Annotated in this window: 92 protein-coding genes, 4 tRNA genes, 2 pseudogenes and 1 riboswitch; of the genes and pseudogenes, 26 read left to right on the top strand and 72 right to left on the bottom strand. The window is 43.2% G+C overall.

The window, feature by feature from the left end:
* Positions 1 to 417 precede the first annotated feature (417 nt).
* From KYJ26_RS00940 to KYJ26_RS00955, 4 genes are all read left to right on the top strand, one after another.
* On the top strand, positions 418 to 1,572 hold the full coding sequence (locus KYJ26_RS00940; RefSeq protein WP_219165506.1) for a CdaR family transcriptional regulator: 1,155 nt from the start codon (positions 418 to 420) through the stop codon (positions 1,570 to 1,572).
* 134 nt (positions 1,573 to 1,706) lie between these two features.
* On the top strand, positions 1,707 to 2,837 hold the full coding sequence (locus KYJ26_RS00945) for a glycerate kinase (protein ID WP_219165507.1): 1,131 nt from the start codon (positions 1,707 to 1,709) through the stop codon (positions 2,835 to 2,837).
* Between the two features lie 20 nt (positions 2,838 to 2,857).
* On the top strand, positions 2,858 to 4,213 hold the full coding sequence (locus tag KYJ26_RS00950; protein ID WP_219165508.1) for a GntP family permease: 1,356 nt from the start codon (positions 2,858 to 2,860) through the stop codon (positions 4,211 to 4,213).
* A gap of 130 nt (positions 4,214 to 4,343) precedes the next feature.
* Positions 4,344 to 6,116 carry a metallophosphoesterase family protein gene (locus tag KYJ26_RS00955; protein ID WP_219165509.1) on the top strand — a complete coding sequence of 591 codons (1,773 nt, stop codon included), beginning with the start codon at positions 4,344 to 4,346 and terminating at the stop codon, positions 6,114 to 6,116.
* A 94-nt stretch (positions 6,117 to 6,210) separates the two neighbouring features.
* On the opposite strand, the gene gvpU is transcribed toward KYJ26_RS00955, so the two are convergent.
* The 18 genes from gvpU to KYJ26_RS01045 form a co-directional block, all read right to left on the bottom strand.
* Complete coding sequence (gene gvpU / locus KYJ26_RS00960) at positions 6,211 to 6,606, bottom strand: gas vesicle accessory protein GvpU (RefSeq protein ID WP_219165510.1); 396 nt, start codon at positions 6,604 to 6,606, stop codon at positions 6,211 to 6,213.
* A gap of 18 nt (positions 6,607 to 6,624) precedes the next feature.
* Positions 6,625 to 7,422 (bottom strand): YtxH domain-containing protein, encoded by a 798-nt coding sequence (locus KYJ26_RS00965; RefSeq protein ID WP_219165511.1) that lies wholly within the window; start codon positions 7,420 to 7,422, stop codon positions 6,625 to 6,627.
* A gap of 15 nt (positions 7,423 to 7,437) precedes the next feature.
* The gene (locus tag KYJ26_RS00970; protein ID WP_219165581.1) at positions 7,438 to 7,767 is read right to left on the bottom strand and encodes a gas vesicle protein; all 330 of its coding nucleotides are present in this window, start codon (positions 7,765 to 7,767) and stop codon (positions 7,438 to 7,440) included.
* A 22-nt stretch (positions 7,768 to 7,789) separates the two neighbouring features.
* Entirely contained in the window at positions 7,790 to 8,074 is a 285-nt protein-coding gene (locus KYJ26_RS00975; protein WP_034764925.1) for a gas vesicle protein K, read from the bottom strand.
* A complete protein-coding gene (locus tag KYJ26_RS00980) occupies positions 8,040 to 8,306 on the bottom strand; it encodes a gas vesicle protein (RefSeq protein WP_219165512.1) in 267 nt (88 codons plus the stop codon). The genes KYJ26_RS00975 and KYJ26_RS00980 overlap by 35 nt, the downstream gene beginning before the upstream one ends.
* A gap of 23 nt (positions 8,307 to 8,329) precedes the next feature.
* The gene (locus KYJ26_RS00985; protein WP_219165513.1) at positions 8,330 to 9,136 is read right to left on the bottom strand and encodes a GvpL/GvpF family gas vesicle protein; all 807 of its coding nucleotides are present in this window, start codon (positions 9,134 to 9,136) and stop codon (positions 8,330 to 8,332) included.
* Between the two features lie 10 nt (positions 9,137 to 9,146).
* Positions 9,147 to 9,401, bottom strand: coding sequence for a gas vesicle protein GvpG (locus tag KYJ26_RS00990; RefSeq protein WP_044340210.1), 255 nt, complete (start codon positions 9,399 to 9,401; stop codon positions 9,147 to 9,149).
* Positions 9,401 to 10,165, bottom strand: a complete 765-nt coding sequence (locus KYJ26_RS00995) for a GvpL/GvpF family gas vesicle protein (RefSeq protein WP_219165514.1) — start codon at positions 10,163 to 10,165, stop codon at positions 9,401 to 9,403. Before KYJ26_RS00995 ends, KYJ26_RS00990 begins: the two co-directional genes overlap by 1 nt.
* 14 nt (positions 10,166 to 10,179) lie before the next feature.
* Positions 10,180 to 11,103, bottom strand: a complete 924-nt coding sequence (gvpN, locus tag KYJ26_RS01000; protein WP_219165515.1) for a gas vesicle protein GvpN — start codon at positions 11,101 to 11,103, stop codon at positions 10,180 to 10,182.
* A 29-nt stretch (positions 11,104 to 11,132) separates the two neighbouring features.
* Positions 11,133 to 11,399 carry a gas vesicle protein GvpO gene (gvpO, locus tag KYJ26_RS01005; protein ID WP_034764910.1) on the bottom strand — a complete coding sequence of 89 codons (267 nt, stop codon included), beginning with the start codon at positions 11,397 to 11,399 and terminating at the stop codon, positions 11,133 to 11,135.
* A gap of 80 nt (positions 11,400 to 11,479) precedes the next feature.
* Positions 11,480 to 11,740, bottom strand: a complete 261-nt coding sequence (gene gvpJ / locus KYJ26_RS01010; RefSeq protein WP_034764908.1) for a gas vesicle protein GvpJ — start codon at positions 11,738 to 11,740, stop codon at positions 11,480 to 11,482.
* A 21-nt stretch (positions 11,741 to 11,761) separates the two neighbouring features.
* Positions 11,762 to 12,235 carry a gas vesicle protein GvpQ gene (gvpQ, locus tag KYJ26_RS01015; protein ID WP_219165516.1) on the bottom strand — a complete coding sequence of 158 codons (474 nt, stop codon included), beginning with the start codon at positions 12,233 to 12,235 and terminating at the stop codon, positions 11,762 to 11,764.
* A gap of 24 nt (positions 12,236 to 12,259) precedes the next feature.
* On the bottom strand, positions 12,260 to 12,751 hold the full coding sequence (gene gvpT, locus KYJ26_RS01020; RefSeq protein WP_219165517.1) for a GvpT/GvpP family gas vesicle accessory protein: 492 nt from the start codon (positions 12,749 to 12,751) through the stop codon (positions 12,260 to 12,262).
* A gap of 50 nt (positions 12,752 to 12,801) precedes the next feature.
* Entirely contained in the window at positions 12,802 to 13,062 is a 261-nt protein-coding gene (gene gvpA / locus KYJ26_RS01025; RefSeq protein WP_219165518.1) for a gas vesicle structural protein GvpA, read from the bottom strand.
* Between the two features lie 340 nt (positions 13,063 to 13,402).
* Positions 13,403 to 13,996 carry a ribosomal L1 domain-containing protein gene (locus KYJ26_RS01030; protein ID WP_219165519.1) on the bottom strand — a complete coding sequence of 198 codons (594 nt, stop codon included), beginning with the start codon at positions 13,994 to 13,996 and terminating at the stop codon, positions 13,403 to 13,405.
* A gap of 9 nt (positions 13,997 to 14,005) precedes the next feature.
* On the bottom strand, positions 14,006 to 15,184 hold the full coding sequence (locus KYJ26_RS01035; protein WP_219165520.1) for a ParM/StbA family protein: 1,179 nt from the start codon (positions 15,182 to 15,184) through the stop codon (positions 14,006 to 14,008).
* 562 nt (positions 15,185 to 15,746) lie between these two features.
* Entirely contained in the window at positions 15,747 to 16,523 is a 777-nt protein-coding gene (locus KYJ26_RS01040; RefSeq protein ID WP_219165521.1) for a 3-hydroxybutyrate dehydrogenase, read from the bottom strand.
* A gap of 19 nt (positions 16,524 to 16,542) precedes the next feature.
* The gene (locus tag KYJ26_RS01045) at positions 16,543 to 17,829 is read right to left on the bottom strand and encodes a GntP family permease (RefSeq protein WP_219165522.1); all 1,287 of its coding nucleotides are present in this window, start codon (positions 17,827 to 17,829) and stop codon (positions 16,543 to 16,545) included.
* A gap of 182 nt (positions 17,830 to 18,011) precedes the next feature.
* Here KYJ26_RS01045 and KYJ26_RS01050 point away from each other — a divergent pair, with 182 nt between their 5' ends.
* Together KYJ26_RS01050 and KYJ26_RS01055 are read left to right on the top strand one after the other, a co-directional pair.
* On the top strand, positions 18,012 to 18,887 hold the full coding sequence (locus KYJ26_RS01050) for a LysR family transcriptional regulator (protein ID WP_219165523.1): 876 nt from the start codon (positions 18,012 to 18,014) through the stop codon (positions 18,885 to 18,887).
* 103 nt (positions 18,888 to 18,990) lie between these two features.
* Positions 18,991 to 19,392, top strand: a complete 402-nt coding sequence (locus KYJ26_RS01055) for a carboxymuconolactone decarboxylase family protein (protein ID WP_219165524.1) — start codon at positions 18,991 to 18,993, stop codon at positions 19,390 to 19,392.
* Between the two features lie 46 nt (positions 19,393 to 19,438).
* On the opposite strand, the gene KYJ26_RS01060 is transcribed toward KYJ26_RS01055, so the two are convergent.
* A complete protein-coding gene (locus tag KYJ26_RS01060; RefSeq protein ID WP_219165525.1) occupies positions 19,439 to 20,449 on the bottom strand; it encodes an NADP-dependent oxidoreductase in 1,011 nt (336 codons plus the stop codon).
* Between the two features lie 183 nt (positions 20,450 to 20,632).
* On the opposite strand from KYJ26_RS01060, the pseudogene KYJ26_RS01065 reads away from it, so the two are divergent.
* Positions 20,633 to 20,761, top strand: a pseudogene (locus tag KYJ26_RS01065) (VOC family protein); the annotation flags it as partial.
* Between the two features lie 56 nt (positions 20,762 to 20,817).
* On the opposite strand, the gene KYJ26_RS01070 reads toward KYJ26_RS01065, so the two are convergent.
* A complete protein-coding gene (locus KYJ26_RS01070; protein WP_219165527.1) occupies positions 20,818 to 21,447 on the bottom strand; it encodes a hypothetical protein in 630 nt (209 codons plus the stop codon).
* A 166-nt stretch (positions 21,448 to 21,613) separates the two neighbouring features.
* On the opposite strand from KYJ26_RS01070, the gene KYJ26_RS01075 reads away from it, so the two are divergent.
* From KYJ26_RS01075 to KYJ26_RS01090, 4 genes are all read left to right on the top strand, one after another.
* Positions 21,614 to 22,309, top strand: a complete 696-nt coding sequence (locus KYJ26_RS01075; protein ID WP_308807535.1) for a response regulator transcription factor — start codon at positions 21,614 to 21,616, stop codon at positions 22,307 to 22,309.
* The gene (locus tag KYJ26_RS01080; protein ID WP_219165529.1) at positions 22,306 to 23,310 is read left to right on the top strand and encodes a sensor histidine kinase; all 1,005 of its coding nucleotides are present in this window, start codon (positions 22,306 to 22,308) and stop codon (positions 23,308 to 23,310) included. The genes KYJ26_RS01075 and KYJ26_RS01080 overlap by 4 nt, the downstream gene beginning before the upstream one ends.
* Before the next feature lie 99 nt (positions 23,311 to 23,409).
* Entirely contained in the window at positions 23,410 to 24,171 is a 762-nt protein-coding gene (locus KYJ26_RS01085) for an ABC transporter ATP-binding protein (protein WP_219165530.1), read from the top strand.
* Entirely contained in the window at positions 24,161 to 26,107 is a 1,947-nt protein-coding gene (locus KYJ26_RS01090) for an FtsX-like permease family protein (RefSeq protein ID WP_219165531.1), read from the top strand. Before KYJ26_RS01085 ends, KYJ26_RS01090 begins: the two co-directional genes overlap by 11 nt.
* A gap of 50 nt (positions 26,108 to 26,157) precedes the next feature.
* Here the strand turns inward: KYJ26_RS01090 and KYJ26_RS23840 are convergent, their stop codons facing one another.
* Together KYJ26_RS23840 and KYJ26_RS01095 are read right to left on the bottom strand one after the other, a co-directional pair.
* Positions 26,158 to 26,283, bottom strand: a complete 126-nt coding sequence (locus KYJ26_RS23840) for a hypothetical protein (RefSeq protein ID WP_257474827.1) — start codon at positions 26,281 to 26,283, stop codon at positions 26,158 to 26,160.
* 30 nt (positions 26,284 to 26,313) lie between these two features.
* The gene (locus KYJ26_RS01095; protein WP_219165532.1) at positions 26,314 to 26,784 is read right to left on the bottom strand and encodes a hypothetical protein; all 471 of its coding nucleotides are present in this window, start codon (positions 26,782 to 26,784) and stop codon (positions 26,314 to 26,316) included.
* A gap of 276 nt (positions 26,785 to 27,060) precedes the next feature.
* On the opposite strand from KYJ26_RS01095, the gene KYJ26_RS01100 reads away from it, so the two are divergent.
* The gene (locus KYJ26_RS01100) at positions 27,061 to 27,516 is read left to right on the top strand and encodes a hypothetical protein (RefSeq protein ID WP_219165533.1); all 456 of its coding nucleotides are present in this window, start codon (positions 27,061 to 27,063) and stop codon (positions 27,514 to 27,516) included.
* Between the two features lie 74 nt (positions 27,517 to 27,590).
* Here the strand turns inward: KYJ26_RS01100 and KYJ26_RS01105 are convergent, their stop codons facing one another.
* Entirely contained in the window at positions 27,591 to 28,874 is a 1,284-nt protein-coding gene (locus KYJ26_RS01105; protein WP_219165534.1) for an ammonium transporter, read from the bottom strand.
* 1 nt (position 28,875) lies between these two features.
* Positions 28,876 to 29,271, bottom strand: coding sequence for a hypothetical protein (locus KYJ26_RS01110; protein WP_219165535.1), 396 nt, complete (start codon positions 29,269 to 29,271; stop codon positions 28,876 to 28,878).
* Between the two features lie 152 nt (positions 29,272 to 29,423).
* Between KYJ26_RS01110 and KYJ26_RS01115 the strand changes: the two genes are divergently transcribed.
* Positions 29,424 to 30,890 (top strand): L,D-transpeptidase, encoded by a 1,467-nt coding sequence (locus tag KYJ26_RS01115; protein WP_219165536.1) that lies wholly within the window; start codon positions 29,424 to 29,426, stop codon positions 30,888 to 30,890.
* 456 nt (positions 30,891 to 31,346) lie between these two features.
* On the top strand, positions 31,347 to 32,540 hold the full coding sequence (locus tag KYJ26_RS01120) for an MFS transporter (protein WP_219165537.1): 1,194 nt from the start codon (positions 31,347 to 31,349) through the stop codon (positions 32,538 to 32,540).
* Between the two features lie 41 nt (positions 32,541 to 32,581).
* Here the strand turns inward: KYJ26_RS01120 and KYJ26_RS01125 are convergent, their stop codons facing one another.
* The 3 genes from KYJ26_RS01125 to yiaA form a co-directional block, all read right to left on the bottom strand.
* Positions 32,582 to 33,568, bottom strand: a complete 987-nt coding sequence (locus KYJ26_RS01125) for an HAAS signaling domain-containing protein (RefSeq protein ID WP_219165582.1) — start codon at positions 33,566 to 33,568, stop codon at positions 32,582 to 32,584.
* Positions 33,568 to 33,906 carry a PadR family transcriptional regulator gene (locus KYJ26_RS01130; protein WP_219165538.1) on the bottom strand — a complete coding sequence of 113 codons (339 nt, stop codon included), beginning with the start codon at positions 33,904 to 33,906 and terminating at the stop codon, positions 33,568 to 33,570. Before KYJ26_RS01130 ends, KYJ26_RS01125 begins: the two co-directional genes overlap by 1 nt.
* Before the next feature lie 369 nt (positions 33,907 to 34,275).
* Positions 34,276 to 34,746: an inner membrane protein YiaA gene (yiaA, locus tag KYJ26_RS01135; RefSeq protein WP_219165539.1), complete on the bottom strand. Its 471-nt coding sequence runs from the start codon at positions 34,744 to 34,746 to the stop codon at positions 34,276 to 34,278.
* Positions 34,747 to 35,074: 328 nt separating this feature from the next.
* On the opposite strand from yiaA, the gene KYJ26_RS01140 reads away from it, so the two are divergent.
* Complete coding sequence (locus KYJ26_RS01140; RefSeq protein ID WP_219165540.1) at positions 35,075 to 36,070, top strand: tRNA dihydrouridine synthase; 996 nt, start codon at positions 35,075 to 35,077, stop codon at positions 36,068 to 36,070.
* A gap of 164 nt (positions 36,071 to 36,234) precedes the next feature.
* Here the strand turns inward: KYJ26_RS01140 and KYJ26_RS01145 are convergent, their stop codons facing one another.
* The 21 genes from KYJ26_RS01145 to KYJ26_RS01245 all read right to left on the bottom strand — a co-directional run bounded on the left by KYJ26_RS01145 (position 36,235) and on the right by KYJ26_RS01245 (position 53,955).
* Entirely contained in the window at positions 36,235 to 37,215 is a 981-nt protein-coding gene (locus KYJ26_RS01145) for a Gfo/Idh/MocA family protein (RefSeq protein ID WP_219165541.1), read from the bottom strand.
* Between the two features lie 51 nt (positions 37,216 to 37,266).
* On the bottom strand, positions 37,267 to 38,607 hold the full coding sequence (locus tag KYJ26_RS01150) for an amino acid permease (protein WP_219165542.1): 1,341 nt from the start codon (positions 38,605 to 38,607) through the stop codon (positions 37,267 to 37,269).
* A gap of 121 nt (positions 38,608 to 38,728) precedes the next feature.
* Positions 38,729 to 38,809, bottom strand: a riboswitch (glycine riboswitch).
* A gap of 426 nt (positions 38,810 to 39,235) precedes the next feature.
* On the bottom strand, positions 39,236 to 39,898 hold the full coding sequence (locus tag KYJ26_RS01155) for a DNA-binding response regulator (RefSeq protein WP_219165543.1): 663 nt from the start codon (positions 39,896 to 39,898) through the stop codon (positions 39,236 to 39,238).
* A gap of 92 nt (positions 39,899 to 39,990) precedes the next feature.
* Positions 39,991 to 40,452 (bottom strand): hypothetical protein, encoded by a 462-nt coding sequence (locus KYJ26_RS01160; protein ID WP_219165544.1) that lies wholly within the window; start codon positions 40,450 to 40,452, stop codon positions 39,991 to 39,993.
* Between the two features lie 295 nt (positions 40,453 to 40,747).
* Positions 40,748 to 41,227 (bottom strand): 23S rRNA (pseudouridine(1915)-N(3))-methyltransferase RlmH, encoded by a 480-nt coding sequence (rlmH, locus tag KYJ26_RS01165; protein WP_219165545.1) that lies wholly within the window; start codon positions 41,225 to 41,227, stop codon positions 40,748 to 40,750.
* 95 nt (positions 41,228 to 41,322) lie between these two features.
* On the bottom strand, positions 41,323 to 41,481 hold the full coding sequence (locus KYJ26_RS01170) for a CxxH/CxxC protein (RefSeq protein ID WP_219165546.1): 159 nt from the start codon (positions 41,479 to 41,481) through the stop codon (positions 41,323 to 41,325).
* 122 nt (positions 41,482 to 41,603) lie between these two features.
* Entirely contained in the window at positions 41,604 to 42,845 is a 1,242-nt protein-coding gene (locus tag KYJ26_RS01175) for a S1C family serine protease (protein WP_219165547.1), read from the bottom strand.
* A 369-nt stretch (positions 42,846 to 43,214) separates the two neighbouring features.
* Positions 43,215 to 44,009 (bottom strand): MBL fold metallo-hydrolase, encoded by a 795-nt coding sequence (locus KYJ26_RS01180; RefSeq protein ID WP_219165548.1) that lies wholly within the window; start codon positions 44,007 to 44,009, stop codon positions 43,215 to 43,217.
* An 11-nt stretch (positions 44,010 to 44,020) separates the two neighbouring features.
* Positions 44,021 to 44,824, bottom strand: a complete 804-nt coding sequence (locus tag KYJ26_RS01185) for a two-component system regulatory protein YycI (protein WP_219165549.1) — start codon at positions 44,822 to 44,824, stop codon at positions 44,021 to 44,023.
* Between the two features lie 3 nt (positions 44,825 to 44,827).
* Positions 44,828 to 46,144, bottom strand: a complete 1,317-nt coding sequence (locus tag KYJ26_RS01190) for a YycH family regulatory protein (protein WP_219165550.1) — start codon at positions 46,142 to 46,144, stop codon at positions 44,828 to 44,830.
* A complete protein-coding gene (walK, locus tag KYJ26_RS01195; protein WP_219165551.1) occupies positions 46,141 to 47,967 on the bottom strand; it encodes a cell wall metabolism sensor histidine kinase WalK in 1,827 nt (608 codons plus the stop codon). The genes KYJ26_RS01190 and walK overlap by 4 nt, the downstream gene beginning before the upstream one ends.
* A gap of 6 nt (positions 47,968 to 47,973) precedes the next feature.
* Positions 47,974 to 48,681, bottom strand: a complete 708-nt coding sequence (yycF, locus tag KYJ26_RS01200) for a response regulator YycF (protein WP_098351380.1) — start codon at positions 48,679 to 48,681, stop codon at positions 47,974 to 47,976.
* A gap of 216 nt (positions 48,682 to 48,897) precedes the next feature.
* Positions 48,898 to 50,376: a peptidoglycan DD-metalloendopeptidase family protein gene (locus KYJ26_RS01205; RefSeq protein ID WP_219165552.1), complete on the bottom strand. Its 1,479-nt coding sequence runs from the start codon at positions 50,374 to 50,376 to the stop codon at positions 48,898 to 48,900.
* A 353-nt stretch (positions 50,377 to 50,729) separates the two neighbouring features.
* Positions 50,730 to 50,802: transfer RNA gene (locus tag KYJ26_RS01210), tRNA-Phe, on the bottom strand.
* A gap of 35 nt (positions 50,803 to 50,837) precedes the next feature.
* Positions 50,838 to 50,914 (bottom strand) — tRNA-Asp (locus tag KYJ26_RS01215).
* Between the two features lie 204 nt (positions 50,915 to 51,118).
* Positions 51,119 to 51,190, bottom strand: a tRNA-Glu gene (locus KYJ26_RS01220).
* Positions 51,191 to 51,203: 13 nt separating this feature from the next.
* Positions 51,204 to 51,279 (bottom strand) — tRNA-Lys (locus KYJ26_RS01225).
* A gap of 242 nt (positions 51,280 to 51,521) precedes the next feature.
* Positions 51,522 to 51,935, bottom strand: a complete 414-nt coding sequence (locus KYJ26_RS01230) for a DUF350 domain-containing protein (protein ID WP_219165553.1) — start codon at positions 51,933 to 51,935, stop codon at positions 51,522 to 51,524.
* A 15-nt stretch (positions 51,936 to 51,950) separates the two neighbouring features.
* Entirely contained in the window at positions 51,951 to 53,183 is a 1,233-nt protein-coding gene (locus tag KYJ26_RS01235; RefSeq protein ID WP_219165554.1) for a glutathionylspermidine synthase family protein, read from the bottom strand.
* A gap of 2 nt (positions 53,184 to 53,185) precedes the next feature.
* Complete coding sequence (locus KYJ26_RS01240) at positions 53,186 to 53,494, bottom strand: hypothetical protein (RefSeq protein WP_219165555.1); 309 nt, start codon at positions 53,492 to 53,494, stop codon at positions 53,186 to 53,188.
* On the bottom strand, positions 53,491 to 53,955 hold the full coding sequence (locus tag KYJ26_RS01245; protein ID WP_219165556.1) for a hypothetical protein: 465 nt from the start codon (positions 53,953 to 53,955) through the stop codon (positions 53,491 to 53,493). Before KYJ26_RS01245 ends, KYJ26_RS01240 begins: the two co-directional genes overlap by 4 nt.
* Before the next feature lie 120 nt (positions 53,956 to 54,075).
* On the opposite strand from KYJ26_RS01245, the gene KYJ26_RS01250 reads away from it, so the two are divergent.
* Complete coding sequence (locus tag KYJ26_RS01250) at positions 54,076 to 55,098, top strand: ion channel (RefSeq protein WP_257474828.1); 1,023 nt, start codon at positions 54,076 to 54,078, stop codon at positions 55,096 to 55,098.
* Positions 55,099 to 55,143: 45 nt separating this feature from the next.
* Here KYJ26_RS01250 and KYJ26_RS01255 read toward each other — a convergent pair whose 3' ends face one another.
* Positions 55,144 to 56,436 (bottom strand): adenylosuccinate synthase, encoded by a 1,293-nt coding sequence (locus tag KYJ26_RS01255; RefSeq protein ID WP_219165557.1) that lies wholly within the window; start codon positions 56,434 to 56,436, stop codon positions 55,144 to 55,146.
* 571 nt (positions 56,437 to 57,007) lie between these two features.
* Here KYJ26_RS01255 and KYJ26_RS01260 point away from each other — a divergent pair.
* On the top strand, positions 57,008 to 58,732 hold the full coding sequence (locus KYJ26_RS01260; protein ID WP_219165558.1) for an ABC transporter ATP-binding protein: 1,725 nt from the start codon (positions 57,008 to 57,010) through the stop codon (positions 58,730 to 58,732).
* 35 nt (positions 58,733 to 58,767) lie between these two features.
* Here the strand turns inward: KYJ26_RS01260 and dnaB are convergent, their stop codons facing one another.
* The 12 genes and pseudogenes from dnaB to KYJ26_RS01315 form a co-directional block, all read right to left on the bottom strand.
* Positions 58,768 to 60,120: a replicative DNA helicase gene (gene dnaB / locus KYJ26_RS01265; RefSeq protein WP_034764791.1), complete on the bottom strand. Its 1,353-nt coding sequence runs from the start codon at positions 60,118 to 60,120 to the stop codon at positions 58,768 to 58,770.
* A gap of 173 nt (positions 60,121 to 60,293) precedes the next feature.
* Positions 60,294 to 60,740 carry a 50S ribosomal protein L9 gene (gene rplI, locus KYJ26_RS01270; RefSeq protein ID WP_219165559.1) on the bottom strand — a complete coding sequence of 149 codons (447 nt, stop codon included), beginning with the start codon at positions 60,738 to 60,740 and terminating at the stop codon, positions 60,294 to 60,296.
* Positions 60,737 to 62,710, bottom strand: coding sequence for a DHH family phosphoesterase (locus KYJ26_RS01275; protein ID WP_219165560.1), 1,974 nt, complete (start codon positions 62,708 to 62,710; stop codon positions 60,737 to 60,739). The genes rplI and KYJ26_RS01275 overlap by 4 nt, the downstream gene beginning before the upstream one ends.
* A gap of 26 nt (positions 62,711 to 62,736) precedes the next feature.
* Positions 62,737 to 63,660 (bottom strand): YybS family protein, encoded by a 924-nt coding sequence (locus KYJ26_RS01280; RefSeq protein WP_219165561.1) that lies wholly within the window; start codon positions 63,658 to 63,660, stop codon positions 62,737 to 62,739.
* A gap of 338 nt (positions 63,661 to 63,998) precedes the next feature.
* Complete coding sequence (locus KYJ26_RS24315) at positions 63,999 to 64,964, bottom strand: methyl-accepting chemotaxis protein (RefSeq protein ID WP_374939745.1); 966 nt, start codon at positions 64,962 to 64,964, stop codon at positions 63,999 to 64,001.
* Positions 64,947 to 66,038 (bottom strand): annotated as a pseudogene (locus KYJ26_RS24320) (cache domain-containing protein); the annotation flags it as partial. The gene KYJ26_RS24315 and the pseudogene KYJ26_RS24320, both read right to left, overlap by 18 nt.
* Before the next feature lie 176 nt (positions 66,039 to 66,214).
* A complete protein-coding gene (rpsR, locus tag KYJ26_RS01290) occupies positions 66,215 to 66,451 on the bottom strand; it encodes a 30S ribosomal protein S18 (protein ID WP_034764780.1) in 237 nt (78 codons plus the stop codon).
* A 40-nt stretch (positions 66,452 to 66,491) separates the two neighbouring features.
* Entirely contained in the window at positions 66,492 to 67,004 is a 513-nt protein-coding gene (ssb, locus tag KYJ26_RS01295; RefSeq protein ID WP_044340263.1) for a single-stranded DNA-binding protein, read from the bottom strand.
* 79 nt (positions 67,005 to 67,083) lie between these two features.
* The gene (gene rpsF / locus KYJ26_RS01300; RefSeq protein WP_034764776.1) at positions 67,084 to 67,371 is read right to left on the bottom strand and encodes a 30S ribosomal protein S6; all 288 of its coding nucleotides are present in this window, start codon (positions 67,369 to 67,371) and stop codon (positions 67,084 to 67,086) included.
* Positions 67,372 to 67,869: 498 nt separating this feature from the next.
* On the bottom strand, positions 67,870 to 68,970 hold the full coding sequence (ychF, locus tag KYJ26_RS01305) for a redox-regulated ATPase YchF (RefSeq protein WP_219165563.1): 1,101 nt from the start codon (positions 68,968 to 68,970) through the stop codon (positions 67,870 to 67,872).
* Between the two features lie 249 nt (positions 68,971 to 69,219).
* Positions 69,220 to 69,420 (bottom strand): DUF951 domain-containing protein, encoded by a 201-nt coding sequence (locus tag KYJ26_RS01310; protein ID WP_034764770.1) that lies wholly within the window; start codon positions 69,418 to 69,420, stop codon positions 69,220 to 69,222.
* Positions 69,421 to 69,433: 13 nt separating this feature from the next.
* Entirely contained in the window at positions 69,434 to 70,288 is an 855-nt protein-coding gene (locus KYJ26_RS01315; RefSeq protein WP_257474835.1) for a mechanosensitive ion channel family protein, read from the bottom strand.
* 333 nt (positions 70,289 to 70,621) lie between these two features.
* Between KYJ26_RS01315 and yyaC the strand changes: the two genes are divergently transcribed.
* On the top strand, positions 70,622 to 71,242 hold the full coding sequence (yyaC, locus tag KYJ26_RS01320) for a spore protease YyaC (protein ID WP_219165565.1): 621 nt from the start codon (positions 70,622 to 70,624) through the stop codon (positions 71,240 to 71,242).
* Between the two features lie 40 nt (positions 71,243 to 71,282).
* Here yyaC and KYJ26_RS01325 read toward each other — a convergent pair whose 3' ends face one another.
* The 11 genes from KYJ26_RS01325 to rpmH all read right to left on the bottom strand — a co-directional run bounded on the left by KYJ26_RS01325 (position 71,283) and on the right by rpmH (position 81,545).
* Positions 71,283 to 71,996: a DUF554 domain-containing protein gene (locus KYJ26_RS01325; protein WP_219165566.1), complete on the bottom strand. Its 714-nt coding sequence runs from the start codon at positions 71,994 to 71,996 to the stop codon at positions 71,283 to 71,285.
* A 118-nt stretch (positions 71,997 to 72,114) separates the two neighbouring features.
* Entirely contained in the window at positions 72,115 to 72,954 is an 840-nt protein-coding gene (locus KYJ26_RS01330) for a ParB/RepB/Spo0J family partition protein (RefSeq protein WP_219165567.1), read from the bottom strand.
* Positions 72,947 to 73,708 (bottom strand): ParA family protein, encoded by a 762-nt coding sequence (locus KYJ26_RS01335; RefSeq protein ID WP_219165568.1) that lies wholly within the window; start codon positions 73,706 to 73,708, stop codon positions 72,947 to 72,949. Before KYJ26_RS01335 ends, KYJ26_RS01330 begins: the two co-directional genes overlap by 8 nt.
* A 209-nt stretch (positions 73,709 to 73,917) precedes the next feature.
* Positions 73,918 to 74,781, bottom strand: coding sequence for a nucleoid occlusion protein (gene noc / locus KYJ26_RS01340; RefSeq protein ID WP_219165569.1), 864 nt, complete (start codon positions 74,779 to 74,781; stop codon positions 73,918 to 73,920).
* Between the two features lie 117 nt (positions 74,782 to 74,898).
* Positions 74,899 to 75,615, bottom strand: a complete 717-nt coding sequence (gene rsmG / locus KYJ26_RS01345; protein WP_219165570.1) for a 16S rRNA (guanine(527)-N(7))-methyltransferase RsmG — start codon at positions 75,613 to 75,615, stop codon at positions 74,899 to 74,901.
* A gap of 21 nt (positions 75,616 to 75,636) precedes the next feature.
* Entirely contained in the window at positions 75,637 to 77,529 is a 1,893-nt protein-coding gene (gene mnmG / locus KYJ26_RS01350; RefSeq protein WP_219165571.1) for a tRNA uridine-5-carboxymethylaminomethyl(34) synthesis enzyme MnmG, read from the bottom strand.
* Between the two features lie 49 nt (positions 77,530 to 77,578).
* Entirely contained in the window at positions 77,579 to 78,964 is a 1,386-nt protein-coding gene (gene mnmE, locus KYJ26_RS01355; protein WP_219165572.1) for a tRNA uridine-5-carboxymethylaminomethyl(34) synthesis GTPase MnmE, read from the bottom strand.
* A gap of 359 nt (positions 78,965 to 79,323) precedes the next feature.
* On the bottom strand, positions 79,324 to 79,941 hold the full coding sequence (gene jag, locus KYJ26_RS01360; RefSeq protein ID WP_219165573.1) for an RNA-binding cell elongation regulator Jag/EloR: 618 nt from the start codon (positions 79,939 to 79,941) through the stop codon (positions 79,324 to 79,326).
* The gene (spoIIIJ, locus tag KYJ26_RS01365; RefSeq protein WP_219165574.1) at positions 79,938 to 80,726 is read right to left on the bottom strand and encodes a YidC family membrane integrase SpoIIIJ; all 789 of its coding nucleotides are present in this window, start codon (positions 80,724 to 80,726) and stop codon (positions 79,938 to 79,940) included. The genes jag and spoIIIJ overlap by 4 nt, the downstream gene beginning before the upstream one ends.
* Before the next feature lie 143 nt (positions 80,727 to 80,869).
* Positions 80,870 to 81,244, bottom strand: a complete 375-nt coding sequence (gene rnpA, locus KYJ26_RS01370; RefSeq protein WP_206858308.1) for a ribonuclease P protein component — start codon at positions 81,242 to 81,244, stop codon at positions 80,870 to 80,872.
* A 166-nt stretch (positions 81,245 to 81,410) separates the two neighbouring features.
* Positions 81,411 to 81,545: a 50S ribosomal protein L34 gene (rpmH, locus tag KYJ26_RS01375; RefSeq protein ID WP_034764748.1), complete on the bottom strand. Its 135-nt coding sequence runs from the start codon at positions 81,543 to 81,545 to the stop codon at positions 81,411 to 81,413.
* Between the two features lie 1,109 nt (positions 81,546 to 82,654).
* Between rpmH and dnaA the strand changes: the two genes are divergently transcribed.
* From dnaA to KYJ26_RS01415, 8 genes are all read left to right on the top strand, one after another.
* Positions 82,655 to 83,998, top strand: a complete 1,344-nt coding sequence (gene dnaA / locus KYJ26_RS01380) for a chromosomal replication initiator protein DnaA (protein WP_219165575.1) — start codon at positions 82,655 to 82,657, stop codon at positions 83,996 to 83,998.
* A gap of 206 nt (positions 83,999 to 84,204) precedes the next feature.
* Positions 84,205 to 85,341, top strand: a complete 1,137-nt coding sequence (dnaN, locus tag KYJ26_RS01385) for a DNA polymerase III subunit beta (RefSeq protein WP_219165576.1) — start codon at positions 84,205 to 84,207, stop codon at positions 85,339 to 85,341.
* Positions 85,342 to 85,690: 349 nt separating this feature from the next.
* Positions 85,691 to 85,909 carry a S4 domain-containing protein YaaA gene (gene yaaA / locus KYJ26_RS01390; protein ID WP_206858297.1) on the top strand — a complete coding sequence of 73 codons (219 nt, stop codon included), beginning with the start codon at positions 85,691 to 85,693 and terminating at the stop codon, positions 85,907 to 85,909.
* A gap of 17 nt (positions 85,910 to 85,926) precedes the next feature.
* A complete protein-coding gene (gene recF / locus KYJ26_RS01395) occupies positions 85,927 to 87,045 on the top strand; it encodes a DNA replication/repair protein RecF (RefSeq protein ID WP_219165577.1) in 1,119 nt (372 codons plus the stop codon).
* 9 nt (positions 87,046 to 87,054) lie between these two features.
* On the top strand, positions 87,055 to 87,306 hold the full coding sequence (gene remB, locus KYJ26_RS01400; protein WP_219165578.1) for an extracellular matrix regulator RemB: 252 nt from the start codon (positions 87,055 to 87,057) through the stop codon (positions 87,304 to 87,306).
* 51 nt (positions 87,307 to 87,357) lie between these two features.
* Positions 87,358 to 89,280 (top strand): DNA topoisomerase (ATP-hydrolyzing) subunit B, encoded by a 1,923-nt coding sequence (gene gyrB / locus KYJ26_RS01405; protein WP_219165584.1) that lies wholly within the window; start codon positions 87,358 to 87,360, stop codon positions 89,278 to 89,280.
* A gap of 123 nt (positions 89,281 to 89,403) precedes the next feature.
* Positions 89,404 to 91,938: a DNA gyrase subunit A gene (gene gyrA, locus KYJ26_RS01410; RefSeq protein ID WP_219165579.1), complete on the top strand. Its 2,535-nt coding sequence runs from the start codon at positions 89,404 to 89,406 to the stop codon at positions 91,936 to 91,938.
* A 149-nt stretch (positions 91,939 to 92,087) separates the two neighbouring features.
* Positions 92,088 to 93,167 carry an HD-GYP domain-containing protein gene (locus KYJ26_RS01415; protein ID WP_219165580.1) on the top strand — a complete coding sequence of 360 codons (1,080 nt, stop codon included), beginning with the start codon at positions 92,088 to 92,090 and terminating at the stop codon, positions 93,165 to 93,167.
* Positions 93,168 to 93,477 lie beyond the last annotated feature (310 nt).

Raw genomic sequence — 93,477 nt, forward strand, 5'->3', positions numbered from 1 at the left:
TGGAGTGCAAGACGAAGACTCCTGCGGGAAAAGCGGAATAGGTGAGACCCCGCAGGAGCGACAGCGACGAGGAAAGCGAAGTCTTGCACGGAATCGGGCAGCGGTGTAACACGTAATCTTATTGTTCGTCTCTAGAGTATATAGATTTAGTTATGTCCCAGCCTTTTTTTATTTGCTCATTTATAAAATAAAAAAACAGCCCACGCAGGCTGCCCTTTTAATACGTCATCGATTTCTTATGTCTTCTCTTATTCCGATACTTCTTATAAATCGGGTAAATGATAGGTCCCCATTTGATCAGTCTTCCGATTAATCGTTTCATAACGGTAACCTCCTTTGTATACGTATCTATACCCGAATAGGCAGAAAGAAAACATGTGCTAGAATGAAGGCAAGACGAATAATGGGGTGTTCCACGTGCATATTACAGAAGAATTAGCTTATCCAATCATTGCGAAATTGAAGACGATCGTGCATTACAATATCAATATTATGAACGAGTCCGGCGTCATAGTGGCCAGTACAGATTCCACTCGCATGAATCAAGTTCACGAAGGGGCTCTTTATGTCCTTAAGCAAAAAAGTTCATTGATTATTTTTGAAAATGACCTGGATAAGTATCATGGTTCTAAAGAAGGCATTAACCTACCTATTGAGTTCATGGGAGAAATCATCGGGGTCGTTGGGGTGACCGGTTCCCCCCTGGAACTGGATCAGTTTGTGAAAATGGTGAAGGTCACCGTAGAAGTAATGCTTCAGCAGGTTCATTTCCACAATCAATTGCAGCATCAAAAAACATTGATGGATAATTGGCTGCTTGATTTAGTACACCCCCATTATTTTGATGAAAGAAAAAATGAAGCGTTCGCTCATCATTACATACATCTAGAAACCAGCCAACCTGTTCACGTGATGTTGGTTCAGTTCGCCAACTTATTCACCCACTCTACCACCAACATGCCTTTATCCATGGTCAAAGAAGATCTTCTGAGGAGAATAAAGCTTCAACTACCAAAGCTTCACTTTCAATCTTTTATCAACGACTCCCAGTGCGTCGTCGGAATCCCTACAAGCGTCTGCCCCACTAAGGGTGAAGTCATTACTTTGGCCAAGCGTTTGCAGCGGCATTTACAGGAGAAGGCTTTCATTGTAAAAACAGCAATCGGTCATGTCTACCCAGGCGTCGTCGGGTATAGAAAATCGTATTTGGAAGCACACAGTTCCCTGGAATTACAAGAAAGCTTCCCTCAGTTTTCCGATCACATTCATATACAGGATTGGGGCATCATGGATTTTATCAAGCGGATCCCCCTCGAGATTCGCCAGGAGTTTATGAATCGCTATCGTGAACAGACTCTTCAGCTAAGCGACACCTTGCGACATACCCTTCAACGATTGTTTGACTGCCAATTGAACATGAAAGAAACGGCGAACGCTTTACATATTCACCGGAATACCCTTCTTTACCGGCTTGAAAGTGTTGAAGAACTGACAGGTCTAAGCCCCAGAACATTTGATGACGCGATGATACTGCGTTTTATCTTATTGATTGATGACATGAATAATAAATAACGTAAATATGATTGTGCACATGCACAATCATTTTTATTTTCACCGGAAAATGTTTAGGAGAATTCACATTGTAACCGCTTTCTTCACTTGGTTAAATAGAGTAATAGATTATATTTTCTGAAAAAGGAGCCGCTATGAATATTCTTATTGCCCCCGATTCATTTAAAGGTAGTTTAAGCTCATTAAAGGTTGGAGCCATTATGGAGAAAGCCTTTCTGGATGAATCACCAAGCTTTCAAACGAACGTCATCCCCATGGCTGATGGTGGAGAAGGGACTTTGGAAACCCTCCTTTACGCAACTGGAGGAAAGAAAGTACCCTTAACAGCCACCGGTCCTTTAGGGGAAAAGGTCTCTACTGTATATGGTGTTTTAGGAGATAAGAAAACAGCTGTCATTGAAATAGCTTCCATCGCCGGGTTACCTATGGTGCCTGGTGAAAAACGCAATCCATACCATACCACTTCCTATGGCATCGGAGAAGTCATTACAACAGCGATAGATGACGGGTTCCGAACGTTCATTATTGCCCTGGGCGGGAGTTCGACGAATGATGGTGGATTCGGCATGCTTCAAGCACTCGGCGTTACCTTTCAGGATGAAGACGGAAACGCTGTCGGGCCATTTGGAAAGGACCTCGAGTCCATTGCAAAGGTGGACTGGAGCACCCTCCATCCCCTAGTAAAAGAATGCACCTTTCACATTGCTTCCGATGTTGAAAATCCTTTATGTGGAAAGACAGGGGCATCTTATGTATTCGGCCCACAAAAAGGGGCCACCGAGGAACAGGTGAAGGAGCTTGATCAACAGCTATATCACTATAGTCTATTGCTTCAAGAAGAAAAAGGAGTTGATTTTCAACACACGAGCGGTGCCGGAGCAGCCGGAGGACTTGGCTTTGCCTTCTTGCATCTGCATGGAAAGATTGAATCAGGAGCCAAGCTGGTTGCTGAAGCGACGAAGCTTCCAGATGCCATTCGTCAGGCTGATTGGGTCCTCACCGGTGAAGGTCAGAGCGATTATCAAACATTGTTTGGTAAACTCCCTTCTTATATCGCAACCATTGCTAGTCAGCACCATACTCCCGTATCTCTTATCGCAGGGAGTTTAGGAGAGGGGTACCAACAATTATACGACAATTTCTCCAGCTGTCATTCCATTAGCATCGGTCCGATGGCTTTAGAGGAGAGCATCAGTCGTGCAGAAGAACTGCTTTACCATGAAACAAGGAATATCGCACGAATTTTACATTTAACAAAGGGATAAACATAAAGGGGGAAATTCTTATGTCAGGAATTTGGTTATTTACGGTCATTGTATTAGGGGTAGGATTTATCATTTTCACCACGGCAAAATTAAAGCTTCAGCCCTTTTTATCATTATTGTTTGCCGCTTTCTTAGTCGGAATATTTGCCGGCTTGCCACTGAATACAGTTGTAGAGGCTGTCAACGGCGGATTCGGAGGATTGATGGGGTATATCGGGATCGTCATCGTAGCAGGTACCATTATCGGGACGATTTTAGAGAAATCAGGTGCCGCCCTCAGGATGGCAGAAGTGGTTCTTCGATTAGTTGGGGAAAAAAGACCACAGCTGGCCATGTCCCTGATTGGGGCCATCGTCAGTATCCCCGTCTTCTGTGACTCCGGATACGTGATTCTCTCAAGCCTCAAAAAAGCATTGGCCAAACGGGCAAAAGTGGCTCTTGCATCCATGTCTGTTGCACTTGCCACAGGTCTTTATGCCACACATACCCTTGTGCCGCCGACTCCGGGTCCCATTGCCGCAGCCGGGAATATCGGGGCGAGCGACTATTTGGGAACCATTATTTTAATCGGGATGATTGTCGCCATCCCTACAATTCTGGCAGGTTACCTTTGGGCGACTAAGGTTGCAAATAAAATTGAAATCGAGGGAGAAGATGAGCTCGATCTGGATTATGACGAGATCGTCAAATCCTTTGGGGAGCTTCCTTCAACGTTTAAATCATTTGCCCCGATCGTCCTTCCGATACTCTTGATCGGTACAGGATCTGTCGTCAGCTTCTTCCAGTGGAAAGGGGGAGCCGCAGATGTTCTCTTATTCATCGGTTCTCCCGTCGTTGCTTTACTGATTGGTGTCCTTGCTGCGTTTGCCCTTCTGCCAAAATGGGATGAAGAAACCCTTAATGGCTGGGTGAGTCAGGGGATGAAGGATGCTACCAATATCTTATTGATCACAGGTGCAGGAGGAGCATTCGGATCCGTCATCAAGGCGACTCCCGTTGCAGAATTGATTCAAGGAATCGCAGACGGGGGATTACTTTCCGGTGCACTCGTCCTTTTGATTCCATTTATTGTGGCAGCTCTATTAAAATCGGCTCAAGGATCTTCTACAGCTGCCCTTGTCATTACCTCTTCCCTGATTGCTCCCCTCCTTCCACAGATGGGGATTGACGGTGCCGTCCCCCTTGCGTTAGTGGTCATGGCCATCGGTGCAGGAGCGATGACGGTCAGCCATGTCAATGACAGCTACTTCTGGGTTGTGACGCAATTCAGCGGCATGAAGGTCACAGATGCTTATAAGGCACAGACTGCCGCTACGCTGGTTCAGGGATTAACCGCCCTTGTCTTTACTTTATTATTATGGATGATACTTGTTTAACTGAAAGTGGGTGTCCCTTATTGGGGCACCCTTTTCTATGTAAATAGCAGAGATACTATTTTGTAAACAAGGCTCCACACTGCCTTTACATTCGGCTGATACTCTTGAGGCAGAAAAGGAGGTAAGCATCATGAAGAATTGGTTAAAAAAAGGATTCGTACTACTATTGATATTTTCTCTTTCCCCACTTTCAGCCCAGGCACTGGACAACCCTTTCAGCTCTGCCGGCGAGCGTGATGGAGGGATCGGAAACACTACTCATTACGTAGATGAGTTCCCAAATATCTCACTTGATGAAAAAGTGAACCAGATTATTTACCCATTATTTGCAACACCCGCCATTAAGAAGAAAGGCGAGTCCCTCACCATTCAGGTTGATACCCAAGGAAAGGAAACGGGATCTTGGTCTGTAAAATTAAAGCAAACCAATCACTCTTCTCTCACCAGTGATTACGAATTACCAGTCAAATCGGTACAACCAGGGAAATCCCATTGGAAGGACAGCTCTTCCATTGTCGATGTAACAGTCTCCATTCCAGAGGGGACTCCACAGAGATTATATGATCTCGTGGTGACCTATACAGGTAACGGAAAAAGGATTACCGATGAGCAGCCTCATTCCGTCAAAGTAGTCGACGAATATAAGAAGAACTTTTCCTTCTTACATTTGACCGATACTCACATAGGTTCTCCGCGTAACCTTGGGAATACCGACGATCCTTCCTCCTTCACGCCTGGACGTGCGAAGGAAACGGGCATGTGGGATCCAGATCCAACTAAACGCTGGTTATACCTGCAGAAAGCCATTAAAGAAGTCAATTTAAAAAATCCCGATTTTGTTGTCATTACAGGAGACCTGATGTTTGGTCAGCTTAATCCTCTCGAGTATATTTATGAATACGAAGAAACCTATAAAATGCTACAAAAGCTGAATGTCCCTGTTTATATCGTCCCTGGAAACCATGATTACTACGCCCAGGATGCGACACTGACAGATGGAGCAAAGTACTGGGAGAAGTACTTCGGTCCACAATACTTCTCGTTTGATTACGGCCCATATGCCCATTTCATCGGGTACAACTCGTTTGATTGGAATAAATTCGACCGAAGCGGAACCGGTACGGTTTCTGTACCAACATGGGGCGGCCAGATCCGGGAAGAACAGTTGAACTGGGTGAAACAAGATCTGCAGGAGAATGCCAAAACCGCACAAAATGACCAAATTCGCGGCCTCTTCTCACACCATAATCCATTATGGCGCGACAGAGATATTTGGCCACAAGACGACCCTGACGTTCAAGAATACTGGAAGCAATATGATGAACAACATGACCCTCAACGTTTGAGCACACTCATCCTTGGTGAAAAATTAGGGATTAAATATGATCAGCAGTGGCATGGGGAAAACGCCAAAGAATTAATTGATATCATGAAGGCGAATGATGTGACTATCAGTCTCCATGGACATACTCATATTGACGATGTAACAAAGCAGGATGGTATCTTATATACAACCACCACGGCCATCGAATTATCCGGTAAGCCATGGGTTGGCTTCAGAGACTTTTCCGTTCAAAACGGGCAGATCTCATCCTACAATTACGAAGAACCCGATCGTTCCATCCCTGTTTACCAAAACGGCGATACAGAAGGTGGCACCATGTCCTTTGACGCCGATTATCTGACAGAGAACGATGGAAGTGCAAAATCTCAGCAAGTGGATATAACCAATCGTTTAAACAAGCCACTTCAGGTGACGATCCCCATCTTTATGCAAGAGGGGGAGTATAGTATTTCCAAAGGAAGCATTACACAAAACTATACTTCAGATGGTAAGCAGTATATTGAAGTGCAGATAACTATAGAGCCGAACAGCAGTGAAGTAATCCATGTTCAAAAATAGGATAAATCGACTTTAAGAGTTGATTACTGCCCGGGAAATAAATTTCCCCTTACTATAACAAAAAGCGACTGAATCCAAGCTCAGTCGCTTTTTGTTATTTACTGCTCTTCGATTCTGCAATCTTTCCCAAGAAAAAACCGTCTACCTCGCTGATTTTCCCCCTCCACATGATTTTCCCTTTGGAAGGGGTCGGCTTACTGTCACCACAATATACCTTCGTGTTTTTCAAATGAATGAAATTGGCTTCAGTACTTTGGTTTTCTTCTACTGACTCGCCTGCCTTGGCGAGCTCCTCACTCAGCTTCTGAGCCACGTCACTGCCGTCCTCAAAGGTTTCGCTTAACGAGTCGAAGTATTCCTTTGCGGAAACGAGAGTACCCGTGATAACGGCCCCAGCGACGTTTAACGTGATATCTAATGAAAAGTCATGTTTGTTTGAAGCTTGCACAAAAAATTCTAAGATGCTGTCCTTTCCTGGTCCTGAACTCATGTTCACATCTCCCTTTCGTTAAGCTACTGTGTCATCCTCCGTAGAAAGTGTTGTGTCTTCTTCTTGATCTTCGTTTGTATCATCTTCTTTTTTGGATGACTTTTTACTTTTTGCACTAGTCTTGCGTGTAGAACGTTTCTTCCCTTTTGTTGACTTGCTGTTGGATTTTTTCTTGCTTGACGCTTCATCCTCATCGTCGCTATCTTCTTCGTCATCATCGTCTTCTTCTTCTTCGTCTTCGTCATCCTCTTCATCTGCAGCCGTTTCATTGGATTTCTTTGACGTTTTCTTTCTAGAAGAAGTTTCTTTTTCCTCTTCCTCGCCTTCCTCTTCATCACCTACATCTTCACGGGCTGCTGCAATTTGATTCATTTTCTCTTCTAATTGCTGCAGGCGATTCTGAAGCTCTTCATTTTCTTGTTTAAGAGCTTCATAGTCTTGGTTGGATTCTTCTTGTGACTCGTTTGTTTCTGTTGTATTTACAGCTGTTTCCGTATCTTCAGAAGCTTCATCATCTCTATCACGCTTAAATAGGCTGGCTGTAGATGATTTTAGTGAGACAGCGGCTTTTCTGGATTTTTCTTTTGCCGCTTTCCCGAAGTCCAGGCTTTTGCTTTTAATTTTTTCCTGGTCGATACGATCCAGCAGTTTTTTCCCGTTTTCAGGTGTCGCTAAATAGCCAACCGTTGCTCCAAGTAGGCTTCCTGCAACGGTCCTCTTGATCGGGCCGCTTCTTCTCGTTTTGTTCTCATTCGTCGCATTCTTTTCTTGTCCTTGATTCTCAACTGTTGTTTGCGTATTATTTTTTTCTGCCATGTGTAAAACCTCCAATTAGTTTATATCCGCCGGATTAAGGCGGTTCGTTTCCAGTTTCTTTTCAAGTGATTCCAATCGTTCCTGTAATTTCTTGTTTTCTTCCTCAAGGGCTTTTGTGTTGTTATCCGCTGCTTTTGAACTTAAGTAAGGGTCATTTTCCCACCAGTCCATGCCGATTTCCTTCGCTTTATCGACAGAGGCAACAATTAAGCGGATTTTGATCGTCAAGAGCTCGACATCGGCAATTCCCACCGTAATATCTCCTGCTACAACAACCCCTTTGTCTAATATTTTTTCTAAGACATCCACAATTGTATTGGATTGTACCGGATGCTCCATTCCCATCATGTAACCTCCTTAACCGCTATTACATCAAGCTTCCTAAAGGGCCAAGATCTATGTTCAAGTCTTCTGCATCCAGACCGAATACCTCTTTTAACTCTTCCATTTTTTCTTCGAGATTCATAAGGGCAATCCCCAGATTCTCCACTTGTTCATCCGTTAACGTACCGCCTTCGACACGGCGCATGGCGTGTCGTTCGACGATTTGCCTTAATAGCTCCACGACGGTCAATACAAGCTGTGCCAAGCCTTGTTCCGCTTTTTCCGGGTCGAAATTAATCCGCCCATTTGTCCCGCTGGCCTGTTGCATGAATCAATCCCTCCCTTTCTTGATCGAATTGATCGGATGTACGCGTTCCCTGCTTATGCTGAACCAACGTCTCAACAGAAGAGATCAACACCCGCAAATCCAGATACACGAGATCTACCCCTGCGATGGATATAATCAAATCTCCCTTTATTGCCACACCTTTATCGAGAATGACATCTAAAATATCTATAAGGGCTATATCTTTATTCTCGATTGATTCTCTTACGGTCATATTTCTCATTCCTTATTTTGTGATTAAGAAAAACTAGAAAAATGATAGGGTGGCCAAGGGCCGGATGCTTCAATTTTCCAACCGGCGTGTCCCAATTCTTCTTCGTATTGCTTAATTTCCTCTACAAATTCATCCACATTGGAAACCGGCAGGAGAAACACACTGTTCCAAGCCATATGTTCTTGTCTGCCTGTGACATCCTTACTCCAATTTTTCTTGACGTTTCCGTGGAGAGAGTGCTCTTTCAGTTTTTCATGCACCTCTTCACAGAGGCGGTTTTTTTCGTTTTCCAGTTCTCGGTCAATCAGCTGATCGATCTTTTTCTTTTCAAAGAACTGCCTGCCCTTTGGTAATTCACTGATTTCTTTCCTTTTGGCTTCAATGGACGGATTGCTTTCGCTTACTTGCTTCTTCAACAGCTTATCGTCACAGTAGATTTTGACATTCCATTCTTCATTGCCATCGAGTTGTTGAAAGGTCATTTCAAGTTTATTTCGATTGCCTTCGATCGTGTTCTTCAGACTTTCCTCATTTTTGTACAATGTACAAAACTTCAGGGGAATGATGGTATAGAGTTTCGACACCATCAACACGGTTTCATGATGATGGAACGCCTTTTCCTGAAGCCAGTCCATGTCTTTATCGACTTTTTCCTTGATCGACTCCTCTGAGTAATCATCGGCTGGCAGATCACAGACAATGGCGGTCACGGCTCCGATTTGAATCGTATACAGTTCATCTTCCCCATCAAATCCTTTCATGGGGGGAAGGGTTTCTTTATTTGCTTCTTCTGTCGGGATTAAGCCATATAGATAAAGTAAATCTCTCATCTGATCACCCTTATTTCTTTTTCGTTAGTTCTTCCCATTGCTCCATTTCCATCTGTTTCGCTATTTCATATCTTGTTAAGAGCTCATCTTCTTTTTCCTGGAATGCTTCCTCGGGGATTTCCCCTAATTCATACATCATTTGAAGCTGAATCAACTTTTGTTGAATGGTAGGAAGGTCGTATAATTCTTTATCCGCTTCTTCTTTGATCTTTTCACCGACTTTAATGACCAGATTAATTGGTGCGCTAACCAATTTATGGATCATCAGCCTTCCTCGACCTTTAATCGGATGTTGACGAAATTGTATGCCGGCCAAGGGCCGCTGTAGTTGAATTCGACCTTATCCTTCCACTTTTCATGTGCCTCGTTAACCTTTTGATCAAACAATTCTTCCTGATCCCGGTCAATTAAGAATGAAGCGTTGAGAAGCATTTTCTCACTTGAAGGATCATTTGCCTTTGCTGACACGGCTGATTCCTCAAGGGGTGCATAGACTTCCTGCTTAATCTCACTTTGCAGGGAAGCAAATAGCTTCTGAGCCATTCCGCCAAGCTGAATTCGGTCATAATACGCGGCCGATTCTGATTTCCCTTTAACGGCTGAGGCCATTTTTTCCACCTGCGGGTTATCCTTCACCATGGCTTCAAGCCATTCCTTTTTACCGATAACCTTTAAGCCCAGCTCGATTTTTCCCTTGATTGCCGGGAACAGAGTTTCGAACTGCGGATAAAGGTTTTCAAGCAGGGCCTCAACATCATCTGTCGACTTAAAGACATTTCCGAAGCTGATCGGGATGACCGTATCCTTTTGTTCCATGACCCGGGATACTGCACCTTGGTGCATCAACAAATTCTGCTTCTTTGGATGATAGATTTTCATCGGTACTTCTGCCGCTACCATTGCGGCATCTTTATATCTGATTGTGAACGTTTCGCGTTCCTCACCCTCTATTTCAATGGAACCAAAATGATCTTCCTGTTCGGTTTGAATGGCACAAAATATATAAATCCCCATTTCTTCCTGACTCATTTTAAAACTCTCCTTTATTCCTCAGATACCCTCATTTTTTTACATTCATCTATAATCAATTGTTCTGCTTTTTCTTGTGAGTTTTCTCCGTCGATACATCGACTGACGCTGTGTGCTGCTATATCAATACATAGACGTTGAAAATCTGTATCCTTACCGTCTATGGGAATGTCTGATTCAATAGCGAGTCTTGCAATCATTAAGGAAGCACGCAAGCTCGGTCCGTTCATTTCGTTTGTACATTGATCGCGTAATGTTGAGATGAGTGTAGTAATCGCTCTTGCTTCACTCATCACCAAGTTAGCTTTTTCTGATACAATCTTCGCCTCTTGTTCTGCTCCCTTGTAATCTACGTTAATGGTGATTAACCGATCCATTAGAGCATCCTGTGTTTGATAAACCCCTGCATACTCTGCAGGATTACTAGTAAAGATGATGGCAAATTCCGGATGCACTCTAATAAAGGGCTCAGTGAGCTTCGAACCATACAAAGGAATGATTCCTTCTTCCAAAATGGATAGGAAGATATTATTCGTCGTCGGCTGTGATCGTGTAAATTCATCGTATACAAGGGTATAACCATTCTTGACGGCTTCCAGTAAACGTCCGTCTCTCCATGTCTCTGTGACGCTTTCGTCCTTTTTATAAACGGATCGTACATATTGATCGACGACCTTTTTACTTGTATAACCCGTAAAATCACCGATTAAGTCTTTATTATTCAATTCGTGATTACCGTGCATGAGCATAACCGGTCTTTTTCTCTTTTTCGCAAGTGCGAGTGCCAGTGACGTTTTCCCGGCCCCGGAAGGACCTGTGAAATGCACAGGATATCCAGCTTTAAGGTACTGCAATGAGCGCGAAAGCAATTCTTTCGTTTCATCATCTTGTATTAATGCCCTGCTATCCTTTTTGATCCGTTTAGTTAAGACCGTCACGTACAATTCCCTCCTACTCGCTCAGGACACTACATTTCCTGTCCAATGGCACTTCTGTAACGGATATCCCGTCGTTTAAATGACGTAACTTCCTTTTCTTTATTAAGGAGAACATCATATGTTCCAAGCATTTCGTCTTTCGCATATTTCTTCATATATTCTTTTTCTTCAATCACTTCGACTTGCAGCTTCCAGCCTTCGTCTTCTGTCAGTTCCACCGACGTAATCTTATGGACCGGAGCTACATGTTCATTGAAGAAATCCGTCACACTGTTCATGATTTCTTTGATTACCATAGTTGCCTCCTACTGTAGATGAAGGGGAGGGTGCCAATAATGGCCCCCTTCATACACATATTCTTTTGCTGGCACTCCATTTAGATGCTGAACTGGGAGCTTCTTTCATTCTGCTGTGTAGCAAGACCGTTTTCCTCTACGTCATCCCGTAAGAGACCTACTGCCTCTGCATAACGCAACCATGTATCGACGCTTGCAATGACAACCCTTGCTTCAACTGTCAATATTTCAATTCCAACGACAGATACTCTTGCAAATGCGTCAATGACGATCCCTTTGTCTAGAATACGGTCGATGACTTCTGCTAAACTTGAACTGTTATTACTCTTTTGAATAGCCAATTGTTATTCTCCTTCCGGTGTTTAGGAACAGATTGTCTTAATGTCTTTTGAAGATTTAATATTTTCTGAACTTTTTATTTCAGTGGAACTCTTAATGTTAAAGGAGCTCTTGATGTCACTTGCTCCCTTAATATTTCCCACGCCTTTGATATTTGTTTTTTTATCATTTGATGAAGAAATTTTCTTTTGAAATTCTTCTCCTGCTTCTTTTGCATTCCCTAACTTTTCCCTTACGGAAAGCAGGACATCCTGTACTTTTTCCTTTGCTTCTTCTGCTTTGGTATGAACATTATCGGCATTTTTCTCTTTTGCATTCTCTAATTTCCCGGATGCTTCGTTGGCCTTTGATTGAATACCATTTTCCACACTGTTCACAAAGGTTTCTTTCGCTTTCTCTTTCAATGTATCTTTCACTTTCTCTTTCACAGGCTCCGGAGCATGGTCGTATGCTTTTTTAGCCATCTTCCCAACTGCTTTTTTTACAGGCTTATTCATGTAATGCCCCCTTTAGGGATGCGATTATTTCTTAGACTCCACCAGGCTGTTCAACATTTCTTCGATACGTTCTAAACGCTCATTCAAATTCTTGTTTTCTTCCTTGATCTCTGCTAATTCTTCTGATTGATTGGAAGAATCTTGATTGTTATCAGCTTTGGCATCAGCGTTTTCCGACGCCTCTTCTTTTTTCTTCTTAGGTGACAGCAATCCACCTTCGAGCCTGCTCATGTATCCGGTAGCGGATTGTCTAAGGGTGATGATAGCCTGCTCTGTCAAGAATTCCTGAGCTGACCTTCGCAGTTCTTTACTTGCCGCTTTCATCACATCTGATTTCCCTAGACTGTCCACTACTTTTTTTCCTGTACCAGGATTCGAAAGTAAGCCAATTCCTGCACCGACTACTCCACCGATAATCGCATAATTCATTGATTGTCTGTTTTCATTGGATTGTCCTTTCTTTTCATCAGTGCTCTTCGTTTCTTCTACCTGTTGACTGCTTTTCACTTCTGCCATATTCATCCTCTTTTCTATTAAAATAGTAAAACTATATTTCATTTACTTGTTTAAATGCTGAATGCTGTTCCTCTTTCATTTGACTGCTTGGTGAGACCTTCTTCCTGTACTTCGTCTCTCAGTAGCCCAACTGCTTCTGCATATCGTAACCATGTATCCACACTCGCAATGACAACCCGTGCTTCAACTGTCAGAATCTCGATACCTACTAAGGAAACTCTGGCAAATGCATCAATGACGATTCCTTTATCCAGGATTCTATCGATTACTTCCGCGAGACTTGAGCTATCATTACTTTTTTGAATACTCATCGAATCTCTCCTCTATAATGGTTTTGCCAATGACGTGCTTCTATTCTGTTTAATCGGTGTTTACCTCGATTGTGGCCCTGCATAAACTAGGTCATGGGAATCATTTGAAATAAACTGCCATTTTTTATACATGTTTTAATCAACGCAAGGCCCTCTGTAACATTCTTTTCTTAGAGATATATAAGATTGGGGGGTTGGAGTAGAAAATATAATTCAATTAAGACAAATTGATTACAGTTTCTAACTTTATTAGATGGTTGTATTTAAAAGGGAAGTGTGCTTTGAATCGGTCGCAAAAACCAAAAAAGAACCTGAAGCTTCATACGCTTCAGGTTCTTCTTTATTTATTCATTTGAGCAAGGAAGTCACCCAATAGATCGTCCATCGATTCTTCTTTGGGCTCTTCGCCGGCCGCTTCCTGGGGTTTCATGGCACTGTCCCAGTCAAAGTTGTCCAATTCTTCATCTGTAGAGTATGAGCGCTCATCCACTACTTCTTCAGGTGAATCATCAATCACGTGATCAAGGGACCATTCCCGTGAGTTATCGTGACTTGCTGCCGATTCTTCCTGAAGATAGAGAGCTTCATCGATATCTAATGAGCTACTGCTTATGGAAGCAAGCAGGGAGGCTGTACGCACCGGGTTGGAAAGCAGCTGGTACACGATACTCCCTAAAAGCGCTTCTGAATGTTCATGCTTTAACCAATCACGTTGGGACTTGTCCAGGCCCTTCGGAAGGGGGATCGTAATCGCTTCACGCTGTTTGGAAATTGTATCATTTACACCGTTCAATACAAGCTCTGCAATCTTGCTTGAGAAATTTCGTTTTTCCGTTTCCTTCAGCTTTTGCAGATGCTTTAATACATGGTCAGGTGTATCAGAAGGAAGCCGAAACGTGATCGGCTGTCCCCTCGACATCCCTTTTTCTTTCATACCATCACCCTATTTGGTTTTCGCTAATTTTTGTTCGTCTTTCTGGGCTTGTTGTTGTTTTTCATTCTTTCTTGTGAAGTCCCCAATCAGCTTGTAGTAGGCATTGGCCATCATCCAGATGCTTTCCTTCTCATCTTCAAAGAAGTCGATATTGTACCCATCAAGATTATTATTAAGCGTTTTGATGTATTCTTTCAGGACGCTTGATCCACCACCTATGAAGTAGCAGATTTCCGTTTGAGAGTTCTTTTGCCACATATTACGAAGGTGGCGGTATTGCTTCTTAGCCAGTTCAAGCATGATACGGTCCACAATGTCATGGACGCTTGTACGACTTCCTTTGACCATGATATGATTGCGATCATTTTTCTTCGTGATGATTTCCACCACATCGCGTCGGCTATCCAGCTCAATGCCGTGTCTTGAACGGATTTCTTCACGGATCAATTCTAGGGATTCAGAAACGCCAAGGTTAAAGCCTTGAGCTTTATCATCGTCTACTTTTCGATCTTTGATGACCGCGATATCTGTTGATAATCCACCGATATCCTGAATCAAAATGCGCTTATCAATCAAATCTTTATTGATGATATTTGAATTATTATCCATCACAAGGTTGATAAAAGCAGCAAATCCTTCAGGATACACCTTCACTTCATCAAACTTGATATTTACTTTGATTCCTTGATAGCGGGGAGTGACAAGGAACTCGACCTGGTGAACAGAACCTAATAATCTTGAACGGTATCCAACATCTTTTCCTTCCTTCACCTCGCGAAGGGGAAGACCTGTTCCGAGCGTATAGTTTGCTTCTATTACATTATTATTCTTTTTAAATAGATCGTTGCGCGCTGCATCTAGAGCGATCGAAGCAAATAGCATAACCAGTGTTTGATCTTCTTCTGATTTACTGCTGCCCGGATCAAGTTCAGTTGAGTTATTACTCTTCGTTGCAAGATTACCGACACGGTAAATCGCATTATTGTCTTTCAAAGCAGGGGAGTGGACACGGATATGTATGCCGTCTAGTGGGTCTTGTGTATCCAGCTCCTCGATTCCGATGATCGGACGATCTTCAATATCCCTGGCGATGACGTTCGGAATATTCACCTCAGCGTCCATTTTTCCAAAAATACCTTTTAAAGAATCATTACCAACATCAATGGCTGCAATTCGAGAATTTGTCATTAAAATCATCCTTTCATACATGAGTAAGAATTTGTCAAAAAATTTCAACTCTTACTTTCAGATTAAACAATTTCTTGTCTCTGGTCAATCCTACTTTTCTATCGAAATTCAAAGAGACAGAATGAGAAATTGTATACGTTTTTGTATCGTTGTACACATATTTTGTACACATCCCTTTAAATCAACATGTGTACTAGTTTGTTTACATGTATACATTTTTGTCTACATTTGTATACGTTATTGTTTACTTGTATACATTTTTGTAAACTTTATGTTTTTTACATAATCTTACTTCGATTGGTGCTCATTCTACTACTCTATAAAACCAGGAAACTACCATATTTTTTACAATTCGAGATCGAGGGGAATGAAACTGGTGATTTAAGGAAACAGCAATGCACATACAAAATAGGGAGAGTCGAATAGAGAAGAGGGAGAAGATTGTCGATTAAAGAAGAAATGTGAAAGAAAGGAATAGCTTTCTAGGGTGAGAACCTAGTAAAAAGGTATTAAAAAGGCTCCGACACTCCACGGTGCCGAAGCCTTCTGACCAATCATTCCATTATTGAGCTGTATATCCACCGTCGATGACAACGGCCTGCCCTGTCACGCTACCAGCTTTATCACTGGATAGGAACATGGCATAATCCGCAATCTCACTGACATCCAGTAAACGTTTTTGAGGGACTAAAGGATAAATGACTTCTTCCAGGACTTTTTCTAATGGAACATTGCGTGTCATGGCAATGTCCTTAAGCTGTCCTCTGACGAGTGGAGTATCCACATAACCCGGGCAAATGGAATTCACTGTAATGCCAAATGGAGCAGACTCAAGTGCCGCTACTTTCGTTAATCCGATCACACCGTGTTTAGCACTGTTATAGGCAGCTTTTCCTGCAAAACCTACTAAGCCGTTGATGGAAGAGACATTGATGATACGGCCGAATCCTTGTTTCTTCATGATAGGAAGAACATGCTTGATGGCAACGAAAGGAGCCGTAAGCATAATCTTGATCATGAGCTCGAATTTCGCTGTCGGAAACTCTTCAATTGGTGACACATGCTGTAGTCCTGCATTGTTCACGAGTACATCGATGCGTCCATATTGTTGGTAAGCTTTATCGATCATGTTCTGGATATCCTCTTCACTTGTTACGTCCGCTTTAAGGCCGATTGCTTCATATCCAAGGTCTTTAAGGTTTTCAGCTGCTGCCTTGACGCCTTCTTCATTTAGATCCGTCAGTACCACTTTACTTCCGTTTTCTGCATAGGATTTCCCTAATTCGAAACCAATGCCGCTTGCTGAACCTGTTATGACTACTACCTTATTTTCTACCATTTCCAAACACTCCTTTAATTTATATTAGACCGATGCTTGCCATAAGGATCCCTGCTATCACTGCGATCGTAGGGATGACCAGGCCGACAATGAATACATCTTTATAACAGTCTTTATGGGTTACATTCGTTACGGCCAAAAGCGTCAGTAATGCTCCATTATGTGGCAGGATTGATGCACCTGAAGCAATCGATGCCATGCGGTGAAACGCTTCTGGACTTATGCCCGTTGTCTGTGATAAGTGGTAATAGGTATCGCCAAGTGCCTGCATGGCAATTCCCATTCCACCTGAAGCAGAACCGGTGATCATGGCAAGGATCTGTACAATCAATGACTCAGAGATCAAGGGGTTTGACGAGATTCCCAATACTAGATCCGTGATGCGGTCAAAATCAGGTACACTCGTCACGACTGCACCGAAGCCTACTGCGGCACTGGTATTGATGATGGCCATCACAGAGCCTTTTGCCCCTTCATTGATGGAAGGGATGAATTTCTTGTATCGACTCACGTTCATAAGGAGAATCAGGACAATCCCAGCCAGTAAAGAAGGAATGGCATCTAATTTGATGACGTTTAATAACACAACCACCAGAAGCAATGGCAGTAGAGAATTGATCCAATTAGGCAAGGTTTGTTCTTCATTTTCCGCCTTAGATCCTGCACGATTGCTTTCTTTGAATGTATCCCCTTTGGCTGCCATCTTTTTCTGCCTTCCGATAAGCCAGAGGTATCCCCCGACAGCCATGATGACGGATGCCACAATCCCCATCCACGAACCGGCCATGGGTGACGTATGAAACGTCTTCATGGGAATCAAATTTTGTATTTGCGGTGTTCCGGGAACAGCCGTCATGGTGAAGGTGAATGCACCAAGTACAATGGTCGGTGCAATAAGCTTCCTTGATATATCCGCATTCCTGAATAACGCCAGAGCGATGGGATAGATCGCGAACACCACGACAAAGAGACTCACGCCACCATAGGTCAGAACAGCCGAAGCGACTAGTACACCAAGAATCGCACGCTTCTCCCCAATCATTTTAGTGATTTGGTAAGCGACGGATTTAGCAGCCCCCGTATCTTCCATCAGCTTTCCAAATATGGCTCCCAGTAAGAAAATCGGAAACCATTGCTTGGCAAAATTCACGAATCCCGACATATACGTGTTCGTATACGCATCCATCAGATCCATACCGCTCATCAGCGCGACAATGCCTGCGACGATCGGTGCGATCCAAATAATGGACCATCCCAGATAGGCAAAGACCATCAACAGGATCAATCCTATTAAAATACTAAACAACTTCTTTCCACCCTTCTAAAGAAAACAGAAAGAGAGTACACGACTTCGCTCCCCTCTTCCAACGTTTAAATAGTAAAAATTTTTGACGTATGAAAGTTTACTCCTCTCGTATTAATAAGTAAAATGAATTTAAACTATATTTACCATGCAAAAAAGTTATAGATTAAAAGGGAGAGATTCCATTGGATATACGCCAGCTTACTTACTTTAATGAAGTAGCGAAATATAAAAGTTTCACGAAGGCTTCAAATGTGCTGCATTTATCACAGCCTACACTCAGCAAAATGGTCCGGAGCCTTGAAGATGAATTAGATATGGAACTGATCGACCGTTCTGCCCGTCAAATCGAACTGACGGAAGCAGGTGAAATCGTCTATGAGCAGGGTCAGGTGATCCTTGAGTCTCTAGATCATTTATCCACTCACCTATATGATTTGATGAATTTAAAAAAAGGCAAAATCAAAATAGGGATTCCACCTTTAATCGGATTTTTGTTCTTTCCTAGCATCATAAAAAAATTTAAAACGTTGTATCCGGACGTACAAATACAGCTAAATGAATATGGGGCAAATAAGGTGGAAGAAGAGGTGGGAGGAGGAATGCTCGACCTTGGGGTAGTAGTACTACCGATGGATGAAGAACAGTTTGATGTTGTCCCTTTCCTTTCCGAAAAGCATATGTTATTTGTCCACCACTCTCACCCATTAGCAGGAAAAGAGTCGGTGGAAATGAAGGAATTACATGATGAGGATTTCATCCTCTTCAGTGAAGATTTTGCGCTTCACGACAAAATCATCGATGAATGCAGAAAAGCGGGCTTCTATCCCAGGATCGCCTATGAGAGCTCTCAGTGGGACTTTATTGGGGAAATGATCGGACAAAACCTCGGTATTTCCATCTTTCCTCAATCCATCTCCAAAAAAGTCGATCAGCACGTCGTGAAAGCCATCCCCATTATAAACCCAACCGTTCCATGGAATTTGGGGCTCATCACTAAAAAAGGGAGATACGAATCCTATGCTGTACGGGAGTTCAAGAAAATGCTGGATCCACGATAAACCCATAACACTATTGCATATATAAAATGAATAATATGTATTTTACGCATATTTTATGCAGCGATATAGTATACCTGTAGAACATTTTCAGGAGGTATAAAAGATGAATGAAAGCAGATATCAACACGGATTAGATAAACTGATGGAATACACACTGACAGAGAATAAGGATATTTCAACCCATCTGAAGATTTCAGAAGCGTTAGAGGATATCGCTCCCGATGTAGGAAAATACATCATTGAATTTGCTTACGGTGATATCTATTCCCGTTCTGGATTGACGAACAAGCAACGAGCCATCGTGACCATTTCATCCCTCGTGACACAAGGGACGGAGCCTCAGCTTGAACTTCATATCAATACAGGGTTGACTGCGGGATTAACAGAAGAAGAAATCGTTGAGAGCATTACACATTTAATTCCTTATACCGGTTTCCCACGTGTCCTTAATGCCTTGACCGTTGCGAAAAAGGTATTCGAAATGCGCCGGGAGGAAAAACACTAAGGAAAAGGCCTGACGGTATCGTCAGGCCTTACTTCATCAAAAACGGTTACAAGGGCTTTTTCACCTCTAACACTACCTTACCCTTAGCTCTGCCCGTTTCGACGTACTGTATGGCCTCCTGAGCATCCTCAAGGGGGTAAACTCTATCCACCACAGGTCGTATTCTCCCTTTTTCCACAAGATCTTTGATTTTACTCAGCTGTTCCCCGCTCGGTTTCATAAACAAGAAGTGATAGTCTACGTTAAACTTCTGTTCAAGAGCGGTTATCTTTCTGCTCACAATAGAGAATACGATGCGTTTCAGTAAACCCAAGTTGTTTTCTACAGCGAATCTCCCGTTTGGCACTGCCGAAACCGACACGATTTTACCGTGTGGTTTCACTACCCGGAACGAACGGTTCAAGGATTCTCCTCCGAGCGTATCAAATACCGCATCGAATCCCTTTAGAACTTCCTCAAATGGTTGTTCCCTATAATTGATTACCTGATCCGCTCCAAGGGATGAAACTAAGTCGTGCCCTTTTTCACTTGCCGTAGTCGCTACATACGCTCCCATTTCCTTCGCAAGCTGAATGGCAAATGTACCGACTCCCCCAGCACCTGCATGGATAAGGATTTTCTGATTTGGTTTAAGTTCGAGAATATCATGAAATGCCTGCCATGTGGTCAGACCTACCAGTGGAAGGGAAGCTGCCTCTACAAACGTCAAGCTGTCAGGTTTCAGCGACACATCGTCTTCATGAACAGAAAGATATTCAGCGAACGTGCCGATCCTCTTCTTCCGCGGTCTGCCGTACACTTCATCCCCCACCTGAAACTTACTTACTTTTGCGCCCGTTTGAATGACTTTCCCTGAGAAATCATTCCCCAGAATCAGCGGCATCTTATAGCTCAACAGCATTTTCACCTTTCCATCCCTGATCTTGAAGTCGATCGGATTCAGACTAGCTGCGTGAACCTCCACTAAAACATCATATTCTCCCACTTCAGGAACAGAAAGCTCCGTCAGCTCTAAATGAGTGTTCTTTCCATACTTCTTTATCGTCATAGCTTTCATATACATCCTCCTATATAAAGTTTAAATGTTTAATCATATAAACGTATTATGTATAAATGAACTTCATCAGTCAATAAAATTGCATGGATAACTGTTTCCAATATTTTGTATAATAGTAGACATGACGCATTCGGGAGTAAATTGCATGTGAAAGATATCCATGTCAGTTACAAAGAATTGAAGGAAAAAGGAGTTTCATTCGTGGACGAGCCTCATCTAGTTGCAAAGATGGATGACACGGAAACCTGGATGGTGTTCTTTATGGATACGGAAGGGAATACACAGGCGTTGGTGAGCGAAATGAGGAGCTAAAAAAGGAAAGAGGAAACCGTTAAAAAGACGGAATCCACTTTCTTTCAAATGGGAGATCACAAGCTATCTGTTTCAACATTCTGTTCATCCACCTCATACGTTACATCATACTCCTCTGCAAGGAGCTTCATATCCGCATGATACGCTTCCACAAGCCTGTAATACTCATCGACTTTTGCATTGGATTCTTCGATCAGGCCTTCATCCTGGTCTTTAATCGCCTTCTTCTCGAGAATAAGAGCATCATAAAAAGTCTGGGTCGCTGTCACAATCCTGTTCTTCATTTCTTCAAGCTCAGGAGTTCCCGCCTCAATACCCTTCGCTTCTTCCAACGCTTTCTCATAGGCAGGAATGGTGGTCGTGGTCAGCTCCTTATAAAGGGTTGGATCATCGATATAATTAACACCCGAGACAGTCGCCAGGGACTGAATAGCGGCGACTTCATATTCTGCCACCTTCTTGATATCTTCATTGATGAATTGAAGAATCGCTTCCTGCTTTTCGGTATCCGACATCTTTTCATTATCCATTTCATCACTGACCAGCTCCACCTTATCACTATCCTTCTTCTTGTCAGTGTCCTCTACTTTGTCTGATCCATCATCTTTGTTAATTGAAATCTGCACATCACCACATCCACTTAACAGAACGCCTGATATGACTGCTAACCCAAGAAGATTCTTCATGATCTAATTCCTTTCTTATGCAATCTGGTCAATTGCTTTTAGAAATTAAATACCCAACTTTTGTAAAAAAATCTATATTTTTCTAAATGTTAGTGTCCCTTTCTTATGTCATATGGCAAACACACGCGATTTCCTATACAATTTATGTAAACAGCAAGATTGTGTGGTGACTGAATTGAAATTATTACTAATCGAAGATGATATTTCCCTGTTCAACGAAATCAAGGAGAGGCTCTCACAGTGGTCATACGAAGTATATGGCGTCACCGACTTTAATCATGTGATGCAGGAGTTCGCCGACGTGAAGCCGGATCTTGTCATCATCGATATTCAACTGCCTAAATATGACGGTTTTCACTGGTGCCGGATGATCCGCACTCATTCCAATGTGCCGATTCTGTTCCTGTCCTCCCGCGATCATCCGACGGATATGGTCATGTCCATGCAGCTTGGGGCGGATGATTTCATCCAGAAGCCCTTTCATTTCGATGTGCTCATCGCAAAGGTTCAGGCGACCCTGAGGAGGGTGTACAACTACAATACAGAGCAGGTCAGCATCAAGACATGGTCCGGGGCAACCGTTGATTTCGAACGGAACACGGTGTCCAATGAATCGGGATCCGTTGAACTGACGAAGAATGAAATGTACATCTTAAAGCTTCTCATTGATCAAAAGAATAAGATTGTGAAGAGGGACGACCTTATCAACAGCCTGTGGGATGACAAACGATTCATCAGTGATAACACGTTGACCGTCAATGTGAACCGCCTCAGGAAACGTCTTGAAGAAATCGGATTGGGCCGCTTCATTGAAACGAAAGTCGGCCAGGGGTATATGGCCATTGAAGAGGATTCACCATGATCCGTACATACATATGGGAGCGGATAAGCTGGATATCGTTCGTATTGATTCTTCATCTATTCTGGATCTTTATCGCCTTTATCGATACGGCCATTCCCTTACAGCCGATCCTTTATATGGTGTTTCTTTCCCTGCTCTTTTTCACCGTGTTTGTTTTCATCCGGTACCAGAAGGAAACCCGTTTCTTCAAACGCCTGAAAGATTGGGACCATAACCTCCATTTGACAGGGGTGGATGCCCCGGATTCCCCATTTGAAGAAATCGTCTCGGATAGTTTGTCTGAGCAGGCTTCCCTCCTTAGACAGGCTGCTTCCGAGAATCGAGTGATGATCGAACAGGAAAAGGATGACCTGCTGTCCTGGATTCATGAAGTGAAGACCCCGCTGACGGCGTTGCATCTGATGATTGAGCGCGTGCAGGATGAGACTTTAAGGTCTCCATTAAAATATGAATGGCTCCGGATACACCTTTTATTGGATCAACAGCTTCATCAGAAACGGATGACGTTCATGGAGAATGATTTATACATAGAGGAGACGGATCTCGAGGGCGTTATTTTTCAGGAAATAAAAACGCTGCAATCCTGGTGCATTCAAAAAGGGATCGGGTTTGATCTTCAACTGGGTGTCACGAACGTGCTCAGTGATGCGAAATGGCTCGCATTCATGATCAGGCAGCTTCTGACCAATGCCGTTAAATACAGCACGGCATCGGACATTGTCATAGCAAGTGAACTGCGGGATGGAAAAGTGACACTCACCATTCAGGATTCAGGCAGGGGGATCGACCCTCGGGATATGCCCAGGATCTTTGACAAAGGCTTCACCTCGACCCTCGACCATCATGATCATGCTTCTACCGGAATGGGGTTATATTTAACCAAACGGGTTTCAGAACCTTTACTTATTTCTGTGGGGCTCGATTCCAAACGGGGAGAAGGTACCACGGTCACCCTCACCTTCCCAGAGAAAAATGATTTCGTCCAACTTACCGGCGTGTGACAAAAATGTCACATGCTTTTCTATTTTGTTCGAACAATAAAAGGAAAAGAAACTTCCTGCTTTTTATAATAAAGGTATCAAATCAAAGGAGTTTTCGGAATGACCATATTAGAAGCAAGCAAACTTCATAAAAGCTATGGAAATAAATTTAATAAGCAGGAAGTGTTAAAAGGAATCGACCTCTCGATCCAAAAAGGGGAATTCGTCAGTATCATGGGGGCGTCAGGTTCCGGTAAGACCACCCTCCTAAATGTTCTTTCCTCTATAGATAAAGTGAGTGAAGGGTCGATTAAGATCGAGAGTAGTGAAATGACGACCATGAAAGAAAAACAGCTCGCACAGTTCAGGAAAAACCATCTGGGATTCATCTTTCAGGATTATAATCTCCTCGATACCCTGACTGTGAAAGAAAATATCCTACTGCCTTTATCCATCACGAAGACCCCTAAAAAAGAAGCTGACCAGAAATTCAATGACCTTGCTTCAGAGCTGGGAATTCTTGAGCTAAGAGATAAATATCCAAACGAGATATCAGGCGGTCAGAAACAGAGGACATCCGCAGCCCGTGCCTTCATCCATGAGCCAAGCATCATATTCGCGGATGAACCGACAGGTGCCCTGGACTCGAAATCAGCCTCTGATCTCCTGAACAAGCTGAGCGACCTCAATCAAAAGCTGAAGGCGACAATCGTCATGGTTACACATGATCCCGTTGCGGCCAGCTACTGCAGCCGCGTTGTCTTCATTAAAGACGGGCAGATCTATACTCAGTTAACAAAAGGGGACCAGGAGAGACAGCATTTCTTCCGTGACATCATGAAAACACAAGGCGTACTCGGTGGTGTGCAGAATGAATCTTAATACCCTGATCTTCAGGAATCTGAAGAAGAACCTTAAGAATTATTACCTGTATGTATTTGCCCTCGTATTTAGTGTCGCCCTGTATTTCGCATTCGTGACCCTGCAATACGATCCATCCATGGATGCAACGAAGGGAACCATTAAAGGCGGGGCTGCAGTAAGGGCAGCATCTGTTCTGTTGGTCGCTATCGTCTCGATTTTCCTTTTATATGCCAATACCCTTTTCATCAAGAGAAGAAGTAAAGAAATTGGGTTGTTTCAGTTAATCGGTATGACAAAGAACAAAATCTTCCGCATTTTAAGCGTGGAGAATTTCATCCTTTATTTCGGTTCTTTGATACTTGGTATCCTGATCGGGTTTTCCTTCTCCAAGTTAATCATCATGATTTTATTCAATATAACCGGTGTTAATGCGATTGCCACACTGCATTTCTCAACCAAAGCACTCATCCAGACCATTATCGTGTTCTGTGCGATTTACCTGTTGATCATGTTGATGAACGTTGTGTTCATTAAAAGACAAAGCATCTTATCCCTATTCAGAGTCCGTTCTTCAACGGAAACGAAGGTGCAAAAGATGTCCAAGTTCGAAATCGTCATTGGGATTTTCGGTATCCTATTGATTGCTTCCGGATATTATGTCTCTTCCAAATTGTTTGGCGGCGACTTCTCGACCATGCCAGAGCTTTATGGTGCCATGCTCTTTATACTCGGCTCGGTGATTCTGGGTACCTATTTATTTTATAAAGGGTCCGTCAGCTTTATTTTCAATGTGATTCGTAAGAAGAAGGATGGTTACCTGAACATTAACGAGGTTCTGTCTCTTTCATCTATCATGTTCCGGATGAAATCCAACGCATTGCTTTTGACAATCATCACCACTGTATCCGCTCTCGCTATTGCTTTATTGTCTTTGAGTTATATTGGGTATTACTCAGCTGAGAAAACCGCTGAGAACAATGTACCGGCGGACTTTACTTTAATAAACAAACAAGACTTCAATGATTTTAAAGACGCCCTTTTGAATAAAGGGATTGAATTCAAAAAAGAGGAAATCGAAGTCATCAGAGTTCTCGTCAACCTGGAAGACATTACGGACTCTGAATTCGGTGAACTGAACGGTTCACTGGACGCCATGCCTACTGCTGTCATCAGTGAAAAAAGTGTAGAAGGGATTGACGTAAAAGAAGACGAAACAGTCTTTACAGGCTATAGCGACTTACTTCAAAAGCTGATGCCACTAAAGGATTCCGGCATGACAGAGCTGAAAGGAAAAACGAAGAACATAAAGCTAGAATACATGGGAATGCTGGATGAATACCCGATCTCAGCGTGGTATACAGGATTTGGTTCATCTGCGGTCATTGTCGATGACCATGTTTTCCAACAGCTAAAAAAAGATCTGGATCCAGAAATCCAGAGAGAATCCTCCCTTCATATCGGTGTGATCATCGAGAAGGAGAACGACTTAACGCAAGCTAACAAGCTCTTTCACGATTTAAATCTTGTGGAAAGATGGGGGAACGCATCACAATACGACATGAAAGCTGATCAAAAACAAAGCATGGGACTCACTATGTTCATCGTCGGATTCCTTGGCCTCACCTTCCTGATCACATCAGGCTGCATCCTGTACTTTAAACAGATGGATGAAAGTGAAGATGAGAAGCCGAACTATACGATTTTAAGAAAGTTAGGTTTCACTCAAGGCGACTTGTTGAGAGGCATTCAAGCCAAACAGTTATTCAGCTTCGGGATCCCTCTCCTCATCGGACTTCTGCACAGCTACTTCGCGGTCCAGTCCGGATGGTTCCTGTTCGGGGCCGAAGTCTGGACGCCGATGATCATCGTGATGGTGTTATATACGGTGTTGTATTCAATCTTCGGTATTTTATCGGTGCTGTATTATAAAAAAGTGATCAAAGCATCACTATAATGGAAAGAGCCGTCCCTGTTATTGGGACGGCTCTTTTATGTAGTTCGGGACTACTGCCTTTTTTGGCTTTTTTCTTTATTCATTTGCAGCTCTGCTGCATATTCTTCCTGGGATTTCCCTTGCTTGAAACTCTCAGACTGGATTTTTTTGAATTTGTTATCGTTTTGATTTGGCATTTTTGTACACCTCCCTGCAACAGGGATAGTTTATCCTTTTGGGTGAATATTATGCCCTTCATCATGCTCTTCAGCCATTTCAATCCCCTTCATATATTCAATCACATCTTCAATATGATGAGTATACAGAAGGGTGGTTCGAAAATCATACATCGCCTCATCTTCTACTTTTAAATATTCCGTAATGGGGATAGTATTAAAGAACTTCCTCCATTTATACTTGCTTTCCATTTTCTTTGTTTCTTCCTGAATCCTTTCCCTGTCAATTTTCAGAACGGCAAAGCTGACTGCTTTGACTTCAGCATCCGGGAATATTTCGTGTAAAGGCTCGATCATTTCGTCAGATAACGTCGCTTCAGAAATCACCCCGATGTTATCTACTTCATACAAAAGCTGATCGGTAAGTCTTTCGTATACTCCCTCTTCCGTTTGTTCGTCGACAAAAATGGCTACGCAGTAATCCGCTTCTTTTTCCTTTGGCTTCTTCTTAAAAAACATCATTGCCGCCCCCTTTTATAGATCATTTGCCTGGTATTCTATTAAAATATCACATTAAACAAATGACAAAACCTGTCATGAACACATTTCCCAAAAATAAACAGACGATGACCTTTCTATTTTTGAAAGGATTAAAAAAAGAGGTAAATCTAAAGGCATACCATACGTTCTAAAAACCCTGTCCATCTCATGGGAAGGAGAAGAAGTAATTGATGGCGAATGAGTGATTGTAGTGAGTTTAACCACTTCCCACTCAATACTCACGTAAGGAGAACCGATATGGAAAATTCAATATGTACCAAACGAGAATGGCATAAGAAGCAAGCAATTGAAAACTTCAATGACTGCTGGGATTTGATTAAGAAAACGGACCGATCTCAAGATGATGATCTCAGAATGATTCATACCGCTCATGCCTCACGATTTCATTGGGGAGAAGTAGGGACTCCTGTCGAGTTTGCCAGAGGAGAATGGCAAATATCGAGGGTATACTCTCTTCTTGGTATGTTTGAGAGTGCACTGTATCACGCAACCGTTAGTCTTAATTTCTGTAAGGAAAATAATATCCGCGACTTCGATTTGGCATTCGCCTATGAAGCGATTGCCAGGGCACATAGCATTGGAAATAATCTTGAATTACAGAAAAAATATCGTCGATTAGCTGACCAATCTGCCAAAGATATTGAAAAAGAGTCCGATAGAAACTATTTTTTATCTGAATTACAGCAACTGTAATTCAGACATAACAAAAAACAAAGCCAATGCTGGCTTTGTTTTTTGGTTCTCTATTATATGATTAAATCCAAAGATCATTCACGGTCAACTTTCTTTTCAATTTCATCATACTGATCCTCATAACGAATAAATTCATGCTCCTGATAAGCCGCCATCACCCCATGATAGCTGATGTCGAGGCCCATTTCTTCTTCCTCTTCAGTAGAACGGACAGGTATCCATAACCGGATAAGGGAAAGACCCAGCCAAGTCATGCCGAAGCCCCATACACAAAGGACGATCAAGCCCAGTAATTGGACACCCAAGAGCTCCCAGCTTCCGCTTGAGAAAAGGCCGCCATCTGTTGAGAATAAACCGACCGCAATGGTCCCCCATATTCCCGAAACACCGTGAACCGGAAACGCTCCAACCGGGTCATCAATCTTCCTTGCATCCAGCCATTCTGTAGCAAACAGCATGAGAAGTCCCGCTACGGCTCCGATGAAAATTGCCGCCTCATCACTGACAAACGCGCAACCAGCGGTGATTCCGACCAGCCCTGCCAGTGAACCATTGATGACGGCAGCGGCATCGGACCGTTTATAGCGGAATAACGTGTAGAGAAGGGTTGCAGCTCCCCCTGATGCAGCTGAAAGCATGGTCACCACGGCAATATGACCGATCTTCACATCCGTCGCGCTCAGCGTACTTCCGGCATTGAAGCCGAACCAGCCAAACCATAATAAGAATGCTCCGACAGAAGCGAGGGGCAGATTACTGGGAAGAGCAATGGTGCTGGTACCAAGTGATGTGTATTTCCCTTTACGTGGACCGATGAACATTGCCGCTGCCAACGCGGAAAACCCGCCGAGGGCATGGATGACCGCAGATCCGGCGAAGTCCATCATCCCAAGATTTCCAAGCCATCCGCTCCCCCAAACCCAGTGCCCGCCAATGGGATAAATGAAAGCCGTCATCAGGACAGCATACAGAATATAGGCGCGGAAGTTGATCCGCTCAGCAACCGCTCCCGACACAATGGAAATGACCGCAATGACAAACGCCGCCTGGAACAACCAGAAGGTATCAAGAGAAATAGTGAAGTCCAGATGACTCAGATCCCCCTTCAGCGTGAAACCGCTCGTGCCGATCATCCCGAGAACATCACTTCCGTACATAAGACCGAATCCAATGAAATAAAAGCAAAGGGCCCCGATCGTGATGTCGACAAAGACCTTCATGATGATATTGACATTATTCTTATGCCTCACAAACCCTGCTTCTAAAAGGGCAAATCCACCCTCCATCAAGATGATCATGGCTGCCGTCAAGACGACCCAGATTGTATCCATTCCAGCATTTAGTGTTTGAATCGTCATCTTAAACCTGTCCTTTCCGGTATTGAAGTATCTCTTCCGTCATCGCACTGGACACTTCCAATTCTTCAGAGGAATGGTCCCTGCACGAAGCTATGATTCCTTCAATCTGCTTGATGCGGTTCTTGATCCCATTAATTTGTTTCAATCGATCCTTCACATGTACCATATATTCCACGGCCTGATGATGATTGGGGGGACGACTGGCAAAAAACTTCCTGACAGGAGATAACGAACGGTAAAATGTTTCTTCGGCCCGCTTTTTTTCTTCGTATTTCCTGATTTTTTGTTTCAGCTCATCGATCTCTTGCTCTCTATGATTCTTGATATCTTGCAGCACATCTATAAGTTCATCACAAGCAAAATCCAACTCCCGATTTAATTCATCACGGATTTTCATGTAAACTCTCCTTACAAATTAATGTTATGTTTTCTAACATAATATCAATTTACTGAAAATTTGTACAGATAAAACCATCCTGGCTCACGTTCTTTTTTCCTATTCACCAAAATATAAATGAATGGAGGCAAACCAGAATGAGGAGGGGAAATATGGAACGGTTTGACAGCCATCTAAAAAAGAATCTGTTGCATATCCATAAGAATGTTTACCTATCTAAAAGCGATGAACAGTATCACGAGAAGATTCTTCGTTATCATGACCCTTCTTCTCCGGAAGCCCATTATCTCCTGGGACAAAAAATGGAGCAAAAAGGTCTGTTGGTCAAGGCATATAAACATTATCAGGCAGCAAGCGGGGTATATTCCCCTTACTACTTTAAAGCCAAACAGGCATGCAGGCTTCTTGAGGATCAAATCAGCGGGGAAATGGGACAAGTTCAGAAACCAGACAAAGCCATTCTTCCCCTTTATGTAAAGATCATATTGTGCACGCTTCTTTTCATCAATGTGTGTTTATTGATTCTGTTATTTTTATTCCCTTCATTGAGCAGTACCATTTCATCCAGCCTAAAAGTGTGGAGTACCGGAACAAATGTCGTGTACGAGACAGAAGAAATTCCTTATGTCATGTACTTCCCGATAGACACCCCAAAGGATGAAATCGAACAATCCCTCCATGACGAGTCGATCCGTATTGGCAAGAATGAAAAAAACAAGACCATTCTACTTTATGGTGTTAAAACGACTGATCCAAAGCTATCCTTGAAAGTCCTTCCGTTAAAAAGCGACTCCGTTAGGGAAAGTTCCTTCGTAAGGGCAGAGTACAATTCAACGTTAAACGAACCGGTGAATATACGTTTTTTTAATCAAAGCAAGGCAGCATCCGCAATCGATCCATATCCCCTTCAATTGATCGGTGCCAATTTAGTTCGAACTGCCTTGCAGTCCTATATGGAGGACAAGGGGTCTCCTCCAGAAAGCCTCGATCAACTCGTCTCAGATTACCCTCATAATTACCTGAGCTTTATTCCGAACGAGTTCAGAACCGGTTCAAACGCAATTTCCAATCGTTTTTCAGGTGCGGGTGGTTGGGTGTACAATCATGAAGCAGGGACCCTGGCCGATATGTTTTATCCAAATATCCCTGTTTCTACACCTATTCCCTTCACCCCCGTAAAAGTAGACATCAACAAACGAACATTTTCACTCGTTGTCAAAGCTCCGCCGTACATTGTCTCGTCACACTCAATCGGGATCGGAAAGCACGACTCCACTCCCACAGGACATTTTCCGATTCGTAACCGCGTCCTGGAACCATTCGGGGAACATCCCGACATGTTCGGTTCCGCTGCCCTTGGAATGGGGGATATCGCCATCCACGGGACCCTTGATGAAACGTCTATCGGAAATTCTTTGTCACATGGATGTATCCGCCTTGTGAATCCAGACATTGAAGCGATATTTGACTTCGTTCCTAAAGGGGCGGTTGTGACAATAGATAACAAATCGCTGGATCGTGACCTGAAACCTATGACGGACAGCCTGGATCCCCTATATCCCGATGAACGTCCGTTAAATAAACAGTCTACGACGACAATATTTGACTGGGCAGGATGATCAATCTTGTCCCTTAAAGTAGTTTTAAAGAAGAAACCCGAAGACCAGACTCTATTAACCTGGTCTTTTCCCTATGAAAGAAGATAGGTGGAGTCGGAGGATCTACTTCCTAAAGCGAGCCTGAAATATTGGATAAAGCCAATACAAGAGACATGCAGGAAGGTACTCTCGAAGAAATTCCATGTGGTAAGTATGAGAAGCTATTTAGAAATCCTGAAAAAAAGATTCATAGACTGTTAGATTTCCCGAAGACCAGCATAAATATTAGAAACATCGAGAAGCTTTGTACACCTGTAACCAAACCTGAAACCATCGGAGATATAACACAGAGATGGACAAGATGTTTGTTTTTACCTTTTTTCATGCGGGCTACCTGTTTAAAAATATTTTATGGTATGATGATTAAATTGTTTGCCCATTCATTCCATTGGTATTCAACTAAGAAAAGAGGTAATTATGAAAGAAACATCATTATCCAAACAACATTGGTTTCTCATCTTTACACTTACATTGTTAACATTTGTTCTCGGGACAAGTGAATTTGTCATCGTCGGGATCTTAACGGAGATTTCTTCAAGTCTCCATATAACGAATGCAAAGGCAGGAACCCTCGTTTCAGCTTTTGCCATTACATTTGCCATCGCCACCCCAATCGTGATGTCTGCAACAAGTCATTTTCCTAAACGGAAATGGATGTTGTTTCTGATCGGATCATTCATCGTTTTGAATGCCCTATGTGTGATTTCGACAAGCTACGTCATGCTCATGGCTCTACGAATGCTCACGGCCATTGTGACAGGCGTATTGATCTCCCTTGCCATGACCATTGCCAGTGAAGCCATTCCCGTCACGAAACGAGGAGTCGCCATCTCATTCGTTTTCGGCGGATTCACCATGGCCAACGTGGTTGGAGTACCGATCGGCACGGTCATTGCCGAATGGTACAGCTGGCACGGCACATTTCTATTAACAACGTTACTTGGTGTGGTGGCCTTTGTGGCATCGTTCTTGAATTTACCGGGTAAGCTCAGTCAATACCGCAGCTCCATGCGCGATCAATTCTCGTTATTGACCCATCCGCGCATCCTGATGGCTTTCTTCATTCCATCCCTTGGATTTGGTGCGACCTATGCTGTGTTTACGTATCTCGTACCCATTTTGAACATGATGGAAGCCCCGGGCAGCTCCATCAGCTTGATCCTGTTCGCCTACGGTTTCATTTCCATTTTCAGCAACATCCTTGCTGGGAAGATTGCGAGTCACAATGCCATCGGGAGGCTTCGATTCGTTTTCCTTATTCAGGCGTTGGTCCTGTTCGCCCTGTACTTTACGACGGATCATTTCATTATCGGTTTAATCAACATTGGCTTGATGTCCTTGATGGCCATCCTCCTGACGACATCAACCCAGCTCTACTTGATTGACCTCGCAGGTGTGTATCAGCCGAAAGCGACGGGACTTGCCGCTTCCCTGATGCCCGTTGCAAGTAATGTCGGCATCGCCATGGGATCGGCACTCGGTGGCCTTGTCTATCATCAAGGGCCATTGATGAATGTGACACTCGTCGGTGGTGTTGTGGCCATATGTGCGAGTCTGCTGACATTCTTGAGTTATCGTTTGGACCAAAAGCAGGGGACATTGGCATCATAAGCGTAAAAAAAGGTTCTGATCAACGGATCAGAACCTTTTTGTCATTTATAAGCTTTTTTAAATCCTTCGTAACTGTTAATCACCGCAGATACCAATAGGGCAACCGAGATGGTGAGATATAGCCAATGGAAGTTGAAGGACTCGTTGGAGATTGTCTGTATCCTATCCATAAATCCAGGGTTCAATACATCCATATTCCTGAACATGAACATAAAGGCCGCAACGGGAATGAGCTGAAATACTGCATTCATGGCAGCAAGCTTTCTTGTCCAGACACCATCTTTCCATTTCCTTAGAAGCAGGAGAAGTTCCAAGACAATCAGGAACACAACCAACGGCCAGTATCCGATAAGGACATCCTGATCAAAGATGGGGGTGAACACTCTGCCGTTGTCACCCTTTTCATATAATCCCAGAACACTCGCAGCCTTAAAATAACAAGTTGACCAAATGACCGTCCAAATCAACCCGCCGAATATCTCCAATTTGGAAATACGTTTTTCTTTTGGGATATAGGGGATGTCTTTTAAATCATCCGGCGTCCACTCCTTGCCTTTGAGAGTGAGCGGTACCTGGCTGTCAGTAGTAACCGTCCTTTCAATGACGACAAACGTGATGGTGAGCCAAAAGAAGACCTGCATTCCGGTTCCGATGACCTCTACGATCCCGTTTCCTGCAATGGAGAGGACGACCTCGACGGGATTGGATCCCCCGGAATAGTCCAAAATGGAGGATGCTGCTAACACGATGAAGGTAATGGCTGCGGAAATCGGAAGGATTATTTTCAAAAGGCTGATGTAAAGGTCATAATATCTCGGTCCGATCAGATGCATCGGTCTGTCTTGATAATTCGAAGCTAAAACAGCAGGGTCCCCGAGAGATACCAGCACCTCTCTCACATCATCTTCTGTATAATCCTCCGGCAACATATCCTCAATCGAGGATTTCAATTCCAGGGCAATATCCTCCCGATTCTTCTCGGGCAGCCTTCGCATCACTTCTTGAATATAAAGCTCAACAAGCTTCATCATTCCTCTTCCTCCTTTAATAATATCGCCAATTCCCCGTACATTTTTTCCCACTCCGTCTTTAACTGGGCCAAAATTTCGGCACCATATTCACTCAATACGTAATACCTTCTCGGCCGGCTTTCCGTCCGGTCCCAGCTGCTTGTGACCAATTCCTGCTTCTCCAAACGCCTCAGGAGCGGATAAAGTGTACTCTGCTCCATTGAAATCCCGCTTTTCTCCAATAATTGGACGAGAGAGTACCCATACTGCGGTGTCCGCAATTGACTCAATACGGCCAGGGTCAATGTTCCCCTCCGCAGCTCCGTCGTCAAAGATGTCAGCAGTGACTTATCCATATGTTCACCTCATAGTTCGTTTCATACTGTGTGTCGTACACTATATGCTTTATACTATGTATCATACACTATGGACGTGTATGAAAAAAAGATAATTTTGAAATATTTCATACTAAAATATTCAATCTGACCGCATTCTACTGCTTTAATCAGGCAAAGATAGGGGTTATTCAGCTCTGTGTGAGGTATGGTTCACCTCTCTACTGCTAGTTGAGCTGTATTTGGGGTGGGATTGCGTCATTATATATTTCATTGCGTATTTTTACATATATTAGGGAAAGTTTCATTCATTGGAGTTAGGCAAAATGTAAATTTTTACATTTATTGAAAGACAAAGGGCAGTACTGCAATCAGTACTGCCCCTCATGATCAATCTTTATCTCTAGCCACCTGCGTATCACGAATGTTCTTCTGAATCGTGATGGCCGCAAATAAACTAAGCACAAATGACATGGCATAAAACCCTTTTTCACTTAAAATGATGCTTCCGGCATTATAAAGACCGATGGCCATCAAGGCAATCGCGACAATGACGGCGAACCAGCTGAGACCGTAGTAGATACCGGAAACAGGAATATCCTCTTCCTTATCCCTAACCGCTTTTTGCAGGGATACAGCTGCGTAAAGACCGAATACCAATACGGCAAAGTAATACCCTTTTTCATTCAGCTCCATTCCGGCATTGAATAAGCCGATCAGATAAGCGGATACACCTACCACCAATGCCGCCCAGCTCGCTCCTTTAAAAGCCGCCGTCGGTTCCCCTTCTTTTCTCTCTACTTTGATCTTTGGTTTCTTGTCTTCGTTCTTGATTAATGGATTTTCATTGTAATCAGACATTGACCGCTCCCCTTTACTGTCGTATATTGCACTCCTCTACAAAAAACATTATAACAATTTTTTACAGAATATACTTACATTTCTTGAAACGGCTCTCATTATTCCATCTTCTACGTTACCTTTAAGACTACAAGAGAAAGACACTTAGGTATGCATGATAGACTTCAAATATTTCCCTTACATCAAAACGTCTCGTTCCCTTGCACTTTTTGCCTATTACCATTAAAGTATATACTGGTTGGAATCCATCCTGATTGGATAGAACTGAAGTATGTTACTTTTTAATTTTGGGAACATGTTTCCCTAAAGGAAAGGGTTTAAATAGAGTATGAAAGATAATTTTTGGCATGAGTTACCTCGGCCGTTCTTTGTTCTGGCACCGATGGAAGCCGTGACCGATGTGGTTTTCCGTCATGTTGTCAGTGAAGCGGCAAGACCAGATGTGTTTTTTACAGAGTTTACAAATACAGAAAGCTACTGTCATCCGAAAGGAAAGGACAGCGTACGCGGGCGTCTGACGTTCACGGATGATGAACAGCCGATCGTCGCCCATATCTGGGGGGACAAGCCTGAATACTTCCGTCAAATGAGTATCGGTATGGCTGAAATGGGCTTCCGAGGAATCGATATCAATATGGGCTGCCCGGTGCATAATGTCGCAGCCAACGGGAAAGGCTCCGGTCTGATCCGCCGTCCGGATACGGCAGCGGAGCTCATCCAGGCAGCGAAAGCGGGAGGCCTTCCCGTCAGCGTGAAGACACGCCTCGGCTATACCAAGGTCGACGAATGGTACGACTGGCTGAAGCATCTTTTGGAACAGGACATCGTCAATCTTTCCATCCATCTCCGTACGAAAAAGGAAATGAGCGATGTCGATGCTCACTGGGAACTGATTCCTGAGATCAAGAAGCTCCGTGACGAAATCGCTCCTCATACCCTTCTGACGATCAACGGAGACATCCCTGACCGTCAAAAGGGACTGGAACTCGCAGAGAAATATGGAGTGGACGGCATTATGATCGGACGTGGGATCTTCCACAATCCATTCGCCTTTGAAAAAGAGAAGAAAGAGCACACAAGCGGGGAGCTTCTCGATCTTCTGCGTCTCCAGCTTGATCTTCATGACCAGTACTCTGAAGAACTTGAGCCGCGTCAGTTCAAACCGCTTCGCCGCTTCTTCAAGATCTACGTGCGCGGATTCCGTGGAGCGAGTGAGCTCCGTAATCGTCTGATGGAATCAGAATCCACAGATGAGGTTCGGGCTCTACTTGATGAATATGCAGATCGGGTGAAAGAAGATGAAGGTTTTTCAGTAACGAAGTAAAGTATAGATAGCATGTTTGAATAGAGAGGGGAGCTTCGAAGGCTTTCCTCTCTATTTTTAATACCACGCCTGTTCACCATTTCACAAGCCTCCATTTAAAAAGTGCATGTCCTGCAACACCTACACTGCAAGAAACATGCACTCTTCATAGAATAGAACATCCTTTATTTCCCGACAATCGAATCCATCACCCAGTTCGTCCGCGCTCCGGAATCTCCCGTGCTCGGACATTCACCGCCACCGCCGGTTAACTCTTTCACAATCGTTTCCACCAATGGCTGATGTACATGCATCGGTCGTTCAAAACTCCACTGTTCTTGACCTTCCGCTGTTTTCAGCGTGACCGGATCATCACCAAAAGTGGAAAAGCTGATCTTCCCTCTACTTCCGACAATTTCATTCCTATCCACATCTTCAAAAGCCGTGAAGCACCACTTTCCGACCCCTTGAACGCCCGAGGCAAACCGATACGTTGCTGTCACAATGTCCTCTGCCTCATAATAACCTGCCTGATTGGAAGCAAAGCCCTTTGCTTCTTGAATAGGTCCGAGGAGAAAATCAAGGATATCCAGCGTATGACTGGCCAAATCAAAGAATAACCCTCCACCGGCGACATCAGGCTGAACCCGCCAAGGAAGATGATCACAATCCATTACATCGTCTCTTGCTTTCTGATATTGAGTCGAGGAGACAAATCGAACGTCACCAATTCTGTTTTGATCCAGCAGTTCTTTTATTTTCAAAAATCGCTCCTGACCCCGACGGTAATAAGCGGCATACAGCGGAACGCCCGCACTCTTACAAGCTGCCAGCATCTCCGTGCATTCCTTGAAATTCCGGGCCATCGGCTTTTCCACATAAACCGGCTTACCGGCAGCCGCCGCCTTAAGGGTATACTCCATATGCGAGCCTGGAGGCGTGGCAATATAAACCGCATCCACCTCCGGATCGTTAATCAGCTCATCGGCATCATCGTACCACTTCGGAACCCCATGTCTATCCGCATAATCTTTCGCAAGCTTCCCCGTCCTGCGCATAACCGCTACCAGCTCGGAATATTCGACTTTTTGAAAAGCCGGTCCACTCTTCCGTTCTGTCACATCTCCGCAGCCGATGATTCCCCAACGGACTTTATCGTATGTCATGATCTCGTTCCCCCTAATGGATTCGTCTCACTTCCATTGTAACAATGAGCGCTACCTTTTGCTCCTCATCCGATACAAAATAAATAAGACAATAAACCATAGAGGAGTCAACAGTAAGGCCGGCCGTGTCGCATCCGAAAACAGCATAATCACCAGGATCGCTGCAAACATTGTAAGCACCACGTAATTGATGAATGGTGTAAACGGTGCTTTAAATGTGGCTTTCTCATGTAAGTGCGGACGGGTTTTTTTATACCTGATATGACAGATCAGAATGATGCCCCATACCCAAATAAAGCATATGGCACTGATGGTCGTCACAATCCCAAAGGCCTGTTCCGGTATAAGCTTACTTAACAATGCCCCCACTGATATGACCAATGTGGAAAGGAATAATCCGTTACTCGGTACATGGTTTTGATTCAATTTGGAAAAATGAGACGATGCCTGATGATCCTTACTCAAATGATAAAGAATCCGGCTCGTAGAAAACATTCCACTGTTACAAGCGGAAGCGGCTGACGTCAACACGACAAAATTAATGATTCCTGCCGCCAGCGGAATCCCGACCAGGCTAAATGTTTTCACAAACGGACTTTCCGCAGCATTCAGTTCCACCCATGGATTGATGAACAAGATGACGGCCAGGGCTCCCACGTAGAAAAATAAGATCCTTAAAGGAATTTTATTGATGGCGGAGGGGATATTTTTCTTCGGATTGGATGTTTCCGCTGCCGATACGGCGACTAATTCCACACCGACATAGGCAAAGATGACCATTTGGAAAGAAAGGAGGAACCCTGACATTCCATTCGGGAAAAATCCTCCATGGTCCCACAAGTTCTGAACCGTAACCGCTCCAGCATCTGTCTTAAACCCAATCACCAACAAAATGACACCAAGGACGATTAACCCAAGGATAGTGATGACCTTGATTAAAGCAAACCAAAATTCCAATTCCCCAAATAATTTGACCGTTAATAGATTGAGTCCCAACAAAATGATGACACAGATGAGGGCAGGGACCCACTGCGGAATGTCAAACCAATAGTTCACATACACACCAACCGCGATCACATCGGCCATCGCCGTCATGATCCAACAAAACCAGTACGTCCAACCCGTGACAAAGGAGAACCGGGGTCCAAGATACTCCTCCGCAATGTCTGGCAGCGATTGAAACCCGTCTTTCGATAACAACAGCTCCCCAAGTGATCTCATCACGAAAAACAGGGCAATACCCACAATCAAATAAGCAAAGATGATAGAGGGACCGGCAAGCTGTATCGCCTTACCGGAACCTAAGAACAGCCCCGTACCAATCGTACCCCCGATGGCGATCAGCTGAACGTGCCGGTTTGATAGATCCCTCTTTAATTCTCGTTGTTCCAACCTTAACTCCTCCTTACAACCAGTAAAAATAAGCACAAAAAAAGAGATTGGATGGGCTCCAATCTCGTGGTCATAAGAATAACAAATATCAATTGGCATGAGCGCACACCAAAGAAATATCCGATACTCTTCTGTCCTTTTGCCTGAGATAATGAACCCTTCGGCGCCGCGGAATCCCCACGGTCTCTCCAGAAGCTGCTCCTGCCATGGGATGATCCATGGCAATCATAGCTTTCTATTAATTTCATTTCTTTCGTTCAACGTTTCACTGTCGAATAGTTGATAATTTTAAGGGGTTATATGGATATTGTCAACAGCAGAAATTATTTATGGTGCTGTTCGTCGTAACGAACCAAAATGGAACTATTAAAATATAAAAAATCCGTTTTTGACATCTTTATTCTTGCTCACCATTGAGTTAGTGACCAGCGGATTTGAGTTAAGCGGAATTTTTCCGGTTATATACAGGTTGAAGTTCGTTTTGGAGATATTTAAGAGGAGTTTTTCCGGTTATGCAAAGTAAAATTCCACATTTTCACGTTTTTTGAATAAATAGGCGGAATTACTCCGTCTATTTAGCTAATTCGAAATCTATTTACTAATTAAGCGGAATTCTTCCGTCTATCTATCAAATTGTATGCTTAACCTGATCCCCCAAACGATAAGAACGGATTCTCTTGACCCCAGATTCGGGAATCAACATCTTTTTATCAACTAGTTGAGTAAGTAATTTTTTTACCGTCTTATCAGTACGCTTCAAATACTTCTCAACTTCTATAGGAGATATCGCTTTTCCTTTTCGAATCGCTAATCTAAGCACCTCCTTTTCAGCATAGGATAGAGTGATCTGGTCCATCCCATCACCTAGAAATCTGCCAATCACCTGTTGAACAATCTGCTGACATCGACGAGGTTGTTCTTTCACTTGGTCATAAGAAAAGCGGATGACAATCCACCCGTCAATCACTAACTGGTTTTGACGTTCCAGACTGTCGGAAAATTGCCATCTGCTTATATTCTTTAAGTGAGGGCCATACCCGTCGACTTCAAAGCAAATCCTGATGGCTGGACGAATGTAAGCAAAATCTAAATACCGTTTACCATCCTTAAAATCATTGATTTCAAATTCTGGATGAAGATATTGAAAGTGATAAAATGAAGGCCACCAAACTTGCTTCAAAAACAACATTTCAGCCTGATTGTGGCCTTCTTGTAATCGCCTCAATCGTTCACCGTTTCTTTCTTGAAAGTGAGCATTCATAAAAGCCTGGTACTCTTCTTCAAATCCCACAGCAATCCTCCTCACTTAAACTTTAGCCAATTTATCAAAAAGTAAGACCAAATGAATTTGAAAACCGTTCTTTCCTCAATTTTTCCACTTAACTATCCATCAATAGGAACCATAAAATCATATTCAGGAACGCCATACTTGGCAATCATCCTTTTCCAATACGCTTCAAATGATAAATAAAAATGTTCCGGTGGGTTCCCAAATAGGATGGTAAACACTCCGTTTTCAAAAGAAATTAAGTAGCTTTTCTCCTGGTTAACATTCGTATCCTTAAGGGATGCCTTTAACTCTTCTAATTGCGTAACTGTTAGACTATCGTTCAACATCACTTTTTTGCAATTCCCTTCATTATTTTCCAATACAAACATACCGTGACCTTCATGTTCCTCTACCTTGTACTTAATAGAGTTTTCGGTATACTTTTCTATTGTTTTAGTGAAGTAATAACCGCACACCATACAAAAGATGTACTTCTCATCCGTTTTGTAATAATCATTAACATAAGTAGTACGTTCACAACAGGGGCATTGAATAGCATACATAATTGATGCCAAGAATGAATCATCTCCATTATTGAATTAAATTTTGGAAAGATTTATGAGTGTAAAGTCTAGAGGAGTAAAGATATGTGGTTTCAACTAGAGAGAAGATAAAAGCAAATGAAGAATTACAGAGTAGTTAGTTTGAAAGGAATTTTTTCAGAGAAATTTGAGGAAAGAACTACTTTTAGTCTAAAAGAATTTTCTTATTTGTCAATCTATATTCTTGTCACTTCTATTTGTCCTTAGAAAACGCATGATATTTTCGCCTCCCCTACAATTAGGAGAGGCATTTGGCTAACAGCCTCAGTTATTTATGATACGGTTCCCCCCGATTTATCCGAAAAGCCCGATAAATCTGCTCCACCAATATCAACCTCATCAATTGATGAGGAAAAGTCATCTTCGAAAACGAAAGCGTCTCATTCGACCGTTTGATCACCTCATCACTCAAACCCAATGATCCTCCAATCACAAACGCCACTTTGCTTTTCCCGTACGTAGCAAGCTTGTCCAGGTTATCGGCAAGCTCTTCTGAAGAGCGCATTTTCCCCTGGATGGCCAGGGCGATGACGTGGTGATCGGGAGAAATTTTGGACAAAATCCGCTCTCCTTCTTTATTTTTTACCTGCTCCATTTCAGAATCGCTCAGCACTTCAGGGGCCTTTTCATCCGCAAGCTCAACAATATCGATTTTTGCATACGCACCAAGACGCTTCACATATTCGCTGATGCCCTGCTTTAAATATTTTTCTTTTAACTTTCCAACCGTTACTATGGTGATATTCACAAATCCACACTCGCTTTACAAACAATTTACAAACACGTTATCCACAGAAACTATCCACATATCCACAGTCCGTTTCTTTATATGGTATGGGAATATTAGTTCGCCACTATATATACGGCGTTATTCCCACAATATTCACAGGTTGTGGATAACTTCATTTCTTCAGACAGCTCTGTTAATTGAGGCGCTACCTCATGCTCATCTACGACAATATCCATGGCTAATTCCACGTGGTCTAAGCAACAGTAAATCATGTCGTTTCCTCCTCATCATACTTTTAAAGTCATGTATATATACTTATCCACAATTATCATATCATGTAAAGAAAAAGCAGGAAAGGGCACGTGCCATTCCTGCTTTTCGTTTTATCCACATTCTATAATCGCGATTCGTCCGTTAATTTCATCGTGACTTCTTGCTTCTTACCATCCCGGTAGATGGTGACTTTCATTTGATCGTTCACTTCTTTTTTATTGTATAGATGCTTCCTGAGATCAATTACATTCTGGATCTTCTCACCGTCAAGTTCTGTGATGACATCAAGCTCTTGCAAGCCAGCTTGAGCAGCAGGTGAATTCGGGACGGTTTGTCTGATCATGACACCATAATTGATATCCTTCGGCAGTTTTAAGGTTTCCTGCTGGTGGTAAGCAGAGATCTGATTGACGTCTTCAAGGGTGACACCCATTGCCGGACGCTTCACTTCACCGTATTGTTCAAGGTCTTCTATGATTGGTCTGGCTGAATTGATTGGGATGGCAAGTCCAATACCTTCTACTGCTTCCTGGGCGATTTTCATGGAGTTGATGCCGACCAGCTGTCCGGAAATATTAATAAGCGCTCCACCACTGTTACCCGGGTTGATGGCTGCATCGGTCTGGAGAACCTCTGCATTCCAATCCTCCATACCATCCTGGTTGATATCGACGGGTATCGTTCTCTCCACACCTGAGACGACTCCTTGCGTCACAGAACCTGAGAATTGCAGGCCAAGGGGATTCCCGATGGCGATGACAGGCTCTCCTGCTTTCAGCTCGTCTGAATTTCCAAACTCGGCGATATCGTCCTTCTTGATCTTGCTTCCGTCGATTTCAATGACGGCAAGGTCTGTCCAAACGTCAGTACCGCGAAGCTTTGCCGGAACCTTTGTACCGTCAGCAAGGGTAACCTCCAATTGATCTGCCCCTTCGACAACATGATTATTGGTCACAATATAAACGGTATTTCCTTCTTTTTTATACATGACACCGGACCCTGTCCCTGCCTGTTGATCCTGGGTCTGTCCACCACCCTGACCCCAGAAGCTTTGGGATTGGATATTCGTGATTCCTACTACAGAATCTCCCGTCTTTTCTACTGCTTTCGTGACATCCGTTGTCACATTGACTGAAACATTCTGAGTGGTGCCGTTATGGTAAGCCTGATCGGTTTCTTTCAGATCCTGATCCGGCTGGACCGAATAGGGTAATATATCAAAGTTCGTCAGCTGCGGGATGGCTACGACTACGAGGATTGCACCGAGGATGACTCCCAATAACCCTGCAAGAAACATCCCGCCCCGGTTTCCCTTTTGTCTGCCTGTCCTGCCTTCAGAATGATTACCGTCATAATATCCCATAAATCTTCATCCTTTCTACCAGCTATTCCTTTTGTTATTTTATCTTTCCAAGCCCGATTATAGTCAGGTTAAATTAAAAAATGATGAAAAAAAGGTAAGAATTTCATAATCAAACCCAAGAGTGGAGGGGAGGTTGCTTACTGCAGGATATGGACGACACTAAAAACGCAGACGCAATGACCAGAGGTAAATGCATATGACGAGAACATAGAAAATGCGCTCATGAAGTTCTTGGCATATGATCTCATGCCTCTAGCCGACGGATCTGGACGACACCCGTGTCATTCTATGTAAACACAAAAAGGTGAAGACAATAGTCCTCACCTTTTTCATACCTTCATAAGAGACATCGTAAACATTTGAACCGGCTTAAATGGCAACTAAAGGCGTTGGAACTTTAGGGTCCGTATCAAATAGATCAATTTGTTCTCCTACTATGATTCCTTGGGACTCGAGTGTCTGAGTGACGCTCATCCTTGCCAGGTCTTTCATATTATTATCCAGACTCAAATGGGCCAGGTAGATTCCTTTTGTGTTGTCTCCCATCACTTCACTCATGGCAATGGCCGCATCCTCATTGGACACATGGCCATAGTCACTGAGGATCCGTCGCTTGATATTCCAAGGATAACGGCACATGCGAAGCATCCCGACATCATGGTTACTTTCGAACACATAGGCATCGGCATTCGAGATGATCCCTTTCATCCGGTCACTTACATAACCTGTATCCGTGACCAGAACCAGCTTCTTATCCCCATGATGGAAGATATAAAACATCGGTTCAGCTGCATCATGTGATACACCGAAGGACTCGATGCTCAAACCCCCAAAGTGCTTGGCCGTTTCCATATCAAAGGAGAACTTCTGCTCCGTATCGATTTTGCCCACTAAGCCGTCCATGGCATTCCAGGTCTTATCGTTCGCATAAATCGGAAGCTTGTACTTCCTTGCCAGGACACCGATTCCCTTAATATGATCACTATGCTCATGAGTGACCAGAATCCCCGACAGATCTTCTATCTTCCGGTCTATCTGACTGAACAAACCTTCCATTTGCTTGCCGCTTAAACCGGCATCGACAAGGAAAGAGTGCTCCTCTGACTCGACAAATATTGCATTTCCTGTACTGCCGCTCGCAAGTACACTAAAATGCATCGTCATAACGCTCACTCCTATGTTTCTTTTTCTGGATTGGTGATTTCTACGATTTGTGCCTCAACGGCATTAATAAATACATCTTCTTTTTGGTCATTTTTTTCGACGACGAAATGCCAGGTAGGGGCCAATACCTGATATTCATCGATGGGTCCGAAGGTTGAATACCCAAGGCTCGGAACACCGACAATTTCACTGCCATTGTCAATCTCATTGTTTTCCACCAGGAACCTGAGGGCATCAAAAGGGGTAACCAGCTGTTTTTTCCCCGTAGATTCTTTCAGGTTATCCAACAATGTTTGTTTATACGAAACGATTTCGCGGTCTGTATTCAAATAGAGAATCAATTTCCCATTGGCATTATTGAAGATTTTCCGGTCTTTAAACATCTGAAAATAGACAATGGTCTGTTCATCTTTACTATATTTCCAGAAGCTGTACTGCTCTCCATTTAGGATGTGCTTTTTTAGAAAATCCTTTAATTCATCCGGAGAAAAATTTTCACTTATGGATACAGGTTCTTTCAGAGTTGAATTGATTGTATTGTCATTGACGGCATTCACTTCTTGATCCTTTAATTTATCCAGATCTTTTTCGCTGATTTTTTTCGTGCTGGCACTGATGATGGCATCTTTCACCGGTTCTTTGGACAACTTTGGAGGGTACTTGATATTGGCCGCTTTTAACGTTTCTTCAATTGTGGTCTGCCCTAATGTATCGGGATTGCTTTCCCTGATTTTATTCATGAATATGGTCAGGAGAAATATATCCAGAACCAAAAAGACGATAATGAAAATGCTCTTTGTTTTACTCCAATCCATCTGTTAGAACGCCTCCAATTCTTCCAGCGGGACCCTTATCCAGTTTCCACTAAGCTTATAGTACCAGGAAGGTTCGAATAGTAAGAACTTCTTGTTGGATTCATTTGTATCCCTGGTCATCTTATATCCGACGACAATATCCTCTACGTCTTCCAGTTCTTTCGAGCTGTTCTTCAACGCATACAGGACAGAGGCACCGGAAGGAAGCTGCACGTCTCTGATTGCATTTTTCGACACCATGTCCAGTGTAAAGTACGGTCTTTCATACTTGCTGATGGAATTCGTTCCCCACTCTTGAATGACCTCGGCCATATGATTCTCGTTAAAGACCGGATGGTTTTCCATGAACAATCTGTAGACAACCTTATTTTCAACGGTGCTGCTGGAAAAGTAATGATAATCATCCGTCCACCCACCATGATCATTCACAAATTCCATGCTTTTTTGCAAGAGAGATGCTGGAGCGATGGCGGAATCGCTATCGACAGATAAATTGATATACGAAAGAGTGCTGTATTCTTCATCCGTCTTCATGAAGCTTGGTATATTGATAAAGGTATTCTTTTTGACTTCCACGTTGTTGGGGTCACTGAATAGTGCTTTCTTAAAATCTTCCAACGATAGAGTATCAGCGTAGAATCGATAGCTCTTATAGTCTTTCGGATACTTTGGAAGAAAGATATTTTTGTTGGAATTCAGGGGCTGCTCTATATATTCATCATAAGAAGCAACCTTTTTCAAGAACATTTTCTCGAATTTTTGTAAGCTTTCCACATTCACCCGGCATTCATAAAAATATTTCTTACCGGAATCAAGGGAAGCAAAATAGATGGTTCCTGCATCCGAGTTCACCGTGTTCAAATCAATGACGATTCGATCGAACGAGGCCGTCGGAATATTTTTATCTTCGAAATGGATGACGCGGCTATAGACGGAAAATGGCACATTATCAGGAAATACAATCTCGACTTTCTTTTCACCCTGAGTGATGGCTTTCATCTCGTCTTTCGTATATTGATTTGAGTAGTCTTTCAAATCAAACAGTGTCCAACTGCTCAAACCTTTTATCACATTGTCCATTGCTTCTCCGTCAAGCGTCCCGACCGTCTTATTGCCTGCATGATAAAAAAGCTCGTATGGCTTGATCAATACCTTTGAAAGATTAGGCTCCTTCATCTTTTCTCCTACTGATACGTCAAAGGTTTCATTGCTGTCGATTGTGTCATATCCCGGTTGATATGTCCAAAGGTTAAAGGTCAGGAAGATACTGATGCAAACAAGTAAGGTTAATATAATCGATTTTATTTTTTCGTATTTCATGACCAATCATCCTCTTGTCCGACGTCATATGGGAGAGTAAAGATGATCGTTGTACCTTTCCCTTCCTTACTTGTCGCCCATACGTCACCGCCGTGTGCTGAAATCATTTCTTTCGCAATAGCAAGACCGAGACCCGTACCACCCATTTGTCTTGTTCTAGCTTTATCGACACGGTAGAAACGCTCAAAGATTTTCTCCAGATTTTCCTTTGGAATTCCTAACCCTTGATCTGATACGCTGATTTCAATATAACCATCTTTTTCTTTCACTTTGAATGTAATCGTTCCACCCTCAGGTGAATATTTCAATGCATTGGAAATAATATTGTCCAACACCTGGGTGATTTTATCCTGATCCACTTCTACGAATAATGCCTTGTCCGGTAGGTAGCGCTCGAAGGTCACATTGATGTTTTTCGTCATTTCAAAACGATCGATGATTTTATGGAAGAATAGAATAAAGTCGACCCAGTCTTTATTGAATCGATAGTCTTTGCTATCCATTTTAGAGAGTTGTAGAAGATCATTGACCAGCCTGATCATTCTTTCCGTTTCATTTTGCGTTACATCCAAGAATTGAGGGGCAATTGTTTCATCCTGCCAGGCACCTTCTGCCAATGCCTCGAGATAACTTCTCATCGTCGTCAGCGGCGTTCTGAGCTCATGGGATACATTGGCTACGAATTCCCTTCGCTCAAGGTCGATTTTCTCCTGTTCCGTGATGTCATGTAAAACGGCAATCAGACCGTTCACAAATCCAGTCTCTTTTTGAATGATAGAGAAATTAGCCCTCAGGATATAGGGTTTATCCTTTGTGCTGTAATCTAAAATGATGGACTCCTGCTCATTGGACAAGTCATCGAACGTATACTCCTCATCCAATCCCAACAGTGAAATGATCGGTTGGGAAACGACTGTTTCACGTGAAACATTCAGCATGCTTGCCGCGGGATCATTAATAAGGATGACCCTTCCTTTTCGATCGGTGGCAATAACCCCATCGGTCATATAGGAAAGAACGGATGATAGCTTTCTTCGTTCACCTTCTGTCGTAGCCTGCGCTTCCTGGAGGCGCTTTGTCAGATTATTGAACGTGATGGCCAGTTGACCGATTTCATCATACCCATACACTTTAACCTTTCTGGAGAAGTTCCCTTTCGCCATGGCCAGTGCCTGTTTTCGCATATCGGATATCGGCCGGGTGACGGTTTGAGCGAGTAAAACCCCCAGGATAGCCGTGATGACGAGTGCGATGATGGTCCCGTTGGTGAAGATTTTATTAATATCGTTCATTTGATCATATACCCGCTCGATTTCACCAACGATATAGATGGCCCCGATCACTTCATTATTGGATTCGATCGGTTTCGCATGGACCCAGATTCGGTCATGTGTCCGGTCGTCAAGGTACGTATTTTCAGAAGTAACACCGAGTGCAAGGACCCTTTTTATATCTTTATCAGACGTCACCCTGTTGACAAGCTTTTGATTATTCGGATCAGAAGTACCGATGATCCGCTTTCGATTATCGATGACCCTGATTTCGGCAATATCTGAATTCTTGCTGCTGTCTTCTAATATTCTTCTAATGTCTTCTTCCTGTGTGGGATCATCGTCCTCACGCTCTTTGATCATTTCTTCCTTGATGGTGTATTCTAATAATTCCACTCGATTCGTAATGGAAGATTGGAAGTTTTCCACCAGCTTCTGCTCAAGTTCCCTCACGAAATAAACCCCGATGATTTGCATAGCGAGAAGGATGAGCAGAACGTATATCAGAACAAATTTCAAATGAATCGAACGGGTTAAACCAACTTTCTTCATTCCATATTACTCCTGTTCAGGATTTCGTAAGTAATAACCGACTCCTCTACGTGTTACGATCCAGGTAGGGTGACTTGGATTATCTTCAATTTTCTCACGGAGACGTCTCACGGTCACATCGACGGTACGCACATCCCCATAGTAATCATATCCCCAGACCGTCTGAAGCAAATGCTCCCGGGTCATGACTTGTCCGATATGTTTTGCTAAATAGTGAAGAAGCTCGAACTCACGGTGCGTCAGTTCAATCGTTTCTCCCCTTTTTGATACAACGTATGCATCGGGATGAATCGTTAAGGAGCCGACGGTGATTTCATTATTCTCATCTTCAACATTTTGCTGTGCTCCATGCTGATGGCGTCGCAGGTTCGCTTTCACCCTTGCAATCAATTCCCGTGTACTGAAAGGCTTTGTCACATAATCATCCGCTCCGAGCTCAAGACCCAATACTTTGTCGATTTCAGAGTCTTTCGCCGTCAGCATGATGATCGGCATTTCATACTTCTTCCTGATTTCACGGCACACTTCCATCCCATCGCGATTTGGAAGCATAATATCAAGAAGGACAAGATCCGGCTTGATTTCCTCTGCCATCTTGACGGCTTCATCCCCATCATACGCGCAGTGAACCTCATATCCTTCTTTTTTCAAATTAAACTGTAATATATCTGCAATTGGTTTCTCATCGTCAACGACTAATATTTTCTTTTCCATATCGTTTGATCTCCTTTAGAAAAAAGTAATGTATCATATAAAGTTGTGATTAGTATAGGATTCTTCCTTTAAATTTATCACTTTCTCCATATTAATTCATCTTTAACTCTATCATACCCTTTATTCCCATGCTTGTTGACTACAATCTAAATATAACAAAGGGGACTGACAAATAAAATGATTGTGTCAGTCCCTTGCTTGATATCCTCTATATCATTATAGTACATCCAATGGATTAATCAGCGATCCGTTCTTGTATACCTCTATATGAAGGTGAACACCCGTTGCTTCACCTGTTTCTCCCATAATTCCAAGTTTTTGTCCTCTCTCGACCGTTTGACCGGCAGAAACAGAAATGGAATTCAGATGGGCATAGATGGTCTTATAACCATTCCCATGATCGATGACGACTTTATTTCCATAACCACCATCATCCCATCCGGCTGAAACGACTCTTCCGTTATCAACGGATTTAATGGTGCGGTCACTTGGACGTGCGATGTCGATCCCTTTATGCATTTTCCCCCAGCGAGGTCCCTGCTTGGAAGAAATGTAACCGCCATTCGTCGGCCATGCAAAACTTCCAGAACCCCTGGACGGAGTGGCTTTTGTTCCTTTAATCAGGATGTATTTCACTGGATCTTTCAGTTTTTTCTCTTCTTTAACATTTTTATCGGTTTGAGAACCGTTTACCTCTGTCGTTTCAAACGTAACGGATTTCTCTCCATCTTGACCTTCCTGCTTCACTTTCGTATCGCCTTTATTCATTGAAGAGTCTTCCTTGACTTCTTTTTCGTAGGCGATTTTTTCAATTTTATTGGCTTCCTTCTTAACGAGAACATGAACAAGAGGCTCATACACAGTTACATTTACCTCTGTACCTACTTTCAAAGCACCGTCCTCTTTCAAATCTTCATTTAACTCCAGCAATTTACCTGTCGTTATAGAATGATCTGCAGCAATCGTGCTCAACGCATCGCCTTCCTGGACTTTATACTTCTTCTCTTCCGCTGTTCCTTTTTTAAGAAGCTCAGCAGCTTCCTTCGGAGACTTTAACTCTTCCGGCTTCACTTGTGCCTTCTTCGTTTCCACACTCTCTTTAAATGAAACATCCAACAAACGGGTTTCATTTTCTTTCAATGCGGGTAAAGAAGTAGATGTAGAATCCTTTGTGCGATCTTCATATTCATTAAGCTCTTCTTCAGAAACATAATTAAGCTTAAACGATTTTAGCGCTTCTTCAGCCGCCTTTTCGTCCTTTACATAAGCAACTGGTTTATCGTTGACAACCAAAGCAAACGCATTCGCTTCAATTGATACAGATGAATTTAAACTTTCGATGACTTGCTGATTATTGGTTTTAACCGTTTCGAATACATTCTCAGGTATGTATGTTATGTCTTGATTAAAATCAACCTGATAATCACTGTACTCCTTCTGTGCCTTCTCAAGCTTCTCTTCTAAAACGTCCTTCACCTGTTCCTCATTTGTAACAGCCCCTACATACTCATCACCCATGTACACATGATAGATGGTTTGCAAGTCGTTTTCGGACCCGTTAGACGCCGTCGCTGAAGAAAACGTTAAGGTGGAAAGTGCGAGTGTCGTTATTCCCACTCGTTTCACAAATTGATTTGATCTATGTCGAATATTAAGTTTTTCTAAAAAGGGTGATAACTTCTTTCCAAAACTCATTGACTTGCCTCCTATAAACTAAAGCAAAAATCCCGGTTAACGGTAGTTCATTATGCCTAATTTAGTCAAATTCTATAAAATTCGTACTTTACTAATTTACCATAATTCGACGAAAACCGGGACGCAGAATGATGATTGTAATATAACTGTATAATTTGTCAGTTCATATCCTTTTCGTTTATAGCGAAAGATCCTTGTCATAGTGGGAATCAAATGGGTCAAAAGGTGGATTTGTCATTGAAATAGTGCTGGTAATAATTAGAGGAAAGTGGGGGTGAATGTTACATAAGTGTTACAGAACATAATAAAAAAGTACTACGAGAGTCAAAGTCGTCGCAGTACTTTTTGTAAGATGGCTCAGGACGGAATCGAACCGCCGACACATGGATTTTCAGTCCATTGCTCTACCAACTGAGCTACTGAGCCGTATATATGTATTCGCCCATTATCAAAATGAAAAATGGCGGTCCGGACGGGACTCGAACCCGCGACCTCCTGCGTGACAGGCAGGCATTCTAACCAACTGAACTACCGGACCAAAGTTTTTTCGCGTTAGCGAAAATAACTATCCTTACATGCGTTAGCAAAATAGGTTTCATTAATTTGACGATAGTCAAAATAACTTTCATTACTTTGCGTTAGCGAGAATAACTATCCTTACCTTGCTTATGCAAAGAAAATGTATTTTACTCCCCATAGATGATCTGCTAAGCCAGCAATCTTTCAATTAGGAAATAAAATATGACCCATACGGGATTCGAACCCGTGTTACCGCCGTGAAAGGGCGGTGTCTTAACCGCTTGACCAATGGGCCATGACAAGAAAAATGGTGAGCCATGAAGGACTCGAACCTTCGACCCTCTGATTAAAAGTCAGATGCTCTACCAACTGAGCTAATGGCTCTCTAAGTATATATAAACACGACTCGAAGGCTTGATCAAAGCCTCTTTCGTGACAACGAAATTAATATTATCACAGTATGATTGTCGAGGGCAACAGTTTTTTTGGTTTTTTGTCGAAAATTATTTCTCGGGGAATAATTTGGTCAATAATGGCTAATAGGGGAAATGATTTTCACTAAAATGGACGCCCACCACACAAAAAAGACCCGCCACCAAAGCAGCAGATCTCCATCCTAAACAATATCAATAAGTCAAACTAGCCGCCACAACCAATCCCACGACAATCGACGCTGAGAACAGGCTAAATCCTATGGCGATGTTTCCTTCTTCCACTTTCTTAGCAAGGCTTGTGCGTGGAGTCAGAACAAATTCGATGATCCAGTAGGCAATGACTTGGGTCGCGATTCCGATCAAGCCCCAAATAAACGCATCAAGTAAATTAAGGCTGTTCGCCCATACGGTGTAGATGACGATCGCGAGCCCGATGGCTTTTCCCCATAGTTTCAAGGCTACCGCAATGTTTCCTTCTTTAATTAACTTCGCTTCTGAGAATTTTGTGGTGAAGGCGAAGACAGTGACACCGAGGATCATTAGTCCAAGGCCTGTTCCGACGTGGGCCAGAAAGCTGAGTAGGGCTTCACTTGTTATGATTTGCATGTGTTTCTCTCCTTTTTATTTCTCCTGTATTCCTACAGACAGAAAGTATGATTCGTTATCAGTGATGGCGTTTCCGGCTCTAATCCCAATGGCGCCGGGATTGCCGTTGATGATGAAGCTTCCCACCATCAGGCTTGCTTCCTTTTCCCCTTCATCTGTTGTGATCACCGCGACAGGAAGGGGGCAGAATTGTTGATAGACAGGCAGCGTCTGTTTATACGTTTCATTTTTGTCTTCAAGTAACACCTTTCCTGACGCTTCCAGGATCTTGACTGTATCTCCTTCACGGCCGAATGCCGGTTTTTGTACGTACGTCATCCCGCTTTTCTCGAACGTTTCAGAGTCCAGATAGGTTGGAAGGAGGTAGCGGTCAATCCATTGATGTTCTTCTTCCGTGAAAAAGGTGCTTCCTTCTTCATGAAGTCCCCAGATGAGTGCCTGCACCCCTTTTGACTGCAGCAAAAAGGCCGATGGTGGGTTCAAGACAGCCAGCTTGTTGTCCAAAACCAATTGCATCAGTTCCTGTCCGACTTTTTCTTTTGTCAGTGGATCCTGATCGTCAACGAGATGCTCAATGGGATAGGTTTGCCGGTATAGGACATCGATTCGCTCCCCACCCGGTGTGAATAGTCCCTCGTCCCGTATTTGCAGCTGATCGAGGCTGACATATTCTGAAGGGACGTCGGCAAGCTTCTGGATATACTTTGTAGTGAGGTGATCTTCTTCATGATCGGCATGGGACGTAAAGACGATCTTTGCGTCGCCCTCCCTTTGAAGGGACTGCCAGGAAGATAAGAGACCGCGTTTCAATTCTTTGGATAACTGTTCTCCCATACCTGCATTCGGATTGGTGCAATCGAAATACTCACAGACCTTTTCATTTACATGATAAAGCTCTTTAATGAAAGTAGGCGTATCACTATTAAATTCTAATAGTTTTATATCTCCATTTGATACGACGAAATCAAATCTCCCAATGATACATTCTTGAGGTATGGACTTACATTTTATATATGAGAGGGATTCTTCAGGATATCCCAGTTCGAGAAGGGTTTCATCATCCAGCTCCCGAAGGAGATCTGCCGTTTTGTCAAAAATGGCGTACACACGCTTTGATGCTTCTTGTATGGCCAAAATGGTATCATGCGATGTCTGATGGATATCCAATAAAGCGTATTCTAAGTCATATAAATCATGCCAGAAATCAGGAATATCTTTATAGAATTCTCTTCTTTTATCACGGTGCATATTTACCCTCCAAATCCACCTTTAGAGCCGCTTCCTATACCTGATTTATAGCTCTTTGAGTAGGATTTATAGCTTGGTGAGCTTTTCAGCCCGGATTTATTTTTATAATACTTTCCTCCATAGAAATAGTGGCCGTAATGGGAGGATCGATCATCATCGCAGTAATAAGTCCCGCTCTCATCATCCCAATCCCAATCGTCACAGTCTACGTCCGTCGGTTCCGGCGGGAGGTCCTGGTTCCCACAGCCGCTGACAGATATCGCCATGACAGAGGCGGCCACTCCCGCCATCATTTTTTTCGTTTTGTTCATTTTCTTTCCTCCTCCAGCTTATATCCCGTTGCCTTTACATATAGTAGATACACATAGCGATCCTCATCTATCTCAGCAGAGTCGCGTTCCCATTCGACTCCGTCTAAATAATAATAAACGGAACCGATGACGCTTAGAATATCAAGATGAAAATCATGATGTTCTATTTTTAGGATGGGATTATTTTTCCGTTGATTGAGCTCACGAATTTCAAGTACCAATCGTTCCGGTGGAAATAAAGGGTCATTCAGAGGTTCTTCCTCATAGGTTTCCACATAAATGACGAATACGTTGCCTTCTATGGAAGAAGAAAGCTGTCGATAGGTGACCCCTTCCTTCACAAAGAACTCACATTCCCTTCTTGCGAGAATCTGTTCAAGCTCTATATCGGGGTAGTGATAAATGGGCTCGAAGGTGTCGTTTCCTTTTCTCAATCGATATTCTAATATCGGTTCTTTCATTTCGTGGCAGCCTCCTACAATGATTTCTTTAAACTATACGAACCAGTAATGAAAAGGTTTCATTTTCCAGAAGTTCATTGGTATGATTGAACTATGATTTTTTAAAAAAGGAGGGTATGTATGATTATTTTCCAAAGGATTTGGAAGCAAATCACGAAGATGGACTTCGGGTTCATTTTTCTATTATCACTGATTATCGTCCTGATTGGAACCGTTGGCAGTCATTTTTTGGAACCTGAAACCTTTCCATCACTTTTCGACGGGTTCTGGTGGACGATGACGACCTTGACGACAGTCGGGTATGGAGATTATTTTCCCGTTTCGGTTGGAGGGCGGATGCTTGGAATTTTCCTCTTTATCTTCGGGATCGGGATCATCGGGGTATTGATCAGTAAAACCGTCGATTCAATCACCACGTTTCAGAAATTCAAAAGGGAGGGAAAATTAGTGTATACATATGAAGATCATTATATTTACATCAATTGGTCCAAGAAGACGGAAAGGGCCATTGAAGAGATTCTTGTCCATGTGCCCGATGCTGAAATTGTCCTTATCGACATGCTTCCCATCACTCCGATTGAGCATGAGCAGGTCCATTTCATCCAGGGGGATCCATCAGATGAAAATGTATTATTGAAGGCCAATATCTTTGAAGCGAAGCGGGTCGCCATCTTCTCCGATTCTAAAATCGAAGACCCTTCCCTTATAGATGGGAAGACTTTATTAATTGCTTCAGCTGTCGAAGGCTTATCCAAAACCCATGAGCGGGAGGTCCATACAATCGTAGAAGTATCGGAGGATCGGCATATTCCGAAATTCCAGCATATCGCCGTAGAGGATTTCATTCTTTCCAATGATTCAGTTTCACTTCTGATGGCGAAAGCTACCCTGCATCCCGGGACGACTGCCCTGTTCAGACAGCTCTTGAGTAAACGATACGGTAACAATATTCACGAATTCAGCGTGAAGGAAACATGGAAGACCGTCAAGCAGGCATCTGAGGAGCTACTTGAGAAAGGAGCCATTCTTCTTGCTGTAAATGACAATATGGATTTCAGCGATGCCATGAATCAGGAACTCCATCCGGAAGATACGTTGTATGTTGTCTGTCATGATCGTGTGTACGAACAATTGACACAATAAAAAAACTCTCAGCCTTCTAACAAGGCTGAGAGTTTTTTCAAATTATTAATTCGGGCTCCATACGCTTCGAACGACATTCGTTTGAGAGCGGTCAGGACCGACTGAGAAGATGGAAAGAGGAATTCCTGTTAATTGAGAAACGCGCTCTAAGTAGTGACGTGCGTTTTCAGGAAGATCCGTCAGCGTCTTGCATCCAGTGATGTCTTCCGTCCAGCCTGGAAGCTCTTCATACACTGGCTCACATTCAGCTAAGATGTTCAGGTTAGCCGGGAATTCTTCCATGACTTCACCTTTGTATTTGTAAGCGACACAGATCTTCAATGTTTCGATACCCGTCAGGACGTCGATTGAATTTAGTGAAAGATCCGTTAGCCCGCTGACACGGCGTGCGTGGCGTACAACTACACTGTCGAACCAGCCGACACGGCGGGGACGTCCAGTCGTTGTACCGTATTCACGGCCGACTTCACGGATTTGATCTCCGATTTCGTTGTTTAATTCTGTAGGGAAAGGTCCGTCCCCAACACGGGTTGTATATGCTTTTGAAACACCAACTACGTGATTGATTTTTGTTGGGCCAACTCCAGAGCCGATGGTCACTCCACCAGCTACCGGGTTTGAAGATGTAACAAACGGGTATGTACCTTGATCGATATCAAGCATAACCCCTTGAGCCCCTTCGAATAAAACGCGACGGCCGTTATCGATGGCATCGTTTAATACAACGGATGTATCGACAACATAGTGCTTGATCTGCTGACCGTACTCATAGTACTCATCCAGGATGTCTTCAATGTTGAAGCCTTCTGTTTCATAGAACTTTTCGAAAAGGCGGTTTTTCTCTTCCAGGTTGCGTGCAAGCTTTTCTTCGAACGATTGACGATCCAGAAGATCTGCGATACGGATTCCGACACGTGCTGCTTTATCCATATAAGCAGGACCGATTCCTTTTTTCGTTGTACCGATTTTGTTGGCACCTTTACGTTCTTCGTCGATTTCATCCAGTTTCAAGTGGTATGGAAGAATCACGTGTGCACGGTTGCTGATTCTAAGATTGTCTGTTTTCACATCGCGATCGTGAAGATACTTCAACTCTTTCACAAGAGCTTTCGGATCGACAACCATCCCATTACCGATGACGGATGTTTTTTCGTTATAGAATATACCTGATGGAATTAAGTGTAATTTATATGTTTCACCGTCAAACTTAATCGTATGACCCGCGTTGTTCCCACCTTGGTAACGCGCGATAACTTCTGCATGTTCAGAAAGGAAGTCAGTGATCTTTCCTTTTCCTTCGTCTCCCCATTGCGTTCCTACTACTACTACTGAAGACATATTAAGCACCTCCGACGGGAATTAGTATTCCCTCTTTTATCAAACAAACTCATTTTATCAACACCCAATGTGAAAGTCAATGAAAACACGAACGTTTATTTAGTTGATTATATTTATGTTCGTATAATTTCGGGCTTTTGACCTAAAAAACCTTTGTTTGAGCAATTTGATCCTACTGGCTCTGTTCAATATGCATATTCTTGATTGTCAGGGGAATCACTCCCTTTCCGCGAACGTTCGGCAAATTTAAGTAATGTAACTCAACACAATCCAGCGAATGGATTTGTCCCGTTTAAGAAACGCATGCCATGAAAGTTGATTGTAGCGGAAGGTGCTCGACTCCTGCGGGAAACGCTGGACAGGTGAGACCCCACAGGGCGAAGCCCGAGGAGGCTCACCGCCAGCCCCGCGGAAAGCGAGTACCTGTAGCGGAGATCAACCAGCCACTTTCCTTTTTTAAATGGTATTAAGGCATGTTCAGTCAGATTTTATGGCGCAATATAAAATCTTTTGCTAATCTAAAATAAGCATTTTGAATTTACATACAATTTAATACTGAGGTGACGATGATATGATCAAACGATTTTTCAGTTATTACCGTCCACATCGACGGCTTTTTTATATTGATTTTGCCTGTGCGGTGCTGGTTGGGCTTTTAGAACTGGGGTTTCCCATGGCGGTATCCTGGTTCATTGATTCCCTTTTGCCTGATGGAAACTGGAGTACTATTCTGGCTGTTTCGGCAGGTCTTCTGGTTCTGTATCTCTTAAGTTCCTCCATGCAGTTCGTGGTAAACTACTGGGGACATAAACTCGGGATCAATATTGAGACGGATATGAGGCGGGAATTGTTCCATCATGTACAGAGACAATCGTTCCGCTTTTTTGATAATACGAAAACAGGGCATATCATGAGCCGGGTGACAAATGACCTGATGGATATCGGGGAGCTTGCCCACCATGGTCCTGAAGACTTGTTCATCGCGGTCATGACCTTTATCGGGGCGTTTTGGATCATGCTGACGATCAATATGGAGCTTGCCCTGGTGGCGATTATCATTGTTCCATTCCTGGTGTGGCTGATTTCATATTCTAATATCAAAATGAACGCTGCCTGGACGAAGATGTATGGGAATATAGCGGACGTCAACAGCCGCGTCGAGGACAGCGTGTCCGGGGCCAGGGTGGTTCAATCGTTCACGAATGAATCCTATGAGATGGAACGATTCAACGAGAATAATCAATTTTTCCGCAAGTCCAAATTGAAAGCTTATAACGTGATGAGCGTCAATTTATCAGGGATTTATATTACGACACGTTTAATGACGTTGATCATCCTTGTATATGGAGCCTGGTTAAGCTTCTCCGGTGTCCTGTCTTACGGAGAACTTGTTGCCTTCATCCTTTATATCAATGTCCTGTTTAAACCGATCGACAAGATTTCCGCCCTACTTGAGCTGTATCCGAAAGGAATGGCAGGATTTAAGCGTTTCACCGAGCTCATGGATATGGAGCCCGATATTGAAAATCGTCCACATGCCATTGAAGTTGCCACGTTAAGAGGAGATATCGCCTTTGACGACGTGACGTTTGGCTATGAGCCTGACCGGCCAATACTGAACGATTTATCCTTTACCATCCAATCAGGGCAGACGGTCGCATTTGTAGGACCCTCCGGTGCAGGAAAGACGACAATTTGCTCATTGATTCCCCGCTTTTATGATATAGAAAGAGGAGCTATCACGATTGATGGCATCGATATCCGTGAGATGACGAAGGAATCCCTTCGTTCCCAGATCGGAATCGTCCAGCAGGATGTTTTCTTATTCACAGGAACGCTCAGGGAAAATATCGCCTATGGAAAACTCGATGCCACGCAGGAAGAAATCGAGGAAGCGACGAGACGTGCTCACCTGACGGATCTTATTGCCTCCCTTCCCGATGGATACGATACCCAGATCGGGGAGAGGGGACTGAAGCTGTCAGGAGGACAAAAGCAGCGCTTGTCCATTGCCCGGATGTTCCTTAAGAATCCGAGAATCCTGATACTTGATGAGGCCACTTCCGCACTGGATACAGAAACGGAAGCCATCATCCAGGAGGCCCTCAATGAATTGGCAAAAGACCGGACCACCCTTGTCATCGCCCACCGTCTTGCAACCATTCGGAAGGCTGACCGGATTCTCGTCGTGACCGAGGATGGGATTGCTGAAGATGGTACTCATGAAGAGCTCCTCTCTAGAGAAGATGGAATCTTTACGAGGCTTCATGCTCATCAGCATGCTACTATCCTATAAACAAAAAAATCCAGGCTATGCCTGGATTTTTTCTATTAAGCCGGAGCGTCGTCAAACCGCCGTTCCAGATTCACGAATTTGTTGTATTCTTTCACGAACGCCAAGGAAACGTTCCCGACCGGGCCGTTACGCTGCTTGGCGATAATGATTTCAATGATGTTCTTGTTTTCAGCTTCTTTATCATAGTAATCTTCACGGTAAAGGAAGGCTACGATATCCGCATCCTGCTCGATACTTCCTGATTCACGGATATCGGACATCATCGGACGCTTATCCTGACGTTGCTCCACTCCACGGGAGAGCTGGGATAAGGCGATGACGGGCACTTGCAGTTCACGGGCCAATCCTTTCAGTGAACGGGAGATTTCCGAAACCTCCTGCTGACGGTTTTCGCCAGAACGGCCGCTACCCTGGATCAGCTGCAAGTAGTCGATCAAGATCATCCCTAGTCCGTGTTCCTGGGCAAGGCGGCGGCATTTGGAACGAATTTCCCCGACTTTGATACCCGGCGTATCATCAATATAAATTCCTGCATTTGAGAGGCTTCCCATGGCCATGGTCAGCTTTCTCCAATCTTCGTCTGTCAGATCACCGGTACGGAGATTCTGCGCGTTGATGTTGCCTTCTGCACACAGCATACGCATGACGAGCTGTTCCGCACCCATCTCGAGTGAAAAGATGGCGACATTTTCCTTGGCCTTTACAGCTACGTTTTGAGCGATGTTCAAGGCAAAGGCTGTCTTACCCATGGAAGGACGTGCTCCTACAATGATCAAATCATTTCGCTGGAATCCTGCCGTCATATGATCAAGATCGGCGAATCCTGTTGAAATACCCGTTACGTCGCCTTTTCGATTGGTCAAGGTTTCGATATTATCATACGTTCGCACGAGTACATCTTTAATATTGTGGAATGCCCCTGCATTTTTACGCTGGGCCACTTCCATGATGTTTTTTTCCGCTTCGCTCAGAAGGCTGTCCACTTCATCTTCCCGGGCATATCCATCAGAAGCGATATCGGTGGCCGTACGGATCAATCGGCGCAGCAATGATTTCTCTTCCACAATCTTTGCGTAGTATTCAATATTAGCGGCCGTTGGAACCGAAGCGGCAAGTTCACTCAAATAAGCGACTCCGCCTACATCTTCCAGTTCTTTCGCAGCAGCAAGTTCCTCTGTCACCGTAATCAGGTCGACGGCTTTTCCTCCGTCACCCAGATTCAGCATGACATTGTATATCCGCTGATGAGAATGGCGATAAAAATCCTCTGGAATCAATATTTCCGAGGTGGTCGTCAATGCACTGGGCTCAAGAAAAATGGCCCCTAATACCGCTTGTTCAGCCTCGATATTCTGAGGTGGAACCCGGTCCTGAAACATTTCATTCATTTATGCTCAAGCCTCCCTTACGACTTTCATGATCTATATAAAAACAGAATGGTATTCTACCGAAAAAATGTGATCAGGATAAAATCCAGATCACATTTTATATCAAACTATATTCATTTTAACATGTTTTGCTCAAAATGAAGTTACCAAATTTCGTATATTCTAATGGAAGACTATTCTTCCGTTACGTGCACCTTTAATGTTGCCGACACATCCGTATGCAGTTTCACTGGCACATTCGTGTAGCCAAGGGCGCGGATGGCGTCGTTCATTTCAATCTTACGTTTATCGATCTTGATGTCATGCGCTTTTTTCAACTCATCAGCGATTTGCTTGCTTGTGATGGATCCGAATAAACGGCCGCCTTCTCCAGACTTCGCTTTCATCTCGACCGTAATGTCCTCTAATGTCGCTTTTAATTTTTTCGCCTCTTCCAGTTCTTCTTGAGCGACTTGCTTTTCTTTCTTCTTTTGACCCTCAAGTTGACCCATGTTCGCGTTTGTTGCTTCAACAGCTAAACCTTTTTTCAATAAAAAGTTATGTGCATAGCCGTCCGCTACGTTTTTCACTTCACCTTTTTTTCCTTTACCTTTAACATCTTTTAAGAAAATGACTTTCATATCTCTTTTCTCCCTTCAAAATAATCATTTAATACTTCTTTCAGCTGCTCTTCCGCTTCAAGGACCGATACCTGCTTGATTTGGGTGGCGGCATTGGTCAAGTGACCTCCGCCGTTCAGGTTCTCCATGATGATCTGTACGTTAACATCACCCAGTGAACGGGCACTGATACCGATTGTGTCAGGATCCCGCTTCGAGATGACGAATGACGCGATGACTTCATCCATGGTCAATAAGGTGTCTGCTGCCTGGGCGATAAGAACAGGATCATATATGACATCATCCTCTGCTTTCGCGATGGCGACCCCTTCACGGAAGAATTTGACCGATTCGATTAACCGTGAACGTTTGATGTACGTATCGACATCCTCTTTGAGGAACTTCTGAACGAGCACGGTGTCCGCTCCCTGAGCCCGCAGATAAGAGGCTGCATCGAATGTTCTCGATCCCGTCCTGAGCGTAAAGCTCTTTGTATCGACGATGATTCCTGCCAAGAGCGACGTAGCTTCGAGCATCGTGATTTTCTCGTGCTTCGGCTGATACTCGAGTAACTCTGTCACAAGCTCCGCCGTAGAGGAAGCGTATGGTTCCATGTAGACAAGCAGCGGGTTCTTAATGAAATCTTCACCACGGCGATGATGATCGATGACGACGACTTTATCCACTTTATTTAACAGCTTTTCTTCAATGACGAGAGAAGGCTTATGGGTATCCACCACAACGAGCAACGTATCGTCCGTCGCCATTTCAAGTGCTTCCTCAGGGGTGATGAAACGCGGATGAAGATCTGAGTTTGCTTTGATTTCCTTCATCAACCGTTTTACACCGTTGTCGATCTCATTAAAGTTCAGGACGACATAGCCTTCACGCTGATTCATCTGGGCCACTTTCCTGATTCCGATCGCCGCTCCGATGGCGTCCATATCGGGATGCTTGTGCCCCATGATGATGACCTTGTCGCTTTCGATCATGATCTCCTTCAATGCATGGGAAATGACTCGGGCCCGGACCCGGGTGCGTTTTTCCATCGGATTGGTTTTCCCGCCATAGAATTTGACCTTTCCGTTGGTCTGCTTGATCGCCACCTGGTCTCCACCACGGCCCAATGCAAGGTCAAGACTTGACTGAGCAAGTGTCCCGAGCTCAGGAAGGGAAGAAACCCCTGTCCCGACACCTATACTTAATGTGAGGGGAACATTCTGCTTCGAAGTCGTATCTCTTACATCATCGAGGATTCCGAATTTTTCCTTCTCCAGCACTTGAAGGATCTTCTCATTTATGACGGCGATGAAACGCTCCGAAGATACCCTCTTCAAGAACACGCCGTATTCTTTGGCCCACTTATTCAAGATGGATGTCACGAGGCTGTTCAAGCTGCTTCTCGTCTGGTCATCCATGCCTTGTGTCAGTTCATCATAGTTATCTAGAAAGATGATTCCAATATTCGTTCGTTCATCATGATATTGCTTTTCTATTTCTTTCTGTTCTGTAACATCAAAGAAGTAGAGTAGTTTTTCTTTGAGCTTCAATACGACGTGATACTTTCTCTCATTAATCGTCACGATTTCCGAATCGACTTCCTGCTTGATTAATGGTACAAGAGATTCTGCCACATCGTATAGGGATCTTCCAACCACCGTGTCTTCATTGAAACATGAGGCCAGAAAAGGATTTGTCCATTCTATGTAATATTCATCATTGATCAGCATGATCCCAATGGGCATCTCCATGAGTGCTTCTTCCCCTACACGCTTTACACGATAGGATAGAGTGGAGATATATTCCTCTGTTTCGTCATGAGACCTTCTCTCGAAATAAAATGCGAGAAAATACACGATTCCAAAGACAATCAACCCTATTAACGAAATGATCCATTGGTAAAAGGCAACCGATACTAACAATAGAGCTGTCAATATAGCAAGTCCGTACAACGGGTAGCGGATCATTCGCTTATTAAAATAAGATGGCATGATTTCAGCTCCTGGAACTTAAATTTCTATGACTTACGTTGTAGGCGTTGTCTTAGATCAAATCCTAAGTCAATTATACCTAAAATTCGCACGAGATAAAGGAGAGGAATCGAAATGATTGTAATTAATACCAAAATTCCTTTGGACCATCCTTTCACATGAGCAAAGAAATAGATGAAAGACAGCCCTTGAACGGCCATTAACGACTGAAGCACATACAGGACATTGATCAATGCTGTATAAGCGTATGTCCCTTTCTCCGGTTGAAGGATCATGGAAAGTACAAGAGTAATCAAATAATACCAAAGAATGCTCTTAGGAAGCTTCCATTCCCTGAATGGTTTGAATACCGGCACATCTCTTCCCAGACGCTTCATGATCGGGAAATTGATTACGATAAATAACAAAGCCAAGACAACCGAGATCCCGACAAACAATGTCGGCATTAAGGTTTGAACGAGATCAATCGAGCTCTCCAGGCTATCGACCAGCTTTTTGTCCGGTTCCTGGCCAAGAGTTTCAAATAAAGAATAATAAGCAGCCTTCGATTCTTTCAGGCTGTCTTCAATAATATTCACACCTAAGAATAGAATCGAAACGACGAATCCAATCACAATATTCAGGACAAGTGTCAGACTCGCTGCCATAAACAGTCTCATCTTATCTACTTTTGCTTTCACACACCAGCCAATGACGACACCGGTCGTAGCCACCATAAAGGCAACCGGCAGTGCAAGCAGTCCGCCAAATAAGAAAGAAAGACCAAGTGATCCGATCAATACAACCATCGAATTCCATAGCGAGTACTTGGAACTGAATAGTATAAGGGGGAGGGGCAGCACAAAAAATGCCAGCGTCCCAATAAGCGGAACATATAAACTCAATAACATTAACACAGTAAAGATGGCGAGCATCAGCGCACCTTCAGTCAACACACGGGGATTCCTCACTCAAAACGCTCCTTACGATAAAATAAACAACATACAATAGCACTATCATATCAATTTTAAAGATAGATTTCATCTTATGGGGACTCGGAAGACATGACAAGCCTATCGTGACTGCGACGGGTGGGTGCTTTTTGGAGAACTTGTGCCGCTTTCCGATAAACTTGTGTCAAAATTTGAGGATCGATGACTATGATCGTTTATCATCTTTATTTTGACAAAAAAGAGGGAAGCCCTCTCAACAATGCTACATTCTCCATCTACTCTAGTATGCACTCACTTTAAAAAGGAGTATACGTAGTAGATAAAGAATGGCAGTGTCGGGCCACCCTCTATCGCAACTATGATATTTTAAATTGTTCGATCGATGTTTGAAGTTCCTGGCTTAAGTCCGTCAGGCGTTCAGCCGCTTCTGTAACGGATTGAACGGCCCTGACCTGCTCTTCTGTCGAAGCACTCATTTCCTCGCAGGAAGCGGCTGTTTGTTCGGCTGTTGCAGCCATCATTTGAATGACGTTGACCACTTCATCTTTTTCAAGGTTGATCTGGCCTACTTCGTTATACATATTCTCGATTTCACGCTGCATGGACTTCATGAGGTGTGAAGTTTGATCGAATACGTGATTCGTCTTTTGAATCACATCACTTTGAACCTCGAATGTTTCTTTCGTTTTCACCATTTCATCCACTGCCTGGTTAGATCCCTGTTGAATTTCAACAATTGTACGCTTTACTTCTTCCGTTGCCTTTACCGACTGGTCTGCAAGCTTACGTACTTCCTCTGCCACCACAGCGAACCCTTTGCCGTGTTCACCGGCTCTTGCGGCTTCAATGCTCGCATTAAGGGCAAGCAGATTCGTTTGGGACGAGATTTCAGTGATTGTCCCCATCACTGATTCAATCGTTTTCACTTTTGCTTCCAGGCTAATAATGACTTTCTCCATGGATGCGATATACTCACTTGAAGAATGGTAGGCATTTTCTAATTCTTTTACCTGGTTTAAACCGGATTGGTTCATTTCATCGGCCTGACCAGCTAGTTGAGACATCGCTTTAGACTTTTCATACACCCCATCAATCCTGGTGCCAAGCTGCTCTGTCTGATGGTGGGCACGGTCTGAGTCAGCTGCTGACTGAGAGGCACCGCTCGCAATTTCAGAAACGGCACGTGCCATTTCTTCACTGGATGCATTCGTCTCTTCCGATACAGCACTCAAGCCTTCCGCGGACTCACGCACGTTATAAATCGATGCCTGAACCACTTTAATTGTCTCTTTCATATTCAGGATCATCTTATTTAAATCCATCGCCAGTAAACCTGTTTCATCTTTCGTTTTGATTGAAGATTGAATGGACAAATCACCTGACGAAACGTTTGTGACCGTTTTTTGAAGGTTTTTAATCGGTTTTGTCATCATATTGGCTACAATGACAACCAATATGAGCATGATAACCAATGTAACAAGCGCTGTAATAAGAAGTAAGCGTTCAATGTCTTTCGAGGATTGGATGAGATCTTCCATACTATAAGCGGATCCCACTTTCCAGTTCGTTTTTGGAACTGTACTGTATACCAATACTTTTTTATCGCCTTCCAGCTCATATCGGATCGTGTCCGATTCTTTTTCTGATTTCAGCATTTTGCTGATGAAAGGTAACGTAGAAAGATTCTCACCACGCTTGGTAGGATGGACAATGGCCGTACCGTCAAGACCGATTAAAAACGGGTAGCCGTTATACCCAATCTCCATTTTGGAGACCCTGTCGGTAAGTTTGGATAAATTGATATCCACACCCAGTACACCGACTACTTTATTTTCGGATACAATCGCTCTTGAAGCTGTAATGATGTATTCTTCCGTTGCCGTGTCTACATATGGTTCACTCCAAACGACACCGGCCTTTGCTTCTGCAGCGTTTTTATACCAATCCCTGCTCGTGGGATCAAAGTCGCTTGGCAGTGATACAGAAGGAACGATTTTCAACTTCTTGTTTGGTGATGCAAAATAGATGGAAGTGGCTTCTTCATATAGACTCAGATAATTATCAAAGTCTGACTGGATATTAGCGTATAGCTCCGTATCAGCGGCTTCCTGATCTTTTTGCATCTGTGCCTTTGCATAGTCCTTCAAAGAATTTGAGATAGAATATTGATCGATACTCTTTTCGTACTGTCCAAGGAACAGCTGTACGGAATTATTGAGTTCTCCCACAATTCCCTTAGTCTGACTGATGACTTCATCCTCCGTTTTCATTCTTGTCTGCCAGCTGGTAATAGAGATGATGACAGCCAAGGAAACCATAAATAAAATAGAGATGATGACAATAAGCTTCATTCTGATGGATGAAAAAATAAAACCCTTCTTGCGGTCTGTCTTCATTTTGTTTCTCTTTTTCTTCAACGAAATTCCCCCTTTTACGACAAAAAGCCTCTATGTATACACTCTTATTCATCGACATTTTTCTGTAATTCTTTATAGCCGGGGGAAAATCCGTAAGTTAATAGACATAAAAAAGCAGCAGAGACAAGTCTCTGCTGCTTTTTCAATCGATGAAATTATTCACCAGTAACGTATGGAAGTAATGCCATTGTACGAGCGCGTTTGATCGCACGAGTCAACTTACGTTGGTACTTAGCGTTCGTTCCAGTTACACGACGTGGAAGAATCTTTCCACGTTCAGATACGAATTTCTTAAGAAGATCAACATCTTTGAAATCGATATGTGTAATTCCGTTTGCTGTGAAGTAGCATACCTTACGGCGTCTACGTCCACCTCTACGTCCTCCTGCCATTTGTTTCGCCTCCTATCTTGTTAGGTTTGATATCGTTCGTTTAGAATGGCAGATCATCATCGGAAATGTCGATCGGCTGACCGTCATTCGCGAATGGATCCTCATCTACACGTGTATAGTTGTTGTTATTGTTGTTGCGCTGTTGATTCTGATTCTGACTATACGGATTTCCTTGGTCACGTTGACCTCCACCCGAATAGCCCGGACTTCCTCCACGATCGCCTTGATTCGCACTACGCGGTTCCAAGAACTGAACGCTTTCTGCTACGACTTCCGTCATAAACACACGGCGTCCATCCTGTCCTTCGAAATTACGTGTTTGAATACGACCGTCAACGCCAGCTAAGCTGCCTTTTTTAAGAAAGTTTGCTACATTCTCTGCAGGGCGACGCCATACAACGCAGTTAATAAAATCTGCTTCCCGTTCTCCTGATTGATTCGTAAAACTACGATTGACAGCCAGGGTGAACGAAGCAACAGCCACTCCACTTGGAGTATATTTTAATTCAGGGTCTTTGGTTAAACGCCCTACTAATACAACTCGGTTCATCATCAGAATCAACCCCTTCCTTCTAATTTACTGTTTCACGTGAAACAGATGATAGAAGTGTATATCTTAAAAAACGTACGGATTATTCTTCTTCTTTAACAACGATATGACGGATAATATCATCGCTGATTTTAGCTAAACGATCGAATTCGTTAACTGCATCAGAAGTAGCGCTCATCTTAACTAGTTGATAGAAACCATCGCGAAAATCGTTGATTTCATACGCTAAACGACGTTTACCCCAATCTTTTGACTCGATGATTTCCGCGCCGTTAGTTGTTAAAACGTTATCGAAACGCTCAACTACTGCTTTCTTTGACTCGTCGTCAATGTTTGGGCGGACAATGTACATAACTTCGTACTTTCTCATCTTAATGTCACCTCCTCGTGGTCTATGCGGTCCTTTCTTTGTGAAAGAACAAGGAGCAATGCGTTCATTACTCACGAAATAAAATTATAGCATAGGATGTCTATTATTGCAATATGACGTAAAAAAAAGACTAGAATTGGATTCTAGTCTTTTTAGAGTAAACTTATCTGCTTGAAACAAAGCGAGTGCTGGTTGATTTCCACTCCAGGTGCTCGCTTTCCGCGGGGCGTGAGTTGAGCCTCCTCGGGCTTTGCCCTGCGGGGTCTCAACTTTCCCGCTATTCCCGCAGGAGTCGAGCACCTTCCGTTACAATCAACTATGAGTGTGGGCTATAACTGAAATAGATCTAATACAAGTTTAAGAAAATAATTGTCTCTAAATGAGCCAAAGTTCATTTCACTCTCATCTTTGGTTAATACTAACCACCAGCCCTAACTGATTCTTTCGGAATACAGCACAACATTTTAAACACAAAGGTTAGATGAATTTCAGATAAACTTACACATTAAAACGGAAGTGGATGATATCTCCGTCTTTTACCAGGTATTCTTTACCTTCGAGACGTACTTTTCCTGCTTCGCGGGCTGCTCCCATAGTTCCGGCTGCGACTAGGTCATCGTAAGAAACGGTTTCGGCGCGGATGAATCCTCTTTCGAAGTCGGTGTGGATGACTCCGGCACATTGAGGGGCTTTCATACCTTCGCGGAACGTCCAGGCACGGACCTCCTGGACACCTGCTGTGAAGTACGTAGCAAGTCCCAATAGGGAATAGGTAGCGCGAATCAGCTGATCAAGGCCAGATTCTTCAATTCCTAATTCCTGAAGGAACATCGCCTTTTCTTCATCATCAAGTTCAGCGATTTCAGATTCGATCTTCGCGCAGACCACGATCACTTCTGCGTTGTCGTCTTTTGCAAATTCACGTACTTTCTGAACATATTCGTTATCAGAAGGATCCGCGATTTCGTCTTCACTTACGTTTGCTACATATAATACAGGCTTGGAAGTCAGTAAGTGCAGCTGTTTCACAAGCTTCATTTGCTCATCCGAGAACTCGACTGTACGGGCTGGCTGTTCTGCTTCCAAGGCTTCTTTGATTTTCACAAGGATGTCGTGCTCAAATACCGCTTCTTTGTCTTTTTGTTTCGCCATTTTCTGAACTCTCGTAATTCGCTTATCAACCGTTTCAAGGTCAGCGAGGATCAATTCAAGGTTGATGACTTCAATATCCGCAATCGGATCCACTTTTCCGGATACGTGTGTGATATTATCATCCGCGAAACAACGGACAACCTGACAGATCGCATCCACCTGACGGATATGGGATAGGAATTTATTCCCTAATCCTTCACCTTTACTCGCCCCTTTTACAATCCCGGCAATATCGGTGAATTCGAAAGCAGTAGGAACTGTCTTCTTCGGGTCTACAAGTTCCGTTAATTTATCAAGACGGTGATCTGGAACCTCTACGATTCCTACGTTAGGATCGATGGTACAGAAAGGGTAGTTGGCAGATTCTGCACCTGCTTTTGTAATTGCGTTGAATAGAGTGGATTTCCCGACGTTGGGTAGTCCAACAATACCAGCTGTTAATGCCATTTTGGTCACTCCTCATATATTCTTATCTATTAAAAAAACCTTTAAGATTGAAAAACACGTAATCGGTCGAACCTTTCACAATTATAGAGATAATAGAGGGAAAAGACAAGTGATGCTTACAGGCTCCCGCAGAAAATACGCCATAAAAAAAGCACTCAATCATTTAGAAACGACTGAATGCTCTGAGGCGACACTATTTAGGGCGCAAGATGGATTAGGTCAAAGGGATTATGGGTAAAAAAAGAATACTTATTCTTCTTCACCGCTTGAAATGACTTTTTTCATCTTCTTTGCAAAATCTTTTCTGGGGATCATGACACTGTGACCGCACCCGACACACTTGATGCGAATATCCATCCCCATACGGATCACTTTCCAGCGGTTCGTACCACATGGATGAGGTTTTTTCATTTCGACAATATCATTTAAGGTGAAAGTCTTTGGCTCCACTACCTATTCCTCCTCATTCGCTTTCAAGTCTTCTTTGTTTCTCTTCACGCGGGTGAATCTCTTCTTCATCTTTACGTGAATACATTACCATACGAGGGAATGGAATTTCGATACCATGCGCATCCAGGCAAAGTTTCACTTCTTTACGTATCATCCTGGCCATATACCAGTGTCTCATTGGAACCGTTTCAGCGACGATTCGGATAACGACATCAGACGCTCCAAGAGTCTGGACCCCCAGCAGCTCGGGTGGATTCACCAGGTCCTCATATTTTTGAGGCAAGGAAAGGAGAAGCTCCTGCATCACTTTTTCAGCTTCTTCTATATTTTCTTCGTACGCAATGCTCACATCCACAACCGCAATACTATTATGGACGGAGAAATTCGTTACTTCCGTAATGTTTCCGTTAGGGAAGATATGAAGTTCCCCGGTCCAGCTTTTAATCTTTGTCGTGCGTAACCCAATTTCTTCTACGGATCCCTCAGCAGAACCGATACGCACGTAATCGCCCACTGAAAATTGATCTTCGAAAATGATAAAGAAACCGGTGATGATATCACGGACGAGATTCTGTGCCCCGAAACCGACGGCAAGGCCGACAATTCCGGCACCGGCGATGAGTCCTTTTACATCGATTTCAAGGGTCGATAAGATTGTCATCAAACTAATGAAGTAAATCACATAGGTTAGCACATTTTCTAAGAGTTTTGATAAAGTGGTTTCCCGTCGCTCCGTAAATTTCAAAGGGGATCGTGATCGTACCTTGAATACGTTTCGGATTGCTGACCGACCTACTCTTAAAGCGATATAAGTAATCACCATAATGGCGATAATTTTTACAGCACCTGTACCAAGTGCGATCCACATTTCATTATCTATAATCTTTTGGGCAGCTGGACTATTTTTTATCGTTTCAATGGTTTCATCAACTTTATTATCTTTCGCACTCATATATCGAACCTCCACTTATCATTCAATAAGAAGTATTCCTTATTTTATCAACTTTCCCTCTCCTTGTGTAGATATAACCTCATAAAGAATAGTTTCTAGAAAATTTTTATTTTATGAAAAATCCGACCATATTATGTATGAAAAAAAGAAATCGTCCGTATACTGATAATACTTAAAAATTTGACTGTGGGATAAGGGGCCGGCGACTCAAAGGTCACCCCTTTGAACACATCTAAAGGAGTGGAAGCGATGAATCTGAAAAAAGGATTATTTGAACGAAGACCTGAACCCTATAGAGTCCTTCACCAGGAGGCGGGTGCGGCACAGGAGCTTTCCGTTCAATTGTCGTCGATGCTTCCCACTTATTATCGTACAAGACCCATCGTATTTGTCTGTATCGGTACAGACCGGTCGACAGGGGATTCATTAGGGCCTCTGGTTGGTACCTTGATAGAGGAACAGGATATTAAACCATTCCATGTGTACGGAACACTGGATGATCCGATTCATGCTGTCAATCTTGAAGAGAAGCTCAAGGAAATTTCAGCTAAACATATCAATCCCTTTATCATCGGTGTAGATGCCTGTCTCGGCCGGTTAAAGAGCGTAGGAGCCATTCAGTTAAATGAAGGTCCCTTGAAGCCGGGTGCCGGAGTGAATAAGGAGTTACCCGAGGTCGGTGAGATCCATCTGACAGGGATCGTGAATGTCAGTGGATTTATGGAGTTCTTTGTATTGCAAAATACACGATTGAACCTCGTTATGAAAATGGCCAAGACGATTGCCGAAGCCATTGTGCTGGCAGGTGATTCAGTGGAACGGCGAAATGCCGTAAGCATTGAAAAATGGCGGGAAGAATTGCAGCAATAAAAGAAGGGAGATGACGGACTCACGTCATCTCCCTTTATGATTACATATATATCTGGTATGCGTGAATGATTCCGACGACGATGCCCACCACTATAATACCCGGAAGTAAATTGGCGACCCTGATTTTTGTTACACCGAGGAGATTAAGTCCGATCGCAAAAATCATGATCCCTCCGGTCGAGGTCATTTCGACAATGTAGGCATCCATCAACTCTTGAGGCACCCATTGGTGAATCTGCGTAGCAAATAAGGCGATAAAACCTTGATAAAGAACGACAGGGATAGCAGAAAACATGACACCAATCCCAAGTGTCGTCGTTAGTATCAGTGAAGTGAAACCATCAATGATCGATTTAGTCAAAAGAACGTCATGATCTCCCCTGATACCACTATCCAGTGCACCGATCACGGCCATGGCCCCAATAACAAAAATCAGGGTCGCTGTTACAAAACCTTGGGAGATCGAGGTTTCTTTCTTGCTGCCAAGCTTCTTCTCCAACCAGTTCCCTAAAGCATTCAGTCTGTCCTCAAGATTCATCCACTCTCCCCAGGCAGCACCAAGGGCAAGAGAGATGATCACAATGAGAAAGTTTTCACTTTTCAGACCCATCTGTAAACCAAGAACGATGACAGCGAGCCCTATCGCTTTCATGACGGTCCCCTTCATATCTTCTGGTATGCGGTGCAGGATCTTCCCAAGGAGGGTCCCGATAATAATACATACCCCATTAACAAGCGTTCCTAATAGTACCATGACGTTTTCCCCTTATGTTTATTTCCCGAAGAATAGTTTTTATGTGTAACATATGGAAGAGGACTGTCTTAACACGGTATGAAGCATACCAATCAAGACAGTCCCATTCCCTTTTTCACTACTGAAGTAATTCCAGAATCCGATCCAGATCTTCTTTCGAGAAGAATTCGAGTTCGATTTTCCCTTTTTTCTTCGATTGTTTAATCGTGACCGTGGTACCGAAACGTTCGCGAAGAAGAGATTCCTGTTCTTGTATAAAGACGTCTTTTCGCTCGGATTTCTTTGTTTCACGTGGAACATTCTCATTCAATTCTTGGATGATTTTCTCTAACTGACGAACATTGAGCGATTCTTTCAGTATGCGGTTCACAACCGGTGATAAATTCTTTTTGTTCTTCAACCCAAGCAGGGCACGTCCATGTCCCATTGATAACTTCCCTTCGGACAGGAGTTCCTGAACGGGTGTCGGCAGGGAGAGTAAACGGATATGATTTGCGATATGTGGCCTGCTCTTCCCTAATCGTTTGGCCAATTCTTCCTGAGTAAGCTTCAGTTTATCCATGAGCATTTGATAAGCTGCTCCCTCTTCGATGGGGGTCAGATCCTCCCGTTGAAGGTTCTCAAGGACCGCTAGCTCCATCATTTGTTGATCGTTCAGCTCACGGACAACGACAGGGACCGTTTCTAATTTAGCTGCTGTCGCTGCACGATACCGACGCTCACCAACGACAATCTCATACCCCTTGATGGATTTACGGACAATGATTGGTTGAAGGATCCCGTGCTCCAGGATCGATTCTTTCAACTCTTCGATGGCCTGTGGCTCAAAGATTTTACGTGGCTGGTAGGGATTGGGCCTTATTTCTTTCAGGCTCACTTCCTGAACGGATTCTTCATTTTGAGTTGTTTGCATATTGGTGAAGAGGGCATTGATGCCCTTTCCTAAACCTTTAGCCATTCGCCGCCACTTCCTTTGCTAGTTCTAAATAAACTTCTGCTCCCCTTGATTTAGCATCATAAATGATAATCGGTTCACCATGACTGGGTGCTTCACTTAAACGAACATTACGTGGGATAATTGTGCGATACACTTTGTCTTGAAAATATTTCTTAACCTCTTCGATGACCTGGATTCCAAGGTTGGTTCTGGCATCCAACATGGTTAACAACACTCCATCGATCATAAGGTCATGATTCAGATGCTTCTGTACTAAACGGACCGTGCTCAACAGCTGGCTCAACCCTTCAAGTGCGTAGTATTCGCACTGAACCGGAATGACGACGGCATCTGATGCAGTTAATGCATTGATGGTCAGAAGGCCAAGTGATGGGGGACAGTCAATGATGATATAATCAAATTCGTCTTTAACCCTCTCCAGTGCTTTCTTCAGACGCACTTCACGGGATATGGTCGGGACCAGTTCAATCTCCGCTCCAGCGAGTGAAATGGTTGCAGGGACAATGGATAAGTTCTCTACCTTTGATTGTTTGATGGTGTCTTTAACGTCTACATCATCCACTAACACATCATAGATGCACTGTTGTACATCGCCTTTTTCCACACCGACACCACTCGTGGCGTTTCCTTGAGGATCGATATCTACGAGTAAAACCTTTTTCCCTATATAAGCTAAACAAGCCCCCAAATTGACGGATGTCGTGGTCTTTCCCACCCCGCCTTTTTGGTTTGTAACGGCTACAATTCTGCCCAAGGTTGTCACCTACCTTTTGACTTCCTGAAATTGACTTTATTTTTTACAGTATTCTTCTATTCTATCAAAATTCCTTGATAATTGTCTGTCAATTTTTCAAAAAAGACGGGTATCTCCATATATTGGAGAATATGATTTACTGACCTTCTCGCCTCTTTTGCACCAAAAAAGTGAGAAACCACACCGTTTCTCACTTTTAATCTGCTAATCTATTTTTTTTTTGGAATACGAATGGTGAATTGATAGAATTCCTCATGCTCTTCTTCTTCTGAATCGAGATTGATTCCGCTATCGGACACCATGGACAGGGATTGGCGGATTGTATTCACAGCAATCCTCATATCCTTGCTGAATGCCTTGCGTTTAGGCTTCGGCTTCTGATTCGTCCCTTCTTGCATCTTCACAACCCGGTCTTCGGTCTGTTTGACATTCAAACTCTTTTCAATGATCTCTTGAAGGAGCTGTATTTGCTTTTCCGGATTCTTTAAAGGAATCAAAGCCCTGGCGTGACGTTCTGTGATTCGTTTATCTAATAAGGCTGATTGAATTTCTTCTGGAAGCTTTAGGAGACGAAGCTTGTTCGCCACAGTTGATTGTCCTTTTCCTAAGCGTTGAGCAAGGGCTTCTTGAGTTAGATCATGTAACTCCAACAGTTTTCCATATGCGATTGCCTCTTCAATAGGAGAGAGCTCTTCTCTTTGTAAGTTCTCGATTAATGCAACAGAAGCTGTTTCTGTATCATTCAGATTCTTAACAATCGCCGGAACCGTTTCCCAGCCAAGCTTTTGAACGGCTCTGTAACGTCGTTCTCCCGCAATGATTTCAAACTGGTCATCATCGTATTGTCTCACCACGATCGGTTGGATAATGCCATGAGTGTGTATCGTTCGTGATAACTCTTCTATCTTTTCATCATTAAACACAGTCCTTGGTTGAAAGCGGTTCGGGACGATTTGTGAGACAGGTATCTTCCTCACTTCATCTCGATCTTCTTCCACTACATTCGACTCTTCAGATTCAACATCTTGCTCCTTTTCACCTAGGCCAAAAAAACGAGAGAAAGGATGCTTCATCTTCCTACACCACCTTTAAGAAACTCCCTTAATTAATATTCTCTAAATCAGGTCAAGTTCCTGCCTCTTAAAGTCGTCGGTTATACGATAGCCCACAAAGGCAGGAGGATGACCTTACTATTCTAACGGTAATTTATTGGGTGTCCCAGGTTTTCTGGGATATTTGTTAGGTGTTTCTTTCACTTTGTTGATTTTCACGATATTACGCTCGCTTTCCTCTTCCGGAAGAAGGAACGAATACATTTTGTCCGTTTGTCCACCAAGCGTTCCAATCGCTTTCTTTGCGTTCGACAGCTCTTCATTCACATTGGAAGCTTTCATGGCGACAAAGGATCCGCCCTTTTTCACAAGGGGAAGGCATAATTCACTTAAGACGGACATTCTCGCTACGGCTCTTGCTGTAACCATATCATATTTTTCACGATGTGCCTTATTTTTTCCAAATGTCTCGGCACGGTCATGATAAAAATTCGTGTTTTCAAGTCCTAACTCGTCCGATAAATGATTTAAAAATGTGATGCGCTTGTTCAAGGAATCAACAATTGAGATATGCAGGTGCGGGAAGCAAATCTTAAGTGGAATACTCGGAAACCCGGCACCCGCCCCAACATCACAAAGGGATTGAACTTCTGTGAAATCAACATAAAAGGCTGCACTGACCGAATCGTAAAAATGCTTTAAGTAGACATCCTCTTTTTCAGTGATCGCCGTCAGATTCATCTTTTCATTCCATTCAACCAGCAATTCGTAATAGCGCTCAAACTGTTGTAATTGCTGAGAAGATAGGGAAATCCCCTTCTCCTCGAGCATTGATTGAAATTCATTTACGTTCATGAAATTATCCTTCCTTTACCTCTATTGATCACCGGAAACCTTGGCGATTTTGCCCTGTTCAATGTAGACCATCAGAATGGATACGTCTGCAGGATTCACGCCTGAAATACGGGACGCCTGTGCAAGGGAAAGAGGCTGGACCTCGATCAATTTCTGTCTTGCTTCAGAAGCCAAACCGCTGATCGCACTGTAATCAATGTTCTCAGGAATTCGTTTATTTTCCATCTTTTTCATTTTATCGACCTGTTGAAGGGATTTTTCAATATAGCCCTCGTATTTCACTTGAATCTCCACTTGTTCCTCTACATCGGGATCAAGTTCGATTTCACTTGGGACGAGTGACTTAATATGACTATAATTCATTTCAGGCCGCTTCAGAAGGTCCGCTGCCAGTATCCCGTCTTTCAGCTCACTTCCCCCTGCATCACGAATGACACTTTGGGTTTCTTCAGTCGGCTTAATGCGGATGGCCTCAAGCCGTGCCTTCTCGGCAGAGATCGCTTCTTTCTTCGCTGAGAAGCGCTCATATCGATCATCTGAGATCAAACCGATTCTATGACCGATATCCGTTAAGCGAAGATCAGCATTATCGTGACGAAGCAACAAGCGATATTCCGCACGTGAAGTAAGAAGACGATACGGTTCGTTCGTCCCTTTCGTCACCAGGTCATCGATCAGAACTCCGATATAAGCATCAGAACGACTTAAGATGACTTCTTCTTTATCAAGGGCACGGCATGCGGCATTGATCCCGGCCATCAACCCTTGACCAGCTGCTTCTTCATAACCTGATGTCCCATTGATCTGTCCTGCCGTATAAAGGTTCTTGATCTTTTTCGTTTCAAGCGTCGGCCATAATTGTGTCGGTACGATGGAATCATATTCAATGGCATATCCGGCACGCATCATTTGTACGTTTTCAAGACCAGGTATCGTCTGCAGGATTTTTTGCTGCACATCTTCAGGAAGACTCGTAGATAATCCTTGCACGTATACTTCCTGCGTATTTTTCCCTTCAGGCTCGAGGAAGATCTGATGACGCGGCTTATCGTGGAAACGCACGACTTTATCTTCTATTGAAGGACAGTATCGCGGTCCAGTTCCCTTGATCATGCCTGAATACATCGGCGAACGATGAAGATTATCATCGATTAATTGATGAGTATATTCATTCGTATACGTCAGCCAGCATGGCAGTTGATCCGTGATGTATTTGGTCGTTTCATAACTGAACGCACGGGGAACGTCATCACCCGGTTGAATTTCAGTTTTTGAATAGTCGATCGTTGAGCTATTCACACGTGGTGGTGTACCGGTCTTGAAACGAACCGTATCGAAGCCCAGCTCATGCAGATGATCAGATAGTCTGATGGAAGGCTGTTGGTTATTAGGTCCGCTTGAATATTTCAGGTCCCCTAAAATGATTTCACCACGCAGGAATGTACCTGTTGTGATGACAACGGTCTTGGCACGATAGGCAGCGCCGGTCATCGTCACGACACCTTTGCACTCATCATCTTCAATGATCAATTCCTCGACCATTCCCTGCAAGAGGGTCATGTTCGGTTCATTTTCAATTGTTCGTTTCATTTCATGCTGATACAGGAATTTATCCGCCTGTGCCCGTAATGCACGTACAGCAGGACCCTTTCCTGTATTCAACATCCGCATTTGGATATGCGTCTTATCTATATTACGACCCATCTCTCCACCGAGTGCGTCGATTTCCCTTACAACGATTCCTTTGGCCGGTCCACCGACAGATGGATTACACGGCATAAAGGCGACCATATCCAAGTTAATGGTGACCATTAACGTTTTCGCTCCCATACGTGCAGAAGCAAGTCCCGCTTCAACTCCGGCATGGCCAGCACCAATGACAATGACATCATATTGCCCTGCGTCATATTGCATGGTTTGTTATTTCCTCCTTGTAGGACGTTAAGTCCACATATAATAGTGTTTATTTTCCTAAGCAGAATTGAGAAAACAGCTGATCAATCAGACTTTCATGAACGCTGTCCCCGATGATTTCACCTAACAGCTCCCATGTTCTCGTCAAGTCGATCTGAGCGATATCGATCGGTGTTCCCATTTCTACACTGTCTATTGCTTCGTTGATCGCAAGAGACGCTTGATTGAGTAAAGCGATATGACGACTATTGGATACATACGTCATATCCCCCGCTTCGATGGATCCTGCAAAGAATAAAGAAGAAATGGCTTCTTCCAGTTCGTCTATTCCCTGTTCCTCCAGTAAAGCCGTCGTCACCAGCTGGTGATTCTCGGAAAGATTCCTTACCTTATCTATATCAATCTTCTGAGGCAGATCCGTTTTGTTCACGATGACAATGACGTCCATCCCTCTCACCGCTTCAAACAACTGCTCATCTTCAAACGTTAATTCATCTGCATAGTTGAGTACGAGGAGGATTAGATCCGCTTCCTTCAGCACTTGCCTGGAGCGTTCCACGCCAATCCTCTCAACGATGTCTTCGGTTTCCCGGATCCCTGCCGTATCAACAAGGCGCAATGGAACGCCTCTTACATTGACATATTCCTCGATCACATCACGCGTTGTACCCGGGATATCCGTTACAATGGCTTTATTTTCATGAACAAGACTGTTCAGAAGGGAAGATTTCCCTACATTCGGCCGACCGATGATCACGGTTGAAAGTCCTTCTCTCAGGATCTTCCCTTGTTCGGATGTGCGGATCAAGCGGTCTATTTCATCCCGGACGTTTCTGGATTTCTCCAACAGCACGTTGTGCGTCATTTCTTCCACATCATCATACTCCGGGTAATCGATATTCACTTCCACATGGGCGAGGGTTTCGAGAATTTCCTGACGAAGCTTACGAATCAAATTGGAAAGGCGGCCTTCCATTTGATTAAGGGCTACATTCATGGCCCTGTCCGTTTTCGCACGAATGAGATCCATCACGGCTTCCGCCTGGGAAAGATCGATTCGGCCATTCAGGAAAGCACGCTTCGTGAATTCTCCCGGCTCTGCAAGTCTTGCCCCGTTCTTCAACACAAGCTGCAATACTTTATTGACTGACACAAGTCCTCCATGGCAGTTGATCTCGATAATATCTTCACGGGTGAACGTCTTCGGCCCCCTCATAACAGACACCATCACTTCTTCCACCACCTGTTCGGTGTCAGGATCGACAATATGTCCATAATGAATGGTATGGGAAGCGAATTCCTTCATTGAGCTCCCTTTCATTCCCTTAAAGACTTTATCACCGATATCAAATGCATGATCTCCGCTCAAACGCACGATGGCGATTGCTCCCTCTCCCATCGGAGTGGATATGGCTGCAATTGTATCGAACTCCATTATATTCACCTCTCTTATAGCTGATCTATTTATATAAAATGTATAGTAGAAAGCAACGTTTCCCCAAATTATTAGAATATCACAATCCGTAATAATACTAAAGAAAGGAAACCTTCTGTTCGTCGCCAATGTTATCCACAAAGATAACCTCTCATCTCTATTATTTTAACTTATCCACATGTGAATAACAATAAACCGGGATGAAAATAAGAATCGGCAGGAGGTGGGAAAGATGTAAGAGATCAAATACTGGAAATGAGTATGCTCTAATGATATCTGCCTTTCTACAAAATATGACAACTTGCGCCAGCTTCCATACCAATAAAAAAAAACGATCCCCCGAAAGGAATCGTCTTTCATTATTTTGGCGCAATGACAATATATCGGTTAGGTTCTCTGCCTTCAGAATGGGTATCGACCCTTTTGGAATCCACTAATGCTGTATGAATCACTTTTCGTTCATAAGAAGGCATTGGTTCCAATGAAACGGAACGATTTGTGCGTAATGCCTTATCTGCCAGGCGTTCAGCTAAGGTTGTCAGCGTTTCCTTCCGTCTTTCGCGGTAGTTCTCCGCGTCTAACAGAATGGTGATGAACTGGCCAGATACCCGGTTGGCAACCAATTGTGACAAATGTTGAAGGGCATTCAACGTTTGTCCCCTCTTTCCGATTAAGAGAGCCATTTTTTCACCGGAAATATTGAACTCCACATCTCTTCCATCTCTCTTCACTTCGATGGTCGCTTCCACACCCATATCGCGTGCAACAGATAAAAGAAACTCTTTCGCTTCATTTACAGGGTCGATCGATTTCTTCACACGAACATGTGCCGGTCTTCCACCGAACAATCCGAATAATGCTTTTTTACCTTGATCAATGATGTCAATTTCTGCTTCTTCTTTGGTGATATTCAGTTGAGACAAGGCTGATTCAATGGCTTCTTCCACCGTTTGACCAGTCGCTTCTACTTCTCTCACTTTTTCTTTCCTCCCGAATTCCCACCAGCTTTGACTGCTTGCGCTTCTTTGATCTCAGGTCCCTTAATGAAGTAGGTCTGTGCAATCATAAATAGATTCCCGACTACCCAGTAAAGGGATAGAGCTGCAGGGAAGTTAATCGCAAAAATGATGATCATGACCGGCATGATATAAAGCATCATCGCCATTTGCGGATTTTGATTCGCCGTACCTGCCATCATAAGCTTTTGTTGGATGAACGTCGTTAAACCTGCTACTAAAGGTAAGATATAGTATGGATCAGGATTACCAAGATCAAACCATAAAAAGTTATGTGCTTTGATTTCCTGTGTTCTCACGATTGCATGGTAGAAACCAATCAGGATCGGCATTTGAACGATCAGTGGGAAACAACCCGCTAACGGGTTCACCCCGTGACTTTGGAATAAAGCCATCGTTTCTTGTTGTAGCTTTTGCTGAGTTTGTGCATCTTTCGAGCTATATTTTTCACGCAGTTTCTTCATTTCAGGTTGTAGTGCCTGCATGGCTTTTGAATTCTTCGTTTGCTTAATCATCAATGGCAGGATGGCCGTACGGATAAGCAACGTAACAATTACAATCGCCAATCCATAGGAACCACCCATGAAATCTGCAACCATTGTAATTAATTGTGATAAAGGATAGACAATATATTCATTCCAGATTCCACTGCTATCAGATGTGATCGGCTTATTGTAATCCGTACACCCTGATAGAATAGCCATTAGCCCAATGATTCCCATTAAGGCTATAATTCTCTTTTTCACCCTTATTTTCCTCCCAACTAATAACTTTCAAAAAATAAAATATAAACACGTACCATCATCCCGTACTAATAAAGTACAATCCCTCGTATTGTAACATCTTTTCGGGGACTTGTGATGACGAAACCTGTCATTCTCTCAAAATGTTATGACTTCTTCTTATCATATTTGCCATAAGAAGACCTTTTCAATACTTTTCCTCTTTTTAAAACATGGGTGAGACTCCCCTTCACCTCATGAAAATTCATTTCGGCCGCCGGTTTCCTGGCGATGATAAGATAGTCGTACTGATCGTGAACCTCATCTTGCAATTCCAGGAATACCTGCCTCACATACCGCTTGATTTGATTCCGGCATACAGCATTCCCGATTTTCTTACTGACGGAAATTCCAATTCGAAAGGGCTGAGGATCTTCCTTCTTTAATAGATACAAGACGAACTGACGATTCGCAACAGAAGTTCCTTTTTTAAAAATTTCCTGAAACTCTTTATTCTTCTTTACTCTTTGCTCTTTCCGCATGGACCACACCTATTTTTTCAAATTTGACTTTATCTAACCTCGACATTATTGGCTCATCCATATGAAATTATAAGTTCTTTTTACGGTAAATCAAAATACGAACGAGCCAAATCGATTATTTACTTAGTGGAAAGGAAAAAAAAGACCACTGAGTCAGTTCAGTGGTCTAGGCAGATAATACTTTTCTTCCTTTGCTGCGACGGCGAGCTAAAACATTGCGTCCGTTTTTAGAGCTCATACGTGCACGGAAACCGTGATTCTTTTTTCTTTTGCGATTATTTGGTTGAAACGTTCTTTTCATCTATGACACCTCCCTGAAGGATATCTTTAAAAAGTTAAAGACATTCCTCACTATTATAAAGACGGTACCCATAAAAAGTCAACACTCAGATTATTTTTCTTTTGAAGTGTTGTTTCACCAGCATTTTAAAAAACACTTATTTCTTCATCGTTCGTTCACTGCACTGTTCTACTGGTGGGGTGCTGGATTGGAAGGAGATTACGCTCGCTTTCCGCGGACGAGCGGGCAAGCCTCCTCGCATTCGCTGCGGGGTCTTTCCCAGCACGTTTTTCCGCAGGAGTCTCGCAAATCTCCTTCCAATCCATAAGAAAGATCAAAGAACAGAGCAATAAATTTTACAAACCAAGGCTTTTTAGAGTTATAACTTCAACAATAGGCAAAAGGCATCTCTAAAGTCTATTCTTTTATAACAAAGCGTGGATCAGAATTTAAAAATTCCTCCTATTCATATAGAAACAGAAAAATCTCCTAATTGGATCACCTCCACTTTTCAAATATCAGATAAAGTGCACGCTTGCAAAGTTGATTGGAGCGGAAACCAACCACTACTCGCTCCGTCTAAAACTTTTATCAACCAGTCCTTTGGTTATAAACGATGAATTTTAAGATTCCTCACCACACACCTCGATATTTTCTATTCCCATTTTCCTTCTACAAACCCTATCCCCATTTTCTATTCAACCTGCCTGTGGATAGGATTCGACATAGTTTTAAATTATCCACAACACATATTGACAACTTTTTCACAAGTTCTTGGGTTGTGGACAAAAACATTCCACAAGGGATGGGGGTTGTGGATAAAATTTAAAAAGCATTGCACCACTAAGGATATTTTGATATGATTATTGTGTTTTCACTCTTGATAACCGGGTTCACATAAATAACTTATCCACAAAATGTGGATATCATGTGGGTAACTTATACAGAGGGTTTGTAAAACGTTGTCCACAAGTGGTGGATATTGTCGAAAACCCATTTTCTTTCCTTATTATATATATTTCCACATTCAGCACTTTGTATATTTATAAAAATAACAACTGCTAAGGGAATGCATAGCACGTAATGGTTGTACAGACGTTATACAAAAACAAGAAAAGGAGGGATCAGGATTGGAGAATATCGGGGATCTTTGGAGCAAGGCCTTAGAAAATATCGAAAAAAAAATCAGCAAACCGAGTTTTGATACTTGGCTGAAATCCACTAAGGCCCATTCCATTCAAGGGGACACCCTTGTGATCACAGCTCCAAATGAATTTGCTAGAGATTGGCTGGAAGGTCGTTACTCACAGCTAATCTCAGGGGTTTTGTATGATATTACGGGCGAAGAATTAGTCGTGAAATTTATCATTCCCCAAAATCAGGAGCCGGAAGAGTTTGATATCCAAATACCGCCAAAGTCGATGAAAGATGACGATCAGCAGGATATCAATCAAAACATGCTGAACGCTAAATACACGTTTGACACGTTTGTTATCGGTTCGGGCAACCGGTTTGCCCATGCCGCTTCTTTGGCCGTGGCTGAGGCACCTGCAAAAGCCTATAATCCCTTGTTTATTTATGGGGGAGTAGGTCTTGGAAAAACCCACTTAATGCACGCCATCGGTCATTATGTACTGGAACATAATCCCGCAGCGAAAGTGGTTTATCTATCATCTGAAAAATTCACAAACGAATTCATTAACTCCATCAGGGACAATAAAGCAGTTGATTTCCGCAATAAATATCGTAATGTCGATGTTTTATTGATTGATGATATTCAATTTTTAGCAGGGAAAGAACAAACGCAAGAGGAATTTTTCCATACTTTTAATACGTTACATGAAGAAAGCAAGCAGATTGTCATTTCAAGTGACCGGCCACCGAAAGAGATTCCGACACTTGAAGACAGACTTCGTTCTCGATTTGAATGGGGATTGATAACAGATATCACACCTCCAGACCTCGAGACGAGAATTGCCATCTTACGGAAAAAAGCGAAGGCTGAAGGGCTCGATATCCCTAATGAAGCCATGCTTTATATAGCTAATCAAATCGATTCCAACATTCGTGAGTTAGAAGGCGCACTGATCCGTGTCGTCGCGTACTCATCTCTTATAAATAAAGACATCAATGCAGATCTTGCGGCTGAAGCGTTGAAAGATATCATTCCGAGCTCCAAGCCGAGAGCCATTACCATTGGGGAAATCCAGCGTGTCGTTGGTGAGCATTTCAACGTGAAGCTGGAGGACTTTAAAGCAAAGAAACGAACAAAGTCGATTGCGTTCCCTAGACAGATCGCCATGTATCTATCCAGGGAAATGACGGATTCCTCCCTCCCTAAGATCGGGGAAGAATTTGGCGGAAGAGATCACACCACCGTCATCCATGCTCATGAGAAGATCAGTACATTACTTGGAACTGATGCACTTCTTCAGCAGCAATTGAAGGAAATTCGCGAATCTTTAAAGGGCTGATTTCATACACACCCTAATTGGATAATGTGAATAACTGAGTCTTACTAGCACACAGTCTGTCCACATGTGGATAGGCTGTGTTTACGTTCGATTCACACACTTATCCACATATCAACAGGCCCTACTACTTCTATTACTATTTTTTAAATAAATTATTAGTATATGATTCAGTCCAAAAAATTATGTGCAAATTGGAGGAATAAATCATGAAATTCGTTATTCAAAGGGATCATTTAGTGCAAAGTGTCCAGGATGTCATGAAAGCTGTAACATCAAGAACGACGATTCCCATTCTTACTGGAATTAAAATCATTGCAACAGAAGACGGTGTCACTTTAACGGGAAGTGATTCCGATATTTCAATCGAGTCTTTCATTCCCAATGAAGAAGAAGGTTCGGAAATTGTAGAAATCATGGAAACCGGAGGAATTGTTCTTCAAGCCAAGTTCTTTAGTGAAATCGTGAAGAAATTACCGAAAGATACAGTGGAAATTGAAGTTCAAAATCACTTCCAGACCGTTATTCGTTCAGGTCAGGCCGAATTTAATTTAAATGGCTTGGATCCAGAAGAGTACCCGCATCTTCCACAAATCGAAGAAGGGAACGGTATTAAAGTTTCAACCGATCTTCTAAAAACGATGATCAGACAAACGGTATTCGCAGTGTCCACCTCAGAAACACGCCCTATCTTGACAGGTGTAAACTGCCAGATTGAAAACGGGGAACTGAGCTGTATTGCAACAGACAGTCACAGACTGGCCATGAGAAAAGCACCGATTGAAACGAATCACGATGCATCTTACAATATTGTCATTCCAGGAAAGAGCTTGAATGAGTTGAATAAGATCCTTGATGATACGGATGAGCCTGTAGAAATCGTCATTACGGAAAATCAAGTGCTATTCAAGGCAAAGCACCTATTATTCTTCTCAAGACTATTAGAAGGGAATTATCCTGATACAAGCCGACTGATTCCTTCAGACACGAAAACAGAATTGACTTTAAATACAAAAGAATTTTTACAAGCGATCGATCGTGCATCGCTGCTTGCGAGAGAAGGACGTAATAATGTCGTCAAACTTTCTACTATGGATGGTGGCGTCATTGAAATTTCCTCCAACACACCGGAAATCGGTAAAGTAATCGAGCAGGTGCAAAGTCAATCCATCGAGGGAGAAGAACTGAAAATCTCCTTCAGTGCGAAATATATGATGGATGCCCTAAAAGCGATTGAAGGGACCGAAATCTATGTGAACTTCACAGGAGCGATGAGACCGTTCGTACTGAAGCCGCTTCACGATGATTCCATTCTTCAGTTGATCCTTCCGGTAAGGACGTACTAAAAACCTAAAAAGCCAACACCTTCGAAACGTTCAGGTGTTGGCTTTTTAAATTTTAGGTTAAATAAAAGGATCTTTACGTATTGGATTTGAGGTTTTTCTTTAAACTGGTTAAAGAAACATGATTCATAAGTTGATTCTCGCTGCAGATGCTCGACTCCTGCGGGAAACGCTGGACAGGTGAGACCCCACAGGCGAAAGCCGAGGAGGCTCACCGCCAGCCCCGCGGAAAGCGAGCATCTGTAGCAGAAATCAACTAGCACTACCCTATCCATTTTTCGTTAGTTGTGACTTAACTCCATTTAGAGTAAAATAAGATATTAGAGACTTTATACGGAAAGTAGTGATTTTAGTGGCGAAAGAGATCACCATCGGAACAGAAATCATCACATTGGGACAATTCCTGAAGCTTGCTGAAGTGATTCAGTCCGGCGGTATGGCGAAATGGTTCTTAAGTGAATATGAAGTATACATAAACGGGGAACAAGACCAACGAAGAGGGAGAAAACTTACGGTTGGTGACAAAGTTGAAATACCTGAAGTAGGGGTCTTTGTGGTTGCCGGAGAATAATAAAGGGTGTTATGTCCATGTACATTGAACAATTAGAATTAAGAAACTACCGGAATTACGAATCCATCGACGTGAGTTTCGAGAATAAAGTGAACGTCATTCTCGGAGAAAATGCCCAGGGGAAAACCAATATCATGGAGTCGATCTACGTTCTGGCAATGGCTAAATCCCACCGGACCTCAAATGATAAAGATTTAATCCGTTGGGATCAGGAATATGCTAAAATAAAAGGTAGGATTCAAAAGTATAATGGTGCATTGCCTTTAGAGCTGGTCCTGTCTAAAAAGGGGAAAAAAGCGAAAAGCAATCACCTTGAACAGTCTAAATTGAGTCAATATGTCGGGAATATGAATGTTGTCATGTTTGCACCTGAAGATCTTCATTTGGTCAAAGGGAGCCCTCAAGTGAGGCGTCGCTTTATCGATATGGAAATCGGTCAGGTTTCTCCTGTTTATTTACATGATATTAGCCTTTATCAGAAAATATTACAGCAGCGGAACCATTATTTGAAACAATTGCAGACGAGAAAGCAAAAAGACCAGACCATGCTTGATGTCCTGACCGAACAGTTCATTGAAATGGCAGTGAAAATCACGAAGAAACGATTTGAATTCGTTCAGCTTCTGGAAAGTTGGGCTAAACCGATTCATTCAGGGATCTCAAGAAACCTTGAAACGTTGGAAATCGTATATAAACCGTCATTGGATGTATCAGATAATCAAGAATGGTCAAAAATGGTAGATATATATGAGCAGAAATTCAATGATATACGGGAGCGGGAAATCGATCGTGGTGTGACCCTGGTCGGTCCCCATCGGGATGATCTTCAATTCATTGTGAATGACCGGGATGTTCAAACATTCGGATCACAGGGGCAGCAGCGGACAACAGCCCTCTCGGTTAAGCTTGCAGAAATCGAGCTGATTCACTCTGAAATTAAGGAATATCCCATCTTACTTCTGGATGATGTCTTATCCGAACTGGATGATTATCGTCAGTCCCACTTATTAAATACCATCCAGGGGAAAGTTCAAACCTTTGTGACCACGACCAATGTGGATGGTATTGATCATCAAACCTTAAACGAGGCGACTACTTTTGAAGTGGAAGCCGGATCCATGAAAAGACTGAAATGAGGTGTTACCTTGTACATACATGTTGGAGAAGATGTCATGGTACGTACAGATGAAATCATAGCCATTATTGATAGAGACACCGTTCAATTTTCAGAGGAAATCCAACATTTTTTAAAAACGAAAGATAAAAACCTTTGCAATCTCGCGAAGGGTTCATATAAATCTCTTGTTATCACAACGGGTCAGTTGTATCTTTCACCACTGGCATCCAGTACATTGAAGAAACGATCAAAGAAATACTCAAACTATGAGAATTTATAATAGAAATATAAAGCCCTGAAGGTTAGAAAGTGTAGGTGAATCAGTATGACTATGGAACAACAGCGATCGCAAGGCGGATCTTATGATGAAAATCAGATTCAGGTTCTGGAAGGCTTAGAGGCCGTCCGGAAGAGACCGGGTATGTATATTGGATCAACAAGCGGAAGAGGTCTGCACCACCTGGTGTGGGAAATCGTCGATAACAGTATTGATGAAGCATTGGCAGGCCATTGTGATGAAATAGAAGTCATCATTGAAGAGGATAACAGTATCACCGTTACAGATAATGGCCGTGGTATTCCAGTCGGTATCCATGAGAAAATGGGACGTCCTGCCGTAGAGGTCATCATGACGGTCCTTCACGCAGGCGGTAAGTTCGGCGGCGGCGGATACAAAGTATCCGGAGGTCTACACGGAGTGGGGGCATCGGTTGTAAATGCCCTATCCACAGAACTTGAGGTTCATGTCCACCGTGATGGGAAGATTTATTACCAGAAGTTCGAAAAAGGCGTACCTAGCTTTGATTTAAAGGTCATTGGAGAATCTGATAAAACGGGAACGATCATCCATTTCACCCCGGATCCTGAAATCTTTACTGAAACGACGGAATACGACTATGACACATTGGCAAACCGTATCCGTGAATTGGCGTTCTTGAACAGAGGGATCCAAATCAGTATTGAAGATAAGCGCGGAGAGGGAAAAAGACGTGATTACCATTATGAAGGTGGAATCAAGTCCTACGTCGAGCATCTTAACCGTTCGAAGGAAGTCATCCACGAAGAGCCGATCTATATCGAAGGTGAGAAAGATGACATTACCGTTGAAATCGCCCTTCAATACAATGACGGATTCGCAAGCAACCTTTATTCATTCGCCAATAACATCCATACTCACGAAGGTGGTACACATGAGTCTGGATTCAAGACGGCTTTGACAAGGGTCATCAATGATTATGCCCGTAAAAATAATGTATTCAGAGAAAGTGATGCTAACCTTTCCGGGGAAGATGTCCGTGAAGGATTGACCGCCATCATTTCGATTAAACATCCTGATCCTCAGTTCGAAGGTCAGACAAAAACAAAACTCGGAAACTCGGAAGCAAGAACGATCACGGACTCTCTTTTCTCAGAGCATCTCGAAACCTTCTTACTTGAAAATCCGGTTGTTGCCCGAAAGGTCGTTGAAAAAGGACTAATGGCCGCACGTGCCCGACTGGCTGCGAAAAAAGCAAGGGAGCTTACCCGCCGTAAGAGTGCCCTTGAGATTTCAAGCTTGCCTGGTAAACTGGCGGACTGTTCTTCTAAAGACCCAAGCATCAGCGAAATCTATGTGGTTGAGGGTGACTCAGCCGGCGGTTCAGCCAAACAGGGCCGTGACCGCCACTTCCAGGCCATCCTTCCACTGCGTGGTAAAATCATCAACGTAGAAAAGGCACGCCTTGATAAGATCCTTTCCAATAACGAGGTCCGTGCAATCATCACGGCACTCGGAACAGGAATCGGAGAAGATTTCGACCTGGCGAAAGCAAGATACCATAAGATTGTCATCATGACCGATGCCGACGTCGATGGCGCACATATCCGTACGCTGTTATTGACATTCTTCTATCGTTATATGAGAAATATCATTGAAGCAGGCTATATTTATATCGCTCAACCACCGTTGTACAAAATTCAACAAGGAAAGAAAATCGAGTATGCCTACAATGATAAAGAACTGGATCGTATCCTGGCAGAAATCTCACCGACACCTAAACCTGGAATCCAGCGTTACAAAGGTCTGGGAGAGATGAACCCTGAACAACTCTGGGAAACGACCATGGATCCGGAATCACGAACACTGCTGCAAGTGAGTCTTCAAGATGCGATCGAGGCCGATGAAACATTTGAAATCCTCATGGGTGACAAAGTAGAGCCTAGACGTAATTTCATTGAGGAAAACGCGGCTTACGTGAAAAACTTAGATATCTAACAGAAATCATTGACTAATGAAATAGTACAGGATAGACCACGTGCTATCCTGTCTTTTACATAGCGGACAAGGTAAAGAATAAGAAAGGTATAAACCTTTCTTTAAAAGGAGGTCCCTTTTACTATGGCGGAAACACCAAGATCGAATGTTAAAGAGATTAATATAAGTAATGAAATGCGCTCCTCTTTCCTGGATTATGCGATGAGTGTCATCGTGTCCCGTGCCCTTCCAGATGCACGTGACGGATTGAAGCCGGTCCATCGCCGTATTTTGTATGCGATGAATGACCTCGGGATGACGTCAGACAAAGCGTATAAGAAATCAGCCCGTATCGTCGGTGAAGTTATCGGTAAGTATCACCCCCACGGTGACTCGGCTGTTTATGACACGATGGTCCGGATGGCGCAGGATTTCAACTATCGTTATATGCTTGTGGACGGCCACGGTAACTTCGGTTCTGTCGATGGCGACGCAGCTGCAGCGATGCGTTATACAGAAGCGCGTATGTCCAAGATTTCGATGGAGCTCATTCGTGATATCAATAAAGATACAATCGATTATAAAGATAACTATGACGGCACAGAGCGGGAGCCGGAAGTATTACCTGCCCGTTTTCCTAACCTGTTGGTGAACGGTTCTTCAGGAATCGCCGTAGGTATGGCAACGAATATCCCGCCTCATAACCTTGGTGAAGTCATCGATGGGATCCTTGCATTAAGTAAAGACCCGGACATTACGATCCAAGAGCTGATGGAATTCATCTACGGACCTGATTTCCCTACTGCAGGATTGATTGTAGGAAGAAGCGGGATCCGTCGTGCCTATGAAACAGGTAAAGGCTCGATCACGATGCGTGCCCGTGTGGAAATCGAAACAAAGAGCAATGGAAAAGAGACGATCATCGTACACCAGATCCCTTATCAGGTGAATAAAGCGAGATTAATTGAGAAGATCGCGGATCTTGTCAGGGATAAGAAGATCGATGGCATCACAGATCTGCGTGATGAATCGGATCGAAACGGTATGCGGATCGTCATTGAAGTAAGAAAAGACGCCAATGCGAACGTATTACTTAATAATCTTTATAAGCAAACCGCCCTTCAAACAAGCTTTGGGATCAATCTTCTGGCACTTGTCGATGGACAGCCGAAGGTACTGAACCTAAAGGAATGTTTATATCACTACTTACAGCATCAACGCGTAGTCATTCGCCGCAGAACAGAATTTGAATTGCGCAAAGCGGAAGCAAGGGCCCATATCTTAGAAGGTCTGCGTATCGCCCTGGATCATATCGATGAAATCATCGCCCTGATTCGCGGAAGTCAAACGACGGAACTGGCGAAACAAGGATTGATGGAGAACTTCTCCCTATCCGATAAACAAGCCCAGGCCATCCTGGATATGCGTCTTCAACGTCTAACCGGTTTAGAACGTGAAAAGATCGAAGACGAGTATCAGGAACTGGTGAAATTGATCGCCGAATTAAAAGCGATCCTGTCAGATGATGAAAAGGTTCTTGAAATCATCCGCGAAGAGCTCATTGAAATCAAAGAGCGCTTCAATGATGAAAGAAGATCGGAAATCGTAGCAGGTGGCATCGAAAATATCGAGGATGAAGATTTGATCCCCAGAGAAAACATCGTTGTCTCTCTTACACATAACGGCTACATCAAACGTCTTCCTGTCTCTACCTACCGCAGCCAAAAACGTGGAGGAAGAGGGATACAGGGGATGGGAACAAATGATGAGGACTTCGTTGAACATTTATTGACAACGTCGACCCATGACACGATTCTATTCTTTACGAACAAAGGGAAAGCGTATCGTGCAAAAGGATATGAAATCCCTGAGTTCAGCCGTACCGCTAAGGGACTTCCAATCATCAATCTGCTTGGTGTAGAAAAAGATGAGTGGATCAACGCCATGATCCGGGTCGAAGAATTCGTGGACGATTGGTACCTATTCTTCACAACGAAGCAAGGTATTTCCAAGCGTACACCGGTATCGGATTTCGCGAATATCCGGACGAACGGACTGATCGCCATCAACCTTCGTGAAAACGATGAGCTGATTTCCGTTAAGTTGACCGATGGCGAGAAGGATATTATTATCGGTACGAAAGATGGAATGCTGATCCGTTTCCCTGAAACTGATGTCCGGTCTATGGGACGTACAGCTACCGGGGTTAAAGGCATCAACCTGAGCGATGATGATATCGTCGTCGGCATGGAAATCCTTGAAGATAAGAGCGATGTACTGGTAGTCACGGTCAATGGTTACGGAAAACGTACCCCAGCCAGCGAATATCGCATTCAAACACGTGGTGGTAAAGGACTGAAGACCTGCAATGTGACCGAGCGTAATGGAGAACTTGTCTCTGTTAAAGCCGTTACAGGTGAAGAAGACTTAATGATCATTACCGCACACGGTGTCCTCATCCGTATGGACGTGAACGATATTTCGACTACAGGTCGTAACACTCAAGGAGTCAAGCTGATCCGTCTTCAAGAAAGTGAATTCGTCTCAACCGTTGCAAAAGTTGAAAAAGAAGATGATGAAGAAACGGAAGCACCGGTCGAATCTGCTGAAGGAATAGAACAGCAGGACATGGAAGAACAATCTGTTTCTGAAGAAAGTAATGATGACAGCGAAGAATAAATAATAGAGTAAGCTATTTTCAGGAATGGATCGTCCATTCCGAAAATAGCTTTTTTTATTTAGGGAATATTTATTTTTTGAAAATAACAACTATATTCTGCTGAATTTGGTAAAATAAACTAAAAGAATAAGACGTGAGGTGTATATAGTTGAAGGTCCATCGTGGCGAAATACAATTAGGTTGCATCGTAGCTGAAGATATCATGGGGATGGCAGTAAACCCGATCATTCCTAAGAATACGGTACTTACAGAAGAACACTTGAATATTCTTCAAGCATTCCATATAGATGAGTTATTCATAGAGAAAACAAAAGTGGACGGCAATCCTTTCAGGTCCCCCCTCATCCCGGATCCTTCTAATGAGGAGAACACTAAACATGAGCCTCTGGGTTTCATAGACCTGTATTTAACGACTGTAAAAGAATTCAAGAAAGAGTTCATGAATTGGCAGTCGGGCACAGCTGTTAACGTTGCGAGAGTAAGAGAAATCATATTGCCTGTCATTCAAATAGTGGAACAAGATCATACATACGTATACTCCCTCCCTCAATATTCAACAAAGAAGGAATATATCTATCATCACGCCGTCTCTGTCAGTATTATAAGCGCATTGATAGGGAAAAAGCTTGGCTTGTCTTCCGGTCAGATAAATCAAGTGGCCTTAGCGGGAGCACTCTCAGACTGCGGAATGGCTAAGGTGAGCCCACATATTTTATCCAAAGAACAACCCTTAACAGAGAGTGAATTTAAAGAAGTGAAGCTCCATACCGCAAATGGCTATAAAATGGTCAAAGATACCCCATTATTAAAAACGGAAACGAAGCTTGCCATCTTCCAGCATCATGAACGCTTCGACGGTTCAGGATATCCATCATCCGAAAAGAGTGATCGTATCCATCTCTATTCTCAAATAGCAGGAATCGCCGATGTGTTTCATGCCATGACATCAGAAAGAATGTATAGAAGCAGACAGCCGATCTTTAAAGTATTGGATATGATCAGTAAGGACTTATTTGGAAAGTTTGATATTAAAGTAGTGGAAGGACTTCTTCAATTGATGGGAGACTTAAGAACAGGTACCCAGGTAAAACTATCGACGGGAGAGTATGGGGAAGTCATCTATACTAAACCAGACGCCTTCATTAGTCCCATCGTTAAACTAAAGACAGACGAAATAGTAGATTTATCTAAGCAAAAGAATATCTATATCGCGGAAGTTTTCATGTAGAGAGCAACGACAATTCCCTATACGAATAAAAAAATCGCGTTTCACTTTGTTGAACTGCGATTTTTTTAATCATTACCTCTTGTAATCTTAGTTAATAGTGTGTATACTATTATTTGTTGTCCGAAAGGCATTACATAATTATCGAGAAAAAAACTTTTCTAAAATAATAAAAATACCTTGACGATAAACGAAGTAAATGATATATTATAAAGGTCGCTTCAAACGAAGCGCTTGCACATTGAACCTTGAAAACTGAACAAAACAAGACAATAACGTCAACGTTAATTCTAGATTTATTTTAAGAGCTATT

Origin of the sequence: Rossellomorea orangium (genome assembly GCF_019334305.1) — a bacterium.
Lineage (GTDB): Bacteria > Bacillota > Bacilli > Bacillales > Bacillaceae_B > Rossellomorea.

What these genes read in the sequence shown, in the direction of transcription:
- mnmG (WP_219165571.1), bottom strand. Translation starts at nt 77,529, where the DNA reads ATGCAATATGACGCAGGGCAATATGATGTCATTGTCATTGGTGCTGGC.
- rnpA (WP_206858308.1), bottom strand. Translation starts at nt 81,244, where the DNA reads ATGCGGAAAGAGCAAAGAGTAAAGAAGAATAAAGAGTTTCAGGAAATT.
- KYJ26_RS01085 (WP_219165530.1), top strand. Translation starts at nt 23,410, where the DNA reads ATGACCATATTAGAAGCAAGCAAACTTCATAAAAGCTATGGAAATAAA.
- KYJ26_RS01060 (WP_219165525.1), bottom strand. Translation starts at nt 20,449, where the DNA reads ATGAAAGCTATGACGATAAAGAAGTATGGAAAGAACACTCATTTAGAG.
- KYJ26_RS01125 (WP_219165582.1), bottom strand. Translation starts at nt 33,568, where the DNA reads ATGAAGCTTGTTGAGCTTTATATTCAAGAAGTGATGCGAAGGCTGCCC.
- gyrB (WP_219165584.1), top strand. Translation starts at nt 87,358, where the DNA reads ATGGAACAACAGCGATCGCAAGGCGGATCTTATGATGAAAATCAGATT.
- recF (WP_219165577.1), top strand. Translation starts at nt 85,927, where the DNA reads ATGTACATTGAACAATTAGAATTAAGAAACTACCGGAATTACGAATCC.
- KYJ26_RS01030 (WP_219165519.1), bottom strand. Translation starts at nt 13,996, where the DNA reads ATGAAAGAAAAAGGGATGTCGAGGGGACAGCCGATCACGTTTCGGCTT.
- KYJ26_RS01240 (WP_219165555.1), bottom strand. Translation starts at nt 53,494, where the DNA reads ATGAACAAAACGAAAAAAATGATGGCGGGAGTGGCCGCCTCTGTCATG.
- KYJ26_RS00990 (WP_044340210.1), bottom strand. Translation starts at nt 9,401, where the DNA reads ATGATCCATAAATTGGTTAGCGCACCAATTAATCTGGTCATTAAAGTC.
- rpmH (WP_034764748.1), bottom strand. Translation starts at nt 81,545, where the DNA reads ATGAAAAGAACGTTTCAACCAAATAATCGCAAAAGAAAAAAGAATCAC.
- rpsR (WP_034764780.1), bottom strand. Translation starts at nt 66,451, where the DNA reads ATGGCAGGAGGACGTAGAGGTGGACGTAGACGCCGTAAGGTATGCTAC.
- KYJ26_RS01245 (WP_219165556.1), bottom strand. Translation starts at nt 53,955, where the DNA reads ATGAAAGAACCGATATTAGAATATCGATTGAGAAAAGGAAACGACACC.
- KYJ26_RS01185 (WP_219165549.1), bottom strand. Translation starts at nt 44,824, where the DNA reads ATGGATTGGAGTAAAACAAAGAGCATTTTCATTATCGTCTTTTTGGTT.
- KYJ26_RS01325 (WP_219165566.1), bottom strand. Translation starts at nt 71,996, where the DNA reads ATGGTACTATTAGGAACGCTTGTTAATGGGGTATGTATTATTATCGGG.
- KYJ26_RS01035 (WP_219165520.1), bottom strand. Translation starts at nt 15,184, where the DNA reads ATGACAAATTCTCGAATTGCAGCCATTGATGTTGGTAATGATTCTTTA.
- KYJ26_RS01175 (WP_219165547.1), bottom strand. Translation starts at nt 42,845, where the DNA reads ATGGGATATTATGACGGTAATCATTCTGAAGGCAGGACAGGCAGACAA.
- yyaC (WP_219165565.1), top strand. Translation starts at nt 70,622, where the DNA reads ATGAATCTGAAAAAAGGATTATTTGAACGAAGACCTGAACCCTATAGA.
- KYJ26_RS00955 (WP_219165509.1), top strand. Translation starts at nt 4,344, where the DNA reads ATGAAGAATTGGTTAAAAAAAGGATTCGTACTACTATTGATATTTTCT.
- dnaB (WP_034764791.1), bottom strand. Translation starts at nt 60,120, where the DNA reads ATGAATGAAATGTTTCAGGACCGGGTTCCACCTCAGAATATCGAGGCT.
- KYJ26_RS01070 (WP_219165527.1), bottom strand. Translation starts at nt 21,447, where the DNA reads ATGAAGAATCTTCTTGGGTTAGCAGTCATATCAGGCGTTCTGTTAAGT.
- ychF (WP_219165563.1), bottom strand. Translation starts at nt 68,970, where the DNA reads ATGGCATTAACAGCTGGTATTGTTGGACTACCCAACGTCGGGAAATCC.
- KYJ26_RS01145 (WP_219165541.1), bottom strand. Translation starts at nt 37,215, where the DNA reads ATGACATACGATAAAGTCCGTTGGGGAATCATCGGCTGCGGAGATGTG.
- KYJ26_RS01100 (WP_219165533.1), top strand. Translation starts at nt 27,061, where the DNA reads ATGGAAAATTCAATATGTACCAAACGAGAATGGCATAAGAAGCAAGCA.
- KYJ26_RS01080 (WP_219165529.1), top strand. Translation starts at nt 22,306, where the DNA reads ATGATCCGTACATACATATGGGAGCGGATAAGCTGGATATCGTTCGTA.
- yycF (WP_098351380.1), bottom strand. Translation starts at nt 48,681, where the DNA reads ATGGAAAAGAAAATATTAGTCGTTGACGATGAGAAACCAATTGCAGAT.
- noc (WP_219165569.1), bottom strand. Translation starts at nt 74,781, where the DNA reads ATGAAGCATCCTTTCTCTCGTTTTTTTGGCCTAGGTGAAAAGGAGCAA.
- KYJ26_RS00985 (WP_219165513.1), bottom strand. Translation starts at nt 9,136, where the DNA reads ATGAGAGATTTACTTTATCTATATGGCTTAATCCCGACAGAAGAAGCA.
- KYJ26_RS01235 (WP_219165554.1), bottom strand. Translation starts at nt 53,183, where the DNA reads ATGCACCGTGATAAAAGAAGAGAATTCTATAAAGATATTCCTGATTTC.
- KYJ26_RS01105 (WP_219165534.1), bottom strand. Translation starts at nt 28,874, where the DNA reads ATGACGATTCAAACACTAAATGCTGGAATGGATACAATCTGGGTCGTC.
- KYJ26_RS01110 (WP_219165535.1), bottom strand. Translation starts at nt 29,271, where the DNA reads ATGAAAATCCGTGATGAATTAAATCGGGAGTTGGATTTTGCTTGTGAT.
- rsmG (WP_219165570.1), bottom strand. Translation starts at nt 75,615, where the DNA reads ATGAACGTAAATGAATTTCAATCAATGCTCGAGGAGAAGGGGATTTCC.
- KYJ26_RS00975 (WP_034764925.1), bottom strand. Translation starts at nt 8,074, where the DNA reads ATGCAACAGGCCAGCGGGACAAATGGGCGGATTAATTTCGACCCGGAA.
- KYJ26_RS01190 (WP_219165550.1), bottom strand. Translation starts at nt 46,144, where the DNA reads ATGAAATACGAAAAAATAAAATCGATTATATTAACCTTACTTGTTTGC.
- gyrA (WP_219165579.1), top strand. Translation starts at nt 89,404, where the DNA reads ATGGCGGAAACACCAAGATCGAATGTTAAAGAGATTAATATAAGTAAT.
- KYJ26_RS01140 (WP_219165540.1), top strand. Translation starts at nt 35,075, where the DNA reads ATGAAAGATAATTTTTGGCATGAGTTACCTCGGCCGTTCTTTGTTCTG.
- rplI (WP_219165559.1), bottom strand. Translation starts at nt 60,740, where the DNA reads ATGAAAGTCATTTTCTTAAAAGATGTTAAAGGTAAAGGAAAAAAAGGT.
- gvpA (WP_219165518.1), bottom strand. Translation starts at nt 13,062, where the DNA reads ATGAGTATTCAAAAAAGTAATGATAGCTCAAGTCTCGCGGAAGTAATC.
- rpsF (WP_034764776.1), bottom strand. Translation starts at nt 67,371, where the DNA reads ATGAGAAAGTACGAAGTTATGTACATTGTCCGCCCAAACATTGACGAC.
- KYJ26_RS00995 (WP_219165514.1), bottom strand. Translation starts at nt 10,165, where the DNA reads ATGAGTCAGGAAGAAATGGGGATTTATATATTTTGTGCCATTCAAACC.
- KYJ26_RS00950 (WP_219165508.1), top strand. Translation starts at nt 2,858, where the DNA reads ATGTCAGGAATTTGGTTATTTACGGTCATTGTATTAGGGGTAGGATTT.
- KYJ26_RS01130 (WP_219165538.1), bottom strand. Translation starts at nt 33,906, where the DNA reads ATGGATAAGTCACTGCTGACATCTTTGACGACGGAGCTGCGGAGGGGA.
- ssb (WP_044340263.1), bottom strand. Translation starts at nt 67,004, where the DNA reads ATGATGAACCGAGTTGTATTAGTAGGGCGTTTAACCAAAGACCCTGAA.
- KYJ26_RS01095 (WP_219165532.1), bottom strand. Translation starts at nt 26,784, where the DNA reads ATGATGTTTTTTAAGAAGAAGCCAAAGGAAAAAGAAGCGGATTACTGC.
- walK (WP_219165551.1), bottom strand. Translation starts at nt 47,967, where the DNA reads ATGAAGAAAGTTGGTTTAACCCGTTCGATTCATTTGAAATTTGTTCTG.
- KYJ26_RS01230 (WP_219165553.1), bottom strand. Translation starts at nt 51,935, where the DNA reads ATGCAAATCATAACAAGTGAAGCCCTACTCAGCTTTCTGGCCCACGTC.
- KYJ26_RS00970 (WP_219165581.1), bottom strand. Translation starts at nt 7,767, where the DNA reads ATGGGAATGGAGCATCCGGTACAATCCAATACAATTGTGGATGTCTTA.
- gvpU (WP_219165510.1), bottom strand. Translation starts at nt 6,606, where the DNA reads ATGAGTTCAGGACCAGGAAAGGACAGCATCTTAGAATTTTTTGTGCAA.
- dnaN (WP_219165576.1), top strand. Translation starts at nt 84,205, where the DNA reads ATGAAATTCGTTATTCAAAGGGATCATTTAGTGCAAAGTGTCCAGGAT.
- KYJ26_RS01330 (WP_219165567.1), bottom strand. Translation starts at nt 72,954, where the DNA reads ATGGCTAAAGGTTTAGGAAAGGGCATCAATGCCCTCTTCACCAATATG.
- KYJ26_RS01180 (WP_219165548.1), bottom strand. Translation starts at nt 44,009, where the DNA reads ATGACGATGCATTTTAGTGTACTTGCGAGCGGCAGTACAGGAAATGCA.
- KYJ26_RS01040 (WP_219165521.1), bottom strand. Translation starts at nt 16,523, where the DNA reads ATGGTAGAAAATAAGGTAGTAGTCATAACAGGTTCAGCAAGCGGCATT.
- KYJ26_RS01315 (WP_257474835.1), bottom strand. Translation starts at nt 70,288, where the DNA reads ATGTGGATCGCACTTGGTACAGGTGCTGTAAAAATTATCGCCATTATG.
- KYJ26_RS00945 (WP_219165507.1), top strand. Translation starts at nt 1,707, where the DNA reads ATGAATATTCTTATTGCCCCCGATTCATTTAAAGGTAGTTTAAGCTCA.
- KYJ26_RS01275 (WP_219165560.1), bottom strand. Translation starts at nt 62,710, where the DNA reads ATGCCATCTTATTTTAATAAGCGAATGATCCGCTACCCGTTGTACGGA.
- KYJ26_RS01255 (WP_219165557.1), bottom strand. Translation starts at nt 56,436, where the DNA reads ATGTCTTCAGTAGTAGTAGTAGGAACGCAATGGGGAGACGAAGGAAAA.
- gvpQ (WP_219165516.1), bottom strand. Translation starts at nt 12,235, where the DNA reads ATGAATAAGCCTGTAAAAAAAGCAGTTGGGAAGATGGCTAAAAAAGCA.
- KYJ26_RS01115 (WP_219165536.1), top strand. Translation starts at nt 29,424, where the DNA reads ATGGAACGGTTTGACAGCCATCTAAAAAAGAATCTGTTGCATATCCAT.
- gvpO (WP_034764910.1), bottom strand. Translation starts at nt 11,399, where the DNA reads ATGGTAATCAAAGAAATCATGAACAGTGTGACGGATTTCTTCAATGAA.
- gvpT (WP_219165517.1), bottom strand. Translation starts at nt 12,751, where the DNA reads ATGGCAGAAGTGAAAAGCAGTCAACAGGTAGAAGAAACGAAGAGCACT.
- KYJ26_RS23840 (WP_257474827.1), bottom strand. Translation starts at nt 26,283, where the DNA reads ATGCCAAATCAAAACGATAACAAATTCAAAAAAATCCAGTCTGAGAGT.
- KYJ26_RS01250 (WP_257474828.1), top strand. Translation starts at nt 54,076, where the DNA reads ATGATTATTTTCCAAAGGATTTGGAAGCAAATCACGAAGATGGACTTC.
- yiaA (WP_219165539.1), bottom strand. Translation starts at nt 34,746, where the DNA reads ATGTCTGATTACAATGAAAATCCATTAATCAAGAACGAAGACAAGAAA.
- KYJ26_RS01120 (WP_219165537.1), top strand. Translation starts at nt 31,347, where the DNA reads ATGAAAGAAACATCATTATCCAAACAACATTGGTTTCTCATCTTTACA.
- KYJ26_RS01260 (WP_219165558.1), top strand. Translation starts at nt 57,008, where the DNA reads ATGATCAAACGATTTTTCAGTTATTACCGTCCACATCGACGGCTTTTT.
- KYJ26_RS01090 (WP_219165531.1), top strand. Translation starts at nt 24,161, where the DNA reads ATGAATCTTAATACCCTGATCTTCAGGAATCTGAAGAAGAACCTTAAG.
- KYJ26_RS00965 (WP_219165511.1), bottom strand. Translation starts at nt 7,422, where the DNA reads ATGGCAGAAAAAAATAATACGCAAACAACAGTTGAGAATCAAGGACAA.
- mnmE (WP_219165572.1), bottom strand. Translation starts at nt 78,964, where the DNA reads ATGGAGTTCGATACAATTGCAGCCATATCCACTCCGATGGGAGAGGGA.
- KYJ26_RS24315 (WP_374939745.1), bottom strand. Translation starts at nt 64,964, where the DNA reads ATGGATTTAAATAAGATGATCCTGAATATGAAAGAGACAATTAAAGTG.
- KYJ26_RS01055 (WP_219165524.1), top strand. Translation starts at nt 18,991, where the DNA reads ATGAATGAAAGCAGATATCAACACGGATTAGATAAACTGATGGAATAC.
- KYJ26_RS00980 (WP_219165512.1), bottom strand. Translation starts at nt 8,306, where the DNA reads ATGACCGTAAGAGAATCAATCGAGAATAAAGATATAGCCCTTATAGAT.
- KYJ26_RS01205 (WP_219165552.1), bottom strand. Translation starts at nt 50,376, where the DNA reads ATGAGTTTTGGAAAGAAGTTATCACCCTTTTTAGAAAAACTTAATATT.
- KYJ26_RS01170 (WP_219165546.1), bottom strand. Translation starts at nt 41,481, where the DNA reads ATGATTTACTGTTGCTTAGACCACGTGGAATTAGCCATGGATATTGTC.